Source organism: Sphingobium sp. WCS2017Hpa-17, assembly GCF_031843765.1.
Lineage (GTDB): Bacteria > Pseudomonadota > Alphaproteobacteria > Sphingomonadales > Sphingomonadaceae > Sphingobium.
This window is the reverse complement of record NZ_JAVTIV010000014.1, coordinates 1-112,776: the sequence shown is the minus strand read 5'-3', so window position 1 is coordinate 112,776 and position 112,776 is coordinate 1. Positions and strand designations below refer to the sequence as shown.

Sequence of the window (112,776 nt, the reverse complement as noted above, 5' to 3'; positions counted from 1 at the left end):
TTCCGCCGCCTCGTAAAGGATTATGAACGTTATGCCCAGACGCTCGCTGGACTGCACGTCGTCGCGTTCGCGTGCATCATGATGAAGCAAGCTGTGGCAATCGCGGCGGGTTCATAACAGCCTCTAGGGTAGCGGCTGATCCCGTTACCAATTTGTTTACGGCGAAGAGGCAGGATCGCTAAAATCATTGAGGTGGCAGGAGTTACCAATGGTAGAGGCGTTCTATGAGAGACTGCGAAAGGCTGACCGTCGGAGGCATCCTCGTTTCATCACCTCCTTCAAGGGAAGGCTTACCTGTGAAGGCGAAAGCCGAACGGTGGTAGTCGGGGATCTTTCTAGCGGTGGGGCAATGATCGAAGACCATCCGGATTTTTGGCCGGGACGAAAGGTGGAATTGCGAGCGAAAAAATTCCACGTCCATGGACAGGTGCGATGGAAGAAAGATGGCATATGTGGCCTCTCTTTCGATAAGTCTATTGATCCGCTTCTTGTTATTGAGGCGAACGCGGGCGAAATTAAAAATATCTGGTCGGACGAAGGCATCGCACCAGTAGGAATCGACAAATAATTTGTGACCTGTTTACATGTTCGAGATAGAAATTTAGCGCTTATGCATTTGCTTGGCTTGCCAACGTCGTAAATAAGAGATCGAGCATAACTTCCCGATCGATGTTGGTCGCGCCGATAAGTTGGCGCTTGGGATAAGGCACGGCCTTGGAACGCAGCGAGGGCTTATCCCGCAGACCATAGTGATGGATGTTGGCGACAGCGGCCGCCTTGCCCGAGAACCCGACCCAAAATCCCTGGTCGTTTGCCTGTGACCGCAGGAATCGCGCTGACGCCAGGCGTCGGAACATGGCCCGGCGTCGCAGGCCGCCGCGACGGCGCAGCGTGCCGCCGCCGGCATTGCGATATTCGTCCGGCACCGGCAGCCATTTGACGACCTTGTCGAATTCGAAGGAGCGGATGGCGCCCGCCTCGATATCAAATCCAGTCATCATCCGGCCCGTCGACCAGGTGAAGCTTTTCATGATGACGCGGCGCGGTTCGCCGCCACCGCCTGAAGGATACAGGAAACAGGTCGCGCCGCGCCCCGATATGGGGGCTTGTTTGGTTTTGCGCGGGGTGAAGCCGGCGCCGTCAGGTTGCTTCTGGGCTGCGATGCGCTGGCGCTGCGACAAGGTAAGGTCTCGCGCCATGCGACGCATCAGGCTCCGGCGCTCGGCCGAGGACAGGCTTTGTACCAGGGCGCCGGCGATCCGCTCCAGTTCGGCCAGATCGTCGGTCACAGTATTGGCTCATCATTGGCGAACGCCTCCTGAAACGACGCCGTCACGCCGGCGAAGGCGGCAGGAAACTCCGGCTCGGGCGGATGCTCGATATCATAGCCGCTGCCATCTGCGCGGGGCACGACCAGGACCGGTTCGGTCAACTCTATCGAGATTTCTATATCCGATATGTCGCTATCGAGCAGTTCCGCCTCGAACTGGAAGGCCTCGCTATTTTCGCGATGGAGCAGCTCGCGCTGTTCCTTTTCGATCCAGGCGAGGATCGGCACCATGATATGGTCGCTGTCGCCGGCATATTCCCAGATCCCGACCTTGAGCGTGTAGCGGTAGACAAAGGAAAGGGTGCGGGATTTGCGCGTGGCGATGCTGCCACCCTCGACATAGATGTTCAGCCGGTCGGGATGCGTCTTGAGGTAGGGCAGATAGGCGGTAAGCCAGCGTCGAAGGCTATCAGCCTTGCGCATCGGTCAGTTTCCTTCGGCCAAGCGCAGCTGATCCTGCAATTCGATCAAGGTCGCGCGGATCTGGCCGGCGACATCGTAGAGGCTGAGCAGGCTGCCCTGGCACTGCGCGCCGGTCATCTGGCCAGCATCAGTCCGCTGGACGATCGGCAATCGGGCGGGTGTCGCCAGCAATGCCCCAGATATCGTCGGCATTGGCCGTGGCTGCTGCACGGTCGAGCAGGCCGACGCCATCAGCATCAACGCAGATATTGCGATAAACCGGCCGCTCGATGATTTTCCGGCTTTCATGGTAGATCTCCCTGCCGTTGGCCTGGCGCGCCTGTTCGCCGGACTGGTGACGCTCGGCCGAGGCATCGATCTGGCTTTGCAGCTGCTGGCGGACCTTGGCGGCCTGTGTATCAGCGCGGATCTGCGCCGCACGTTCCTGGGCGAGACCTACGCCAATGCCGTGGATATAACCGCCGGCAGCAGCAAAGCAGGCGAGCAAGCCGCCGGCCATTGCGATATGAGATCGGCCCAGCGTCATGCCAGAAGCCCTTTGAAATAGGCCCGGCGCGAATAGGTCAGCACATCCTTGCGAAGCCGTCCGTCGCGATAGCTGACATGTATCCAGCCGCTGTTGGGCTGCCCGCGCACATAATTTTCGAGAATCAGTTGATCGAACGCCATGCGGTCGCGGATGAAGCGTGCGACCGTGACGTTGTCGACGCCGGGAATTTCAAAATCTGCAGCTTCGCCCTTGGCATGCTGGCTGTCGACGCTCGATCCTACCACCAAGCACAATTTGGGGGTACGAAAGCCCGACGACAGATGGATAGGGCGACCGAATTGCGCACGCAGTGGCTCCAGCACCATGGTGCATAGCATCTTCATTGACGCGATCTGTGTTGCGTTGGGCGTGTTGTCGATACGCTGGGCAATTGCGGTGGCCGATGCGGTGAATTCGGCCAGGGTGAAGTTGGGCGATAGCTGCACGGTGATCAATCCTTGTTCGGGAAATAGCGGTCCATCACGCGTGCAGGCAGTGTGGCGACCATGTCGGCGGCCGAGCGCATCAGGCGGGGCGTGGCGTCGAAGGCGATCAGGGCGATGGCAAAGGCGATCGACTGGGCGACAAAGCCATTCCAGCCCGTCACGGCGATGATGCCGACCGTGGCATAATAGCTGACGGTGGAGCCGACGATCCACTGCACGAAACGCTGGCGGAAAGGCAGGGCCGGTTTCCATGCCTGAGCGACGGCCGAGCCGATCAGCGAAGGGGTGAGCGAGGCGACGACCTCGGCAGCCGAGGGGATGAGGGTGCGCAGATCCATGGATGTCAGTCCCAAAGCTGGATGAGGGGGCGGACGCGCGTGGTGGCGGCATCGGCGGCGGTGGTAGTGGCAGGAATATCGACGGCGGTGCCGAGCGGCAGAATGGCGCCGGCGTCGATCAGTCCCGGATTGGCGTCGAGAATGCGCGTCAGCTCGCTGGGGCCAAGGCCGGCCTCGCGCCAGATAAGCAGATCCAGCGTGTCGCCCTGTTTGGCGACCAGGCGTTGCGCGGCTGCCATCAGATCAGGTCGACCGTGGTGCGGGTGCGGCCGAGGATGTCGCGAATGGCGTGCTGGGCATCGCGGCGCAGATCCTCGACCGAGCCTTCCAGTTCGGTCGCCTGGTTGGCGCCGGCGGCCGTCGTGTCGAAATCGCGATGGCGCTCGATCAGTTCGGCCTTGGCGAACAGGGCGATGGCGCGCTGATAGCCATGCACGCGCACGCTGGCGCCGTCGATCTGCGCCGCCGGCATCGCCGCCAGAGTGGCATGGCCGGCAGCGATCGAGGCGGTGGCGAAGGCCAGCAGATCGTTGCGCGCCGTCATAATGGCGCCAACGATCGCGCCGCGCAGCCGGGGCGCGGTGATGCTGGTCGGGATGCGCGCGACATCGCGCACATGCGCCGGATCGATGTCGGGGAAGAAGCCGTCATTAGCGACGATGGTTTCAGCCGCCGGCGGTGCCTCGATCTCTGACGATGGCGGACGCGCGACAAAACTCATGCCATGATGCTTTTGGCGAGGATCGTCACCGAGCCGATGTAGATCGCCCCGCCAAGGATGATGGTGCTACCGACTGTCAGTTTCGAACGGTCGTAGGCACGACCCCAGGCACGATAGGAAAGATAGAAGATCCAGACGGCCAAGAGGCAGCCGGCCAGCGACATGAGTACCGGCGTGTTCGCCAGGCCCCAGAGAAACGCTGCCTTGGCAAGCATGCAGCCGAACATGGCAAGAAGGAAGGCGCCGCACAGACGTTCGACCATTTCGACAGTTTTCACCGTCGTAGCATCCCATCCATATGCCGCCGCGAGCGGCCATTGGGCAATCATGGCGAAGAAGCCGATGGCCATGGCGGCAAGCATGAGAAAGGCGGCAATGAGATCGAACATGGTGGCGGTCCTTTTGGTTTGTCCCGCCGGCTTACAGGGGTGGGGATCGGGTCAGAGAGCGGCCCTATGGCCCGAAGGCCTCCCGCTCTGCGCGATCCGCCCCTGAGCGCCGGGGGCGAGCTTGTCAGGCGGCATCGTCGCCGCGTTGTTCGTCTTCGGGCGGGAAGGCAGTCAGGTTGGTTGCGATCAGCTTTTCCGCCTTCTTGATCTTGGTGCTGACACCGATGCGGCTATGGAGCCGCTGCGCCTCGCGCAGGCTGTTGCGCGCGACCGTCAGGCGGGCGCGTGCCGCCGGGCCGGCTTCCATGTCCTCAGCAACGGTCAGTTCCTCGGTGCCGATGGCCTTGAACAGCTTGGCGCGTACCTCGTCATGGATGTCATGCGCTTCGGTGAGGTCCGCGACACGGTCGAGGATATCGAGTGGGAAGGATGCGCCGGCGCCCTGCGCCTTGTTGGCGGCGTCCGCGATTTCTTCGACCACGATGGTGGCGGCATCGCGCTGATAGCGAGACGGCATGGCGACCCGATGGGCGAACATGAAGGGAACCAGGTCGAGCGCGTCGGCATAGGAGCCGGTGTCGATCAACCAGACCATGACGGTCGGCAGCACTTCGGCGGCCGTACCAATGCCAACGCCAGCGTCGGCCGCGATCAAGCCGGCGATCCAGTCCCGATATTCAGGCAGCATTTCGCGCTTGGCCGCGATCTTGAGGTCGATCGACTTGATTTCCTTCAAGCGCCGCAGATCATGGGTGAGGCGCAGCGCGATCTGCGCGGCAGCGCGATCGGCGGCGGTGAAGAGGTTGGTCCCCGATGCCGGGAGAGGAGCGGCATCGGGGACAGCCGCCACGAAATCGAGGACGGCCGCAGCATGTTGGGCAGCGAGAATTTTTTCCCGGTGACGGCGAGCGAGGCTCATTTGCGTGTCCTGTCAGGTGGCGGTTTGGCGGTGGGGCGGACGCCGGCGATCAGGCCGGCTTCTGGCCCATGACGATATTTTCGATGAGGACGGTCTTGCCGTAATCCTCGACCACATAGGCCTCGTTGACGCTCTCATAATTGGCGATCTGCGTCAGTTCCGGCTCATCCTTGAGGTAGCGGCGGCGCGATTCCTCCTGCTCGTAGATCGCCAGATTCTTGTAACTGGTGATGAGGATGGACGAGGTCGGGAAGTCGGGCACGCGCTCTGCAGGAAAGCCGCCGACCTGATTGGCGGCGCGCAGGATCGCATCGCGCGCCAGCTGCTCGGTCGGCGTGTCGCCCGCCTTGTTGATAATCGGCATATATTTGTCGTGGACCAGGTCGCGGCTGATCATGACGACAAGATCTTCGGCGTCCTGATGCCAGTCATCGAGCAGGGTGCTGGCGTCCTTCACCAGCGCGTCCAGATTGACATAGTCGCGCTTGGTGGTGTCGCTGGTGTCGGCGACATAGATCGCCTTGCCCGTGGTCGTCAGGGCACCATCGTCCAGCACGCGGGCGGGTGCATAGGTGCGGATCTTGTGCAGCCAGCCCTTGTTGACATCCTGCAGGCGCGGATTGGCGACCAGATCGGTCGCGGCGGCGACGGACGTGCCGTGGAAGCCGATGGTGATACGGTCGAGCGCCTGGCGCTTGAGAATGACATCGCGGACCAGCTGCTGGAATTCGGGCTTATGGCGCCAGGCGTCCAGGCGCTCCCAGGCGAGAGCATGGTCATAGAAGGTCTGTTCGCACCGATAGCGGCCGCCATCGCTGGTATCAGTGGGATCGGTGGGCGTGCGGCGCGTGCCGCCGCGCGTGTTGACGCGGCCAGCCAGCGGGCGGGTGACGCCGACGCCGACCTTGTCGCCTTCCTGGTTGACCACGGTTTCGAATGCGATCTTCTGGAGGAAGGTGCTCGATTTCTGGATGATCTCCATCATCTTCTGCTGCACGGACGGCGCAACCGAGAAGCTGTCGGTGGCGTTGGGCACGCCGTTCAGGCGCGCGATCTGCGCCAGATAGGCGTTGAAGGCGAGGCGGGTATCACGATGCATGGATATGCTCCTGGGCGGAAAGGGCAGCGGACGGGATGAGAGTGCGGATCAGCAGTCGGTCTGGACTGTCGCGCCGCCGCCGGTCGCGGGCTGGCGATGGAAGCGGTCCGGTTGCTCGGTCGTTTCCAGCTTCGTCTTCATCGCCGCAAACTCGCCCTGAAGGGCAGCAATGGCATCGGTAGACGGCTTGATCGCGGCGGCGACCTGTTCGCCCAGGGCGGTGCTGAAGGCCGCGACGTCGAAGCTGTTGTCGTTGGCGGGCGGCGGCGTCTTGGGTTCTTCCTTGGCCTTGTCGTCGCCGGGCGTGAATTTCGCAGCCAGGGCGGAGAAGCCGGCCACGATCGCAGCGGCGATGCCGCTGGAATTGACCGGCTCATCCTCCATCTCGATATCCACGGCCTCAAAGGCTTCGGAGAAGAGGTTCGCCGGCGCGGACTTGCGCGCATCGAACACCGGCTTGAACGCGGCGAAATTGAAAGCTTCGACGCCCAGCGAGGCGGGATTGTCGGTAAGGCCAAGGCCGGTCATGCCGATCTTGCCGGTACCGGCGAAATCGGGCGAGATTTCCAGTGAGGGATAGGGCTTCTGCCCCTTCGCCCGCATGGCGAGCAGCTGATCGTTGGGTTCCACCTGGGCATAGAGGGCGCGGCGGCGCTGGGTCTGTCCGTCGATGGTGAATTCGTCGGTCTGGGCTTTTACCGCCACGACGTCGCCATAGCCGTTGAACGGCGGTTCGGGGCTGTAGCCCTTGATATGTTCGACGTTGATGCGGGGCGTGTAGTTCGCCGTGTTGAAGGTCGCGACGATGTCGTCAATCCACGAGGCCTCGATCTTGCGACCGTCGCTGACGGTGAAGCCTTCGACAAAGACGCGGAAAAATTTGCTCTTGGCCATGGTTGGTCCCGGTTCCCGTAGTGACGGGGCGCGCGCCCCTGTTGATGGGCAGAAAGGGACGCAAAGGGGCATCGGCTCAAGACGGGGCATTTGTAGAGGCGGCCTCTACAAATGGAGGCCGATGCTTAGCGGCTGATGCGCGCGGCATGGTCCGCCGCGATGACCACGCAATCCCCCCAGCCCGGCGCGCCGTCTGTCCTGTGGCAGTTCGATCCGCGCCGCCATGCGCGCAGCCTCTACTGGCGCGGGTGGGGCGTGACCCAGATCGCGGACGAGTTCGCGCTGCATGGCGTGGTGAACGACAAGGGCGCCCCAATCCCGCGCGCGACGATCGAAGCGTGGAAACAGCGCGACCGCTGGGATGATGCGCCATCGATCCGCAAGATCGAGGACGGCCTCGAAATCCGCCTCCTGACGCTGATCGCCAAGGAAAAGAAGACCAGCGCGGATTATGTCGAACTGGACGCATTACGACGCCAGGTCGAGAGCCTGGCGCGGGTGCGCCGCCATGACGCGCCAGGCGGCCATGCCGGCGATCTCAATGACAAGGTCGGCAATCGCAACGCCGGGCCGCGCAAGAAGGCGAAGAAGAACCATTTCACGGCCGAGCAGGCGGCCGAACTCAAGCGCATCTTCCTCGACGGCCTCTATGATTATCAGCATCGATGGTGGCAGGCCAAGGATCAGCGCACCCGGATGATTCTCAAGTCGCGCCAGATCGGCGCGACCTATTATTTCGCGTTCGAAGCGCTGATCGACGCGATCGAGACAGGCCGCAACCAGATATTCCTGTCCGCATCCAAGGCGCAGGCCCACCAGTTCCGGTCCTATATCGTCAGCTTTGCCAAGCTGGTGGGGGTGGCGCTGACCGGCGATCCGATGCTGATCACGTCGGATCTGCGCCCGGCAGAGGAAGCAGCGGCCGAACTGCATTTCCTGGGCACCAATTTCCGCACCGCCCAGGGCCGCCATGGCAATTTCTATTTTGACGAATTCTTCTGGGTCCATTCGTTCGAGGAACTGAACAAGGTCGCCTCGGGCATGGCGACCCACAAGAAGTGGCGCAAAACCTATTTCTCGACGCCATCGACCGTAGCCCATCCGGCCTATCCCTATTGGACGGGCGAGCGCCGCAACCGCCGGCGCAAGAAGGCCGATCGGATCGAGATCGACGTCAGCCATGCCGCGCTGGCGATCGGCTCGCTCGGCCCGGATAGGATCTGGCGCCATATCGTCAACATCCGCGATGCCGAGGCGGGCGGCTGCGACCTGTTCGATATCGAGGAACTGCAAGACGAATATGCCGAGGACGAATTCGCCAACCTGTTCCTGTGCGATTTCGTGGACGACAGCCTGTCGGCCTTCCGCTTCAACGACCTGGTCCGCTGCGGCTGCGACAGCCTGGTGGAGTGGATCGATTTCAATCCCGAAGCGGCGCGGCCGTTCGGCAATCGCGCGGTGTGGGCCGGCTATGATCCGCAGGATAGCGAGGATGGCGATAATGCCGCCCTGGTCATCATGGCGCCGCCCGATCGCGAGGGTGGTACGTTCCGCATCCTCGAGAAGCATCAGCTGCGCGGCCTGGACTTCGAACAGCAGGCCGAATTTATCCGCGCCGTGCTGTCACGCTATAATTGCACTTATGTCGGCGTCGATGCCACCGGCTCTGGCTCTGGCGTCTACCAGCTGCTGTCCAAGACCGAAAAGGGCGTGGTGAAGATCGAATATTCGCTGGAGGTGAAGGCGGGCATGGTCATGAAGGCGCAGAATGTCGTGCGCCGGGGCCGCATCGCCTTTGAGGCTGGCTGGATCGATATCGTCTCGTCCTTCATCAGCATCAAGAAGACGCTGACCACCAGCGGCCGCAACGTCACCTTCAAGGCCGGGCGCGGCGGCGGCGATGGCCATGCAGATCTCGCTTGGGCGGTCATGCACGTCCTGATGAATGAGCCGCTCGACGGCAAAGAAGCCCCCAAAGCAACAATGGAGATCCTATGAGCAAGCGCGCGCGCCGCATGAACAGGGCGGAGGCGCAACGCGCCGCGCAGGGGGCGATCGTCGCCAGCAGCCAGAAAGCCGGGGTGGAAGCCTTTGGCTTTGGCGATCCCGAGCCAGTGATGGACCGCGCCACATTGATGGACATGGTCGAATGCTGGCACAATCAGCGCTGGTACGAGCCGCCCTTGCCGCTGGACGGCCTGGCGCGCGCGTTCCGGGCCAGCCCGCACCATAGCAGCGCCATCATCCTCAAGCGCAACATCCTGGCGGCCAGCTTCAAGCCGACGCCGCTCCTGTCGCGCAAGGCCTTCACGGCGGCGGTGCAGGACTATCTGGTGTTCGGCAACGCCTATTTCGAAAGCCGGCAGAACCGCCTGGGCGGGTTGCTCCGCCTCGATCACAGCCTGGCCAAATATACGCGGCGTGGCGTGACGCCGGGCAGCTTCTGGTGGGTGCCGGGCTTTGGCAATGAAAGCGAGTTTGCGCCGGGAACCGTGCTTCAGATCATGGCGCCCGACGTCAATCAGGAGATTTATGGCATCCCTGAATATCTCTCGGCGCTGCAATCAGCGCTGCTCAATGAGAGCGCGACCCTGTTCCGGCGCCGCTATTATCTGAACGGCAGCCATGCCGGCTACATCCTCTATGCGACAGGCGGCTTTGCCGAGGGCGATGTGGACGCCATGCGCGATGCGCTCAAAAAGTCGAAGGGGCCGGGCAATTTCCGCAACCTGTTCGTCCATGCACCCAACGGCAACGAGGGCGGGATCAAGCTGCTCCCCATTGCCGAGGTGGGCGCGAAGGACGAATTTCTGGGGATCAAGAACACGACGCGCGACGACGTGCTGGCCGCGCACCGGGTGCCGCCCCAGCTGCTCGGCATCGTGCCGCAAAATGCCGGGGGCTTTGGCAGCCCGGCCGACGCGCTTGACGGCTTTCACGAATTGGAGATCGAGCCGATCCAGGCGAAGTTTCTGGAGGTGAATGACGAACTGGGGGTCGAAGCCGTCCAGTTCCATGAGCGGGAGAAGGCAGCGGCCTGATCCGATATTCAACGCTGGTTGAGGGCAGGCCATACGCCTGCCATCGAAAGCGGGGATGACCGCGCTGCAACGCGGCCACCGACGAGGATGCATCTCGCCACGACCAACCGGCCACCCTGGCCGCCCCGCCCTCACCAGGGCGGTGGTTCATCTGTGAGCGAATTTCCTACATGTCACTCGAAAAAATCAATCCCGTCGCGCCCGCTGCCGGCTATATCGGCGGCAAGCGCAATCTGGCCTCGCGCCTGGTGTCGATAATCGGCCGGGTGCCCCATGACAGCTATGCCGAGCCGTTCGTAGGGATGGGCGGCATCTTCCTGCGCCGCAAGGCCCGGCCCAGGGCAGAGGCCATCAACGATGTCAGCGGGGACGTGGCCAACTTCTTCCGCATCCTCCAGGAGCATTATCCCTATTTCATCGACATGCTGCGCTGGCGGGTGTCGAGCCGGGCCGAGTTCGATCGGCTGCGGGCGATGCCGGCTGACCGGCTGACGGATCTGCAACGCGCCGCGCGGTTCCTTTACCTCCAGCGCCTGGCCTTCGGCGGGAAGGTGCGGGGCAGGGCATTCGGCGTCGATGCCAGGAACGGTGGCCGTTTCAACATCGCAAAGTTGGAGCCGATGCTGGCCGAGATCCACGATCGCCTTGCCGGCGTCGTCATCGAGCAGCTCGGTTACGCGGACTTCATCCGGCGCTACGATCATGCCGGCGCGCTTTTCTATCTCGATCCGCCCTATTGGGGGTGCGAGACGGACTATGGCCAGGACGTGTTTTCGCGCACCGACTTCGCCCAGCTGGCCGAGCAACTGGCCGGCATCAAGGGCAAGTTCCTGCTGTCCATCAACGCGACCGATGGCGCGCGCGAGACATTCTCGCGGTTCCAGGTGAGTGATGTCCCTACCACCTATACCATCGGCGGCCAGGCAAAGCCGGTCACCGAACTGATCGTCAGCAACTTCGACCTCCCGCGCTGATCCATCGATAGAAACTGCCAGGGCGGTCCGCGACGCGGGCCGCCCTTATTCGTGCGCGCAATATTATGTCGCGCCTCGACGCTGTCGCCGGGCCGGTCGGCGGCACCGCATCCGCCGCGGCGACCCGCAGGCCCCGCCGGGGGCGCCCCCTGGGGCGGGGCCGGGGCGGCACCCCCTGAAAACGCGCTTAATCCCCCGCCTCGCCCGCGCGCTTTTTATGTCGGAATTGATGCACCACCGATAGCAGGGGAAAACCGGCCTAAGGCCTGGGCGGGATACGTCCGTGACACCTCCCGCTCGTGATGCGATCTGATGCACCTAGGCCGCACCTAAAAGCTCAGCGCCACCCTGATGGCTGGGATGGGTGGATTTCGGAATGGCGGCTTATATAACGAGCTTGCTGCAAAGCCGCCGTAAAGTTCGTTTCCGTCCGGTCGCACTAACCCATTAACTTTGCAACGCGCCCTCCGTTTGCCATGTTGAAAAAAAACGAGGGGCCTTCTGTGTTTGATTCGATAGGTGCGTTCAACAATCAATTTACGCCGGTGGATGGCGGCTATCTGTATTATCCGTCAAAAAATTCTGGCGGTAAACTTGTCACTCCTGATGAATACGAACAGTTAGCCGCAGGCTGGCATAAGGTCGCTGGCCGCCGTGGCATGTGGAAGGTCGCTGGCATCGTCATGCTGGCTATCGTCTTTTGGACCGCCATATCGAAGCCTTTGTCTCTGCCAGAATGGTCGGACTCGATTATGGTTGCCGCATCTGTTGCGGGAATTTCGGCATGGTTACTTTGGGCCAGCTTTGCCCCGCGTCGTTTGGTTCGAGATCGACCGGCGATAACTCCACCTAGGCCCGTTTCAGAGGCGAAACGTCAAGCGCGAGCCTTGCTCAATTGGCGTTTCATCACCTTTGCACTCTTGCTCAGCGGTATCGCCTTTTTCGGTTCGTTGAACGCACCAGAACGCGATTTCAAATCTTGGGCTTGGCTTATTGGCAGCGGCGCGATGTTCGGCCTCTATATATGGATAGGCATTCGGAAGTTTCGGGATAGGTAGTTCCTGGTTCCGTTATGCAGCAAGCTGCCGAATGTCCGCTAACCGGGAACTGCTCTGGTTCATTGAATGTCAAATTCTGGTCGTTTGCGAACCGTCTGAATTTATCTACGCGACCTCCCACCCGAATTAGGAACGCTGGGTCATGGAAAATTTCCGTCGCGCCCCTTCTCCATTGAGGGAGGGGCCGCGAAAGTGTGACATTCGCTCGCCCGCCATCGTGAATGTAAATAACATACTGATTTTAAAATATTTCCTTAATTACATCGCACTTGTTGCACGATGTGATCTCTCCCGCAGAAAACTGTAACCCCCGCAGAAATCCTAGGGTTTTTGAAGACAGGATATTACGTTTTCAAAGTGTAATATGGTTACGTCTAAATCACATAAAAATCACAGCGCAAACCCGCAGAAATCCGCCAATGTTACGGAAGTTACATTTTTTCCGGTACCCGCCACATGATGTTCCCTCGCCCCGCTTTTAATCCTATAGCGCATCGCCAGCTTCACAGGCTGATATCGTCGTCAAATTTATTGGCTATGGTATGATCTATGGTAAGAGAAGGCTTCGCCGACGATCGCTGCAAAGGATATCAATGCCTTATGAGCGCTATGCAATGTCCTCCGTCTCCGCCATTTTTTCTTTTGGGTTCCGCGCGATGATCAAGTCCCGCTTCGGTACCTTTCGCGGGCTGGTCCGGCTCGCGCTCTCCTATCCGCAACTACTGCTGGGCCGATCGGCCAGCCTGACGCCCGATGCGGCGCGGGTGCGGCGACTGGTGTTCGTGTGTCAGGGCAATATCTGCCGCAGCGCCTTTGCCGATGTGGCGGCGCGGCGCGCGGGGCTGAACGTCGCATCCTTCGGCCTGTCGACCACCACCGGACGGGGCGCCCATCCGCCGGCGATATTGGCGGCGCAGGCGCTGGGGCATGACCTGTCGGCGCACCGGGCGATCGACATGCAGGATTATGTGCCGCAGGAAGGCGACCTGCTGCTGGCGATGGAGGTGCGGCAATTGCACCGGCTGGGGGCCGATCCGCGCCTGAAGGAGCTGCCGCGCATGCTGCTGGGGCGCTGGACCCGGCCGATGCTGCCGCATCTGCATGACCCCTACAGCCTGGACGATCGCTATATGGCGACGTGCCTGACGCGAATCGACCGGGCAGTGCCCGCGCTGGTCAGGGCTTTTCCCGGCGCGCGGCTTTCCTGACCATCTGCACCAGATCGCGCAGCCAGGGCTTTGGGTCCGAGCGGCTGAACACATAATAGCGCGCGCGCGGGTCGAGGAAGGCCAGCAGATAGGCGGCCAGATCGGCAATCGGGCGGCGGCGGAAGAAGGGGTCGCCGATCCGACCGGGGGCGAAGAGGATACGGACCAGTCGCTTGGTTTCCGGCACCATGTAGCGTGCGCGCAGATCGTCGCGCGGCACAGGCGCGGGATCGGTCTGACCCAGCACGGTGCGGCGATACGCCTCCCACGCGAAGCCGGCGCCGCAATGGAGCGCCAGCGGCAGGCTGCCCCAGAAACGCCCATTCACCTCCATCAGCCAATAATGGCCGCTGGCGACGTCATAGCGATATTCGACCATCGCTTGCCCTTCCCAGTCGAGCGCGCGCAGCAGCTTTTCCGACAGCGCCATTTGCGGGCCATGGGCATCGACCGGTTCGGCGCGGCAAAGGGTGGAGACTCCCCCTTCGGGCGGCCATTCGTGCAGGCGACGATGCTGGAAGCGCAGGGTGGCCTGCCCATTCGCCATGTAGAGCATCTGGCCCAGGCCCACGCCCCGGCAATATTGCTGGATCAGCGGCCAGCGCCCGATCGGCGCATAGCGATCCAGCAAGGCGAGCAACTGGTCCGCGTCACGAATATAGTCGGTCTTGATCCATTCCAGGCCGGCCTGTTCGAGCAGGCCCATGACTTCGGGCGGATTGGCCCATTTGGCGACCAGCGGATAGCGCATCTGCGCGGCGCGGGCAGCGAAATCCTCATGGCCGAGCGGCTGCCAGGTCTGAGGCACGCGCAGGCCGGCGGCGGCGGCGGCCTGTATCGTCTGCATCTTGTCCAGCACCCGGCCAAGCTGATCGGGGCGCGGCACGAGAATATGGCAATCGCCGATCATCGGCGGCAGCGCGGAGAGTTGCAGCAGGTCGGTTTCGGAAATGGCCAGCACCGCGCGGGCGCCGGTGCGGGCGATCAGGCCGGGCAGCCAGTCGGCGATCGGGCCGGCAGGACGCTTGGTCCAGTCGGTGCAGTAGCGCGAACTGGTGACGATGGAACTCTGGTCACGCGCGATGCCGTACACGGGCACGCCATGCCGGCCCAGATCGCGCACGACCGCAAGGCCGATGGCGTTTTCCAGACCCAGGACGATCGCGCCGGGCAGCGCCGTCACGCAGGCACCAGCCGATGTTCGTAGCGCCAGGTCGCCCAGGCCTGCTGCGCGAGGCGCAGGCCGGTGCGCAGCCGGCTGGGCGCAGCGCGGTTCAGCGTGCGGACCGGCTGGTCGGCAAGCTCGGTAGACAGATCGTTGAAGCCCGCGCCCCGGACGCCCGGCAGGCGGGCGGCTTCGCGGCACAGCGCTTCGAATCGGGCGATGACGGCACCATTGGGCCGTTGGCGATCGCGCGAGAGCATTTCGAAACTATGGGTGACGACATTGAAGGCGTCATGGCCATCGCGCACCGCATGGCGCAGGCCGGCGCGCATTTCTGCGGCGGACATGGCGCAGATCTGGGCCGGGCGGAAACCACCGGGCCGATCCTCTATGCCCGATACCGGCAGTTCGGCGACGCCCTGCGCACGGGTCACGCCGATCTGCGCCGGATCGGCGGATATACCGCATCCATGGCCGAGATAGGCGGGATTGACGCTGCTGTCCCAGACGACGCCCAGCGAGCCAAGTGCGCGCAGCGTATCGTCATTGGCGCCAAAATTGCCGGCGCGGAAGGCCGTGATGGCGGGGGCGCCGGCCTGTTCCAGCAATTTCTTGGCATGACCGAGCAGGATGATCTGATCGTCCAGCGAAAAATCGCCGATATTATGCCCCTGCCGATCACCGACCGGCGAATCCTTCGCCCAGGCGAGCCATTCGGTGTGGATGTGCATCTGCACTTCATGGCCGCGCGCGACGATGGCGCCGACGATAGGGGTCAGAAAATCCGCGCCATGGACCAGCGCGGGCATGGGATCGAGAAAGAAGACGCCCTTCAGGCCATGGTGGTCGAGCAGGTCCATCTGCCAGCCGATGCCGAAGGCGCCAGCCGGCGTCCGCGCCCAGATCGACCGGTCGACATTGTCGGCCAGACTCATGCCACGCTGGTGCAGCGAAGCGGAGAGCTCGGTATCGACGGTGATCAGCAACGCGGTCATGAAGGAGTCCGGTCCGGGGGCGACAAGCAGGCGATAGATAATCTGCGTTAAGGAGGGGTAATATTTCCCCCGCATGTCCGATAGGAATTTCTACCGAAATATGCGCCCCTGAACCTTGCTATCTCCTGAAGACGGCGCCCCCGCCGCGAACCCTTCATTCCAGCAGCGCAAATTCCCCGTAATTGCCCTGGAAGAAGAGCAGGGGGCTGCCCGGACGATCGACTTCCAGCGCGACCACCCGGCCGAGCACGATATAATGATCGCCCGCTTCATGCACGGCGTCGAGCGTGCAGTCGATCCAGGCGACGACATCGTCGAGAATCGGCGAGCCATTGGCCGACACCCGGTGGGACAGGCCAGCGAACTTGTCCGGGCCGGGCCCGGCGATCTGGCGGCAGAGCGGCAGCTGGTCGCTGGCGAGCACATTGACGCAGAATTTGCCGACCGCCTGCAAGCGCGGCCAACTGCCCGAGCTTTTGGCCGGGAAGAAGGCGACCAGCGGCGGGTCGAGCGACACCGAGGTGAAAGAGCCGACGACCATGCCGACCGGCGTGCCGTCCGCCTCCACTGCGGTGACGACGCAGACGCCGGTGGGGTAATGGCCCAGCACCCGGCGAAAGGTCGCATTGTCGAAACTGGCCACACTCATGCCTTGCTCCCGAGACGGTTCATGCCTCCCCCTCTCGCGCAGAATGGGGCCCAAGCAAATGATAAAGCGCGGACCACCGACGAGAAAATCTCAGCCGATGGCCCGCAACCGATCAGAGTGCGACGCCGCCAGCCGCCAGCACGGCAAGCGTGAGCAGTTCGGACGCATTGGAGGACATGGTGGCGATCTGCACCGATTTTTCCATGCCGACCAGCAGCGGGCCGATCATTGTCGTGCCGCCCAGTTCGCGCAGCAGCTTGGCCGAGATATTGGCCGATTGCAGGCCGGGCATGACCAGCACATTGGCCGGGCCAGACAGGCGGCTGAACGGATAATTCTTCATCACCGCCGGGTTGAGCGCCGCGTCAGGGGTCATTTCGCCTTCAAATTCGAAATCGACCGCCCGTTCGTCGAGCAGCTTCACCGCGTCGCGTACATTGTCGAGATAGGCGCCGGGCGGGTTGCCGAAATTGGAGTAGGAGAGGAAGGCGACGCGCGGGTCATGGCCCATGCGGCGGGCGACGGCGACCGTCCCTTCCGCAATATCGGCCAGTTCGATGGCCGAAGGGCGTTCATGCACGGTGGTGTCGGCCAGAAACACGGTCTTGTCCTTGGTCACCATGACATGGATGCCGAAGGGCGTGCGACCGGGTGCCGGGTCCATCACGCGCTTCACTTCGCGCAGCGTCTGGCCATAGGGGCGGGTCATGCCGGTGATCATCGCATCGGCCGCGCCCATCTTGACCAGCAGCGTGCCGAAAATGTGGCGATCGCGATTGACCATCCGCTCGCAATCACGGCGCAGATAGCCGCGCCGCTGGAGGCGGGTGTAGAGCAGGTCGACCATGTCGGGCACGAGCGGCGAATTGACGCTGTTGTGCAGTTCGAAGCTTTCGGGATCGCGCACGCCGAGCGCGCGCAGCTTGTCCACCACATTGTCGCGGCCGACCAGCACCGGAATGCCATAGCCCAGTTCGCGGAACTGGATGGCGGCGCGCAGTACCACTTCCTCTTCCGCTTCGGCGAAGACGACGCGCTTGGGATTGGCCTTGGCGATCTCATAGGCGCTGGTCAGGACCGAGGTGGTCGGGTTGAGCCGGCCCTTCAGCGACTGGCGATAGGCGGCCATGTCCTCGATCGGCTTTTGCGCGACACCGGTTTCCATCGCCGCCTGGGCGACGGCGGCGGGCACCACTTCCATCAGGCGCGGGTCGAAGGGCGCGGGGATGATATAGTCCGGACCGAAGCTGTGGGCGCGGCCATAGGCCTTGGCCACTTCTTCCGGCACCTGTTCGCGCGCCAGTTCGGCGATCGCCTTGGCCGCCGCCAGCTTCATCGCTTCGTTGATGCCGGTCGCCCGCACATCCAGCGCGCCACGGAAGATGAAGGGGAAGCCGAGGACATTGTTGACCTGATTGGGGAAGTCCGAGCGGCCGGTGGCGACGATCGCGTCGGGGCGCACTTCATGCGCGTCGGGCGGCAGGATTTCCGGGTCGGGATTGGCCATGGCGAAGATGATGGGATTGGGCGCCATCGACTTCACCATATCCTGCGACATCGCGCCGGCGACCGAGAGGCCCAGGAACACGTCAGCGCCCTTGACCGCTTCGGTGAGGGTCCGCGCGTCGGTCCTGACCGCATGGGCCGACTTCCACTGATTCATGCCCTCGGTGCGCCCCTGATAGATCACGCCCTTACTGTCGCACATGGTGACATTGTCGTTGGGGACGCCCAGCGCCTTGATCAGTTCGGTGCAGCTGATGGAGGCGGCGCCCGCGCCGTTCACCACCACCTTCATGTCCTTCATGGAACGGCCGGTGAGCAGGGCGGCGTTCAGCACGCCCGCCGCCGCGATGATCGCGGTGCCATGCTGGTCGTCATGAAAGACCGGGATGTTCATCCGCTCCTTCAGCGTCTGTTCGATGATGAAGCATTCGGGCGCCTTGATATCTTCAAGGTTGATGCCGCCGAAGGTCGGCTCCATCAGTTCGACCGCGTCAATGAAGCGATCGACATCCTCGGTCTTCAGTTCGATGTCGATGCTATCGACGTCGGCGAAACGCTTGAAGAGCACCGCCTTGCCCTCCATCACCGGCTTGGAGGCCAGCGCGCCAAGATTGCCCAGGCCCAGGATCGCCGTACCGTTGGAGATGACCGCGACCAGATTGCCCTTGGCCGTATAATCATAAGCGGTCGCCGGATCGGCCGCGATGGCGCGCACCGGCACCGCGACGCCGGGCGAGTAAGCGAGGCTGAGGTCGCGCTGCGTTGCCATCGGTTTCGACGCGATGATTTCGATCTTGCCGGGGCGACCGGTCGAGTGGAAGAACAGCGCCTCGCGCTCGGAAAATTCCACATTCGATCTGTCGGACATCGCGGGCACCCATGTAATGGAACAATAAGCCGGCCCTAGCGGCAAGATTATCTTGTGGGCAAGTGCGAGAAGCGCAATTTTCCTGCCTTTCCGGGAAGCGCTGGTTTCGGTTCAAGGTTCAGGCTATCGCCCTGCCCCATGGCTTCTTCGACCGACAATCCAGCTTCTGCCGCCGCCCCGACGCCGATGATGGCGCAATATCTGACGCTCAAGGCGGAGGCGCAGGACTGCCTGCTCTTTTACCGCATGGGCGATTTTTTCGAGCTGTTCTTCGACGATGCGAAAATGGCGGCAGCAACGCTGGATATCGCGCTGACCAGCCGGGGCGAACATGGCGGCCAGCCGATCCCGATGTGCGGCGTGCCGGTGCATAGCGCCGAAGGCTATCTGGCGCGGCTGATCAAGGGGGGGCATCGCGTTGCGATCGCCGAGCAGACCGAAACGCCGGCGCAGGCCAAGGCACGGGGCGGCAAGACGTTGGTCGCGCGGGCGATCGTGCGGTACGTGACCGCCGGTACGTTGACCGAGGAGACTCTGCTCGACAGCCGGCGCGACAACATGCTGGTGGCGCTGGCGCAGGTGGGCGGGGAAGGATCGGGCGAAATCGGCATCGCCGCCGCCGATATTTCCACCGGCCGGTTCGAGACGATGACCTGTCCGATGGGCGACCTGCCCGCCGAGCTGGCGCGGTTGCGGCCGAGCGAAGTGGTGGTGGCCGAGGGATCGGGCATCGAAGTGGCGGACATGCATCCGTTCGACAAGGCCGCCTTTTCCAGCAGCCGGGCCGAGGATGCGCTGAAACGGCTGTTCGCCGTGGCGACGCTGGACGGGTTCGGCCAGTTCGGGCGTGCCGAGCTGGCGGCCATGGGTGGGCTGATCGCCTATCTCGATCATGCGGGCAAGGGCACCCTCCCCTTCCTCGCCCCGCCGCTGCGCAAGACCAGCGGTGGCCATGTCGCGATCGACGCGGCGACGCGCGAGAGTCTGGAGATCGTGTCGACCACGGCGGGGACTCGCGCAGGCAGCCTGCTGGGCGCGATCGACCGGACGGTGACGGGCGCGGGCGCGCGGTTGCTGGGGCAGGATCTGTCGGCGCCGCTGATGGATCTGGCGGTCATCGAGGCGCGACTGGGGTTGGTCACGCTGTTCCATAATGATGCGACATTGCGCGACCAGTTGCGCGGGGCGCTGCGGGCATTGCCGGATATCGGCCGGGCGCTGGGGCGCGTGGCGGTGGGGCGCGGGTCGCCGCGTGACCTGGGTCAGTTGCGCGATGGTCTGGGCGAAGCGCGGTTGCTGCGCGAGCGGCTGGGGCGGCTGGCCGATGCGCCGCAGATGCTGGTGCAGTTGCTCCCCGCGCTGGATGGGCATGGCGCGCTGGTCGATGCGCTGGCGCGCGCGCTGGTGCCGGCGCCGCCGACCGAGACGGCGAGCGGCGGCTATATTGCCGATGGCTATGATCCTGCGCTGGACGAATTGCGGCGGCTGAGCAGTGACGGCCGCCGCGCCATCGCTGCGCTCGAAGCCAAATATCGCGCGCAGACCGGCATATCGGCGCTCAAGATCCGGCATAATGGCGTGCTGGGCTATCATGTCGAGGTGCCGGCGCGGGCGGCTGACCTGTTGATGGCGCCCGACAGCGGCTTTACCCATCGCCAGACGCTGGCCGGCGTGGTGCGATTCAACTCGATCGACCTGCATGAGGAAGCCGGGCGCGTGGCGCAGGCGGGTTCCCATGCGCTGGTGGCCGAGGCGGCGCATCTGGAAGAGCTTATCGGCGCGGTGCTGGATCGCAAGGCCGACATCGCCCGCGCCGCCGATGCGCTGGCGCGGCTGGACGTCGCCGCCTCGCTGGCCGAGCGGGCGGCCGAAGGCGGCTGGCAACGACCGCATTTCGTGGCGAAGGATGGGACGGGCCAGTGCCTCGACATCGTCGGCGGACGACATCCGGTAGTGGAAGATGCGCTGCGCAAGGAGGGCCAGCCCTTCGTCGCCAATGATTGCCGGCTGAACGAAGGCGACCGGCTCTGGCTCGTCACTGGCCCCAACATGGGCGGTAAATCGACCTTCCTGCGGCAAAATGCGCTGATCGTGATTTTGGCGCAGGCGGGCGGCTATGTGCCAGCGCAGGCGGCGACGCTGACGCTGGTCGATCGGCTGTTCAGCCGCGTGGGCGCGTCGGACAACCTCGCCAAGGGGCGATCGACCTTCATGGTCGAGATGGTCGAGACGGCGGCGATCCTGGCACAAGCGACCGAACGTAGTTTCGTCATTCTGGATGAAGTGGGGCGTGGCACATCCACCTATGATGGCCTCGCGCTCGCCTGGGCCGTGGTCGAGGCGGTGCATGAGGTCAATCGCTGCCGCTGTCTGTTCGCTACTCATTATCATGAGCTGACGCGGCTGGCCGAGACGCTGGCGTCGCTGTCGCTGCACCATGTCCGGGCACGCGAGTGGAAAGGCGACCTTATATTGCTGCACGAACTGGCCGAGGGGCCGGCGGATCGCAGCTATGGCCTGGCGGTCGCGCGGCTGGCCGGGTTGCCGCCCGCCGTGCTGAAGCGCGCCAAGGATGTGCTGGCGCGGCTGGAGGCGGGCAAGGCGAAGACCGGGGGGATCGCGGCGGGGCTGGACGATCTACCCTTGTTCGCAGCGGTGGCGACGCAGGAGGAAGAGGCGCCCGATCCGCTGCTGACGGCCATCGCGGCGATCGATGCCGATGCGCTGTCCCCGCGTGAGGCACTCGATCATATATATCGCTTGAAACAACTGGCCGCCGACCTGCGACGCGATTAGAGAACAGCCATGGGCATACAGTATCCAGCGCTGGGATCGCGGCGTGCGATCATCGACCGGCGCGCCATTTCCGATACGATCAACGCTTTGGCGCAGGAGCATCGGGGCGATGCCATGCGCCTGCGCGGCGGAATCGTGAAGGAATTGAAGGCAGCGCTGGACGAAGGCCGGGCCGAAGTCGCCCGACGCCTGGAGGCCAAGCCGACGCGCGGGCGGGAATCGGTGACGGCCTTCGCCTTCCTGATCGACCAGATATTGCGGCTGCTCTACGACGCGACCACGCATCACCTGTATCCGGCGGGCAATCGCAGCACGGGCGAACGGATCGCGCTGATCGCGGTGGGCGGCTATGGCCGTGGCGAAATGGCGCCGCACAGCGATGTCGACATCGGCTTCATCACTCCCTGGAAGCCGACCGGCTGGACCGAGCAGGTGATCGAATCCATGCTCTATTCGCTGTGGGATCTGGGGCTGAAGGTCGGGCATTCGAGCCGTTCGGTCGACGAGACGATGCGCATGGCCAAGAGCGACCTCACCGTGCGCACCGCCCTGCTGGAGGCGCGCTATGTCTGGGGCGACCGGGCGCTCTATGAGGAAACGTCGGTCCGTTTCGACGCCGAAGTCATGCAGGGCAATGCCCGCGCCTTCGTCACCGAAAAACTGGAGGAGCGCGACGAGCGGCACAAGCGGATGGGCGACAGCCGCTATGTCGTCGAGCCGAACGTCAAAGAAGGCAAGGGCGGGCTGCGCGACCTGCATACGCTGTTCTGGATCGGCAAATATGTGAACCGGGTGCGATCGGTCGCGGAACTGGTCGATGTCGGCCTGCTGACCGAAGTCGAACTGCGCCAGTTCCAGAAGGCCGAGGATTTCCTGTGGGCGGTGCGATGCCACCTGCACACCATCACCGGCCGGGCCGAGGATCGGCTGACCTTCGACCTTCAACTCGAAACCGCGACGCGGATGCATTTTACCGGCCGCGCGGGACGGTCCGGGGTCGAGCGCTTCATGCGCTATTATTTCCTGAACGCGAAGACGGTGGGCGACCTGACCGCCGTCTTCCTGGCGCATCTGGACGATCAGATGGCGGAAAAGGGACGGCGCTATATCCCGTCGATTTTCCGCCGGCCCAAGAAGTTGGACGGGTTCGTGCTGGAGCGCGGGCGGATCGCGCTGCCGAGCGACGATTTCTTTCAGGCGGACCCGGTTCGGCTGCTGGACATCTTCGCCGTGGCGGATAAGCATGGCTTGCAGATTCACCCCAGCGCGATGCGTGCGGCAAGCCGGGACGCCGGACTGATTTCCGCCAAGGTCCGCCGGGATCCCCGTGCCAATGCCGCCTTCATGGAGGTGCTGACATCGCCGCGCGACCCGGAAACGGTGCTGCGCTGGATGAACGAATCCACCGTGTTCGGCCGGTTCGTGCCGGACTTTCGCCGCGTCGTCGCGCAGATGCAGTTCGACATGTATCACCATTATACTGTGGACGAGCATACCATCCGCGCGGTCGGCCTGCTGTCTCGGATCGAGAAGGGCGAACTGGGGCAGGATCATCCGCTGGCGAGCGACCTGATGGGCAAATTACTGTCCCGCCGCGCGCTCTATGTCGCGGTGCTGCTGCACGATATCGCCAAGGGGCGCGGCGGCGACCATAGCCTGCTGGGCGCAGAGGTGGCGGAGCATCTTTGCCCGCGCCTTGGCCTCACCCCGGCAGAGACGGAGACGGTCGCCTGGCTGGTGCGCTATCACCTGCTGATGTCGGCCACCGCCTTCAAGCGCGACTTGGCCGATTACAAGACGATCCTCGACTTCGTGGACGTGGTGCAAAGCCCGGAGCGGCTACGCCTGCTGCTGTGCCTGACCGTAGTGGATATCCGTGCCGTGGGGCCGGGCGTGTGGAACAGCTGGAAGCGGCAGTTGCTGGGCGACCTGTATGACGCGGCCGAGGAAGTGCTGCGGCTGGGCCACAAGCAGAAGGGACGCAGCGAGCGGGTCGCGATGAAACAGGCGACGTTGCGAGAGGCGCTGGGGATGGATGAGGCGACCTTCGCCGCGTTCAGCAAGCGGCTGCCCGAAAGCTACTGGATCGCCGAGCCGGACGACATATTGGTCCATAATGCCGAACATATTTTGGCGGCGGGCGACGCACCGCTGTCGATTGCGGCGCAATATTATCCGCAACGCGGGGCGACGCTGGTGACGGTCTATGCCGCCGACCATCCGGGACTTTTCTATCGCGTCGCAGGTGCCATCCATCTGGCCGGCGGCAACATCATCGACGCGCGCATCCATACGACGCGCGATGGCGTGGCGATCGACAATTTTCTGGTGCAAGACCCGCTGGGCGGGGCATTCCACAGCGACGATCAGCTAAAGCGGATTCGTGGCGCGATCGAGGATTCGCTGTCCAACCGGCATCGGATGATCACCAAGCTGTCGGCCCGCCCCCTGCCCCGCACCCGCGCCGAAGCGTTCCGCATCGAACCCAATGTGCTGATCGACAACAAGGCGTCGAACCGCTTCACCGTGGTGGAGGTGAATGCACGGGATAGACCTGCGCTGCTGTTCAGCCTGGCCAATGCGCTGTTCCAGTCGAAGGTGACGGTGCATAGCGCCCATGTCGCCACCTATGGCGAACGGGCGGTCGATACCTTCTACGTTACCGACCTGCTGGGTGGGAAGATCGAGAGCAAGGCGCGGTTGCAGACGCTGGAGCGGCGCCTACTGGAGGCGGCTGGTGGTGAGGTGGGCGAGGCGCTGGAACGGGCCTGACCGGGCGCTCCCCTCCCTCAAACCAGCCGCATCACCATCCAGACCAGCAGGATCGCGATACACCAGGCGCAGATGCCGGCGGCAATGATGATGCCCAACCGCCGGAGCGGCGACAGCGGGCGATCGGCGGGGACCGCCGCGTCGGGCACGGATGATTGCGCCGGTCGGTCCGCTGCGCGCAGCAAGCCAAGATCATGGTCGGTCAGCATGCGATCAAATGACAGGCCGGCTCCCCCGTCGCGCACCCATATGACCTGCGCAGGGCAGATACCGATGCCGGGCAGGTCGATGATGACCGCTTCCCCGACCAGCGGCGCCGGATCGACCGAGACGCGGCATCCCGTACAAGACAGGTCATGGATGACGACGTCATGGGCCGCATCGCGCAGGATGGTCGACGCATGATCAGCCTCGACCCGATCGGCCGCACGGCGGTTCATCAGCAATCTGGCATGGATGGACATCGTTTCTTCCCGACCGGATGCCGACATCGCACGATAAGCCTGAAGGGTCCATTAAGCGCCCATCAGGGCCGAATGTCCATAGCATCCCCCGGTACCAGCAACGGCAGCAGGCGGAACATATCCGGCCGGTCGATCGCAATACAGCCGGCCGTCGGGCGACCTTCGGACAGATGGAAGAAGATCGCGCTGCCCTGTCCCGCCACCGGCGGCGCGTCATTATGGCCGAGCACGACGATGACGTCATAGGCGTCGTCGGTGCGGATCAGGCTTTCGGCGGAGAAGGGGCGCGGCAGGCGGACGGGGCGGTTATAGGCCGGGTCGGCGATATCGTCCGACCAGCCGTCATGGGCGCGTATCCAGCGCCAGGGCAGACTTATGCCGGTCGCTTCGACCTTGCCGGGGCGCAGCAGGACGCCGCGAATGGGCCAGACCCCAAGCGGGGTGCAGCCGTCCCCTTCCCGCTTGTTCCCGGCCGCGCAGGCGCCGCTGCGACCGATGGTGCAGGCTATGGTCAGATCGCCGAAGGTCAGGCGACCCGCGCCGCTTTCGACGCGGATCAGCCTCATAGCTGATGACCGGTACGGTCGCGCTTGGTGGCGAGATAACGTTCGTTGTGCGGATTTGCGGCGAGGATGATCGGCAGGCGTTCCGCCACCTTGATCCCCGCCGCTTCCAGCCCGGCAACCTTGTTGGGATTGTTGGTGAGCAGGCGCACCTGCCCCACGCCGAGCAGATCGAGCATGCGTGCCGCGACCGAAAAATCGCGCGCGTCGATCGCGAAGCCGAGGCGCACATTGGCATCGACCGTGTCGAACCCCTGATCCTGCATCGCATAGGCGCGCAGCTTGTTGACGAGGCCGATGCCGCGCCCTTCCTGTCGCAGGTAGAGCAATATGCCCCAGGGCGCGTCGGCGATCCGGTGCAGCGCTTCATGCAATTGCGGGCCGCAATCGCATTTCAGGCTGCCCAGTACGTCGCCGGTCAGGCATTCGCTGTGCAGGCGGATGACGGGCGGCGAGCTGCCCCGCTGGCCGACGATCAGCGCGACATGTTCGCGCGGTTCGTCCGGGCTGCGGAAGGCGATGATCTCAGCGCTTTCGCTGGCCGATACCGGCAGGCGCGCGCGGGTGGCGATGGCAAGGTGGATGGCATCGTCATAGGCGGCGATGGCGTCGGCACTGACCTCTGCCTCGACCGGAGCGTCGCCTTCGAGCAGGAAATAAGCGGGCAGGATGCCGGCGAGGCGGGCGAGGCGTAGCGCGGCCTTGGTCGCCTGCGGCGCGGGCAGCGGGCGGGCGCGGAATGGTCCCTTGAGCGGCGAGGCGAGGTCCAGCACCGGATCGGCGATGGCGGTCGCTACATCCGCGTCGATCCACGGCGTACGATCGACCAGCACCGGCAGTTCGGGATCGGCGGCAGCCAGTTGATTGGCCAGCTTGAGCGTTTCGGCGCGCGCAGCCGAAATCAGGATGTCGGCGCGACCTTCCGGATCGAAATCCGCCAGCGTCACGGCGTCCGCGCCCTCGATCGCCATCAGCCGGATCGCGCCGTCCGGGGCGGTCAGGCGGATCGCCCAGCCACGGCGCAAGGCGTCGATCGCCCGCGCCGCATCCCGTCCGCTCGCCCCATGACCGGCCGTACTGCTCATCAGAAGGCGAACTCGGTGATGATCGGGATATGGTCGGACGGCTTGATCCAGCTGCGCGCCGGTTCGACGACGCGGTGGCTGACCGCCTTGTCCGCGACATCCTTCGTCATCCACATATGGTCGAGGCGGCGGCCGCGATCCGATTCCGCCCAGTCCTTCGCGCGGTAGCTCCACCAGGTGTAGAGGCGCGCGGGCGCAGGATGGAAGTGGCGGCCGATATCGACCCAGTCGTTCGATGCCTGAAGCCGGGCCAGAATCTCGCATTCGACCGGCGTATGGCTGACCACGTTCAGCAGTTGCTTGTGGCTCCACACATCGCATTCCAGCGGCGCGATGTTGAAGTCGCCGGTCAGGATGGCAGACTTGTCGCCAAGGCCGGACGACCATTGGATCATCCGTTCGATGAAATCGAGTTTCTGGCCGAATTTGGGGTTCACGTCCCGGTCGGGAATGTCGCCTCCGGCCGGCACATAGACATTTTCGATCCGCACGCCATTGTCGAGCCGCACGCCGACATGGCGCGCTTCGCCATTGGCCTGCCAGTCGAACCTGTCATCTTCATGCACCGGCACCTTGCTCATGATCGCGACGCCGTGATGCATGCGCTGGCCGTTCAGCACCTGGTGGACATAGCCCATCCGACGGAACATTTCGGTGGGGAAGGTATCGTTCACCACCTTCGTTTCCTGAAGGCACAATATGTCGGGCGCCTCCATGCGCAGCAGCTGTTCGACGATGTCGATGCGCGCGCGGACGGAGTTGATGTTCCAGGAACAGATGGAAAGGGTATCGGCCATGTTTCGCAACTAGGGTTGCCGGCGTCGTTGCGCAAGCGGAAGACCGATGCAGCGGACAAAGTAAGACCCCCGCTCCGGGGGCGTGGAACGGGGGTCTCGATCGCGCCCTTGAAGCGCTTCGCGACGCGAGGGGGGACCGGGTAACAGGGGGGAAATCCCGGTTTGGTCTCGCGCCGTGGGTTTCTGATTAGCGCCCCGGATATGAGCGTCAGATGAACGGCCCGGCAAGATTATGCCCGATAATTCGGGCCGTCTTGCCGAACGCTCGGGTCAACTGCCGGCCGAGCGCCCCCTGGGCCGCGGGTCAACCCAGCGGAAGGCGGAATCGGCGACCGGCGCGCCATAGACCTGATTGGAAAAGCGCACCGCCGTGCGGTTATTCTGCGAATCGAGCATCACCCAGCCGTAAAGCTGAAGCCCCGCCGGCGCGGACGCGTTGCGTTTGAAGATCATGGTGATGGTGCCATATTCTGGGCGCTTGGGATCGCGCGCCTCGACGCTGAGCACCGTGGGATCACCGGTGGGCACCAGCTTGCCATATTTGGACAAATCCTTCGACGGGTCGAGCAGCGCGCCCAGCGGCGAATTGCCGATCGGCCAGCGCTGCACCTGCCGCACTTCATAATCGATCATGGTCAGCGCCTTGCCATCGCTGACGATCAGCAGCGGCACGCCCTTCTGATATTGGAAGCGGATCTTGCCCGGTTGCTTCAGGGTCAGCTTGCCGGTCAGCGTCTGGCCGTTGCGGTCGGTCTGGCTGAAATCGGCGGTCAGGGTGGTGACGCTGCGGATATAGTCGTTGACCTTGGCAAGGTCGGACTGGTCCTGCTGCTGCGCGGTTGCCGGCACGGTCGGCGCAACCAGCGCAGTGGTGGCGGCAAGGGCAAGCGCGAGGGGCGCAACGATGCGCTTCATGGCGTTCAACTCCGATTGTTGGGGGAGAGAGGGCTAGGCGATGCGGCTTGAACCCGTTGTGAACCCGCCTGTTCCGAAATAGCAAGATTTGGGGAAGGGTGATGGGGGAGAGCATCCGCTGATGTTCGGGACCGGCTCGATCCCCCATGCTCCCGCCTCGCCCTGCCGGTCTGACCGGCGGCACCGCTCCAATTATGTTATCGGCGCGGCAGCAGCAGCCAGACCCCTAGCCATTTCCGAAGACAAAAAAAAGGGCCGATCTGACGATCAGCCCTGAAAGTTTTTAGGAGAGGATGCCTGAAAGGCCTGCTCTCTATGTTCGAACCGGTTCATCACCGCAAATGCGAAGGAAAGCAGTGCGATTGCAGGAAGCGCAATCGTATCCATTCCAGCTGACTCAAATCGGATTGCCGTTCTCGTCGCGCAGCACTTCGCGGCGACCGACATGGTTGGGGGGGCCGACCAGCCCCTCCTCTTCCATCCGTTCGATCAGGCGCGCGGCGCTGTTATAGCCGACGCGGAGCTGGCGTTGCAGCCAGCTGGTCGACGCCTTCTGGTTCTCGAACACCAGCTGGCATGCCTTGCGGAACAGCTGGGCGTCGGGGCTGTCATCGCCCAGATCGACGCCGTCGAGGGCGAAGCTGCCCTCCTCCGGTTCCTCGGTCACGGCGGAGATATAGTCTGGCTGGCCCTGCGCGCGCCAATGATCGGCGACGACGCGGACTTCATCGTCGGACACGAACGGGCCATGGACGCGGGTCAGGCCCTTGCCGCCATGCATGTAGAGCATGTCGCCCTTGCCCAGCAGCTGTTCGGCGCCCTGTTCGCCCAGGATGGTGCGGCTGTCGATCTTGCTGGTCACGAAAAAGCTGATCCGGGTCGGCAGATTCGCCTTGATGACGCCGGTGATGACGTCGACCGAGGGACGCTGCGTCGCGAGGATCAGGTGGATGCCGGCGGCGCGGGCCTTTTGCGCAAGGCGCTGGATCAGGAATTCGACTTCCTTGCCCGCCGTCATCATGAGGTCGGCGAGTTCGTCCACCACTACCACGATCTGCGGCAGCGGCTGGAAATCCAGCTGTTCCTCTTCATAGATGGGCTTGCCGGTTTCGGGATCGTATCCGGTCTGGACACGGCGGCCGAGCGGCTTGCCCTTGGCCTTGGCGGCGCGGACCTTCTCATTATAGTTGGCAAGGTTGCGCACGGAGATCGACGCCATCATGCGATAGCGATCCTCCATCTGCTCGACCGCCCATTTGAGCGCGCGGATCGCCTTGGCCGGTTCGGTCACGACCGGGGAGAGGAGATGCGGGATGTCGTCATAGGTCGACAGTTCCAGCATCTTGGGGTCGATCATGATGAGGCGCAGCTGGTCCGGCGTCATGCGGTAGAGCAGCGACAGGATCATGGCGTTCAGGCCGACCGACTTACCCGACCCCGTCGTACCCGCGATAAGCAGATGGGGCATGGGGGCCAGGTCGGCGATGATCGGTTCGCCCGATATATTCTTGCCCAGGATGATCGGCAGGGTCGCTTCCTGCATGAATTGTTCGCTGGTGATGAGTTCGCGGAAGGACACGCCTTCGCGGTTCGCATTGGGCAGTTCGATGCCGATGACAGTGCGGCCCGGAATCGTCGCGACGCGGGCGGAGAGCGCGGACATATTGCGGGCGATATCGTCCGCCAGCGCGATGACGCGGCTGGCCTTGATGCCCGGCGCGGGTTCCAGTTCGTACATGGTGACGACGGGGCCGGGGCGGACTTCGGTGATGTTGCCCTTCACATGGAAGTCGTCCAGCACGGATTCGAGCAAGCGAGCATTGCGCTCCAGCGCGGCCTTGTCGATCTTGCCCCCCTGATTGGCGGGAATGGGATTCAGCAGGTCGGGCGAGGGCAGCGAGCTGTGGCCGAACAGGTCATCCTGGCTGATCGGCGCCATGGCGCGCTGCACCGGGGCGGGCTTGGGCGTCTGGATCGTGATGGGCGGCTTGGGCTCGTTCGACACCTGCTTGCGCGGGGCGATGACGCGCTCGGCCGGTTCGTCGTCATCATGGTCGTCATTATCAATAGACGCACCATTGCCGGCGAAACCGAGGGTCGGGCGCGGCAGGTTCAGCTTGGGCAGCGAGGGGCGGCGCAGCGCGATGATCGGCTTTTCCAGCGCCAGACTGCGATAGCAGGCGAACAGGCCCGCGATCAGCGACACGACGACCAGCACGCCCTTGATCCACGGCGCGGCGGCGGGCGCCTGCGCCGTCAGGCTGGCAAGGCCCTTGGCCACGACCAGACCGATCACCCCGCCCCAGCCGGCAGGCAGGCCGACGAGCGGCGCATCCTGAAACAGCGCAAGGGCGATACCGATCAGCACGATGCCGAACAGGCATTTGCCGAATTGCGCCTTCCACCCGGCCATATCCTGATCGCCCCACAGGCGGCGGGCAGTGACGGCCATCAGCGGCAGGATCAGCGCGACTGGCACGCCCAGCAGCCAGAGCAGGAAATCGGCGGCCCATGCGCCGGGCGCCTGCATGATGTTGGCGACATGATCGCCCGCGACGGTGTTCATCGACGGGTCGCTGGGAGCATAGCTGAGCAGCGCCAGCGCCAGAAACAGCGTCGCCAGCATGAGCGTGATCGCGCCGATCAGCGCGCCGCTGCGGATGAGGCTGCGCTTCAGCATTTCGCGCCATTCCGGCGAGCGTTTCACGGTGCGGCCGACGGCCATATTAGTCGATGTCCCCCAAATGTTCCAGAACGGCACAATGCCTCTTCGGGCGACTCCCCGTCAAGGGCGCCGCCCTTCGGCTCGTCCCGGCCCTATCCGTATGATCCCGTATCGCGGGGCAATCAGGTGGCGCGATACAAGCGGAGCGAAAGGAACCTGTCCCATGATCGCTGCTTATTATCCCGCCTTCGTCGTCCTGGCCCTAGGCGCCTTTGCCGCCGGCCTGCTGTGCGTCACGACCGAGGATTGGCTTAAGCACTGACCCCGGCCAGCGCGACCAGCGCCTCGCCATCGAGCCGCTGCACCGTCCATTCGTCCATCGGCTTCGCGCCGATCGCGCGATAGACGGCGATGGCGGGTGCGTTCCAGTCGAGCACCGACCATTCGAGCCGGGCGCAATCGCGCGCGATCGCCAGCTGGGCGAGGCGCAACAGCAGCGCCTTGCCAGCGCCTTGCCCCCGCGCGTCGGGCAGGACGAACAGATCCTCCAGATAGATGCCCGGCCGCGCTTCGAAGGTCGAGAAATTGTGGAAGAAGAGGGCGAAGCCGATCGCCGCGCCCGCATGTTCCGCGATCAGCACTTCGGCCATGGGGCGCGGGCCGAACAGATGTCGCTCCAGCGTCGCGCGATCGCCCTTCACTTCATGGGCGAGCCGTTCATAATCGGCCAGCGCGAGGATGAAGGCGTGGATGGTGTCGATATCGCCGGCCACCGCCTCGCGAATGAAAATGCTCATGCTGCGCTTGCCTCCAATTGAGAGCCTTTTGGAGCCAGATCGGCCCGTTTTGAACGCGCGGCGATAAGGCAGGCAATCACGATGAGCAAGGCGCCGGCAATCGTGCTGAGCGTCACATGTTCGTCAAAGGCCAGCCAGCCGACGATCATGGCCCAGACGAAGGCACTATATTCGACGGGGATCAGCCGCTGTGCCTCCGCCCGTGCATAGGCCCAGGCAAGCGCTGCCAGCGAGGTGAAGGCCAATGTCGCAGCGAGCAGGACCAGCGGAACCGCCCCGAGCGGCGGCAGGATCGCCAGCCATGGCGCGCCAATCGCAAAGACGCCGAGCATGACGAGATGCTGGAAGAAGGCGACTTCTATCGGGGACGCAACCTGCGCCTGCTGCCGCTGGATGATGAGGTTCCAGGCAAACAATATGGCGGAACCAAGCACCGCCAGCACGCCCAGCAGCGCATCGGCCTCATAACGGCCCTGCAACTTGCCCGACAGGATGATGCCGACGCCGACCAGCCCCAGCAGCGACGCGCCGATCGCGCGGCGCCCGATCTGTTCCTTGAGCAACAGTGCGGCCAGATAGAGGGCGATGAGCGGCGCGATGAAGGATAGCGCGATCGCCTCGGCCAATGGCAGGCGCAGGATCGCCCAGAAGAACAGCAAGGCCATGAAGGCCACGACCGTCCCGCGCAGCAGGTGGATGCGCAGCACCGCCTGCGTCGGCCAGCGCTGTCGGGTCAGCAGCATCAAAGCAAGGCCCAATATGGTCCCGGTGACGGCACGCCAGAACAGGGCGTTATAGAGGCCGATCGCCAGCCCCAGCCCTTTCATCGCCGCATCCATCACGGAAAACAGCGCTACACCCACGCAGCAGACGAGGAAGGGAATGGCGAAACGACCCTGATCTTGCGACATCGGGCTGATCCGCGCCTTTATTCGGCTGCCTCGACCTGGCTGCCATCCGCCTTGCCAGCGTCGGTGGTTTCGGACTCCAGCTTCTCCGCTTCGATCTCCGCCGCCTTGGCCTCCACCAGCTTCACGATATGGTCGACCATGTCGGCATCCTGAATCGTGTGGTCGGTGACGCCCGACAGATAGACCATATGCTTGCCATTGCCGCCACCGGTCAGACCGATATCGGTTTCACGCGCTTCACCGGGACCGTTGACCACGCAGCCCAGTACCGAGAGCGAGAGCGGCGTATTGATATGCTGGAGCCTTTCCTCCAGCGCCTGCACGGTGCGGATGACGTCGAAGCCCTGCCGCGCGCAGCTAGGACAACTGATGACCTTTACGCCGCGGGTGCGGATGCCCAGCGACTTCAGAATCTCGTAGCCGACGCGGACTTCCTCCTCCGGTTCGGCGGAGAGCGAAACGCGGATCGTGTCGCCGATGCCGGCCCAGAGCAGGTTGCCGATGCCGATCGCGCTCTTCACCGTGCCGCCGATCAGGCCGCCGGCTTCGGTGATACCCAGATGCAGCGGACAATCGACCGCATCGGCCAGCTGCATATAGGCGGCGACGGCGAGGAACACGTCGCTGGCCTTCACCGCGACCTTATATTCGTGGAAATCCTGATCCTGGAGCAGCTTGATATGGTCGAGCGCGGATTCGACCAGTGCCTCGGGACAAGGCTCGCCATATTTTTCGAGCAGATCCTTTTCGAGGGAGCCGGCGTTGACACCGATGCGGATCGAGCAGCCATTCGCCTTGGCCGCGTCGACCACTTCCTTAACCCGCTTTTCCGACCCGATATTGCCGGGGTTGATGCGCAGGCAGGCGGCCCCGGCATCGGCGGCTTCGAGCGCGCGCTTATAGTGGAAATGGATGTCAGCGACGATCGGCACGCGCACGGCGCGGACGATCTGCTTGAGCGCCGCCGTCGATTCCTCGTCCGGGCAGGACACGCGGATGATGTCGACGCCTGCTTCCTCGCAGCGGCGGATCTGGTCGATCGTCGCCTTGACGTCATGGGTCAGCGTGTTGGTCATGGTCTGGACCGTGACCGGGGCGTCGCCGCCGACGGGGACATTGCCGACCATGATCTGACGCGACTGGCGCCGCGCTATGTCGCGCCAGGGGCGCAGGCCGGGATTATGGTCGGACATGAAAAAGGGGCTCCGTAAGCTACGGAGCCCCTATAGGGATTTTCCGATCCGATTAGAAGCGGAGCGTCGCGGACGCCGCAACCTGATCCGCATTGCCGCTGGTCTGGGCCAGCGTGGTGGCGGTGACGGTCGCGGGCGATGGGAAATAGCTGTCCGGGCGGATGATGTTCGCCTTTTCCACGAAGGTGTGGGCGTAGCTTACATTGAGCGCGAAGGCATCCGACATGTTCCAGGTCGCGCCGCCCGTTAGCCAGACGCGGTCGCCATCGGGCACGCGGGTGGTCAGATGCTGCGGATTGGTAGGCGAACGGTCGAACATCGTGCCGGCGCGCACGGTGAAGGCCGGGCTGACATCATATTCGCCGCCGACGCTGACCGAATAGCTGTCCTTGTAATCCAGTTCCTTGTTGGTCGTGCCGGCGGCCGAGGTGACGGCGATGCCCTTGAACTTCGACCAGTTATACCATTTGCCGGTGACCATCGCGCGCAATTGCGGCGTCAGCTTGTGCATCATGGAGACGGTGACGATGTCGGGCAGGTTCAGCGGCGCGGTGGCGGCAAATTCGCCATTGCCCGCCGCGATCGGGCCGACCAGACCGGACACGATCTGGGTGCCGGCCAGCTTGTGGCTGATACCGGAGCGATAATGGACGCCCCAATTGGTATCACCGGTGGTGTAGAAGAGGCCAGCATTCCAGCCGACCGACCAGTCGTCGCCCTTCAGGCTGGCAAAGCCGTCGGTGGTGGCGAGCGGCGACAGCTGCGGCAGTGCATTGGTCAGCGTCGCCTTCACATATTGCACGTCGACGCCGCCGCCGATCGACAGATTGTCGGTCAGCTTATAAGCGGCCGACGGCTGGATATTATAGGTTTTAAGATCGGTGTAGAGCGAGTCATAGCGACCGAAGAAACCGTCATCATATTCCAGCTTCAGACCGAAGGGCGCATTGACGCCCAGGCCAACCCAGAGCCGGTCGCTGACCTGCGCGCTGGCATAGAAGCTGGGGATGGGAATGACGCTTTCAAATGGATTGCCGCCGTCATTGCCGGCAATCGGTGTGGTAACGGGCACGCCCGGAATGGTGCGGCGCGATCCGCGATTGGTCTGGCGCGCCGAGGCCATCAGGGCGGAACCGCCGATCGAGGTCTGGATACCCGACAATTGGGTCATCGCAGCCGGATTGAAATAGATGGTCGAGGGATCGTCGCCCGCCGCTGCGCCGCCGGACAGCGCCCGGCCGGTTTCGATCGGTGACTGTTCCTGAAGATAGAAGCCGCCGGCCATGGCGGGAAAGGGAGCAGCCATGACCCCGGTGACGAGGAGGGCTCGGCTGAGTTGGCGGCTAAGGGACATGATGAATCCTCTGCTAGGTGGCGACTCTTCTGCTGCCGATCGGCGCCCCTGCAACGCGCGAAACCGGCTTATGAGCCAGGGGGCTTAGCAAAGATGTCGTTAATTTCCAGTGTCGCCCGGCGACCGGCGCGTGCTTTGGCGCTGTCCACCTAACGTTTACGGAAAGGAAACGCTACGGCTTGGTGGAATTGCAGGGCGCGAAAAAAAGACAAAAAAAAGCCGCCCCGGAAGGACGGCCTTGAAGTTTTAGGAGAGGATGCCTGAAAGGCCCGTTCCTTTTGCGGTGCAGCGAGGATTGTCGCAAATGCGAAACAGACAAGCATGATTGCGTTTTCTGCAATCGTTGTCTGTTGCGATGCTTTCCGTAACGGAAAGGAAAGGGTGAAAGGCGCAAAACAAGACCAAAGTATAATCGGAAAAATCGGAGGGTCAGTACGAATCGGGCCTTATCACGCCCGATTCGGCCAGTTGCGCATCAATTTCCACCACGAGGCGGTCGAGATCGGCCTGATTCGTTGATTCGGCGCGGGCCACCAGCGCGGCCTCGGTATTGGAGGCGCGGAGCAGCCACCAGCCATTGCCAGACCGCACCCGTACCCCGTCTATGGTGCAGATATCGGCGCCGTCCTTCTCCAGCCGAGCGAGAATCTCTGCGATCACGGTGAATTTGCGGGAGTCCGCAACCGGGAAGCGCCACTCCGGGGTGATGATGGTCGCAGGCATGGCGTCATGCAGCGCGGTGACGCTGCGCCCCAGCGAGTCGACGGCCCGGATCAGGCGGACGGCGGCATAGAGGCCATCATCATAGCCGGGATAATCGTCGGCGAAGAAGAGATGCCCTGTGGTTTCGCCGCCCAATGGGCTGCCAATCTGCTTCATTCTGGACTTGATATGGCTGTGGCCGGTCTTCCACATCTCCGGCCTTCCACCCAGCGCGGCGATACGGTCGAAGACGGTCTGGCTGGCCTTCACATCGCCCACGATTCGGCCGCCGGGATAGTTTTGCAGCACGACCTGCGCGAACAGGCCGAGCAGTTGGTCGCCGGGCAGCGTGCGGCCCAGGCTGTCGATCACGCCGATCCGGTCGCCATCGCCATCGAAAGCCACACCGAAATCGAGCTGCTTGTCACGGACGAGCGCGCGCAGATCGGCCAGATTCCTCTCATCGGAAGGATCGGGATGATGGTTGGGGAAATGACCGTTTATATCGGTGAAGAGCAGATGATGCTCACCGGGGAGCAATTGCGCCAACTTCTCCACCACCGGGCCGGCGGCGCCATTGCCCGCGTCCCAGCCGACGCGGCAGGCCGGGCCGTCGAAACCCTGCACCAGCCGCGCGACATAGGTGTCCATGATATCGAGCGTCTGGACATGGCCCGCGCCGGAGTTCCAGTCGCCCGCCGCCGCCATCACGCCCAGAGTCTGAATGTCGGCGCCGAAAAAGGGCGCGTGCCCCTTCACCAGCTTGAAGCCATTCTGGTCGCCGGGATTATGGCTGCCGGTTATCTGGATGCCGCCATCCACATTCTCCGTCGCTTCGGCATGATATAGCATCGGCGTCGGGCCAAGGCCGATGCGCAGCACATCGATTCCGGTTTGGACAAGGCCTTCGACCAGTGCCGATTCCAGCATCGGCGAGCTTAGTCGCCCGTCATAGCCGACAGCGATACGCCGGCCGCCCGATCGCGCGATCAGCGTGCCAAAGCTGCGTCCCAAAGCGCAGGCATCGGCTTCGTGCAGCGTGTCCCCTACCCGGCCGCGCAGATCATAGTCGCGCAGCAGAGTCGGGTGGAAAATATGGTTCACCGCTGCTTCTGGTCGGCAAGCAACAAATCGCGGGCGGCGTTGATCTGCGCCGCCAGCGCTTCGGTGCCGCCCTTGTCGGGATGAACCGACGCGATCAGGCGCCGATGGGCAGCGCGGATTGCCTTGGCATCGGCGTCGGGGGCAAGCCCCAGCAGGGCGCGAGCCCTGGCGACGTCATCGGCGCGCTGCGGGGATGGCGGCACGGCAGTTTTGCGGGCCTTAGCCTTAGCCTTGATATTGCCCTGCTTGGCGAAGAAGAGCGCTGCGCCGATCAATAGCGGCGCGCCGATCACCGGCTTGCCCTTGGCCGCCAGTACCGCGCCCACCAGCGCCGCCCCCAGCGCCATGCCATCCTTAGCCGTCATGCGTTGCAACTTTCCCGTCCAGATCAGCCAGACCGCGAGTGCAGCGATCAGGAGCGTCAGCAGGCCCATCAGGCGGCGCCGAGCAGGTCCAGCGCACCGGTGCCCTCCAGCGTGGGCAGCGCAAGGCCAGACACCATTTCGCGCAGTTCCTGCCGCGCGGCGATATGGCTGACGCCCAGTTCGCCCAGATGCCCCTTGTCGAGCAGGGTGAGGCCCGAGGGGAAAAGCTCGCGGAAGATGACGCGCTCCGAAAGCCCCGGAATCACGCGGAAACCGACGCGGCGGGAGAGTTCCATCAGCGCATCGCCGACCCGCTTCTTGTTGCGGGCGTCATGATGCTGGACACGGTTGCGTAGCACGACCCAGTCGATCGTGACGCCATCGACCTTTGCCCGCGCCTTCCGCGCGTCGAAGATGAGTTCGGAATAGAAGGACGGGCTGCGCACCTTGAAGGTTTCAGGATCGACCTGGCCGATCAGGTCGAAATCGACGAAACTGTCGTTCATCGGCGTGACCAGCGTGTTGGCGTGGGGGGCCAGATGGCGCGCATAGACGTCATCGCGGCCGGGCGTATCGACGACCAGATAGTCGTTGCCGACGGCCAGCGAAATCACCTGATCATCGAGCGCGGCGATGCTGTCGCCGGTGAACACGTCGAACGCCGGCATGGGCAGGTCGATGCCGCGGCGCTTGGCGGTTTCCTGGCGATTTTCCATGTAACGGGTGACGGTGCGCTGACGCGGATCGAGGTCGATCAGGCCGACCTTGTGGCCCAGCGCGGACAGGGCGATGGCGGTATGGACCGCCGTGGTCGACTTGCCGGTCCCGCCTTTTTCATTGGCGAAGACGATAAGATGCGGCTGCGGATTGCCCATTGGCCCCAGTAAACCCCGTTGATTGTCGCAATGCGTGTTGACGGTCGCGCCGGCACAAGCCTAGCAGGACAGCCATAGGATTTTGCCCTTATCGGAGCCGTGACTTCCGTGCAAATATTGCGTGACCTGCCCGCCCTTCGTGCCGCCGTCCAAGCCCTGAAAAGCGACGGAAAGCCTCTGGTATTGGTGCCCACCATGGGCGCCCTGCATGACGGGCATATGGCGCTGGTCGAGGAAGCGCGGCGCCATGGACGGCATGTGGTCGTGTCGATCTTCGTCAATCCGCGCCAGTTCGGCCCCAATGAGGATCTGGACGCCTATCCCCGGCGGGAGGCGAAGGATGCGCAGATGTTGCAGGCGGCGGGCGCGGACATTCTCTGGGCGCCCACGGTCGATGTCATGTATCCGGCCGGTTACGCCACCAATATCAGCGTGTCGGGAATCAGCGACGGGCTGGATGGGGCGGCGCGGCCGGGCCATTTCGATGGTGTGGCCACCGTCGTCACCAAGCTGTTCAACCAGGTGCAGCCCGATGTCGCGATCTTTGGCGAGAAGGATTATCAGCAGCTGGCGGTGATCCGGCGGTTCACTAGCGACCTGAACCTGCCGATCGAGATTGTCGGCTTGCCGACGCAGCGGGCCGAGGATGGCCTCGCCCTTTCCTCCCGCAACGCGTACCTTAGCGACGACGAGCGCAAGGCCGCGCTGGCCCTGCCCCGCGCGCTGGGCGAGGCGAAGCGGCAGATCGAGAAGGGCGAGCCGGTCGAGGGCGCGCTGGCGCAGGCGATCGCTTCGCTGGCGGCTCACGGGTTCGGGCCGATCGACTATGTGTCGCTGTGCGACGCGGCGACGCTGGAACCGATGGCGGTGCTCGACCGGCCGGCCCGGCTGCTGGGCGCGGCGAAGCTGGGAAAGACGCGGCTGATCGACAATATCGCGGTGGACCCAGCTTAACTTCGCACTTTTCCCGCAGATTTTGACATTTTATTGCGCGGGTCTGATCCTATTCGTGCGTGCTGTCGCAAGCGTCATCCTAAAGGATGCGCTCGCTGTAGGACAGGCAATAGGATTTAGAAGGGCTTCACGATCACGGCGATGACGATGACCGCCGCCGCCACGCCCGGAATCTCGTTCAGCATGCGCAACTGCTTGTCGCTGAGCGGGCGTTCGCCTCTGGCCAGCTTCTTGGTGTAGCCCGCGATCCAGCCATGATAGCCTGAGAGGCCCAGCACGAAGAGCAGCTTCAGGTGGAACCAGCCGAAGCTCCAGGCGCCGATTTCCACCATCAGCATCAGGCCGAACAGCCAGACCAGAATCAGCGACGGGTTGAGGATGATCTTGAGCAATCGCCCTTCCCGTTCGATCCAGCGCTTGTCTTCCGGCGAACCGGGCACGGTTTCCTGATGATAGACGAAGAAGCGCGGCATCATGAACAGCCCCGCCATCAGGAAGATGACGAAGATGACATGGGCGGCCTTCACCCAGAGATAGGCGGCACCGAGATAGGCCATCAGTCGCGCACTCCTTCCTTTCGCACATAGCTAATAAGCGCTTCGACATGCGCAATGGGCGTATCGGGCAAAATGCCATGGCCAAGATTCATGATATGGGGCCGGTCAGCAAAGGCGGCGCGGATCAGGTCGACCGCCTCCTCGACCGCGTGGCCACCCGCGATCAGCGCCAGCGGATCGAGATTGCCCTGCACCGGCATGCCTGCGGGGAGTGCGGCGTTGGCCCAGTGCGGGTCGATCGTCTCGTCGACGCCCACCGCATCCACGCCGGTCTGCGCCGCATAGTCGGCCAGCTTCGCGCCGGCCCCTTTGGGGAAACCGATCACCGGGATATCGGGATGAAGCGCTTTCAGTTGCGCGACGATCCGCTTGTTCGGCTCGATCACCCAGCGCTGGAATTGCAGCGGCGAGAGGCTGCCGGCCCAGCTGTCGAACAATTGCACGGCTTCGACGCCGGCTTCGATCTGGCCGCAGAGATAGACGACGGTTGCCTCAACGATCGCGTCGATCAGCGCGGCGAAGCGATCTGGCTCATTATAGGCCATGCGGCGGGCCAGTCCATGATCCTTGCTGCCCTGCCCCGCCACCATATAGGTCGAAATGGTCCAGGGGCTGCCCGCAAAGCCCAGAAAGGTGATGCTGGGGTCAAGAGCCGCCTTCACCTGCCGTACCGTCTCATAGACCGCCTCGAAGCGGCTGAAATCGGGTGTCAGCGCGGACAGGTCGGTTTCGGCAAGGATCGGGGCGAGGCGCGGGCCTTCGCCGGCTTCGAACCAGAGATCCTGTCCCATCGCATAGGGGACGATCAATATGTCGGAAAAGAGGATCGCGCCGTCGAAGCCGAAGCGGCGCAATGGCTGGAGCGTGACTTCGGCCGCGGCGGGGCTGTCATAGACAAGTTCGAGGAAGCCGCCCTTGTCCGCCCGTAATGCGCGATATTCGGGCAGGTAACGGCCGGCCTGGCGCATCAGCCACATGGGGGGGACGGCGGGACGGTCCCCTTTCAGCACGGCGAGGAGCGGTTTGTCCGTCAGGCTCACCGGGGCGTCTTCGCGCATCACATTCTCTCTTATTATTTAGATTCAAGGGATGATGGAGATAGTAGGTCCGTTGGCAGCGGGGTTTATGCGCTGTGCCCGCTTTTGCCAACATGTTGACTCAGGAGAGTCATGGAAGAGTCGGCGAGTCAGAGTCATAATCCCCGTTACCCACAGGCTGTGGATGGAATCGGGGGCCTGTTGGGGGCCTGTGGATAAGATTCCGGTCAGTGGGGACAGGAAAATCGGGGAATCTTATCCACAGATTCATCCCTTGCTTTATCCACAGGGCTCCAACAGAGATGTCCCCATGGCGCGTATCCACCTGCATCTTCTGTCTGACTCCACCGGTGAAACGCTGGAGAATATCGCCAAGGCGGCGATCGGTCTGTTCGAAAATGTCGAGGCGATCCGCCATTTCTGGCCGATGGTGCGGTCCGAAGTGCATCTGGACCGGATCATGGAGGAGATCAGCGCCAATCCGGGGCTGGTGCTGTTCACCCTCACCAATCACCCCCTGCGCCGGAGGCTGGAAACCCGCTGCCGCGCGCTCGGCCTGCCGCATGTCGCGGCACTCGATAGCGTGGCCGATGCCCTGTCCAACATATTGGGGCAGGAGACGCGGACCCGGCCGGGGCGCAAACACATCCTGGACGAGGCCTATTTCGCCCGGATCGAGGCGATCCAGTTCACCATCGCCCATGACGATGGCGTAGGGCATGAAAATTGGGAGGAGGCGGACATCGTGCTGGCGGGCGTGTCGCGCGCGTCCAAGACGCCGACCTCCATCTATCTGGCCAATCGCGGCTACAAGACCGCCAATATCCCGCTGGTCCCGGAATCTCCGCCGCCGCGTAGCCTGTACAAGCTGAAGCATCCGATGGTGGTGGGGCTGACCGTCAGCCCGGAGCGGTTGATTCAGATCCGCCGCAACCGGCTGTTGTCTTTGAATCAGGCGCCTGAGACGGCCTATGTCGACAATGAGAAGGTGCAGGAGGAACTGGCCTTCGCCCGGCGCATGTTCGCCGACAATGGCTGGCCGGTGATCGACATGACTCGCCGGTCGATCGAGGAAGCGGCGGCCGCCATCATCAACCTGTTCAACGACCGCGAACTGGCGGAAGGGCATGAGATATGATCGTACTGGCGTCGCAAAGCGCGAGCCGCAGGGCGTTGCTGAGCGCGGCGCAGGTGCCGTTCGAGGCGCTGTCGCCCGGCGTGGACGAGGAGGCGGCGAAGGAGGCGTTGCGTGCCGATGGGCTGGATGCGCGGGCGCTGGCCGATGCGCTGGCGGAATTGAAGGCGCTGAAAGTCTCGCGCCGGGTGCCGGGCGCGCTGGTGCTGGGCTGCGACCAGACTCTGAGTATCGGCGATGGCGAAGAACGGGGCGAGATGATCGACAAGGCGGTCGATCGAGCAGATGCGGAGCGCATCCTGCACCTGTTGTCGGGGCGAGTGCATCATCTGCACAGCGCTGCCGTCATTGTACTCAATGGCGAAGCGATCTGGCGCCATGTCGAGCGGGTGCGGATGACGGTGCGGCCGCTATCCGATGCCTTCATCCGAAATTATCTGGACGCGGACTGGGACGAGTTGCGCTGGTGCGTGGGCTGTTATCGGATCGAAGGGCCGGGGGTGCAGATTTTCAGCAAGGTCGAGGGCAGCCAGTTCGCGATTCAGGGCCTGCCTTTGCTGCCTTTGCTTGACTTTCTGCGCGTGCGCGGCGTTCTGGCGGCATGAGCGACGCCCTTCCCTATGCAGAAGTGATCGGTGATCCGATCGCGCACAGCAAATCCCCGCTGATTCACAATTTCTGGCTGAACGCGCTGGATATCGAGGCGGAATATAAGAAGACCCATGTGACGCCCGAGGGGCTGGCCGCCTATTTCCTGATGCGCCGGGCTGATCCCGACTGGCTGGGCTGTAATGTCACCATTCCGCACAAGATGGCGGTGCTGGACTTTGTCGATGATCCGGGCGGGGTGCGCGAGCGGATCGGCGCGGTCAACACCATCGCCAGCGAAACGGGCGGGCCGCTGATCGGCACCAATACCGATGCGGGCGGATTCCTCCAGCCGTTGCTGCGCGACAAGTGGAAAGGCAGGAGCGCAGTGATCGTCGGATCGGGCGGCGCGGCGCGGGCGATCCTGTTTGCGCTGGCAAGTCTGGGCGTGCCGGACCTGACCATCATGGCGCGCGATCCGGCCAAGGGGCAGGCACTGCTCGACCATAGCGGCACGAAAGGCCGGGTGATCGGCATGGGCGATGCGCTGCCGGCCGCCGACCTGCTGGTCAATTCGACGTCGCTCGGCATGGTGGGCCAGCCGGCGCTGGATCTGGACCTGACGCCGCTGCGCGAGGGGGCGACTGTCTATGACATCGTCTATGCGCCGCTGGAGACGGGCCTGCTCAAGGCGGCGAAGGCGCGGGGCCTCAAGACGCTCGATGGCCTTGAAATGCTGATCGGGCAGGCGGCGCTGGCCTTCGACATCTTCTTCGATGCGCAGGCGCCGCGCGAACTGGACGAGGAATTGCGCGCGCTGCTGCTCGCCGCGGACGACTGAGGGCGGACGGATGAAGGTCTACGGGCTCACCGGGTCGATCGGCATGGGCAAGTCGGCGGTGGCGGCGATGCTGCGGCGCGAGGGCGTGCCGCTGTTCGACGCGGATGCGGAGGTCCACCACTTGCAAGGACCGGGCGGCGCATTGCTGCCAGCGATCGAGGCGCGCTTCCCCGGTACGACCGGGCCGAAGGGCGTAGACCGGGCGAAGCTCGGCGCAGCGGTGTTCGGCCATCCCCAGGAACGCAAGGCGCTGGAGGCGATCGTCCATCCCGCGGTGCAGGCCGCCCGCGCCCGATTCCTGCGCCGGCACCGGTCGCGCCTATTCGTGGTGCTCGACATTCCGCTCTTGTTCGAGACGAACGGGCAGAAACGGCTGGACGGCGTGATCGTCGTCAGCGCGCCGGCGTGGAAACAGCGCAAGCGAGTCCTGGCGCGGCCGGGCATGAGCGCGGCAAAATTCCGCCAGATTGTCCATCTGCAAACCCCCGATGCTGAAAAACGGCGACGGGCGGACTATATCATCCATACGGGAACGACATTCACCGATACCCGTGCACAGGTGCGCCGACTGGTCGCTTGCCTTGGCACGAAGACAGGTGGATAAGGGTTGGCCCACAGAGTCGATTGAAGAGGGCGATGCGCGAGATTATTTTCGATACCGAAACGACGGGATTCGACCCGGCATCCGGCGACAGGCTGGTCGAGATCGGCTGTATCGAACTGATCAATCGCGTACCCAGCGGCCGGACCTTCCACGCTTATTATCATCCCGAACGGGATATGCCGGCAGCCGCCTATAATGTGCATGGCCTGTCGGCGGAATTCCTAGCCAAGCATCCCGTCTTTGCCAAGGGCGCGGCCGAGCTGCTGGAATTTCTGGAGGACAGCCCGCTGGTTGCGCATAATGCGCGGTTCGACTTCGGATTCCTCAATCACGAACTCAAGCTGTGCGGCCTGCCCGACATATCGATGGATCGCATGATCGATACCGTCGCGATCGCGCGGACGCTGCATCCCGGCGCCAAGCATAGCCTGGATGCGCTCTGCACCCGCTACGGCATCGACCGCAGCCATCGCGTCAAGCATGGCGCGCTGCTCGACGCGGAATTGCTGGCGCAACTCTATATCGAACTGACCGGCGGCCGGCAGATCGGCCTGGGTCTGGCACAGGAGGAAGACAAAGAGATCGTCGGGGTGGAACTGACGGCATCAGCCGTGGTTCGCCCTGTTCGTCCCGCGCGGGTCTTTGAGGCCAGCGCGGCGGAGCTGGAGCGGCATGCAGCGTTCGTCGCGACGCTGAAAGAGCCGCTCTGGCACCAGGAGGCATAGACCGCACTGGCCTATGCCCTCCATGCCCACCGGATGCCTTTCCAGCATCCGGCAAAAATAAGGAGAAGGCATATGGATATTCGTGTTTCCGGACATCAGGTCGAAACGGGCGAGGCGCTCAAGGAGCATGTCGCCGAACGACTGGAGGCGATGGCCGAGAAATATTTTTCCCGCACGCTTTCCGCCCAGGTGACCTTTCGCAAGGCGCCGCACGGGGCCTTCCACTGCGACATCGTCTGCCATGTGATGACCGGCCTGATTCTGAAGGGCGCCGGCGAGGCGCAGGAGGCGCATCCCGCCTTCGATCAGGCAGCGACGAAGATCGAGCGACAACTGGTGCGCTATATGCGCCGGCTGAAGGACCGGCATGGCCAGGCGGTCGCGGCCGAGGCGCAGCGGGTCAACAGCCTCGATGATATCGACGGCGCGGGCTATACCATCTTCGCCGGCCAGGGCGAGGAAGAGGAGGAAGCCGCCGATGCGCCGCTGATCGTGGCGGAAACGCGGGTCGATATCCCGGAGGCCAGCGTGTCGGACGCGGTGATGATGCTGGATCTGCGCAACACCAATGCGCTGCTGTTCCTCAATGCCGGCACGGCCGCCTATAACATGGTCTATCGTCGCCATGACGGGACGATCGGTTGGGTCGAACCGCGCGGCTGACGCCGTTCGTGGCGGCGAGGCGTGGCCTTGCCGCCCATGCCGGGGTAGCGGCTGGGTCGCGCCGTTACGCCACTCCGGTTCCCGGCCGCCTGTTGACCTGATGGTGCAGGCGGCTTATGGGGCCGGGCTTTGATAGCCCGAGGAAAAGCGCGAATTTTCGCCCGCGCGGCTCGGCCGTTTCGGATTGACCATGGTTAACTTCAACGACATCGTTTCTGCCGAGGCGCTCGCCACGGGTCTGTCGGCGAACGGCAAGAAGGCGCTCTTCCAGAAGATCGCCACCCTCGCCGCCTGCGCCTATGATCTGGATGCGGACGAAGTGGGCGACGCTCTGTTCGAGCGCGAGCGGCTGGGATCGACCGGCTTTGGCGGCGGCGTCGCCATTCCCCATGCCAAGATTGCCGGCCTTGCCCGCATGTGCGGTGTGGTCGTGCTGCTGGACCCGGCGGTGCCGTTCGACGCGGTGGACGACGCGCCGGTCGACGTCGTCTTTGCCCTGCTGTCGCCGGTCGACAGCGGTGCCGAGCATCTCAAGACGCTGGCGCGTGTATCGCGTTACCTGCGCGATGAGAGTCAGGTGATCCGCCTGCGCGGCGCGCAATCGACGGAAGCGCTGCATGCGCTGCTGGCGGGCGGCGGGGCGCGTGACGCTGCCTGAATCCGGGCCTGACACCGATCCTTCGGCGATGAGCGGCGAGGCGGCACATTTCCGCGCGCTGGAAAATCTCTATCGCTCCGCGCCGATCAACCGGCTGTTCCGGTCGGAACTGACGATCAGCGAACCGGGCCGGTCGGTGATCGACTTCGATGTCGATGAAAGCCAGTTTCATGCCGCCGGCGCGGTGCACGGCACCGTCTATTTCAAGATGCTGGACGATGCGGCCTTCTATGCCGCCAACAGCCTGGTCAGCGACCGTTTCCTGCTGACCACCGCCTTCAACCTGCTTTTCACCCGGCCGATCGGTCCCGGTCGAATCCGGGCCGAGGGGCGCTGGATCAGCGGCAAGCGCCGGGTTTATGTCGCCGAAGCGAGCCTGATCGACGCCGATGGCGAGGAGGTCGGGCGCGGCACGGGCACCTTCATGCGCTCCCAATTCCCGCTTTCTTCGTTGCCAGGCTATGGGCCGGGCCATGGCCGCTGACGCGCGGCTCACCAGCGTCATGCTGGTGGGTGCGCTCAGGCGACGGGTGGGCGCTGCCGGCGGCTTTGCCACCATCCTGTGCAAAGGCGACGAGATCAGCGGCGTGATTCTGATCCAGACGCTTGAAAAAGGGCAGTTTTCGGGTCTTTTCGAGCGGGTTTCGAACTTTGACGGCGGTCATGCGTTATTGCGCTGTGGTCCGTCCCCCGATGAGGGGATGGAGGCTCTGGACGCCTATCTGGCGCGGCGGCGCAGGTCGGACCCCGACCTGTGGGTCGTGGAACTCGACGTCGCGGAAGCGGAACGGTTTGCCGTGGAAACACTCTGCTGATCGTTGACACATCGTCATGGTTTCGGCACAGGCCCCCGACGCCAACGCGCAGGTTGCCGAATTCGCCCAACGGGGGGCGGGGCCGGTAAACACGCAGACGGGGGGCGGCCGAACGTCAGAGAATATGGGTTAAAACGACGTTTCCGGCCAAGAACCGCATGATTTTGAGCCGTAATGAGTTTTCGTCTGAAAGCTGCCCTGGTTGCAGCCTTTGCCCTGTCCGCCGCCGCTGCGGTCACGGCTTCCGATATGTCGATCGCCGGTGAGTCGGTCGCTTCGGTTACCTCTCTTCCGCAGGCTTTCCCTGCCACAGCTTCGACCGGCACCCAGTCTGCCGTCGTTTTTTCCGCGCCGCACGAAGTTGCGCAGCCGCTGGATTCGGCCAACAAGGCCAACGCATTTTCCACCGATACCGACGCGCAGGCCACCAGCCTCGCTGCTCTGGTCGACGCCCAAGGCGCACCCGAGGAGCTGGACGGCGACATGAAGTGCCTCGCCGGTGCGGTTTATTTCGAATCCAAGGGCGAAAGCCTGGAAGGCCAGCTGGCCGTCGCGCGCGTGATCATCAATCGCGCCAAGTCCGGCCGGTTTGCCGACAGCCTGTGCGGCGTCGTGTACCAGCCCAGCCAGTTCAGCTTCGTGCGCGGTGGCGGCATGCCCCCGGTCCGCACCGAAAGCCGCAGCTGGCGCGAAGCCGTCGCCATCGCCCAGATCGCGGCGAACGACAGCTGGGACAGCCGCGCGGAAGGCGCGCTCTTCTTCCACGCCCGCCGCGTTTCGCCGGGCTGGGGCAAGGCCCGTCTGGCGTCGATCGACAATCATATTTTCTATCGTTGAAGATAAAGCGCGCGGCGCGCGCCTTATCGCGCTGGCGAAACTTTCAGGCCGGTTCGGTTCATCCGAATCGGCCTTTTCATTTGTTCCTGTCCTGTTCTAAGGTGCGGCCATGAGTAGCGCCCCGATTGACCCCTGTTCCCCCCTGACCGACGGCACCGCACTGGCGGTGGCGCGGGGGACTTTGCGGCTGTTTTTCCGCCATGACATGAGCGGAATCCTGGAAGTGCCGCTGCCCAACGGGCGCCGGGCGGACATCATGGCGATCGACGGGGCCGGGCGGCTGACCATCGTAGAGATCAAGTGCAGCAAGGCCGATCTGCTGGGCGACATGAAGTGGCCCGACTATTTCGACTATTGCGACCGCTATTATTGGGCGGTGCCGGCCGGGTTCGACCTGACCCTGTTCGACAGCGAGGCGCTGTGGCCGACGCGGACGGGCCTGATCGTCGCCGACCAATATGATGCCGAACTGGTGCGCCCTGCCCCGGTCGAGCCGCTGGCGGCGGCAAGGCGCAAGGCGGAGACGCTGCGCTTCGCCCGGCGTGCCGCACGACGGTTGACGGCATTGAGCGACCCGGACCATGCTGCGGAGATCGGCTGGTAGGGCCAGCTACAGGCAGCGGGAAACGGGATGCGATCCCATCTGGAATTTCGATCCGGGGCGTTATGTGATCCGCCCGGCACGGCACTGCGCGGCGAATTGCTGGCGCGGCAACTGGTGATCGGCCTGCCCGCGCAGGGCTATCGCATAAAGAAGGCGGTGGCCGAGGATTGGGGCTGGTGCGTGGCGGTGGACAATCCCGGCTTTGCGCTCTGGATCGGTTGCGGCGCGCTGGCGGCCTATGATGACGGACATCTGTGTTTCATCCACCCGTCGAAACCGCGCGTGTGGAGCTGGCTGGGCCGGGTCGATGCCAGCGAGACGGTGGAGCGGCTGGCGAGCGCGCTGGAAAGCTGCATCCTGCGCAGCGGCGTCGCTCATCATCTGCGCTGGTGGAGCGAGGATGAGGTGAAGGCAGGGCGCTAAATTGTATGAGCCAGCGACTAATTTAGGGAGCTGGCTATGCCCTTTTTAATAATCGTCATGCTGAACTTGTTTCAGCATCCATTTCTCCCCTTAGACGAACGGTGCGTGGAGGCTCGATGAATCCTGAAACAAGTTTAGGATGACGTTGCTTATATATGGATATTGCGCGCTATTCTGACCCTAAAAACTGGGGATATGAAAGGCTCAGAACACCGGACCCTGAACCGGACCCTTGGGCGCGGCGGTGGTTTTGGCGGCGTCCAGCGCTTCGGTCAGGCCGGGGGTGCGACCGTCGCGTTCGGCATAGTCGCGGGCGGACATGCCGGCGATGGTGTCGCGCTTGTCGGGGCTGGCGCCTTGCGCCACCAGCAGGCGGACGATGCCGATATCGCGCAGCTGCACCGCGCGGATCAGCGGGGTTTCACCGCTGCCATTCACCTTGTCGACCTGTGCCTTGTAGCTGAGCAGCGTGCGCACGCCTTCCTCGAACCGGCCCTGCACCGCATCCATCAGCGGGGTATTGCCGTCATTGTCGGTCAGGTTGGGGTTGGCGCCCTTCGACAGCAGGAAGCTCAGCCAGGTGGCGTCGCGCCGGGCGACGATGAAGTGCAGCGCATTTTCGCCGGTGGACACATCGCGGCTGTTGATGACGGTGGAGCCGGGCTTCTGGATCAGGTCGGTGACCTTCTGCCCATCCTTGTCCTTCACCGCCTTCAGAAAATTATAATTATCCGAAAACTGGGCCTGCGCCGGTGCGGGCGTCAGCAGCGCCATGGAGATCAACCCCAGGAAAGCGGAAAGGATCTTGCTCTTCATTATACGCCCCGTTGCATTGCAAATCATGTCCTAGCAGGGCATGGCTGGCCATGCCATGAACAAAGACGCCGCCATCGCCGCCCTGCCTTATCTGGCGCTTCCCTTCCTTGCCCTGCTGGCTGCCTGCAATATGGGGGCTGGCGGTAACGCATCAAGCGGGGAGAGCGAACAGGGCGAATTGATCGGCGCGCGGATCGGTGCGCCCTTCACCCTGACCAATCAGGACGGCAAGCCGACCAGTTGGGACCAGTTCAAGGGCCAGTATCGGCTGGTCTATTTCGGCTATACCTATTGCCCGGACGTCTGCCCGGTCGACCTGCAACGGATCATGCAGGCTTTCGCCAAGTTCGAGAAGGCCAGGCCGGCGCTGGCCGCCAAGGTGCAGCCGATGCTGATCAGCGTCGATCCGGAGCGGGATACGCCGGCGGTGCTCAAAACCTATGTCGCCGCCTTCCACCCGCGCCTCATCGGTCTGACCGGCACGAAAGAACAGATCGCGAAGGTGGCCAAGGATTTCGTGGTGATCTATAATCCCGAAAAGGGCACGGAAAAGGCGGGCGCGACGACCGACTATCTGGTCAGCCACAGCCGCACGCCCTATCTGTTCGATGGTGACGGCAAGCCGGTGGCGCTGGTGCCGGTGGATGATCCCGCGACGGCGGATGTGGACGAAGGCGCGCCCGACAAGGTGCTCGCCTTTCTTGAAAAATGGATCAAGTGACGCACTTCTGGGAAAAGCCCCTCGACAAGCTCGACAAGGCCGAATGGGAAGCGCTGTGCGACGGCTGCGGCAAATGCTGTCTGCACAAGGCGCAGGATGAGGATACGGGGCGTATCTATCCGACCAATATCGCCTGTCGCCTGCTCGACCGGCACAGCGGGCAATGCAGCAATTACAAGGATCGGCGCAAATTCGTGCCCGATTGCGTGCGGCTGACCCCGGCCAAGGTGCGGCAGATCGCATGGCTGCCACGCACCTGCGCCTATCGGCTGCGCGGCGAAGGGCTGCCCCTGCCCGACTGGCATTATCTGGTCTGCGGCGACCGGGAGGCGGTGCATCGCGCCGGCCAGTCGGTGCGCGGCTGGACCGTGGGTGAGGCCGATGCCGGCGACTGGGAAAATCATCTTGTCGACCGCGAAGTCTGAGGTTGGGAAGGCTGAAGCGGACGCCGCGATCCTGATCGACGGCGTGGCCATGCGGGTGCTGGTGCGCCGGTCGGCACGGGCGCGGGCCTACAGGTTGACCATCGACAGCGCGCGCGGGGCGCTGCGCCTGTCGCTGCCGGCGCGGGCGAATTTGAAGAAGGCGCTGGGCTGGGCGCAGGATCATGAAGGCTGGGTGCGCGCGCAGATGGCGAAGCAGCCGGCGATCACCGTGCTGGAGCATGGTGCGACCTTTCCGCTGGAGGGGCGCGACGTCCTGATTCACTGGGTTGAAGGCGCGACACGGACGATCAGGCTGGAGGGCGACCGGTTGCTGCTGGGCGGCGCGGCGGAATCGGTGGGCGCGCGGGTGCAGCGCTGGCTGGTGGCGCGCGCGCGGGCGGTGCTGGAGACGGAGAGTCACGCCATGGCGCTGGATCATGGGCTGATCGTCGCGTCGGTGGGCGTGGGCGATACGCGCAGCCGCTGGGGTAGTTGCGCGTCGTCCGGCGCGATCCGCTATAGCTGGCGGCTGATTCTGGCCCCGCCGGAGGTGCGCCGGGCAACGGTGGCGCATGAACTGGCCCATCTGCTGCATATGGATCATAGCCCGGCTTTCCATGCGGCGCATAAGCGCATCTATGGCGCCGATCCCCGACCGGCGCGCGAATGGCTGCGTGCGCATGGGGCGGGGTTGCACCGCTACCGGGCCTGATTCTGATGGCGCGATCGAAGAGACGCTATCTGATTGCGACCATGCCGGACGGCTATGTGAAGCGGATCGGGCCGACGGCGGACCCGCTGACCCATTATTGGCGGATCGTGGCTGTGCTGGAAAATGGCAAGACCGAGGTGTTCTGGGGCCATACGCGCTCGCTGGCGGAAGCGAAGAAGCTCAAAGGCCCGGCGGCGGACGGCGCGAAGATGCGCGGCTGGAAAAATTATGTCTTCGAGATAGCGGAGCTGGTGGAAGAGCCGGTTTGAGATCCATCCCGTTCGGACTGAGCCTGTCGAAGCCCTGCCCTTCCTTCTAACGCGGGCACGAAAGAGCGGCCCTTCGACAGGCTCAGGGCGAACGGATGTTGTGGATCAGGCGCGATGCGGCCAGGCGCCCGATGCGTCGCCGGGGCAGTCATGGTCGGCGCCCTGCCGATAGGGCAGCCCGCAGTCCTTGCAGGTGGCATAGTCGCCGACCTTGAGGCCATGGCCCACCGCCACCCGCTCGTCGAAGACATAGCAGTCGCCCTGCCAGCGGCTTTCGGCTTCCGGCATTTCCTCCAGATAGCGCAGGATGCCGCCCTTGAGGTGATAGACATCGTCGAAGCCGCGCGCTTTCACCAGCGCGGTGGATTTTTCGCAGCGGATGCCGCCGGTGCAGAACATCGCGATCTTCGGGGTCCGGCCCTGCGCCTTGAGATCGGCGGCGAAAGTGTCGAACCAGTCGGGAAATTCGCGGAAGGAGCGGGTTTCCGGGTCGATCGCGCGCTCGAACGTGCCGACCGCCACCTCATAGGCGTTGCGCGTGTCGATGACGACCGTGTCGGGATCGGCGATCAGCGCGTTCCAGTCGGCCGGATCGAGATGCGTGCCGGCCTGATTGGCGGGGTCGAGATCGCCCACGCCCAGCGTCACGATTTCCGCCTTCACCTTCACCTTCATCCGGGCGAAGGGCGCGCCGTGCGCATGGGAATATTTGACGTCCATGGCGGCGCAGCCCGGCAGGGTGCGTAAGTGGGCGATCAGCGTGGCGATGGCTTCGGCACTGCCCGCGACCGTGCCGTTGATCCCCTCCCCCGCCAATATCAGCGTGCCGCATGTTTCCAGATCCGCGCACCGCACGCGCAGCTCGGCGGCGATCGACGCCGGGTCGGCGAAGCGGGTGAAGCAATAGAGGGCGGCGACGGTGTAGCTGGACATGGCGCGCCTATAGGGCTTTGCGCCGCCTCTTGAAAGCCGGGGCAGACAGGCGCATAGGCGGGGCATGGTTCCCCTTTCGTTCGCAGGTCAGGCCTTCATGGCACTACCCGAGGCCGCGCTGTACTGGCCGGCGCAGCGGGCCTTGCTGGTCGCGGACCTGCATTTCGAGAAGGCGAGCTGGTATGCGCGCTTTGGCCAGTTCCTGCCCCCACATGACAGTCAGGCGACGCTGGACGTGATCGAGGCGCTGGTGGAACGCACCGGCGCGCAGGCGGTCTGGTCGCTGGGGGACAGCTTTCATGACGCCGATGGGGCCGCCCGGCTGGACCCGCTGGCGCGCGAAAGACTATTTTCCCTTACGGAAAGGCTGGACTGGATCTGGATTACCGGCAATCATGACGCTGCTGTCGCGCATATGCCGGGGGGACGCCGGGTGGCTGAGGCGCAGGTCGAGGGGATATGGTTGCGGCATGAGGCGGAGGCGGATGATCCGCGCCCCGAAATTTCCGGCCATTTCCATCCTAAGCTGCGCCTGTCGCTCCGGGGCCGGCATGTGTCGCGACGCTGTTTCGTGGGATCGGCCACCAAGCTGATCCTGCCTGCGCTGGGGGCGCTGACGGGAGGTCTGGATGCGGGCCATGGGGAGATTCGCCGGGCGGTCGGGCCGGGTGCGGCTGCGTTGGTGCCGGTCGCGGACAGATTGCTGCGCTTTCCCTTATCGTAACCTTCCGTTACGGAATTGCGCCTACCCTATGTTGCTATCCGGCAACATGAGTCAGGCCCCTCGTCCCGCAGCTGCGGAAAAAGCGCAGAAAAGCGGGCGAGTCTTGCCATGTCCTTGCTGTGACAGCATAATCACCATCATCCCGACGCGGCGAAAAGCGGTGCGGGCCAGGAGAGGATCGACATCATGACAGACAAGAGTCCCTTGCTGACGACCGTGGGTGCGTTGGCGCTGTGCATGTTTGCCCCTGCCGCTCTGGCGCAGGACGCGGCCGCGCCGCAACTGGTTGCGGACGATAATGGCGCAAATATCATCGTGACGGCCACACGCCGGGCCAGCCCCCTGTCGGATGTGCCGATCGCCGTATCGGCGGTGGGCGCACAGGCGATGCAGAATAGCGGCGCGAGCGACATCCGCACGCTGAACCAGCTGGCGCCGTCGCTGCTGGTGTCGTCCACCGGCTCCGAAGCCAATGCGTCGGCCCGTATTCGCGGCATCGGCACGGTCGGCGACAATCCGGGCCTCGAAAGCTCGGTCGCGGTCTTCATCGACGGCGTCTACCGCTCGCGCACCGGCGCGGGCCTCAACGAACTGGGCGAGATCGAGCGGGTCGAGGTGCTGCGCGGGCCGCAGGGGACTTTGTTCGGCCGCAATGCCTCGGCCGGCCTCATCAACATCATCAGCAAGGCGCCGGAGCAGACCTTCCATGCCAAGGGTGAGGTCACCTATGGCAACTATGATTATTGGCGCCTGTCGGGCCGCGTTACCGGGCCGATCGCCGATGGTATCGCATTGTCACTCGATGGCGTGTGGAGCAAGCGCGACGGCTTCTACAAGCTGGTCGACGGCACGGGCAACACAGTTGGCGACACTAATGACCGCGACCGCTATTTCCTGCGCGGGCAGGCGTTGATCGAGCCGAACGATGCGCTCTCCATCCGGCTGATCGGCGATTATACCAATCGCGACGAAAGCTGCTGTGGCGCGGCCTATATCGAGGCGCGCGAGCGGCGGCGGGCGGCGGGCGGCGGCTATACCGACGCGCCCTTCAACCGCATCGCCGCGATTCTGGCGGGCCAGGGCAGCGTGATCCCGGCCGATCCCTATGACCGCGAACTGCATGTCACGCCGGGCCGCGACTATGTCAGCAAGCTCAGGGACTGGGGCGTGTCGGGCGAGATCAACTATGATTTCGGCGGCGCCAAGCTGACCAGCATCACCGCCTATCGCGACTATAAATCCCGCGACTATGGCGATTATGATTATAATGCCGCCGACCTGCTCTATCGCGATCCCAACACCTATCGCCAGTTCAAGACCTTCACGCAGGAATTGCGGTTGCAGGGGTCGGCCTTCAACGACAAGCTCGACTGGCTGGTCGGCGGCTATTACGCCAATGAGCGGCTGACCTTGCAGGATAATATCCGCTTTGGTGCGGATTATGGCCGGTTCGCCGCCTGCCGCCTGATGGCCGGTGCGGGCGCGACGAGCAACTTCACGGCACAACAGCTGGCGGCCTGCGGTAGCGGCCTTGCCACCCAACCGCTCATCACCGGAACGCAGGCGAACCTCAATGCCGGGTTGACCGCCGCGCTGATCGCGCGAGGCGTGCCAGCCCCGATCGCGGCGGCGCAGGCCGGGGCGATTTCCACGGGTCTGGGCAATGGCCTGCGCGCGCTGGCGGCGATCCCGGAAGGGACCGGCGACGTCGCCTCCCTCTATCGGCAGAAGAGCGAGAATTGGGCGCTCTTCACCCATAATATCGTTCACATCACCAACCGGCTCGATCTGACTCTGGGCCTGCGCTACACCCATGAAAGCAAGCGTTTCTCCGCCGATTTCAACAATAATAATGCGACCTGCGCGGCGTTGCAGGCGTCTGGCCTGCCCGGCATCGCCACCAATCCGGCACTGGGCAGCGCGGCGACGCTGGCTGGCGGTATCCTGACTCTGGGGTGCCTGGGCAATGGATCGACCGGCCTCAACGCGCTCGACCTCAACGACAAGATCAGCGACGGGGAATTCACCGGTACGGCGGTGCTATCCTGGAAGCCGATCGACGAATTGCTGCTCTATGGCAGCTATTCCAAGGGCTATAAGGCGGGCGGCTATAATCTGGATCGGTTCCAGTTGGGATCGACCGGCCTCAACGCTATTCCGGCGGTCTTCTCGCCGCGGACCAATGCGGACGTGGCCAGCCTGCGCTTCGCCGCGGAAAAGGTCGACAGCTTCGAAATCGGTCTGAAATATGTGCAGCCGAAATGGAGCGTGAACGTCGCTGCCTTCCGGCAGGAGTTCAAGAATTTCCAGCTGAACACATTCAACGGCACCAGCTTCGTCGTACAGAATATCAATGGCTGCGACAGCGCCCTGAGCGCGGCGCGGACCTGCGACAGCGGCGATGTCGGGCCGGGCCTGATCAGCCAGGGCATCGAACTGGAAGCCAGCGTCAGTCCGGCGCGCAATTTCCGCGTGTCCGGCGGCGCAACCTATGCCCGCGCCAAATTCGCCAACCGGCTGGTCGGCAGCGGCGATGGCAGCGTACCGCTCGATCCGGCGCTGTTCCTGCTACCCGGATCGATCAACAGCAATGCACCGCAGATGGTGACGACCGCCAGCATGGCCTGGACGCCCGATATCGGATCATCGGGCCTGTCGGCGCTCTTCTATGTCGACGGGCGCATGACCAGCGACTTCAATACCGGGTCCGACCTGTTCCCGGAGAAGAATCAGGACGGCTTTGCCGTGGTGAATGCCCGCGTCGGTATCCGTGGGCCGGACCAGCGCTGGTCGGTGGAATTTTGGGGCCAGAATATCTTCAACCAGAATTACACCCAGGTCGCCTTCTCCAGCCCGCTCCAGTCGAGCAGCCCCGGCACGTCCACCACCGGCCAGTTCGCGGCCGGCGCGCCGATGGCGAACCAGCTCATCTCCGCCTATCTGGCGGAACCGCGCACGTACGGAATTACTTTGCGCGGGAGTTTCTAAGCATCCCTCTCCCGCTCGCCGGTATGGGGCGAGCGGGAGACGGCCTTTCGCCAAAAAGGGCGGTGCCGACGCGAATGTCGGTCGCGCCCAGCATGATGGCGGTTTCATAATCGCCCGACATGCCCATCGACAGGCGCGGGAGGCCTTCCTCTCGCGCCATTTTTGCGAGCAGGGCGAAGAAGGGTGCGGCCTCGATATCGGCGGGGGGCACGCACATCAGGCCGGGCACCGGAATATCGGCATCGCGCGCGGCGGCGATCAGTGCGGGGGTGTCGGCTATGGAACAGCCGCCCTTCTGCTCCTCCGCGCCGATATTCACCTGAATGAAGCAGGGTACGCGCTTGCCCGCCGCATCCATCGCTTTGGCGAGCGCGGTCAGCAGCGAGGGGCGATCGAGGCTGTGGATGACGTCGAACAGGGCGACGGCGTCGGCCGCCTTGTTGGATTGCAGCTGGCCGACCAGATGCAGCTCCACGCCGGAAAATTCCTCGCGCAGCGCTGGCCATTTCTCCTGCGCCTCCTGCACCCGGTTTTCGCCGAACACGCGCTGCCCGGCATGGAGCAACGGGCGGATGGCATCGGCATCATGGGTCTTGGACACGGCGATCAGGTTTATGGCGTCGCCGCTGCGGTCGGTCAGGCGCGCGGCGCGGCCGATCTGCTCGCGCAGGGTGGCGAGGCGTTCGGCGGCGTCGATGAGGCTGTCTGTGGTCATGCGGGCTGCTATAGGCGAGGGCCATGTCGCACCGCCACCGCAAAAAACTGCCAGACCTGTGGCTGATGACCGACGAACGGATCGATGATGCAGCGTTGCTGGCGGCTGCGGCGCGCCTGCCCAAGGGGCAAGCCGGCATCGTGTTTCGCCACTATCGCACGGCACCGCCGGTGCGCCGGGCTTTGTTCGACGCGTTGCGGGCGATCGCGCGACGGCGGCGGTTGCTGTTGCTGGTGGCGAGCGATGCGCGGCTGGCGGTGGCGTGGCGGGCGGACGGCGTGCATGGCGACGGTCGACGGATGGCGCGGCCGCTGTTGCGGAGCCGAGCGGTCCATGATCGACAGCAGGCGCTAACGGCACGAGAGGCCGATATCTGCTTCGTCTCCCCCCTCTTCCCGACCCGGTCGCACGTTGGCGCGGGAGCGTTGGGCCGCGTCCGATTTGCGGCGCTGGCGCGGCAAGTGGAGCCACCGGTTATGGCATTGGGTGGTGTGAAGGTTGCGCATCGACGGATGCTGGCCGGCATCGGCGCTGATGGCTGGGCGGCGATCGACGGATTATCCTGTTGAGCTACCGCCGTTCGGTTCGAGCCTGTCGAGAACAGGGTGCATGCTTCTCGACAGGCTCGCGAACTAAACGGACGTAGGACGTCAGTTCCAGTCCACCCGCGTCCACCCCCGCGCGGCTGCCAGCTTCGCCAGCGGTTTATGCGGATTGCTGGCAAAGGGGATATCGGCGAACTCCAGCATCGGCGCGTCCGACACATGGTCGGAATAGGCACGGATATGCGCCTGAGTCCGGTCGATCGCTTCGGCCGCCATCCAGGCTTTGATCATGCGCAGCTTACCGGTGTCGTAGCAATTTTCGCCGGCGATCTTCGCACGAACATAGCGCAGATCCTGTGACAGATGATCCGTCGCAATCACCGCGTCGAAGCCTAGCCGCCGTGCGATCGGCTCGACATAGAGGCGGTAGGAGGCGGTGGCGAGCACCAGCCGATAGCCGTCCGCCCGGTCCTGCGCGATCTGCGCCATCGCGCCGGCGCGCAGGTTGGTGGCTACGACCTTGTCGGCATAGCTTTCGATATGCGGCATCAGTTTCGCGCGCTCGACATTATAGCCGATCATCAGCGCCTGATTGAGTTCCTTGAGGCGCTGGCGGCTGATCAGTTTCAGCACATAGGCCAGCATCAACAGGATGACGCAGGGGAAAAGCACCAGTCGCCATGGCGCCATGTGCCACGCCACATGGATCAGGAAGCCGGTATAGGTGCCGCTGAACGTCACCGTGCGGTCCATGTCGTAGATGGCCAGCCTGTATGTCGTCATGCCGTTTCCGAAACTTTTCTGTCCGCCCTTCGTTCTGGCTTGCGGATGGGCCGTTTCGGCTTGCCGTGCAACCGATAATGGACCAGTAATCCCATCGCATGAACAAAGCCGCCGATCTTGCCGAGGAAAATCGCGACGGCAGCAATGTGGTTCGACTTTCCGGATCGCTTGCCATCGCCTGTCTGGGCGACCTGCCCGACCGGCTGGATGCCGTGCAGAGACCGGTGTCCGCCATCGACCTGTCGCAGGTCGATCATATGGACACGATCGGTGCCTGGACCATCCACCGGGCCGTCAAACGCCTGAACTGTGAGATTAGCGGGGCCAGCGAGGATGCCGGCCGCCTGATCCATGCCGTGGGCGAACTGGACGAGCCGGTGTCGATCCGGCCCGACCATGTTCATCCGCTGCGTCGCGTCGTCGGCCAGATCGGCGAGGCGGTCTGCGCGTCGGGTGCGACGCTGATGGGGCTGCTTGGCTTCTTCGGCGCCACCCTAGTCGCGACATGGAGCGTCATCCGCCACCCCCATCGGTTCCGTCTTAATGCCGTGGTACAGCGGTTCGAGGTGGTTGGCGTGTCGGCGCTGGGCATTATCGGCCTGATGAGTTTCCTGATCGGCATCGTCATTGCGCAGCAAGGCTCCGTCCAGTTGCGCCAGTTCGGCATGGAGATGCTGACGATCAATCTGGTCGGCCGCCTCACCTTCCGCGAACTGGGCGTGCTGATGACCGCGATCATGGTCGCGGGCCGCTCCGGCTCCGCCTTCGCCGCGCAATTGGGCACGATGAAGCTGACCGAGGAGGTCGACGCCATGCGCACGATCGGCGTGTCGCCGATGGAGGCGCTGGTGCTGCCCCGCACGCTGGCGGTGGTGGTCATGATGCCGTTGCTGGGTTTCTACGCATCGGTGATGGCGGTGATTGGCGGCGGGTTCCTCTGCGCGGTCGCGCTGGAAATTCCGCCCATCACCTTCGTCCAGCGACTGCGCGAAGTGGTGCCGATCACCGACCTGTGGGTGGGCCTGATCAAGGCGCCGGTCTTCGGCATCATCATCGCCCTGTCGGGCTGTTTCCAAGGCATGCAGGTCAAGGGCAATGCCGAGGAAGTCGGCTTGCGGACCACGGCTGCCGTGGTGCAGGCGATCTTCCTGGTCATCGTCATCGACGCTTTCTTCGCGGTCTTCTTCACCTGGGTAGGGTGGAACTGATGAGCGAGGAAGAGATCATCCAGGCCGAGGAACGGCGCGTCGACGAAGCCGTCGAACGCGGCGACATCGCCATTTCGGTGCGTGGGCTGCGCAACAGTTTCGGCGATCAGGTCATCCATGAAGGCCTGGACCTGCACGTGCGCAAGGGCGAGATATTGGGCGTGGTCGGCGGGTCCGGCACCGGCAAGTCTGTGCTGATGCGCACGATCATCGGCCTTCAGACGCCTGATGAAGGCGAGATTCAGGTCTTCGGCGAATCCATGGTCGGCCGGTCGGATGACGAAGCGCTGGCGATCCGCAAGCGCTGGGGCGTGCTGTTTCAGGGCGGTGCGCTCTTTTCGACCCTGACCGTGGCCGAGAATGTTGAAGTGCCGATCCGGGAATATTATCCCAATATCGGTTCACAACTGCGCGATGAGATCGCGGCCTACAAGATTCGCATGACCGGGTTGCCGACCGAGGCCGGCCCCAAATATCCGTCCGAACTGTCGGGCGGCATGAAGAAGCGCGCGGGTCTGGCCCGTGCCTTGGCACTGGACCCGGACCTGTTGTTTCTCGACGAACCGACGGCCGGCCTCGACCCGATCGGCGCGGCGGCGTTCGATGAGATGACGCGCAAGTTGCAGCAGACGCTGGGGCTGACCGTCTTCCTGATCACCCATGATCTCGATACGCTCTATTCCATCTGTGACAGGGTGGCGGTGCTGGCGGACAAAAAAGTGACGGCGGTCGGCACGATCGACGAATTGCTGGCAACCGATCACCCCTGGATTCAGGAATATTTCAATGGTCCGCGTGGCCGGGCCGCCACGGCGGCGGTGTCGCGCGAAAAGGACCGGGAACAGAAGAAGCAGGCGGCTGATGGCCCGCCGGACGGAAGGCGATAGGATATGGAAACCCGCTCCAACCATGTGCTGGTGGGCGCAGTCACGCTGTTGCTGCTGGCCGCGATCATGGCCGCCGCCTTCTGGTTCTCGCGCCTGTCGGATGGCGAGAACAAGGAATATGACATCTTCTTCAAACAGTCGGTCAACGGCCTGGCGAAGGGGTCGAGCGTCAATTATTCCGGCGTCCCGTCGGGCAAGGTCGAGAAGATCGAATTGTGGAAGCGTGATCCCAGCTTCGTGAAGGTCCGCATTTCGGTGAAGGACGGCACGCCGGTGTTGCAGGGTACGACCGCGACCATCGCGGGCGTAGGCTTTACCGGCGTCAGCGAAGTGGTGCTGGACGGCGCGGTCAAGGGCGCCCCGCCAATCGCCTGCCCCGCCGACAATGTGCTGGCCGCCTGCCCCGATGGCGTGCCGGTGATTCCGACCAAGCCGGGTGCGCTGGGCGAACTGCTCAACAACGCGCCGCAGTTGCTGGAGCGGCTGTCGACCCTGACCGAGCGACTGACCGAATTGCTGAACGACAAGAATCAGCAGTCGATCGCCGGCATATTGGCCAATGTGGAGAAGGTGTCGGGCGCTCTGGCCGATCGCAGCCCCGAAATCGCCGCCACGCTGGCCGAAGCGCGGATCGCGGTGCAGCGGACCGGTGTCGCCGTCGAGCAGATCGGCAAGCTGGCCGCAACCACCGACACGATGCTCAACGAGGAAGGCCGGCCGCTGATGGGCGACCTGCGCAAGAGCGTGCAGGCGGCGACCCGCAGCATCGAGACGCTGGACAAGACCATCGGTGAGGCACAGCCGGGCGTGAAGCAGTTCAGCACCCAGACCATGCCGGAGGTCAACCAGCTGGTGCATGACCTGCGCGAAATGTCACGCTCCTTCCGCGGTGTCGCGGAAAAGCTGGACCAGCAGGGCGCCGGATCGCTGGTCGGATCGCCCAAGCTGCCGGATTACAAGAATTGAGAGAGGTGCGGACCATGTTCCATGTGAAACATAAGGGTGCGCTGGCCGCACTGACCGCTGGCCTGCTGCTGTCGGGCTGCGTTTCTATCGGCGCCAAGCCGCCGGCACAGCTGCTGACGCTCGACGCCGTGCAGAAGGTGCCGGCTGGTGCCGGGCGCGTGGCGGGCGGTGGACGCACGCTGATCGTGGCCGATCCCGATGCGCCCAAGATGCTGGATACGGTGCGCGTGCCGGTGCAATTGGGGCCGACCAGCGTGGCCTATGTAACCAAGGTGCAATGGGCCGATACGCCGCGTCACCTGTTCCGCCGGCTGCTGGCGGAGACGATCACCGCGACCACCGACCGGGTGGTGCTGGATGCCGGGCAGTTTTCCGGCGACGGCGGGCAGCGGTTGGGCGGCGAACTGGTTGCTTTCACCGTGGACGAGGCGAGCCATAGCGCGATCGTCACCTATGATGCGGTGCTGACCACCCCCAATGGCGTGGCGCTCGCCCGCCAGCGCTTCACCGCCAGCGCGCCGGTGAGCGGCAAGATCGAATCTACCACCGTGGGTGCGCCGCTTAATGCCGCGGCTAACAAGGTGGCGGCGGACGTCGCGGCCTGGGCCGCAGCGGTCAAGGATTGATCAAAAAGGCCGGTCGCTTTCGATGAAGCGACCGGCCTTTTTCCTTTATTCCAGGCTCTTCCCCGCTTGCTCTGTCACGTCCTTGGACAGGCCGGGCTGGGCGAGGATGCGTTGCAGTTCCGCGCGCATGAGCGCAGCGCGGCTGTCTTCGAAGCGTTTCCAGCGGCCGAGCGGCGGCACCAGCTTCGCGGCGGTCTGCGGATTCAGCTTGTCGAGTGCGATAATGCAGTCGGCCAGCAGGCGATAACCCTTGCCCGATACATGGTGGAACGCCCATTGATTGGCCGCGAAGGCGCCGAACAGCGACCGCACCCGGTTGGGATTGGCCAGGGTGAAATCCTTATGCTCGCCCAGTTGCGCGACCAGTTCGACGGTGTCCGGATAGAAGGCGAAGGCCTGCGTCTGGAACCACTTGTCGAGCGTCAGGGCATCGTCCCGATAGCGATTGTAGAAGATATCGAGCGCGGCTTCGCGTTCCGCGCTGGTGCCATTGGCGAGCGTACCGAGTGCCGCCTGCCGTTCGGTCATATTGTCGGCCGCGTCGAACTGGTCGAAGGCGATGGCCGGGCCATCACTCACGCCAGACGCCACCAGATAATGGAGCGCCACATTGCGCAGCTTGCGCGCGCCCTTGGCGGAGGGTGACAGGGCAAAGGCATTGGCCTTCGTCCTGGCATGGATGTCGCGCCAGAGCGGCTCCAGTTCCGCGCCGATCTTCTGTTGCAGGGCATCGCGTGCGGCGTGGATCGCGTCGGGATCGACGACGCGCATCTGGTCGCCCAGATAGGCTTCGCTCGGCAGGCGGATGGCCTCGGCAATGAAGGCGGGGTCGAGCGCGGCATCGGTGATGGTATTGCGCACGGCCTCGATGACCGGTGCGTCATCCACCGCTTGCCCGGCGATACGGCCGACCAGCACATTGACCATCAACTGCTGCATCGCCTCATAGCGGGTGAAAGGATCATCGTCATGCGCCGACAGGAAGGCGAGATCGGCCTGGCTGCGGTTGGTTTCCACGATCACCGGCGCAGAGAAGCCGCGGTTGATCGACAAAATCGGTGCGCTGGGGAAGCCGGGGAAAGTGAAGCTCTGCTTGGCGTCCGTCAGCATCAGCAGTTCGTCGCCGCCATGCGTACCGGTTGCGGGATCGAACAAAGCGGTGCGCAGCGGGATTGCCATCACCTGCTTGTCGCTCTGGCCCGGTGTCGGTGGGACGCTCTGCTCCAGCATCAGTTCTACGCTCTGGCTGACGGGATCATGGCTGAGGAGCGCGCGGACATGGGGCGTGCCGGCCTGTGCATACCAGCGGCGGAACTGGCTGAGGTCGATGGCCCCGCCCTCCTCCATCGCCAGCACGAAATCCTCGCAGGTTGCGGCCTCGCCATCATGGCGATCGAAATAGAGGTCGGTGCCGGCACGGAACCGCTCTGGTCCCATCATCTGCGCCATCATCCGGATCAGTTCGGCGCCCTTGTTATAGATGGTCGCCGTGTAGAAGTTGCTGATTTCCATATAGGATTCTGGCCGCACCGGATGCGCCAGCGGCCCGCTATCCTCCTGAAACTGTCCAGCGCGCAGGATACGGACATCCTCGATCCGCTTGACCGCATGGCTGCCCATGTCGGCGGAGAAATTCTGGTCGCGGAAAACGGTGAAGCCTTCCTTCAGGCTCAGCTGGAACCAGTCGCGGCACGTGACACGATTACCCGACCAGTTGTGGAAATATTCATGCGCCACCACCCCTTCGACGCCGTCATAGTCGATGTCGGTCGCGGTTTCAGGGTCGGCCAATATGTAGCGCGAATTGAAGATGTTGAGGCCCTTATTCTCCATCGCACCGAAATTGAAGTCGGCGACGGCGACGATGTTGAACACGTCCAGATCATATTCGCGGCCATAGACGCGCTCGTCCCAGGCCATGCTGTTCTTGAGCGCTTCCATCGCATGCGCGGTCCGGGGTACATCGGCTTCCCTGACCCAGATACCGAGCGCGACTTCGCGCCCGCTCATCGTCACGAAGCGGTCGGCGTTGCAGGACAGGTCGCCGGCGACCAGCGCGAACAGATAGCAGGGCTTGGGGAAAGGGTCGTTCCAGCGGGCCCAGTGACGGCCGTCGGGCAGGTCGCCCTGTTCGGTCGGATCGCCATTGGCGAGCAGCACCGGAAAGCGTGCCTTGTCTGCCTCCATGCGGACGCTGTAGCGTGACAGCACATCGGGTCGGTCGGGAAAGAAGGTGATGCGGCGGAAGCCCTCCGCCTCGCATTGGGTGCAGAGCAGGCCGCCACTGGCATAAAGGCCCATCAGCTTGCTGTTGCCCTCCGGTGCGAGCTCCACCAGCGTTTCGACCTTATGGGCGGTATCGGGTAGCGCGATGATGAGCGCGCCGGCCTCCAGATGCCATTCCTCCTGTGTCAGCTGGCGCCCATCGACGCAGACCGCCAGCGGGACGATGCCGTCGCCATCCAGCCGCAGCGGCCGGTCATGATCGCCATTGCGCGTGACAGAGAGAGCCGTGCGAACGATCGTGCGCGCAGGATCAAGATCGAAGTCGAGCGCGATATCGGGGACCAGCCAGTCCGGCGGACGATAGTCCTGCCGGCGAATGACGGTGGGCGCTGCGGCGGTGGTGGAAAGCATGTCGGCCATGCCCCCAAGCTAGGGAGCGAGGGGGCAAAAGGCCAGTGGTAGTTGCGGCAGAGCGGCCATGGGCATCGTCATTGCTGCGCTGCATGCGCAATGGCGATGCCCATATTCAGATGCGCTCGCCCGACAGGCGCTGGCACAGCATGTCCAACTGGTCGAGATTGGAATAGCGCAGCGACAGATGACCACCGGCCGATCCGCCTTCATGGGCGATCTCGACCTTAAGGCCCAATATGTCGGCCAGATGCTGCTCCAATGCGGCGATGTCCGGATCTTTGTCACTGATAGGACTGGTGCTGCCGCTGCGCTTCGCCGCGGGCGCTTCCACGCCAGTCTTGACGCGCCGAACCATCTGTTCGGTGTCGCGGACCGACAGGCCCTTTTCCTCGATCTGGCGCGCCAGCTTTTCGGAATCGGGCAGGCCGATCAGGGCGCGTGCATGGCCCATGCTGATCCGGCTTTCCATCACCTGTTGCTGCACCGTCTTGGGCAGTTCCAGCAGGCGCATCAGATTGGCCACATGGCTGCGTGATTTGCCGACGATCCGGCCCAGTGCTTCCTGGCTGTGATGAAATTCGGCGATCAGCTTACGATAGGCTTCCGCTTCTTCGATCGGATTCAGATCTTCGCGCTGGATATTTTCGATCAGCGCGATTTCGAGCGTTTCCTGCTCGTCAAAATCACGGACGATCGCGGGGATGCGATGCAATTGCGCCCGCTGTGACGCGCGCCAGCGGCGTTCGCCGGCGATGATCTGGAACCCGCCGCCATGGGGACGCACGATGATCGGCTGGATCACGCCGCGCTTGGCGATACTGTCGGCCAGTTCCTGCAACGCGCCTTCGTCGAAATGGCGGCGCGGCTGCTCCGGGTGCGGCTGGATCAGCGCGACCTCGATGCTCTGCACGGCCTTGCCATTGGCAGGCGGATTGGTGGCGGCAACCGGTTCTTCGCGGGTGGCATCACCCAGCAGGGCGGACAGGCCCCGGCCCAGGCCATGGGGACGCTTGGCAGTCTTGGGCTTGTCAGTCGTTTCGTCGCTCAAGCGGCAACCTCCTGTCGGGGCAGGCGTGCGATCAGTTCACGCGCCAGACGCATATAGGCTTCCGATCCCGAGCAGCGGAAGTCGTAGATAAGGGCGGGCACGCCATGGCTGGGTGCTTCGGACAGGCGCACATTGCGGGGAATGACGGTCGAGAAGACAAGGTCGCCCAGACACGCCCGGACATCGTCCGCCACCTGATCGGTCAGGCGGTTACGGCGATCATACATGGTCAGCGCCACGCCCATGATCGACAGGCCGGGGTTGAACCGGCCACGTATGCGTTCGACCGTCTGGAGCAATTGAGACAGCCCCTCCAGCGCGAAAAATTCGCATTGCAGCGGGACGAGCAGCGATTGCGCGGCAACCATGGCGTTGATCGTCAACAGGCCGAGCGAGGGCGGGCAGTCGATCAGGCAAATGTCCCAGCGACCCGGCTGCGCTTCATCCAGCACGCGCGCGAGCCGGTGGGTGCGCTCTTCATATTCGATCAGTTCGATTTCCGCGCCCGATAGATCCTGTGTCGCCGGGACGAGGTCGAGCTTGGGCACGCGGGTGGTGACGATCGTGTCGTCCAGCGCGCAATTGCCGACCAGCAGGTCATAGCTGGACTGGGCGCGTTCGGCCTGCCCAATACCCAGACCCGTCGACGCATTGCCCTGTGGATCGAGATCGACCAGCAGCACCCGAAGCCCGGTAGCGGCCAGACCGGTCGCAAGATTGATCGCGGTCGTGGTCTTGCCCACCCCACCCTTCTGGTTGGCGATGGCGATACGGATCATGGGCGACCTTTCTTCTTGCCAGCGGGTGTGAGGCCCCGAGCGATGATCAGGGCGCTATCGGCGTCCGTTACACTCGGTTCCACGTGAAACACACCTTGCCATGCCGGACGCGCCGCCTCCAGTTCATTTTGCGCATTTCGCCCTTTTGGCAGCACCCAGACGGTCTTTTTATCGGACAGGTGCAGCGCCGACGCGAGCAGCTTGGGCAAGGGCGCATAGGCACGCGCGCTGATGACGGCCGCTTTGGTCGCCGGCACTGTCTCGACCCGCCCGCCGAAGATGCGGGCGTTGCCGAGGCCGAGATCGGTGATGACGTCGTTGAGAAAGTCGATCCGCTTGCGGCGGGATTCGACCATCATCAAGGGGCGATCGACCAGACAGGCGATGACGATGCCGGGCAGGCCGGCGCCCGATCCCAGGTCGATCCAGTCGCGTCCGTCATCATCACCCGCATGGTTCAGCAATTGCGCCGAATCCACGATATGTCGCATCCAGATATGGGCTTTGGTCGACTCTGCGATCAGATTCTGCTCGTCGGAGGCCGACAGCAGGATCGCGACATAGCGTTCCAGCAGATCCCATGTTTCACGTGAAACATCGAACTGCGCCTGCAACCAGCCCCGCGCTTCGTCCTCGGTCACGCCGCCACCCGGCGGACATGGACAAGGATAGCGGCCAGCGCCGCAGGGGTTATGCCGCGAATGCGGCTGGCGGCAGCCAGCGTATCCGGGCGGGCGGCATTCAGTCGCTCGATCATTTCGGTGGAAAGACCCCCAATGGTCTGAAAATCAAAATCGGCAGGAATGATGACCCGTTCGTTACGGCGCAATTCGGCGATCTCCGCATCCTGCCGCTGGAGATAGGGCGCATAATGGGCGTCCTCCAATATTTCGTCGCGCAGGTCGGTGGGTGCGTCGCGCAGCGTCGGGGCGAGATCGCAAATCAGGGCCCGATCGACCTCGGGGAAGCGCGCCCATTCGAACAGGCTGCGGCGCGCGCCATCCTGTCGCACGGCGGCACCCGCGCGCGCCATTTCGCTGGCGGTCATCGGCTTGTCTAATTCTGCGTCAATCTGCACGCGCAACGCCTGCCGCTCGGTCAGTCGCGCGGCGCGATCCAGACCGATCACGCCATGCGCAAGACCGATCGGCCCCAGCCGCGTCTCGGCATTGTCGGCGCGCAGGCGCAGGCGATATTCGGCGCGAGCGGTCAGCATGCGATAGGGTTCGGTCACGCCCTGAAGAACGAGATCGTCGATCATCACGCCGATGTAGGAACTGGCGCGGTCGAGGATCAGCGGCGCCTCATTACGGGCGCGGGCAGCGGCATTGATGCCGGCGATCAAGCCCTGCGCGGCAGCTTCCTCATAGCCGGTGGTACCGTTGATCTGGCCGGCGCAGAACAGGCCGGGCAGTTGACGCACCTCCAGCGTGGAATCGAGCGCGCGCGGATCGACATGGTCATATTCGACGGCATAGCCGGGCACGGCAATCTCGACCTGCGCCAAGCCGGGCATGGAGCGTACCATGGCAAGCTGCACATCGGTCGGCAGCGACGTGCTGATACCGTTGGGGTAGACGAGCGGATCGTCCAGCCCTTCCGGCTCCAGGAAAATCTGATGCCCGTCGCGATCGCCAAAGCGTAGCACCTTGTCCTCGATCGACGGGCAATAACGCGGCCCCCGCCCCTCGATCGCACCGCTGAACAGAGGCGAGCGGCCAAGGCCGTCGCGGATGATAGCATGGGTCGCATCATTGGTGCGGGTGATGGCGCAATCAAGCTGTGGCAGGATGCGGCCGGCGGAGAGTGGCGACATGGTCCAGCCCTCCCCGTCCGATGGTTGGGTTTCGAGTGCAGCCCAGTCGATCGTGCGCCCGTCGAGGCGCGGCGGCGTGCCGGTCTTGAGCCGGGCGATCGGCAAGCCGAGGTCACGTAACTGGATACCCAGCGCGCTGGCGGCGCGCTCACCGATCCGGCCACCGGTTTCGCGCTCGTCGCCGCGGAAAAGCTTGCCGCCAAGGAAGGTGCCGGTCGCCAGCACAATGGCCGGCGCTTGCAGCGTGCGGCCATCGGCCAGCCCGATGCCGATAATTTCGCCCTTCTCGACCAGCAGATGATCCGCTTCGCCCTCGACAATTTCCAGTCCGGCTTGCGCGTCGAGCATCTGGTGGATGGCGGCGCGGTAGCGTTTGCGATCCGCCTGCACGCGCGGCCCCTGCACGGCGGCGCCCTTGCTGCTGTTGAGCATGCGATAATGGATGGCGGCGGCATCGGCGGCGCGCGCGATCAGTCCGTCCAGCGCATCGGCCTCGCGGACCAGATGGCCCTTGCCCAGTCCGCCAATCGCGGGATTGCAGGACATGGCGCCAACCGTTTCGCGGGCAAAGGTCAGCAAGGCTACCGACGCACCCTTGCGTGCTGCTGCCGCTGCTGCCTCGCAGCCGGCATGGCCGCCACCGACCACGATCACATCATAGCTTGTTCGCATGCGGCGCCCTTACCAGAAAGGAGGGGGCAGGTTAAGGGGGATGGGCCACGTTCCACGTGGAACAATCTCTATTTGCCGATGCAAAAGCCCGAAAAAAGACGGTCCAGCATATCCTCCGTGCTGGCCTGCCCGGTCAGCGCGTCGATGCTATTGCGGGCGAGCCGTAAATCTTCGGCAATGACGAGCAGGTCGCTGGTCGCGCCAGCGGCGTGAAGATGCTCGTTCAGCTGTCCAACTCGCTGTCTCTGTCGTGCATGCAGGGCATAGTCGCCCTCCCCCGGCAGCAGTGCGGCTGCACGTGTGCGGAGCATGTCGATAAGCGCATTCATCCCTGCGCCGGTGCGGGCCGACAGCGACAGGCCGATGCGTTCGGTATCGATACGATCGCTTTGCGCAGCGACCAGGACGGCATCCGCACGTGGCAGGTCGGCGGGGTCGCCCAGCCACAGGATGATGTCGGCCGCGTCTAGCGCGGCGCGGGCGCGGTCGATGCCTATGGCCTCGATCGCGTCGCCTGTCTCTTCCCGCAGGCCAGCAGTATCGGTGAAGAGGAAAGCGGTGCCACCGATCGCAGCCGGTACTTCGATCCGGTCGCGGGTGGTGCCGGCAATGTCGGAGACGATCGCGGCTTCGCGCCCGACCAGCGCGTTCAGCAGAGTGGACTTGCCGGCATTGGGTGGTCCGGCCAGCACGACCCGCACACCGTCGCGCAGACGCTCCGCTGATGGCGCGGCGAGGATGGTGGCGACATCCTGCGCCAGCGTGGCAATCCCCTCGCCGATCCGTTGCTCGATCGCGGCATCGGGCACATCATCTTCATCGGAGAAATCGAGCGCCGCTTCGGCCATGGCGCTGAGGTCGAGCAGGCGCCGGCGCCAGTCGTCGATGCGACGGGAAAAATGTCCCTCCGCCATCAACAGTGCGGCGCGGCGCTGGCCCTGAGTCTCGGCGGCGAGCAGATCGGACAGGCCCTCCACCGCGTTCAGGTCCATCCGGCCATGGGCGAAGGCTCGCCGGGTGAATTCACCGGCCTCGGCACGGCGCAGGCCGGGCATGATACCCAGCGCGTCCTCGACGGCGGAGACGACGGCACGGCCGCCATGGCAATGGAGTTCAGCCATGTCTTCGCCCGTCACCGTGGCGGGACCGGGCAGCCACAGCAGCAGCGCGCGGTCGAGCGGGGTGTCGTCACGCGGGTCTTTGAGCAAGGCAAGGCTGGCGGTGCGCGGCGTCGGCAGGCGGCGCGCCAGCGCACGAAGCGCAGCACCGGCCTGCGGCCCGCTTACCCGAATGACCGCAATGCCCGCCGGCGGCGCGCCGCTCGACAACGCGAAAATGGTGTCGCCGTCGCGCGCAGACATAAGGGCTTATTTCTTGTCGCTACTTCCGGACATGCCCGCCAGGCCCATATTCATCATCTGCTGGAACAGGCGCATGCCGGCGTCGCCCATGGGCGAGAAGCTCTTGAACAGGGTTTCCATCTGTTCGGCGCTGCCAATGCCGTCGAAGCCGTCCAGCATGGTCTTGATATATTTGTCATGGATGGGTGTCACGTCGGGCAGGCCCAGAAAGGCGCGGGCTTCGGCAGGCGTGCAGTCCACATCGACGGTTACCTTCATGTCCCTGCCCTTCCCTGTCGGCCGATTGATCGCGGTCGCGCCGTCATGCCGCAAATGGCAGCGATAAGGCAAATTTTTAAACGCAGCGAGCGGTTGCACCCGGCATCGGAACGGCCAATATGCGCCCTATCTTTCCATAAAAAAGGATATCGGCATGGGCGATTTCACCCCGATCAGCACGTTGGACGGCGACGGCACGTTCGACGCCTATGTGGCGCAACCCGAAGGAACGGCGAAGGCAGCGATCATCGTCATCCAGGAAATTTTCGGCGTGAATGAAGGTATCCGTCGCAAATGCGATAGCTGGGCTAAGGCCGGCTATGTCGCCTATGCCCCCGACCTGTTCTGGCGGCTGAAGCCGCACATCGAACTGGACCCCGATGTACCGGCGGAAATGCAGCAGGCGCTGGATGACATGCCCAAGTTCAACCAGGATCAGGGCATTCGCGATATCGAAGCGACGATCAAGGCGGCACGCGCCGCCGGCGCGGAGACGGTCGGACTGGTCGGCTATTGCCTGGGCGGACGGCTCGCCTTCATGGCCGCATGCCGCACCGATGGCGATGCCTTTGTCGGCTATTATGGTGTCGGCATCGACGGCTTGCTGAACGAACAGCATGCGATCGGCAAGCCGGTGCTGTTGCATGTGCCGACCGCAGATCATTTCGTCCTGCCTGATGCGCAAAAGGCGATGCATGAAGGGCTGGCCGACAACCGCCACGTCACGCTGTTCGACTATGAGGGGCTGGACCATGGCTTTGCCGCAGAGATGGGCAATCGCCGCGACGAAGCCGGCGCGGAACTGGCCGATGGGCGCACGGCTGACTTCTTCGCGCAGGCGCTCGCCTGATGAGCGGCGCATGGCGGATGGTCGCCGGCAGTCATGGCGGGCCGGAGGTGATCGCGCGCGAGGAGTTCGATCCGGGCGAACCGGGTGAAGGCGAAGTGCTGATCGCGCAGGATGCGGTCGGCCTGAACTTCATCGACACCTATTATCGCACCGGCCTTTATCCGGCCCCCCTGCCCACCCCATTGGGGTCGGAGGGTGCCGGCGTGATCGCCGCCGTTGGCCCCGGCGTGTCCGGTCTGGCGGTCGGGGACAAGGTGGGCTGCGCCAGCGGGCTTGGTGCCTATGCCACGCACCGGATCGTGCCGGCGGACCGGGTGGTCCGCATTCCCGATGGCGTGTCGACGCAGGATGCGGCGGCCATGATGCTCAAGGGCATGACGGCCTGCTATCTGGCCGAGGATATCATGCCGCTGAAGGCCGGTCAGGTCGCGCTCGTCCATGCGGCGGCCGGCGGTGTCGGATCGGTGCTGGTGCCCTGGCTGCGCGACAAGGGCGTGATCGTCATCGCCCATTGCGGATCGGCCGAAAAAGCGGCGTCGGTCGTGGCGGATCACAGCCTGCATGGCCCGTTCGACGATTTGGCGGCGCGTGTGCGCGAGTTGACGGACGGCGCGGGCGTGGATGTCGTCTATGACGGCGTCGGCAAGGACAGTTGGGGCGCTTCGCTCGCCAGCCTGAAGCGGCGCGGCATGATGGTCAGCTATGGCAATGCGTCGGGCGCGGTGCCGCCGGTCAGCCTGCTGGACCTCAGCCGGGGCGGATCGCTCTATGTGACGCGGCCCACTTTGTTCGATTATATCGCCACGGCGCAGGATCTGGCCCACACCGCCGACCGGCTGTTCGACCGGATGCGGCGCGGCGTGGTGAAAGCGGTGATCGGCCAGCGCTTCGCGCTGACCGATGCCGCAGAGGCGCATCGGGCGCTGGAGGCACGGCAGACAACGGGGACGACGATCCTTCTGCCCTGATCGTAATCAAAAAGGACCGCCATGATGCGTCATGGCGGCTCTTGTCCTTTTATCGTCCCGTCCAGTGGCGGAGTAGTTTCTTGAGCGGTGAAGCCGGCCGGTCCGGGCGGGCATCAGGCCGGGCGCCGGGTTCGCGATGGACCAGCGGCGTCATCTGCACATCATCGACAGATTTGAGCGCCGGCAATTTGGTGCAGACGATCGCATCCTGCAACCCGTCACCCATGCCCCCGCCCATCCAGCAGCCATAGCTGACCTTGGTCACGGCCATGCCGGCCTGCCACACCATCTGCCGGATCAGGTTGGTGTCGAAGGCGATGAAGGCCAGCGGATCGTCCGGATTGGCGATGAAGACATCGCCCGCGTCATACATACGCTGGCGATCAAGCGGAAAGATCGCCTGACCGGCCAGCACCATATGGCGAGAAAATTCATTCAGCTCGAAGCAGGTGAACATGAACCGCCCGCCCGGCTTCAGCATGGAAGAGACGAAGTTCAGCATCAGCTGAAAATCGGCCTGGGTCAGGTGGGTGAACACCGAAAAGGCATAGGCATCTGTGAAATTATCGCGATAGGTATCGGTCAGGGCCGCGGTCGTCTTGCGCTCGCGCTGTTCGATGAAGCGATCATAATGATCGTTCGCGCCCTCTACCAGTTCGAACTGCGTGTTCGGCAGATGGGGCGCGATATGCTGGTCGCAAAAGTCGATGACCGGCGGCATGATGTCCATACCGACCAGTTGCTGCGGCCGGACCCCGGCCTTGTGCAGTGACACCAGCCCGCGACCGATGCCGCAGCCGAAATCCAGAATGCGCGACTGGCCGCCCAGCGGCAGCAGCCGGGTCAGGATGGCGATGCAGGCGTCCCCCACCAGTTCGGGGTCGGAACCGCCCACCCAGTCGTTCATCGGGCTTGCCCGCATCTGATCGTAGATCTGGGCCAGGTCGGCCATATATTCCCCCTCTCGTGCAGAGCGGGCCGACGCTAGCGGGCAAGTCGAACGATAACAAGCAGCTAGCATGGGCGTCTGCGTCGATCGGCCGGAAAAGAAAATGGGGCATGATCCGGTCCGGATCATGCCCCATCGTGCCTCTGGTTGCAGGCTTGGCGGTCAGCTGAACAGAGTCAGGATACCGACCTGCTGGTCGACAAAGCCGTCATAGATCATCTTGACCGCGACATAGAGGATGACCGCAAGGCCGATATAGGCGATCCAGCGGAAACGCTCGATATAATGGGCGATGACATTTGCGGCGATCCCCATGAGCGCGACCGACAGGACCAGACCGATCATCAGGATGCCGGGATGGTCGCGGGCCGCGCCGGCCACCGCCAGCACATTGTCCAGGCTCATCGACACGTCGGCCACGGCGACGGCCCAGGCGGCGGCGGCGAAGCTCTTGGCCGGGCGCAGGCCCGACACATCATCGTCGCTTGGATCGTCGGGCGTGTCCGCGCCGCGCGCCGGGTGCAGTTCGCGCCACATCTTCCAGCTGACCCAAAGCAGCAGCAGGCCACCCGCCAGGATCAGACCGACAATCTGCATCAACTGGCTGACCACCAGGGCGAAGGCGATGCGTAGGACCAGCGCGGCGATGATACCGATCAGGATCACCTTCTTGCGCTGATCGGCCGGCAGGCCCGCCGCCAGCGCACCGACGACGATGGCATTGTCGCCCGCCAGCAGCACGTCGATCATCAATACCTGCACGAACGCAGACAAGGCAGATGGCGATGTGATATTGCTGAAATCATTGATGATATGCTGCCAGATATCGGCGGGCGAGCCGAGCCCCTGAGCAGCCGAAGCGGCGGTGGCGAGAAGGTCGAACATGGCGGCCTGACGTCCCTGACTGAAGCTAAGAAGAAAGCCGGACCATATATGGCCCGGCTCCAATGGCAAATAACCGCTGTGCGCATGGCGACCGGCGCGGTCGCCGCATCGCTTACTGGTTCATGGAATCGAAGAAATCTTCGTTGGTCTTGCTGTCCTTCATCTTGTCCAGCAGGAACTCCATGGCGTCGACCGTGCCCATCTGCATCAGGATGCGACGCAGCACCCACATCTTGCTGAGCTTGGGCTTGTCGACAAGCAACTCTTCCTTGCGGGTGCCGGACTTGCCGACATCCAGCGCCGGGAAGATGCGCTTGTCCGCGACCTTGCGGTCCAGCACGATTTCCGAGTTGCCGGTGCCCTTGAACTCTTCGAAAATGACTTCGTCCATGCGGCTGCCGGTGTCGATCAGCGCGGTGGCGATGATGGAAAGCGAACCGCCTTCCTCAATGTTACGCGCGGCGCCGAAGAAGCGCTTGGGGCGCTGGAGCGCGTTGGCGTCCACACCGCCGGTCAGCACCTTGCCCGACGAGGGGACGACGGTGTTGTAGGCGCGGCCGAGGCGGGTGATCGAGTCGAGCAGGATGACGACATCCTTCTTGTGCTCGACCAGGCGCTTGGCCTTTTCGATCACCATTTCGGCGACCTGAACGTGACGGGTGGCGGGCTCGTCGAAGGTGGAGGACACGACCTCCCCCTTCACGCTGCGCTGCATGTCGGTGACTTCTTCCGGCCGCTCGTCGATCAGCAGGACGATCAGGAAGACTTCGGGATGATTGTCGGTGATCGCCTTGGCGATATTCTGGAGCATCACCGTCTTGCCGACGCGGGGCGGCGCGACGATCAGGGTACGCTGGCCCTTGCCCTGCGGCGATACGATGTCGATGACGCGGGCCGACTTGTCCTTCTGGGTCGGGTCGCCCGGATCGAGCGTCAGCTTCTGTTCGGGATAGAGCGGCGTCAGATTGTCGAAATTGACGCGGTGACGGACGACATCGGGATCGTCGAAATTGACGGTGGTCAGCTTGGTCAGCGCGAAATAGCGCTCGCCATCCTTGGGCGCGCGGATTTCGCCTTCGACCGTGTCGCCGGTGCGCAGGCCGAATTTGCGGACCTGGTTGGGCGACACATAGATGTCGTCGGGGCCGGCCAGAAAATTGGCTTCCGGGCTGCGCAGGAAGCCGAAGCCGTCGGGCAGCACTTCGATCGTGCCTTCGCCCATGATCTGCTCGCCATTTTCCGCCTCGGCCTTGAGGATCGCGAACATCAGGTCCTGCTTGCGCAGCGTCGATGCGCTTTCGACGCCCAGTTCCTCCGCCATGGTGACGAGGTCGGCAGGAACGGTCTTCTTGAGGTCCTTTAAGTGCATGCGAATCGGTCCGATGGAGAGAGGAGGAATGTGAGGCCGGAAAAGGAAGGAAGGAACCGGACAGGATGCCGATCGAGTCCCGCTCCGGACGGACGGGATGAGTTGTCTGGCGTTTAACGATTGCAAAGGCCTTTAGTCAAGGCAGGACAGGCGCGGATAGCAGCGGAAAATCGCCTTTTTGGCCCCGATGCGGGTCGGGTGGTGGCGCTGGCGCGATGATGGCCATCCATGATATAAGCGCAGCATAAAATGGAAGGATGAGGATATGGGACGGCGCCCGGTTTTTCTGGCTGTCTCCTTGACGGCCCTGCTGGGCATCGGGCTTGTGACCGGCGGCGCGCCTCTCGCTGCGCAGGATCAGGCCGCGCCGATACCATCCGCAGCCCTGCCCTCTCTCGACCCGGATGTGCAGCCCGCCATCGTGCAAACCGGTCCGCCGCTGGACGACCGCGTCACCATCCCCATTTCGATCGACGGCAAGGGGCCGTGGAACTTCATCATCGACACCGGATCGCAACGCACGGTGATTGCCCGCGATCTGGCGCAGAAGCTGGCGCTGGCGCCGCGCGCCAATGTCACCATCCTCAGCATGACCGGGCGGTCGGAAGCGCAGACGGTCGCGGTGCCGCGGCTCGGCTTTGGCGCGGGCACGATCGACGATATAGAGGCGCCGGTGCTGGAGGGCGAAAATCTGGGCGCGGCCGGCTTGCTGGGGCTGGACAGTTTGCATGCCAAGCGGGTGACGCTGAATTTCCGCACCGGACGGATGGAGATTGCCAGCAGTGGTGCGAACCGGCGCCTGGCGGTCGATCCCGATACGATCGTGGTCGAAGCGCGGCGCAAGCGTGGCCAGCTGATCCTGCTCGATTCCGAGGTGAATGGCATGCGGGTCAATGTCATGCTGGATACGGGCAGCGTATTCAGCATCGGCAATCTGGCGCTGCGCGACAAGCTGCTGGCGAAGAAGCGCGCGCCGGCAATGCTGGAAGCGACGCTGACCAGCGTCACCGGCGGGACGCTGACGGGCCAAGTCGCGCGGATCAAGGGCGTGCGGATGGGGCGCGTCAACCTGATCGAGGTGCCGGTGCTGTTTGCCGATGCCAGCCCCTTCGCCGAGCTGGGTTTGCAGGACAAGCCGGCGCTGCTGCTGGGGATCAGCGCGCTGAAAGTGTTCGATCGGGTGGCGATCGACTTCGGCCGGGGCAAGGTGGACTTCCTCCTGCCCGATGCCAGCGCCGCGCAGCCGACCCGCTGGGCAGTGAATGATCGCGCCAAGGGCTAAGAATTTTGGCACGCACCTCCACAATGGATGAACCGATCCTTACTAATCGGGATTTATTGCCACATAGTTGGAAATATTCCGGATATAAAATGGCTGATATAAATCAAAATCCCCGATTCCCGTGGCTTTTCTGAAACTGGCACGACCCCTGCAATGTCTTTGGCATGATCCACGACGGGTCATCACAGAGATTTCAGGGAAGGACCAAGACCATGAAGACCATCGCTTTCGCCGCCGCCATCGTCGCTGCCACCGTCGCCGTTTCGGCCGCTGCCACCCCCGCTTTTGCCCAGGAACAGAGCGGTATCACCGCCGCCAAGGTGCGCTATGACGCGAAGACCGACCGCTATTGCATCCGGCAGACGCTACCCAGCACCATCGTCCCGATGGCGCAGTGCCGTTCGAAGAGCGAATGGGCGCAGAATGGGCTGACCATCAACCACAGCAAGCCCGCCGTTCAGCTGGCCCGCCGCTGATGCGCTGCGCAGGCCCGGCTTTCCATCCCCTTCCCTATCGGTCCAGCCGGGCCGATCAGGGGTTGGTGGAAGGTCGGGTTGACGGCTGTTGTTGTTGCTGTTGGCGCTGACGATCGCGGCCCAGCACATTGTCGATCCACTGCTGGTCGATACGCGGCGGTTGCGGGCGATCCTCCGGATCGACCTCCATTTGCTGATCGTCACTATCCTCATTGGACGAGGAGGAAGGCCGCTGTCGCTGGATCGGCAGGCCATTTTCATCGACCATCATGCCGCCATCCATGCCGCCCGTGCCGTTGTCCGGGCTGCCATAATAGGCCTCCTCGTCAGGCTCCAACTGCCATTCGGGCAATGTCACCTGCGTCTCGAACTGCTCCACCGGGCGCTTCGCCACCGCCACCTTCATATAGTCGGCAAAGGCCCGTGCAGGCGCGCGACCGCCCTGCAGCCCGCCGACCGTCTTGGCATCGTCGCGACCCATCCAGACGCCGGTGGTGATGCCGCTGGAAAAGCCCAGGAAATAGCCATCCTTGTTGCTGGACGTCGTGCCGGTCTTGCCCGCCACCGGGCGACCGATCTGCGCGGCCTTACCCGTGCCGGTCGACACCGCCGTCTGCATCAGGTCGGTCATGCCCGCCGCAACCCAGGGGGCTACCAGCACGCGGCTGGTATCGTCCTGATGCTGGTAAAGCATGCGGCCATCGGCCGTCGTCACCTTGGTGATGCCATAGGGCGTCACGGCAATGCCCTTGCGCGCGATCGAGGCGGCGGCGCGGGTCATGTCGATCAGCCGCACGTCCGACGTGCCCAGCACCATCGAAGGATGGGTGTTGACCGGCGTCGTGACGCCAAAACGGCGGGCCATGTCGGCGACGGTCGGGAAGCCGACCTCCACGCCCAGTTTCGCCGCGACCGTGTTGATCGAATAGGCAAAGGCGGTGCGGATGTCGATGTCACCGGCAAAGCGGCCATTGGCGTTGCGTGGGCTCCAGCCGTTGATCGTCACCGGTTCGTCGGTGACGCCGGTGTCCGGGGTATAGCCCGCCTCCAGCGCCGCCATATAGACGAAGATCTTCCAGGCGGAACCGGGCTGGCGCGTCGCGGTGGTGGCGCGATTATAGTTGGACGTCACATAGTCCAGGCCGCCGACCATCGCCCGCACCGCGCCGTCGCGGTCCAGGCTGACCAGCGCGCCCTGCGTGCCGCCGGGGACATTGGCCTTGATCGCGGCCGTGGCGGCATTCTGCATGCCCAGGTCGATCGTAGTATAGACTTCCAGCGGCTCATTCGGCTCGTCGATCAGCAGGTCGAGCTGTGGCAGCGCCCAGTCGGTGAAGTAACGCACGCTGTTCTGTGGCGGCTCGGGGGCCATCTTGACACTGGACAGGTCGGCGCCGGCGCGTTGCGATGCGGAAATGGCGTCATTTTCCTGCATCAGGTCCAGCACCACGCCGGCGCGGCCGATCGCGGCATCGGCGTCGGCGGTGGGCGAATAGCTGGACGGCGCCTTCACCAGACCGGCGATGATCGCCGCTTCGGGCAGGTCGAGCGAGGTGGCGGGATGGCCGAAAAATTTGCGGCTGGCCGCGTCGATGCCATAGGCGCCGCCGCCGAAATAGACCTTGTTCAGGTAGAGTTCGAGGATCTGCCGCTTGGAGAATTTGCGCTCCAGCGCCAGCGCCAGCACCATTTCGCGGATCTTGCGGCCGAAACTATAGCTGTTGTTGAGGAAGATGTTGCGCGTCACCTGCTGGGTGATGGTCGATGCGCCCTGCCAGCGGCGGCCAGTACCGCGCCGTTCCACCGCGACCCAGGCGGCGCGGGCCATGCCGATCGGATCGACACCGGGATGCAGATAGAAGCGGCGATCCTCGGTCGAAACCATGGCATCGACCATGACCTCGGGAATCTGGTCGTAGCTCAACCATTGGCCGAAACTCGGCCCAAGCGACACGATCACGCTGCCATCGGCGGCATGGACGCGGATCATCTGGCCGTTGGGAGAGGATTTCAGGCTGCTATAATCGGGCAGCGACTGCATCGCGATCACCACCGCGATCACGATCGCCAACAATCCCGCGACCGCCGCGGCAAGGCCGATCTTCAGCCCGCGCAGCGCCCATGTCTTCGCGCGGCCACGCGGCGCGCTCTTCTTCTTGCCTGATCCTGCCATCTGTGCCGCCCCGGATACGCGCTAATCCCGGCCCCGGCCAGCGCAAATCATGCAACCGGCGCGGAAAAAGACCGTCGCGCCGTCCATGGCGAATGGCGCTTTACCGGGGATGAACGGGCATCGTGCAGTCCTGATGCAGGCAGTGGGGAAAGCATGCGCAGACCCGACCTGCACCTGCCCTGGTCAGGCTTCGTCGCGCGGCTTGAAGTCCAGCCCGGCACTATTCATGCAATAGCGCAGGCCGTTGACGCCCGGCCCATCAGGAAAGACATGGCCCAGATGCCCCTCGCAGGTGGCGCAGCGCACCTCGGTGCGGATCATGCCATGGCTGGCGTCGCGAATCTCCTCGACCGCGTCGATATCGACTGGCGCGGTGAAGCTGGGCCAGCCCGACCCGCTGTCATATTTTTCCTCGGCGTCGAACAGTTCGGCGCCGCAGCCGGCGCAATAATAGACGCCGTCGGCCTTGTTGGCGTTATATTTGCCGGTGAAGGCCCGTTCGGTGCCGGCTTCGCGCAGCACATGATATTGTTCGGGGGAAAGGCGGTCGCGCCATTCGGCTTCGCTCAGGGTCAGCTTGTCCATGGCGGCAATATGGCGCTGTATGACAGGTCGTTCAAGTCCGGGTTCAGGCCCGTTCGCGCGCCGCCTGCCGGGCGATGGCGAGCAGTTCGTGGCGGACCAGCAGGTCGCCGGTGCCCCGGCCGGATCGAGTGGCGCGCTCGGCATCCAGCAGGCGCTGGATGACGCGGGCGATGCCCGGTGCGTCCCATGTCCGTACCTGGCGCGTGACCAGTCCCTTTTCCTTCCAGAAAACCGCCTTGCCCGCCGCCTCGACCGCGCCCTCCAGCCGGCCGCTGGCATCGAAATCGGTGCGGATATTGGCGATCAGCATCGCGCGGCCCAGCAGCGGGCGGATGACCGCGGCCATCGCCGTGCCGGTTTCGCTGAGGCTGGTCAGTTCGCGGTGCATGGCGCGCAGATCGCCGCCCAGCACGGCGTTGACCAGAGGCGCGACCTCCGTATCGGGATTGTCGGCGGACAGGGCATCGAGCGCTTCCGCCGTCGCTTCGCGCGGCCGGTCGGGCGCGGCGTCGAGATAGAGGATCAGCTTCTCGATCTCGCCCGTCATCAGCGCCCGGTCGCCATTGGCGAGCGACACGATCCGCCGCGCGAGGTCGGTCGACAGCCGCAGCCCGCCGTCGCGGGCGATGCCGATGGCGATCTGTTCGGATTCGCGCGCATCGGGCTGGTAGGAGATGCAGGCCATCGCGCCCTTATGCTCCAGCGCCAGCTTGACCAGCTTGGACGTCGCCTTGAGCGCGCCGGCGACCGCGATGACCGGATTGCCGGCGGCCTCCGCCTCCAGCAGGGCGGTCAACGCCGGGACCGATTCCTCGCCCATGCCGCTGACGCGAATCCAGCGCTTGTCGCCGAACATGGAGAAGGACGCGGCTTCGTCCGCCAGCCGGGCGGGATCGTCCTTCAGCGTCGTGCCGTCCAGATCGACCCGTTCCGCCTGCGGCCCCATGGCGCGTTCCAGCCGCCTGGCAAGCGACTGGCTGCCCGCTTCGTCGGGGCCGTAGAGCAGGAAGAAGCGGATATCCGCCGGCGGCGCGTCCAGCGCCCGTTCGATCTGGCTGCGATTGGCCTTCAAGGGCGCGCCGCCTTGCGCGAATAGAGCGCCAGCCGCGTAATGATCTGGTCCGCCACCGTCTGCGACAGCCGTTCCAGCGCGGTATCTTCGGCCGCGATGGTGGCATATTCGCTGGAGGTGACGTCGATGCCGGCGTCCGACCCGGCGGTGTCGTCCAGCAATTGCGTGCCGGTCGTTTCGTCCACCAGTTGATAGCGCGCCCGCAGCGTGCGCCGTTCGCGGGTGATGGCGGCGTCGGCGCGCAGGCCGAAACCGCTGATATTGTCGTCCAGCTTCACCATCAGCTTGTAGCGCGGCCCAGAGCCACCTTGCATCGCCGACAGCCGGTCGTTGAGCGCGTTGCGCATCAGCCAGCCGGCCTTGCCTTCGATCGGCTCGACCGTGACATTGCCCAGCGCCTGCGCCACCGGCCCCTGGCTACCCCCGCCATAGACGGGACGCAGCCCGCAGGCGGTGAGGAGCAGAGGCAGGGCGATAAGGGGCAGGATGCGCTTCATGCCAAACTCCATAACCGTTCGCCCTGAGCCTGTCGAAGGGCTTTCCTCGCGCTTCGACGGCTCAAGGCCGAACGGGATCTATCAGATCACGATGTTCACCAGACGGCCCGGCACCACGATGATCTTCTTGGGTGTAGCGCCATCAAGCGTGCGAACCACATTGGGCGCGGCCAGAGCGAGCTTTTCCAGCGCGTCCCTGGGCGTATCCTTCGCCACGGTGATGGTGTCGCGCAGCTTGCCCATCACCTGACAGGCGATGGTCACTTCATCATCCACCAGCAGCGCCGGATCGACCACTGGCCATGCGGCGTCGGCGATCAGCCCTTCTCCGCCCATCTCCGCCCAGCCTTCTTCGGCCAGATGCGGCGTCATCGGCGCGACCAGCAGCGCCAGGCTGCGGATCGCGGCGGTGCGCGATGCCGACGGCTTGGCCTTCTCGATCGCGTTGGTCAGTTCGTAAATCTTGGCGACGGCCTTGTTGAAGCCCAGCGCCTCGATATCCTTGGCGATGCCATCGACGGTCTGGTGCAGCTTGCGGTCCAGCGCCTTGTCGTCGCCTTGCGCCGAGGCATCGGCTTCGCCGAACAGGCGCCACACGCGGTTGACGAAGCGCCACGACCCTTCGATCCCCGCCTCGGTCCAGGGCAGGTCGCGTTCCGGCGGGCTGTCCGACAGCATGAACCAGCGTACCGCATCCGCGCCATATTGGGCGATGATATCGTCAGGATCGACGACATTCTTCTTCGACTTGGACATTTTGATGACCCGGCCGACCTCGACCGGCGCATTGTCCGCGACCAGCGTGGCGCCCTCGGCCGTCCGGCTGATTTCACCCGGCGCGAAATAGACGGGAGGCAACCCCTCGCCCTGTTCGCGACTATACGTCTCATGCGTCACCATGCCCTGCGTGAACAGGCCGGTGAACGGCTCGGCAAAGTCCAGCTGCCCCATATGCTGGAGCGCACGGGTCCAGAATCGGGCGTAGAGCAGATGCAGGATCGCATGTTCCACGCCGCCAATATATTGGCCGACCGGCAGCCATTGTTCGACCGTCGCGCGATCGAACGGCTTGTCCGACGGCTGGCTGGCGAAGCGGATGAAATACCAGCTGGAATCGGCAAAAGTGTCGAGCGTGTCCGTCTCACGCACCGCCGGCTTGCCGCAGGACGGGCAATCGACATGCTTCCAGGTCGGATGACGGTCCAGCGGATTGCCCGGAATGTCGAACGATACGTCTTCCGGCAATACGACGGGCAACTGCGCCTTGGGCACCGGCACGGCACCGCACGCCTCGCAATGGATGACCGGGATCGGCGTACCCCAGTAACGCTGGCGCGACACGCCCCAGTCGCGCAGGCGGAACACGGTCTTGCCCGCGCCCCAGCCTTCCGTTTCGGCGCGGCCAATGACGGCGGCCTTGGCATCCTCGACGGTCATGCCGTCCAGGAAGCGGCTGTTCACCAGATTGCCGGGACCGGTATAGGCCTCGTTGTGGATCGGCGTGTCGGCCTCGCCTTCCAAAGCGACCACGCGTTCGACCGGCAGCATATATTTGCGCGCAAAGTCGAGGTCGCGTTGGTCATGCGCGGGCACGCCCATGACGGCGCCGGTGCCATAGTCCATCAGCACGAAATTGGCGATGAAGACGGGCAGATGCCATTCGGGGTCGAAGGGATGCGCGACCGTCAGGCCGGTGTCGAAGCCCAGCTTCTCCGCCGTTTCCAGTTCGGCCGCCGTGGTGCCGCCTTCCTTGCACTTTTCGATGAAGGCGACGGCGTCCGGGTTGCTCGCGGCTACCGCCTGCGCCACCGGATGGTCCGCTGCGATCGCGACGAAGCTGGCGCCGAAAATGGTGTCGGGGCGGGTCGAATAGACCTCGATCCGGCTGTCGAACGGCGCGACCGGTTCGAAATGAAATTGCAAACCGACCGACTTGCCGATCCAGTTTTCCTGCATCGTCCGCACCTTGTCGGGCCACTGGTCCAGACCCTTCAGGCCCTCCAGCAAGTCGTCTGCGAACTGCGTGATTTTCAGGAACCACTGGCTGAGCTTGCGCTTCTCGACCAGCGCGCCCGAACGCCAGCCGCGCCCGTCGATCACCTGCTCGTTGGCCAGCACGGTCATGTCGACCGGATCCCAATTGACCGCAGACTCCTTACGATAGACCAGGCCCGCTTCCAGCATGTCCAGGAACAGCGCCTGCTCATGGCCATAATAGTCCGGCTCGCAGGTGGCGAGTTCGCGGCTCCAGTCGATCGCGAAGCCCAGCTTCTTCAACTGCGCGCGCATATTGGCGATATTGTCGCGGGTCCACGAACCCGGATGGACCTTCTTTTCCATCGCCGCATTTTCGGCCGGCATGCCGAAGGCGTCCCAGCCCATGGGATGCAGCACTTCATGCCCGGTCATCCGGCGGAAGCGGGCCAGCACGTCGCCCATCGAATAATTGCGGACATGACCGATATGAATGCGCCCCGACGGATAGGGGAACATCTCCAGCACATAGGAACGCGGCTTGGTCGAGGCGTCGTCCGCCTTGAAGCTTTGCTGCTTGTCCCATGTCGCCTGCCAGCGGGCGTCGGCCTCCAGCGGGTTGAAGCGCCTCTGCATGTCATGTCCTTACAAATGCGGGCGGGCTGGGCCTATTGCAAAGCCCAGCCCGAAAGGTTCGAAAAATCGGGCATTTATCATGCCCGCAAAGGGGTGGGTCAGCCGATCGCCGTGCGGCGCAGGTCGCGCGCCTTGGTGAGGATGATCTCTTCCAGCTTCTGCACGGTGGCGGCGGCGACCGGGGCATCGACCCACTGGCCGCCCTGATTGACCTGGCGGCTGGCGGCGACGCGCAGGGCATCGGCGCGCAGATCCTGATCCAGGATCGACACGGTCAGCTTCATCCGTTCATTGGGCGTGTTCGGATTGGCATACCAGTCGGTGACGATCACGCCGCCGTTCGAATCGGTCTGCACCATCGGCATGAAGGACAAAGTGTCCAGCGACGCGCGCCACAGATAGGCGTTCACGCCGATCGTCGTCACCTTCGATGCGGCGAGGTCGGCCTTGGGCCGGTCCTTGGACCCGCCACCGCAGGCGGCAAGCGGCAGGATCGCGACCAGCAGCAGGCCGGCGGTTGCAGAGGTGGAAAGGCGGCGGACCATCAGGCATGTCCTAGCTAGAAAAGACGAAAAAACTGCCCGCTTCTATAGTGGCCGTGCGCCATGGGGCAAGGGCTAGGATAAGGGAGGCTCCGCGCATGTGCGACAGGCCGCTCTGGTAGCGTTCACTTCGGTGCCTTCGACTCTGTGTATTCCGTGCAACAGCTCAGACAAAAAGCCTTTCCGCCCCTAGCCAATGGAGGCTTTTCGGGTGTAGAGCGTTGTCAAATATATACGGGTGGGAACAAGAGTCGGGTCATGCGCATGAAAAGGGGACATTTGCTGGGAACGGGCGCGGCGATTGCCGTGGCTGGATTCCTGCTGTCGCCTGCGATCGGCGCCGTCACCGACCTTGCACGCTCGCGCCCCGAAGCCCCTGCGTCGCTGGGCAGCATCGGTTCCTTCACCCCGACGATCAAGGATCCTCGCCTGGCTGCGGCCTATGCCCGGATCGTGGCGTCCGCGAATCAGCGCGGCTTCCGCTTCACCCCGACTAGCGGTTCGCTGAGCGGTCAGCGTTCGGTCACAGTGATGGTGCGGGCTGCCGGTGACGATCGCGTCGCGATCAATCGCCCGCTCGACATGGTCGATATCAAGCCGGTCGCATTCAGCCTGAACGGTGCGCATAACTGGCGCAAGTTCGCCCTGCCCGACGCAGTGGGTCGCAAGGCGCTGGACCCGGTACCGGTCCAGACCATGGTCGATGCCAAGAATTTCTCGCTGGATGACGGCAAGAAGGATCGCTTCAGCACCAAGGTGATGCTGGAAACCCGCCGTGAGCCGGGTACCGCCACTGCGACAGTTCGCAATCCGTCGGCGGACAAGGATTATTCACTGGATCTGGCCAGCAGCTATTCGCTGACGCGCAACCTGAACGTCACCGCCGGCGTGCGCTACAATAACAGCGTGGCGGGCCGCCTGGCGCCGATGACGGATGATCGTCAGGACAGCCAGGCCGTTTATCTGGGCACGATCTTCAAATTCTGATTGGATTGACGGGTTCATCGCAGACTTCGCTGTTTCATGTGAAACAGCGGCACTTTTGCGTACCTGACATGCCCTGAACTAGGCCGGCACCGGCGACGGCAATGCTTCCCCTGCAAAATAGGCACTGAGGTTCGCGCGCAGCATGGCCAGCATCTGCGCCACGGCGGCATCGGTCGCGCCGGCAGTATGCGGCGTCAGCACGCAGTTAGCTACATCTAGCCAGCGCGCGGCATCGGTTGGCTCCTGCGCGAATACATCCAGCGCGGCGCCGCCCAATTGCCCGGCCTTCAGCGCCGCGATCAGCGTCTCCTCATCCACCAACTGCCCCCGCGCGATATTGACCAGCAGGCCGCCCGACCCCAGCGCCGCCATGATATCGGCGTCGATCATGCCGCGATTCGTCTCGTCCGCCTTCGCCGCCACGACCATGATATCGCTCGCCTGCGCCAGCGCTGCCAGACTGTCGGCGCGCGGCCAGCGCAGCGCAGGCTTGGGCCTTGGCCCCCACCATTCTATCTGCATACGCATCGCTTCCGCCCGGCGCGCGATGGCCAGACCAATCGCGCCCATGCCGACGATGCCCAGCCGTGCCCCGCCCAGCGACCGGGTGATGGTCTTGGCGCCCGCCACCCAGCCCCCGGACCGCAATTGCCGATCGCCCGAGACGATCTGCCGCCGGTGGGCGAGGATGAGGCCGATCGCATGGTCAGCCACATCCTCCGCATTGGCGTCGCCCGCATGGGTGACAGCGACGCCGCGCGTCCGCGCCCAATCGAGATCGACCCCGTCATAGCCCACGGTGAAGCAGGCGATGAGGCCGAGCCGCGGCATCGCCGCCAGCAGCGCCGGGTCGAGCCGGAACTCGCCCGCCGTCACCAGAGCCTGCGCATCGGTCAGCCGCGCCCGGCCGGCCTCCTCCCACAGCGGCAGGACGTCGTAATCCGCTGCCAGAGCCGCCAGCAACGGCGCCAGATGCGGCTGGGCGACCAGAACGACCGGGCGCATATCGTTCATCCGATCTGCCGCAGGGCCTGCGCGAAGTCGGCGATCAGATCGTCCGCATCCTCGCAGCCGATCGAGATGCGCACCATATTGTCGCCGATCGCCAGTGCCTTCTTGCGTTCCGCTGGCACCGAGAGGTGCGTCATTGCGGCGGGATGGCTGGCCAGTGTTTCGGTGCCGCCCAGACTCACCGCCAGCTTGGCGATCTTGAGCGCGTCGAGAAAGGCAAAGGCCTCCGCCTCCCCGCCTTTCAGGTAGAGCGAGAAGGTCGACCCCGCACCGGTGCAATGGCGGCGATAGATATCCGCTTGCCGCTCCGTTTCCGGGAAGCCGAGATAGACGATCTTTTCCACCTGCGGCTGGTCGCGCAGCCAGGTGCACACCTTTGCCGCATTCTCGCCCGCCCGGCTCATCCGCAATTCCAGCGTCTCCAGGCTGCGCAGCAACATCCAGGCGCTGTGGGGATCGAGAATGGTGCCGATTGTGTTGCGCATCAGGCGAATGCTGTTGATGAGGGCGTTCGACCCCAGCACCCCGCCTGCGACCAGATCGCTATGCCCGCCGGCATATTTGGTGAGGCTGTAGATGACGAGGTCCGCGCCATGGGCGATCGGCTTGTGCCACAGCGGGCCGAGGAAGGTGTTGTCGATCGCGATCGGTGGGACATGATCCTCGCCAGCGAACAGCGAGTCGCGCCGCGCGACCACCGCCTCCAGATCGACCAGCACATTGGTCGGATTGGCCGGGCTTTCCAGATAGAGCAGGGCGACACGGCCCAGCCCCTTCGCCTTTTCGATGACCGCGCCAATCTCATCCTCAGTCGCGCCGGCCGGGAAATCCAGCCACTGCACCCCGAACTTGCCGAGGATGCGGCCGATCAGCGATTCGGTGGCGGCATAGAGTGGCGCACTATGCACGATGACATCGCCGGGCTGGACCAGTGCCAGCAAGGTGGTCGCGATGGCCGACATGCCGCTGGAAAAGAGCAAGGCGTCCTCCGCCTCCTCCCAGACGGACAGCCGATCCTCACAAATTTCCTGATTGGGACCGTTGAAGCGGGAATAGACCAGACCCTCCGCGCCGCCCGGCCGGATGCCGGTCACGCCCTCGAAATGGCGCTTGCCTGCGGCTGCGCTCTCGAAGGCGAAGGTGGAGGTGAGGAAGATGGGCGGCTTCAACGAGCCTTCCGACAGGGTCGGATCATAGCCATGGCCCATCATCAGCGTGGCGGGCTTCAGCTTGCGGCCGTCAATCTCCATGATCGGCGCCTTGGGCCGGCGGCGGTTGCGTGGCGCATCCACGCCGGTCAGGTCGGCTTCGGTGAAATCAGGGGTGGAATCGGGCGTTTCGCCGGTCATATCATATCTCCTGCTGGCGGCGTCTATTGCGCCGCTGTCATGGGCGGGAGTGTAACGCAGGGCGCCGGCAAAGAGCCAGAGGATCGTGTAAGAATATTTCTCGGCGCTATATGATTATTCCGCGCCTGACTGTGGCATCAGGCGACAAGCCCTTCCTCCACCTCGACATCGACCGGCGCGCCATCAGGACCGATCAGCTCATGCGCGGTGCAGTAGCGGCCGACATTGAGCGTTTCGGCATAAAAACCCCACCATTGGGTCCAGAAGGCGGCTGGCATGAACCAGATGTCGAAAAAGACGTCGGGCATCGCCTGCGTGCTGCTTTTCTCGGTCATACTCTCTCCATAAGGCGTGCGGCGCGACACCCCTATACGCATGATCCCCCGCGGAGTTGCGCGCGTCTGAAGGCAGATGCGCATGTTTAACATGGCTGCAACCCGCTGGCAAAGCAGGGGCGATGACAGAAGCGGCAAGGCACCCTACATCCGGGACATGCCGGTCGCCCTCCCCGCCATCGTCGACAACTGGTTCGCCACGCGGGGCTGGCACCCGCGACGGCATCAGATGGATATGCTGGCGGCGGCGGAACGCGGCGACCATGCGCTGCTGGTCGCCCCCACCGGGGCGGGGAAGACGCTGGCGGGCTTCCTGCCGAGCCTCGCCGACCTGATCGCCAATCCGACCGACCGGCTGCACACGCTCTATGTCTCGCCGCTGAAGGCGCTGGCGGTCGATGTGCGTCGCAACCTGCTGACGCCGATCGAGGAGATGGGCCTGACCATCAGCGTGGAGACGCGCACCGGCGACACGCCATCGGATCGCAAGGCGCGGCAGCGGGTGCGCCCGCCCCAGATATTGCTGACTACGCCCGAATCGCTGTCATTGCTGCTCAGCTACCCCGATGCGGCGCTGCTCTTTTCCGACCTGAAGACGGTGATCGTCGACGAGGTCCATGCCTTTGCCACGCAGAAGCGTGGCGACCTGCTGAATCTCTCCATGGCGCGCTTGCAGGCGATCAATCCGGCGCTGCGCCGCGTCGCCCTGTCCGCCACCGTGGCCGATGTCGATGCCTATCGCGCCTGGCTGGCGCCCGATGGCGATATCGGCGCCGTGACGCCGGTCATGGGCGAAGCGGGCGCCGAACCAAACGTCGCCATCCTGATTCCCGAAGGGCGCGTGCCATGGTCTGGCCATTCGGGCAAATATGCGGCGAAGCAAGTGATGACGGAGATCGAGGCGCGGCAGACCACCCTCGTCTTCTGCAACACGCGCGGCCTCGCTGAACTCATCTTTCAGGAACTCTGGTCTGCGAACGACGCCAACCTGCCGATCGCCATTCACCATGGCAGCCTGTCGATCGAGGCGCGGCGCAAGGTCGAGTCGGCGATGGCGGCGGGCAAGCTGCGCGCGCTGGTGGCGACCGCCAGCCTCGATCTGGGTGTCGACTGGGGCAATGTCGATTGCGTGATCCAGATGGGCGCGCCCAAGGGAAGCTCGCGCCTGCTCCAACGGATCGGTCGCGCCAATCACCGGCTCGACATGGCATCGGAAGCGGTCCTGATTCCCGGCAATCGCTTCGAATATCTGGAGGCGCGTGCGGCGCTCGATGCGGTCGAAGCGGGCGAGCGCGATACCGATGATTTCCGCGCCGGCAGTCTCGACGTGCTGGCCCAGCATGTGATGGGGCTCGCCTGCGCCGGGCCGTTCCGCGCGGAAGATTTGCTGGCGGAGGTGCAATCCGCCACCCCCTATAGCGCGCTGACGCCGGAAGCCTTCGATCATGTGCTGCATTTCATCGAGGGCGGCGGCTATGCGCTGCGCGCCTATGACCGGTTCAAGCGGCTGACTCAGGACACCGATGGAAGCTGGCGCGTATCGCACCCCCGCTTTGTCCAGCAGCACCGGCTGAACGCCGGCATCATCGTCGATCAGCCCGCGCTCGCCGTGCGTTTCGCCAATGGGCGCAAGCTCGGCACGGTGGAGGAAGGCTTCGCCGCCACGCTGACGCCGGGCGACAGCTTCTTCTTCTCCGGCATGGCGCTGGAGGTGGTGCGGATGGATACCAGCGATCTGGTCGTGCGCGCGACGTCGAAACAGGCCCGCATCCCCAGTTGGGGCGGCACCCGCATGGCCATGTCCACCCGGCTGGCCGATCGGGTCCGGCATTTTCTGGCCGAGCCGCAGGAATGGCATCGCTTTCCTGAAGATGTCCGCGAATGGCTGGAAATGCAGAAGCTGCGCTCCACCCTGCCCCAGCCCGGCCAACTGTTGATCGAGACTTTCCCGCATGAGGGGCGCCATTACCTCATCTGCTACAGTTTCGAGGGCTGGAATGCGCACCAGTCGCTCGGCATGCTGCTGACCCGGCGGATGGAGAGTCAGGGGCTGATGCCGCTGGGCTTCGTCTCCAATGATTATGCGTTGGCGGTCTATGGCATGAAGCCGGTCACCGATCCCAAAAGCCTCTTTTCAGCGGACATTCTCGACCATGAATTTGTCGACTGGGTCGAACAGTCGAGCCTGCTCAAGCGCGCCTTTCGCGACGTCGCGGTGATTTCCGGCCTGATCGAGCGCCAGCATCCTGGCAAGCGCAAGACCGGGCGGCAGGTCACCTTCTCCACCGACCTCATCTATGACGTGCTGCGCAAATATCAGCCCGACCATCTGCTGCTCAAGGCCGCGTGGGCCGACGCGCGCGCACGGATGACCGATGTGGGGCGGCTGGGCGACCTGATCGACCGGGCGAGCCAGACCATGCTGCATGTGACGCTGGACCGGGTCAGCCCATTGGCGGTACCGCTACTGATCCTGATCGGCCGGGAGCATGTCGCGCAGACGGCCGCCGAAGATGTGCTGTTGATGGAGGCGGAAGCGCTGGTGGCGGAGGCGATGCGGGCGGATTGATGCTTAAGTTGATCGGGGCCAAGTAAATGTCCATGATCCTGTAATGACGATCTTTTCCTTGCGGAGCCTGCCGCTCCTGCTCGCCCTGTCGCCCCTCCCCGCCATCGCGGCCGAACCGGATTTCTTCGGCGCGGCGCTGTGCCAGCCGCCCTATTCGCTTGGCAACGCCACCGCCCTGTATGAAGCGGCGGAGAAGATTGCGAAGCCTGATACGTCAGGCCTCGGCGCGGCCATCTATCATTTGCGCAAGCCGATCGAACGGGATGGGTTCGTCACGCAAGATGTGATGTTCGGCGGCATGGCCGTGGGCGTCCTGATTCAGGGTGAGGTCGCGGCCCAACTAGCGGAGCGCTACGATCTCAAACCCGAATCGAGCCGGCTGCTGGGCAGTTCCAGCCTCGGTTTTGCGCGGCTATTGCCGGATGCTGATCAGGGTATGAAGGACATGGGTCTGATCGCGATCGTCGCGCGACAGGGACCGGCGCTGAAAGGGCGAACCCTGCTCGCCTGCGAATTCGTATCGGATGAAGACCGCGTAACGATGGAGGAACTGGAGGGCGCGACCCCGGACTGATCGACTAGCCGCCGTCAGGCCCTTCATCCTCCCGGATGCCGCCGCAGCCCTTCAGGGTCCCCTCGCCAAAGGCAATCTGCACCCGGTCGGACCAGATGGCGTCGCTCATGCCGTCGCTGCACGGCCCCTGCGTCGCGGTCAGGGTGAAGCCTTCGCCCAGATAGCGGACCGCTCGATCATCCCCGTCATGCACCACGCTGTATCGCAGCGGCCGATGATCCGGTCGTTCTAGAAAGGCGGTCGATCCGCGTATCGTCACGGCCCAGAAGGGTTCGGTGCCAATCGCGCGATAATCGGCCAGCGTTGGGCGGCGGAGTGGTGTTTCACGTGAAACCAAGGGCTTGGCTTCATCGACCGGTGGAGGCATCGGCGCGGGTAATGGTGCCACGCTCTCGTTTGCGACGCTGTTGTTGATTGGCGCAACCACGTCCGGCGTGGCCTCGGTTCGATTCGCGGCTGGCTGCTCGCTCCCGCATCCGCCGATCATCAGCAGCGGAAGCAGCAGCCAGCGCGTGTTCATGCGCCGACAGCGTCGCGACGAAAGCAATCGGCGGCATGGTCGTTCACCATGCCGATCGCCTGCATCCAGGCATAGACGATGGTCGGCCCCACGAATTTGAAGCCGCGCGTCTTCAAATCCTTCGAGATGGCTTCGGACAGGTCGGTCTTAGCCGGGAAATGCACACCGTCGTTGCGGATCGGCGTCCCATCGACAAAAGCCCAGACATAGGTCGAGAAATCCTCGCCCGAATCGCGCATGGCACAGAAAATCTGCGCGCCGCGAATTGTCGCCTCGATCTTCGCGCGGGCGCGCACGATGCCGGGGTCACCCATCAGCCGTTCGACGTCCCCTTCGCCAAAGACCGCCACCTTGTCTGGATCGAACCCAGCAAAGGCGGCGCGGAACGTCCCGCGCTTGCGGAGGATGGTGATCCAGGACAGGCCCGCCTGAAACCCCTCCAGCATCAGCATTTCCCAGAGCATGCGCGAATCGCGCTCCGGCACGCCCCATTCCGAGTCATGATAGGCGCAATAGAGCGGATCGGCCGCACTGACCCAGCTACAGCGTGTCAGCGCGGCGTCGCTCATGGCTCAGACGTCCAGATTGGCGACGTTGAGCGCATTGTCCTGAATGAACTCACGGCGCGGTTCGACCACATCGCCCATCAGGCGGGTGAAAATTTCGTCGGCGACGTCCGCCTGCTCCACCTCGACGCGCAGCATGGAGCGATTGTCCGGATCCAGCGTGGTTTCCCACAGCTGTTCCGCATTCATTTCGCCCAGACCCTTATAGCGCTGGATGGCCAGCCCCTTGCGCCCGGCGGTCAGGATCGCGTCGAGCAACTCGCTCGGCCGGGTAACGACTGCGCCCTTTGCCGGTGCGGCGGGCAGGTCGTCGTCGCTGGCTTCGGCCGCCAGCGCCTTGACCGTGATCAGGCGGCTCGGCGTCAGATAGCTGCCGGCATCTTCGGCGGCGATGCTGTGCAGCTTGCGCGCCTCGGCCGATCCGACGAAGCCGGCCTCGATCACATGATGGTCGGTGACGCCGCGCCACAGCCGCTGGAAATGGAAGCCGCCCTCTTCGGCGACGATCCCGCTCCAGCGCCCTTCGGCATCCTGCGCGCCCATCCACGTCACCGTGGCGGCCAGTCGCTCGGCCTGCGCGTCCGCCGACAGTTCGGGATCGAGTGCGCCATTCAGGCTCAGCGCCTCGATGATGGCGGGATTGTAGCGGCGCGGCACATAGCGCATCACCGCGCGCATGCGGCGGGCATGTTCGATCAGGCTGCGCAGATCTTCGCCGGTGCGCGGTCCGCTGCCGGTTTCCAGCGCCATCGATTCGACGCCATTGTCGACCAGATATTGCTCCAGCGCCGCTTCATTCTTGAGGTAGACCTCCGACCGACCGCGCGTCGCCTTATAGAGCGGCGGCTGGGCGATATAGAGATGCCCGCCCTCGATGATCTGCGGCATCTGGCGGTAGAAGAAGGTCAGCAACAGCGTGCGGATATGCGCGCCGTCGACGTCGGCGTCGGTCATGATGACGATCTTGTGGTAGCGCAGCTTTTCCAGATTGAAATCGTCACGGATGCCGGTGCCCATCGCCTGAATGAGCGTACCGACTTCCTTGGACGACAGCATCCGGTCGAACCGGGCGCGCTCGACGTTCAGGATCTTGCCCTTCAGCGGCAGGATTGCCTGATTGTGGCGGTTGCGGCCCTGCTTGGCCGAACCGCCCGCCGAATCGCCTTCGACCAGAAACAGTTCGGACTTGGCAGGATCGCGTTCCTGACAGTCGGCCAGTTTGCCGGGCAGCGAGGCGATGTCCATCGCGCCCTTGCGTCGGGTCAGTTCACGCGCCTTCTTCGCGGCTTCGCGGGCGGCGGCGGCGTCGATCACCTTCTGCACGATCATCTTGCCGTGCGCGGGATTCTCTTCCAGCCATTCGGCCATCTTGTCGGCCATCAGGCTTTCGAGCGGCTGGCGCACTTCCGACGACACCAGCTTGTCCTTGGTCTGGGACGAGAATTTGGGGTCGGGCAGCTTGACCGAGACGATCGCGGTCAGGCCCTCGCGCATATCCTCGCCGGTCAGCGACACCTTCTCCTTTTTCAGCGCACCCGACTTTTCGGCATAGCTGTTGAGCGTGCGGGTCAGCGCCGCGCGGAAGGCGGCGAGGTGGGTGCCGCCGTCACGCTGCGGGATATTGTTGGTGAAGCAGAGGACGTTCTCATAATAAGAGTCGTTCCACTCCAGCGCGACGTCGATGGTCACGTCGTCGCGGGTGCCGGCGATCGCGATCGGATCGGGCATCAGCGCATTCTTGTTGCGGTCGAGATATTTCACGAAGGCCGCGATGCCGCCTTCATAATAAAGCTCGACTTCCTTCTTCTCCTCATGGCGCGCATCGACCAGGAACAGGCGCACGCCGCTGTTGAGGAACGCCAACTCGCGATAGCGATGCTCCAGCTTCTCGAAATCATATTCGGTATGGTTCTTGAAGGTCGCACCGTCGCCAGGCGCCTTCTCGGTCGAGGCGAGGAAGGTGACGCGCGTCCCCTTCTTGCCTTCTGGTGCCTTGCCGATGACCTTGAGCGGCGCGGTGGCGTCGCCATAGGCGAAGCGCATCCAATGCTCCTCGCCCTCGCGCCAGATATTGAGGTCCAGCCATTCGGACAGGGCGTTCACCACGGACACGCCCACGCCGTGCAGGCCGCCCGACACCTTATAGGCATTGTCGTCGCTGGTATTTTCGAACTTACCGCCCGCGTGCAGCTGGGTCATGATGACCTCGGCCGCCGATACGCCCTCTTCCTTGTGGATGCCGGTCGGGATGCCACGGCCATTATCCTCTACGCTGACCGACCCGTCGGGGTTCAACGTGATGGTGATCAGGTCGCAATGCCCCGCCAGCGCCTCGTCGATCGCATTGTCGCTGACCTCGAACACCATATGGTGCAGGCCGCTGCCATCGTCGGTATCGCCGATATACATGCCCGGCCGCTTGCGGACCGCATCCAGCCCTTTCAGCACCTTGATGCTGTCGGCGCCATATTCATTGCTGTTGGGGGAATTCACGGGTTCTTCGCTCATGCCGAGCATATAGGGAAAGCGCCCACGAAACTAAAGCGAAACATGGCGGCTTTCGCTGGCATCCGGCGCGGTCTATCATGGCTTTCATGCGTGCCGTCCCTGCCCTGCTGATCCTGCCCCTTCTGGTCCTTGCCGGCTGCTCGCGCAGCAGCGACGTCTATGAGGAATTGCCCAACAGTTCGCTGGCCGGTGCCCCGCGGGAAGAGGTGCCCGAAAGCCGCATGGATGCGCCGATCGCGCGACCGGTGACGATCGGGGAAGATGGATCGCGGATGGATGCATGCGGCGGTCTGGGGCAGGTGACGCGCGCCGGATCGGGCGGCCTTCCGCTGCGCGCCGCGCCCTTCGACGATGCGAAGGCCATGACATCGCTGGCAGAGGGGCAGCGCGCTTTCATCTGTACCCGCAGCCTCGACCAGAAATGGCTGGGCGTGGTCGTTCCTCCGGCCCGCTTACCCGGCGAGCCTGCCGAAGGGGTCGATTGCGGCGTCACTTCCCCCGTGGATCGCAAACAGCCCTATAGCGGACCCTGCTCCAGCGGCTGGATTGCCAGCGCCTATGTCCGGTCGATCGCGGGCTGACGGATCATTCGATCCCGGTAAACACCAGCTTCTGCACCCGCCGCCCTGTATTCACTTCGGTCGCGTAGATATTGCCTTCGCTGTCGGTGTCGATGCTGTGCAGCCAGGTGAATTGCCCCGCCTGCCGCCCGACCCGGCCGATCGCGCCCAGCACTTCATGCGTTTTGCGCTCCAATATCCAGATGCGCCCGTTCATCATGTCGGCGACATACATGTATGTCTGCGCTGGATCGGGGGAAAAGGCGATGTCGGTCACCGTATGGGTGCCGCCCGTGTCCGGCGCGATGGCGAGGTCGCGCACGAAGGTCAGACCGCCATCCTTCTCCCGCCTGAACAGTTGCGCGCGGTTGTTGTTGCGGTCGCAGACATAGAGATACCCATCGCTGGTCGGGACGACGCAATGGACGATGCTGCCGAAAATGGCGGCTTGGGGGTCCGCGATCTGGCGGGGGTCGACGGCATGGCTCTGGTCGAACGCGCCTTTCAGCACCGGCCCGCTGGGCGGCTTGCCATAGGCGCCCCAGCGGCCCTTATAGGCATTGCTCTTCGCGTCGAAGCCGATGACGCGCCGGTTGGTATAGCCGTCCGACATCAGCACCATGCCATCGCTATGGTTGACGTCGGATGGATTGCCCAGCTGGTCGGTCGCGTCATTGCCGCCGGTCTTTTCCCGCCGCCCGAAGCTGCGGATATAGCGGCCTTCGGGGCTGTAGTTCAGGACGACATGGTCGCCCTTGCCATTGCCGCCGAACCAGACGCTGCCCGCCTTGTCCACGAAAATGCCGTGCAGGCTGCTCGGCCACTGGCTGACGCCGTCGATGCTCGGTGCGTTTGCCGTCCCGCCCCATCCGCCGAGATAGCGGCCATCCTTGCCGAAGCGCACCACCGGCGGCGCGGGCTTGCAACATGTTGCGATCGGCGGCGACTGCGCAAGGCCGGTGTCGGTGGCGGTCAGGCTGTGTGGGCGATGAACGACCCAGACCGAATCGTCCGGCCCCACCGCCACGCCGCTCACCTGCCCCAGCAGCAGGTCGTCGGGCATCGCCGGCCAGGCAGCATCGACCTTGAACCGCGGCATCTTCGTGCCAGCCGGCGCCACCTGCTCGAAGGCGAGCGGGGCGAGAGCGGGTGGAACGGACGCGGCGGTCAGCGGCAGGATGAGGGCGGCGGCGAGGAAGGGGCGCATGGGACGGAAGGCTCCTTGATCGGGTGGGCGCACCGGATCATGCCCGTCTGCCTGCCCCGGTCAATCGCCAAATGCCGAATTTCAAAAGGAAAAGGACCGGCCGACAATGACGGGTGTCGGCCGGTCAGAGGGCATATCGTCAGGCCTGAGCCGGACGCTCTGCCGGGGCAATGCGGAAGAAAGGCAGGGCGTGATGGACGATCCAGCCGATAGCCGCGGCATAGAGGATAGTGCCGACGCCCACGGTTCCACCCAGCATCCAGCCGATCGCCAGCACGCCGATTTCGATACTGGTGCGCACCCATTTGACCGGCCAGCCGGTGCGACGGCACAGGCCGGTCATCAGCCCGTCGCGCGGCCCCGGTCCCATGCCCGCGCCGATATAGGCGCCGCCGGCAATGCCGTTCAGCACGATCCCGGCGATCAGCCACAGGCCGCGCATCGCATAACCTTCCGGCGTCGGCAGGATCGCCAGCGACAGGTCCACCACCGTGCCGATCACCAGGATATTGGCGACCGTGCCGAAACCGGGGCGCTGGCGCAGTGGCCACCACAGCAGCAGCACGATCGCGCCGATCAGGTTGACCGTCATGCCAAAGCTGAGGCCAAGGCGCGGGGCAAGGCCCTGATTGAGGACATCCCACGGCGACAGCCCCAGATTGGCGTGCAGCATCAGCGCCATGGAAAAGCCGTAGAGGGCAAGGCCCCAGAAGAGCTGGAACAGGCGCCGGAAGAGGATAGGCTGCATCATGAAGAGGCTTATTCCGTAAAATTGGCCTTTCCCAAAAGGACCAATATGGCATAAATGGCCTTGATTGATCGGCAAACTGGAACGCCTGCCATGTCCACTTCCCTGCTTCGTCCCCCGTCTCTCCTTCGCCTGCTTGGCGCCTGGCGCGCGCAGGACAGCGCAGAGCCGGCCTATCGCCAGCTGGCGCAGGCGCTGCGGATGCTGGTGCTCGATGGCCGCGTGGGTCTTAACGTCCGCCTGCCGGGCGAGCGGGAACTGGCGGCTGCGCTTGGCCTGTCGCGCACCACGGTTGCGGCGGCGTTCGACCGGCTACGCGACGAAGGCTATCTGGAAAGCCGGCAGGGGTCGGGGAGCGTCACCCGCCTGCCTGCCGGCAGCGCTGACATGTCGCCGGACGAACGCGACGTCAGCGCTGGTAGCGGCAATTTGCTCAACTGGACCCATGCCGCTCTGCCCGCCGCCCCCGGTGTCGCCCGCGCCTATGCCCATGCGGTCGAGGCGCTGCCGGCCTATCTGGGCGATCTGGGTTATGATCCGCTGGGGATAGCCGTGCTGCGCCGCGCGATCGCCGCCCATTATGAACGGCGCGGTTGCCCCACCCATCCCGATCAGATCATGGTCACCAACGGCGCGCAGCAGGGCTTTTCGCTGCTGCTCAAATGGCTGGCGGGGCCGGGCGACCGGGTGGTGATCGACCACCCGACCTATCATAATGCGATTCAGGCGTTGCAGCGCGCCCATGTCGTGCCGGTGCCGGTCGGCCTGCCCGCTCAGGGTTGGGATGTCGACGCGATGGAGGCGGCCTTCCGGCAAACCAGCCCCCGTTTCGCCTATGTCATCGCCGATTTCCACAATCCCACCGGGCGCAGCATGGACCCGGCCACCCGCCGCGCATTGGTTGCGGCTGCCATACGCAACCACACGCCGCTGATCGTCGATGAAACCATGGTCGCCATGGGCCTGGACTTCGCGCCCCCGCCGCCCGTCGCCATGCACGACCCATCGGGGCGGCAGGTCATCACGCTTGGGTCGGCCAGCAAGATTTTCTGGGGCGGTCTTCGCGTCGGCTGGATTCGCGCCGATCCGCAGACGGTCGCGGCGCTCGGCCGCCTGCGCACGACGATGGACATGGCCAGCCCGGTGGTGGAGCAGATTGCCGTCGCGCAATTGATCGACGCTGATGTGGGGCTGGGCGAACGGGCCGGCATGTTGCGGGCGCGGCGCGACCATCTGCTGGGCCTTATCGAACGGCGCCTGCCCCATTGGCGGGTCGAATCGCCGGCGGGCGGTTTGTCGCTCTGGGCCGAACTGCCGCGCGCGGAGGCGACGGCGCTCGCTGCGCTGGCCGAAAGTCTGGGGGTGCGCATCGCCGCCGGGCCGCGTTTCGGCGTCAGCGGCGCGTTCGAACGCTTCATGCGCCTGCCCTTCACCCTGCCCGAAGACCAGCTGGAGGCTGGGGTGGAACGCCTGGTCGAGGCCGACGCCCGCCTCCACGCCCGGATGCCCAAGGGCCGCGATTCCCTCGCCATGGCGCTGGATGCAGACCGGCTGATCTAACGGAACAGCACCACGTTCCGTCATCCCAGCGAAGGCTGGGATCTCACTTCTTCCGGCGCAACGCTGGGACTAAGAAAAAGAGATGCCAGCCTTCGCTGGCATGACGAAGGAATGAAAAAGGCCGCGTGGACATGCTCCACGCGGCCTTTTCATGGTCGATAGAAGGCGGTTTTAAGCGGCCGCCTTGCTCGCCTTATAGCGTTCGATCGCTTCCAGCGTGATCTGCTTGGCGTCTTCCGCCCCGCCCCAGGTACCGATGCGCACCCACTTGGTCTTTTCCAGATCCTTATAGTGGGTGAAGAAATGCTCGATCTGCTCCATCACGATGCCGGGCAGGTCGTCCTTCTCGCCGACATCGGCATAATAAGGGAAGGTCTTGTTATCGGGCACGCAGACCAGCTTTTCGTCGCCGCCGGCTTCGTCTTCCAGGTTCAGCACGGCGATCGGGCGCGCGCGCACCACCGATCCGGGGACGAAGGGCGAGCGGGCGATGACCAGCGCGTCCAGCGGATCGCCATCGGGCGACAGCGTGTGCGGCACGAAGCCGTAATTGGCCGGATAGCGCATCGGCGTGTGCAGAATGCGGTCCACGAACAGCGCGCCGCTCGCCTTATCGAACTCATATTTCACCGGCTCGCCGCCGACGGGGACTTCGATGATGACGTTCAGGCTGTTGGGCGGATCGTCGCCGACCGGGATCAGTTCGATGTTCATGGAAACGCCTTCTGCTTCATGTTGCGTTGCGGGTGAGTCACGTTCTGGCTTTGAGCAGCTTGTCGAGGCTGCCTTCACCCTCTCCTGTCTTTTCGAGGCGCGGATAGCGCAGCCCGCCCGAATAATCGAGTGTCAAAGTGCGATAGTATTTATCCTGCTTTAGGATGATCTGGATCGGCGTCTTGGCCTTGATCGCGGCCTTCCAGACATCGCCCGAAAACTCGTCGCCATTGACCGCCAGGATCTTGGCACCCGTCACCAGACCGGCCTTGAACGCCGCGCTGTCCCAGATGATGCCGCTGATCTCACCGTCATTCTTGACGATCGCGCCGATGCCGAAGCTCTGGTCGACCATCTTGTTGGCGCCCTCGGCCGCCTTGGTGATCGCGCCCGGTTCTTCGCCATAGACCAGCTTGTATCCGCCCAGGATGAAGCCGCCCTTGGGCGTTTCCCTGGTCGTGCTATCCACATATTTCTGGAAGAAGCCGGCCCAGTCATAGGGCGCGATGTCGTTCAGCGTCTTGATGACGTCGCCGCGATTATAGACGACCTGACCCCAGTCGCCCGGATTGATCCCGAAGAATGCCTTGGCGAAATCATCGAGGCCCTTCTTGCCGCGCGTCGCCTTGGCAATGATCGCGTCGGCCTCCAGCCAGATCATCAGGCCTTCATTATAATAGTCCTCCGATCGCTGCCAGCTGGCCCAGCCCTTGGGCCGGCGGGCGGAAATGACGGGGTCCAGCGTGGTGTCCTCCATCGGGCGCCACTGCCGACCGACCGCCGTGTCCAGCTTCGCTGCGATCTGGGCATAGGCGTCCAGCGTTTCCTGCTTGCTGAACATGCCCGACCGCGCGCCCAGCACATAGCCCCAGAATTGCGTCTGCCCTTCATAGACCCACAGCAGATTATCCTGCATCGGCACGTTGAAATCGGGCGTCCACAAAAGGTCGGGGCGGCGGAACTTGCCGTCCCAGCTATGGGTGAATTCATGCGGCAACAGGTTGCGGTCCAGCAGCGCCTCGCCCTTGTCCCAGCTCTTGAAATAGCCCGGCTCGACCTGATTCTCGGACGAGCGATGATGCTCCAGTCCGATCCCGCCCATCTCGTCGGTGATGGCCAGCAGGAAGTCGTAGTGATTGAAATGATAGGTGCCGAACAGCGAGCCGGCCTCGGCGACCAGCTTCTTATGTTTGGCGATCTGTTCGGGCTTGAAATCCAGTTCGTCGGCATCGTCGGCGACCAGGTTCAGCGTCACATTGCTGCCAAGGTCCACCGCCTTGAAATGGATGCCGGCGAACACTGGCGAATCCTGCAAGGCTTCATAATCGATCGTCTCATAGGCGACGCTGTTGCCGCTCTTCGTCCCGCGCAGCGCGGTTGCCGCCTGCCAGCCGGCCGGATAGGTGACCGTTGGCTGGATCGGGATCTGCCTTGTATAATATCCGGCCGGGTAGAGCGACACGCTTTCCCATTGGATGTTCAGCATCTTGGGCGTCACCACCACACGGCCCTGATTGGGCTGGGTCGCGGACAGGAACTGGAACTGCGCGACGATTTCGGTCGCGCCCTGCGGCACGTCGATGGTGAAGGCATAGACGTTCAGCGGATCGCGTTTCCACGCGACGGTCTGGCCATTGGCGGTGAAGGTCAGGCCGGTCAGCTTCTCGATCTGCCCGCGCGGCGCATGATTGCCCGGCAGCCAGGCCGGCATCATCAGCGTCAACGGACCGGCCGCGGCGACCGGAATGGTTTCCTTCACGCGGAAGATGCGCTGGGTGGTATCGGTCGCATCGACCTCCAGACGGATGGTGCCGCCGGGATAGGCTATGTCCTTTGGTGCAGGTGCGCCGCTGTCGACGGGCAGCGCGGTCGGCCTGGACCGGATCGCGTCCTGCGCGAAAATGGGACTGGCAATGGCCGTGGAAAGGCAAAGCGCGGCAGCGATGCTGCGGATCATGAAGGTCTCCAGAAATTTGGCGGGGCCGGACAGCCCTTATGCCTTTAGCATGGCGAGCGAGGACGGCGGCGTCCACCCCCTGATGGACGGCCATAAAAAGCGCGTTTCCAAGGGGGTGAATTGCCGTTAAAGGCGCTGCCCCATGGCGAAGATCGAAACCCCGCGTCCGGTACGCGGCACACAGGACATGTTGGGCGGCACGGCCGAGGCGTTTGCGGAGCGGTTCGCCCATGTGGTCGCGACGTTCGACCGGGTGCGCAAACTCTACGGTTTCCAGCGGGTCGAAGTGCCGGTGTTCGAATCCACCGCCGTTTTCGCCCGGTCGCTGGGCGAAAGCACCGACGTCGTCTCCAAGGAGATGTACACGTTCGAGGATCGCGGCGGCGACTCCATCACCCTGCGCCCCGAATTTACCGCCGGCATCAGCCGCGCCTATATCACCGAAGGCTGGCAGCAATTTGCACCGCTCAAGGTCGCGACCCACGGGCCGCTGTTCCGCTATGAGCGCCCGCAAAAGGGCCGCTTCCGCCAGTTTCATCAGCTCGACGCCGAAATCCTCGGCGCAGGTGAGCCGGGCGCGGATGTGGAACTGCTCGTGCTGGCCGACCAGTTGCTCAAGGAATTGGGCGTGGCCGATGGCGTGACGCTCAACCTCAACACGCTGGGCGACGGGCCGAGCCGCGATGCCTGGCGCGCCGCGCTGATCGCGCATTTCGAAGCGCATAAGGATCAACTGTCGGACGACAGCGTCGAACGGCTCGCCAAGAACCCGCTGCGCATCCTCGACAGCAAAGACCCGCGCGACCGGCCGGTCGCCGACAGCGCGCCGGACATCGACGCCTATCTGACCGACGAAGCGCGCAGCTTTTTCGAAAAGGTGACGAGCGGCCTCGACGCGGCGGGGGTGGCTTGGGAACGCAACGCCCGGCTGGTGCGCGGCCTCGATTATTATCGCCACACCGCGTTCGAATTCATCACCGACCGTCTGGGCGCACAGGGCACCGTGCTGGGCGGCGGCCGTTATGATGGTCTGATCGAGAATCTGGGTGGTCCTTCCACCCCGGCGGTCGGCTGGGCGGCGGGGATCGAGCGGCTGGCGATGCTGGTGGAGGCACCTGAGTCTTATGGCCCAGAATTTGCCATCGTTCTTGAAGACGATGCGCTTGTCGATCTCTCCACTTGGTTGGTTGCTCAGATGCGACGTCACCATATCTCTGCTGAGGTTGTTGCAACCGGCTCCGTTCGCAAGCGCTTCGACAAAGCGATGAAACTCAATCCGGTTTTCGCGTTGATCATCAATAGTCAAATGTTACAGCCATCCGAAAAGGCCAACATCCGGTTGAAGCAAATTCGGCAGGGTTGGTCAGTTCAGATGGAAAAGATGGACGCCATCGTAGGGTGGTTGATGTCGCAATACCGACTGACAGGAGGTGCTATGGACCTCTTTCAGGGACGTGAAATCACGTTGACCGCCAACTAATGCACATATCCGCCGAACGCATCGCGCAGATAGAGGCGCGCCGGGACGAGGTGCAGGCGGCGATGACGCGCGCCGACCTCACGCCCGAAGCGTTCGTGAAGCTGTCGAAGGAATATGCGGAGATCGAACCGGTCGCCCGCGCCGCGCATGAAGTGCGCCGCCTGCGGCAGGAACTGGCTGCGCTCGATGTGATGGCCGGCGGCAGCGACGATCCCGACGCCGATCCGCTGATGCGCGAAATGGCACAGGAGGAAATGCAACTGATCCGCAGCCAGTTGCCCGACGCCGAACGGGCGCTGGCGCTGCAACTGCTGCCCCGCGATTCCGCCGACGCGCGCCCGGCCATGCTGGAAATCCGCGCCGGCACCGGCGGCGACGAAGCGGCTTTGTTCGCCGGCGACCTGTTCCGCATGTATCAGCGCTATGCCGATACGCAGGGCTGGAAGATGGAACTGCTCTCGGCCAATGCGTCCGAACAGGGCGGGTTCAAGGAAGTCGTCGCCAGCGTCAACGGCACCGGCGTCTTCGCCAAGCTGAAATTCGAAAGCGGCGTCCACCGCGTCCAGCGCGTCCCCGCGACCGAAAGCGGCGGCCGCATCCACACCAGCGCGGCGACCGTCGCCATCCTCCCCGAACCGGAGGAAGTGGACGTCCAGATCGCCGACAGCGACCTGAAGATCGACATCTACCGCGCGTCCGGTGCCGGCGGCCAGCATGTGAACACCACCGATTCTGCCGTGCGCATCACCCATCTGCCCAGCGGCATCGTCGTGACGCAGCAGGACGAACGATCGCAGCACAAGAACAAGGCGAAGGCGATGCAGGTGCTGCGCGCCCGCATCTATGAAGCCGAACGCGAACGCACCCAGAGCGAACAGGCCGGCGCGCGCAAGGCGATGGTGGGATCGGGCGACCGCTCCGAACGCATCCGCACCTATAATTTTCCGCAGGGCCGCGTGACCGATCACCGCATCAACCTGACCCTGCACCGCCTGCCCGAAATCCTGGAAGGACCGGGCCTGTCCGACGTCATCAACGCGCTGGTCGCGGAGGATGAAGCCGCGCGGCTGGCCCAGCTGGACGGGGTGGGGTGACAGATTTAGCCCCTCCCTTTCAAGGGAGGGGTTGGGGTGGGTGGCGAGCGGAGCGAGCCTGCGGCCTCAACCGAGCATCTGAGGATCAAGGCATGACCACCATCCCCGAATCCCTGCGCGCTGCAACTGTCCAACTCGCTGTCGCAAGCGACACCGCGCGGCTCGACGCCGAACTGCTGATGGCCCATGCGCTCGGCCTGTCGCGTGGCGACATGCTGTTGCGCCAGCGCGACCTGACCGTGCCCGAAACATTCCCTGCTTTGCTCTCCCGGCGGCTGGCGGGCGAGCCGATCGCTCATATCACCGGCATGCGTGATTTCTGGACGATCAGCCTTGCCGTCACGCCCGACACGCTGATTCCCCGCCCGGACAGCGAGACTCTGATTGAGGCGGCGGTCGATCACTTCACCGGCCGCGCGCCCGCGACCATCCTCGACCTCGGCACCGGTTCCGGCGCACTGTTGCTGGCGGCACTGGCGCAATGGCCGCAGGCGCGCGGGCTGGGCATCGACGCCTCTCCCCCTGCCCTCGCCGTAGCACAGGGCAATGCCGACCGGCTTGGGCTGGGCGACCGCGCTGATTTCCGTCTCGGCGACTGGGCGCAGGATGTGGATGGCCCGTTCGACCTGCTGCTCATCAATCCGCCCTATATCGTCGCGGACTTCGCTTTGTCCGGCGATGTGCTGCGCGAACCGGCCAGTGCGTTGTTCGCCGGCGCCGATGGCTTGGACGATTATCGCCGCATCGCGCCCGACCTGCCCCGCCTGATCGTGCCGGACGGCATTGCCGCGATCGAAATCGGCTACGACCAGAAGGACAGCGTCTCCGTCCTGCTGCGCGAACAGGGGCTGGTCGTCGCCGTCCGGCATGATCTGGCAGGGCATGATCGCTGTCTCATCGCTACCCATCCCGCCTGAACAAGGGTTGATTTACCATCGGACAAGCGAAAATTGCTTGGTTTCTCGGTGGAAAGCCATTACACCGACTTCAGGAACGGCTCTATCTTGTGACATGATCGTTTAGATCGTTGATAGAAAAGGCCGTTTTCCTAGCTCCTTATAGTCATGACGGCGCTCGCTGCGCAGGCGCCGGTGGCAGCTGGGGGAATGATCCGAAGGATCATGCCTGGCGGAGCCGTATACGGCCTGAAGAGCAGGCTGTGCTTGGGGATGGCGACTGAACAGTGTTTTCAGTGAATTTTGTCATAGCGAACGCAAGGATCATGTCTTGATCAACAACCGGCAGGCCGGCCGCCGCAATCGCGGCCGGAACAATAACAACGGACGTCCCAACGGCAACAATCGGGGCGGTGGCGACAACGGTAACCGCATCGACAACCGCGCACGCGGCAACGCGACCCAGCTTCTTGAGAAATACAAGAATATGGCGCGCGATGCCCAGATGGCGGGCGACCGGGTCAACGCCGAATATTATCTGCAATTTGCCGATCATTATTTCCGCGTGCTCGCCGACAACCGCGCCCGTCAGGAGGAGCAGCAGCAGCGCTTCCGGCCCCGCGACGAGAATAATTTCGACGAGGATGGTGACGATTTCGACACCGGCTTTGACGGCAATGACGATTTCCGCACCGACGCGCAGCCGCAGTACGACCGCACGCCGCGCGAACAGGGCCAATATGATCGCGCCCCGCGCGATCGTTCTGATCGCCAGGAAGACAGTCGCGATGGCCGTGATCAGCGCGACAATCGTGAAGGTCGGGCTCCGCGGAACACCGACCGCCGCGATCGTCCCCGTCGCGACCGCTTCAGTGCGGACGGCGCTGCGCCGCAGCAGGAACTGGGTGTGGAAGGTCCGGCGGGCAATCCCGCGCTCGACGCACCGCAACCTGTAGCCAAGCCCAAGCCGCAGCTTCGCCCCCGCGCCGAGGCCAAGCCCGAAGCGCAGCCGGTGACCGCTGTCGAACCGGAAGCCGGCGAGGCCGAAGCGCCCCGCGCCCGTCGCGGTCGCCCGCGCAAGGCTGCGGCTGAAGAGGGCAATGAAGGGCTGGACCTCGCCGTTCTGCCGCCCTCGATCGCCCGTGCCGACAATGACGCCGAACCGGCCGAGGACGCCCCCAAGAAGCGCACCCGCCGCCCTCGCGCGGCGACCGAAGCCGCCGAATAAGCGGCCCACGGGACGAAATCAGGGGACGGCGCCACCACGCGCCGTCCCCTTTTTCATGTCCGCATCTTTTCAGGCGCGCGCGACAACTCTGCTTTGCAAGTCGCTCGCAATCCGGCACAAGGTCTTCACATATCTGGAGAGTTGCCGATGAAAGCCGCGCACCTGCTGTCCCTGCTGCTGACCGCCCTCCCCGCCTCCGCTTTGGCTCAAGGCCAGAATGCGGCAGATCCTACCGGAGCCACGGCACAGGGTGATGTCGCCGTCACCATCTATAATGGCGGCCAGTCGCTGGTGCAGGATGATCGGCAATTGGCCATGACCGCCGGCCGCAACCGCATCGAATTTCCCGACGTATCCGCCCGCATCCGCCCCGAAACGGTCAATCTGTCCGGCCCCGGCCTCGCCATCGTCGAACAGAATTTCGACTATGACCTCCTTTCTCCCGACAAGCTGATGGACAAGGCGGTCGGGCAGGAAGTGACTTTGGTGCGCACCAATCCGGCGACCGGCGCGGAAACGCGGGAACGCGCCAAGGTGCTGGCAGCCAATGGCGGCATCGTGCTGCAAATCGGCACCCGCATAGAGGTGCTGCGCGACGATGGCCTGCCGGTGCGCGTGGTGTTCGACCGGGTGCCCTCCAATCTGCGCGCCCGCCCGACCCTGTCGGTCACGGTGCAGGCGGATCGCGCCGGCACGGTGCCCGCCCGCCTCTCCTACCTCACCCCGAATCTCGGCTGGACCGCTGACTATGTCGCGCTGTTCGACGCGGCGAAGGGGGCGATGGACATGCAGGGCTGGGTCACGCTCACCAACAATACGGGCACGACCTTCACCAATGCGAAGACCATCCTGGTGGCGGGCAACCCCGCCAATGGCGGCGGCCGCACCAACTGGTGGCAGGGATCGAGCGGTGCCATGGATCAGGCCGGCACCGAAAGCGGTCCACGCGAGCGGCTGGGCGATTATTATCTCTACCCGCTGGCCGCCCGCACCACGATCGCCAACGCCCAGCAGAAGCAGGTCAGTTTTTTCGATGTTAAGGGCGCCCCGGCCCGCGCGACCTATGAATATGTCAATGGCTGGCTCGGCAGTTCGGCCGAACCGATGAGCGCGTCGAGCGTCCTCAAATTCTCGACGTCGAAGGACGGGGGCCTGGGCGACCAACTGCCCGCCGGCACGATCCGCGTCTATATGCGCGACGCGCGCGGCAATCCGCAATTCATCGGCGAAAACAGCATCGACCATACGCCGATGGGGTCGTCCATGGCGCTGCGCACGGGCGAAGCCTTCGACGTCAAGGTCCGCCCGACCGTGGAACAGCGCACGAAAAAGGGCGGCAGCCGCTGGGAAACCAAGATGCGCTACACACTGACCAACGCCCGGCCCGAAGCGGTGACGATCGACCTGGCGCAACAAGGGCTATGGGGCGACACCCGCGTCACCGCCCAGAGTCTGGGGGGGCAAAGTCTGGAGGGCAAACGCATCTCGGCCGACCGGATGGAATGGAGTGTCCCGGTGCCCGCCAACGGCACGGTCGATCTCAGCGTCACCTTCGATTCGCGCTACTGACCGGAGCGGCGCCCGCGTGTCGCGACTCCTGCTCCTTTTCCTGTTCTGGGCGATCGCGCTGCCGGTTCAGGCCGGCACGATCATCTCCCCGCGCGCCGATTCGGTATCCGTCACCGTCTATCGCGCCCCCGGCCGGGCGAAAGGTGCGATCGACCGCAACTGGCCGGGCGGCTATGCCCTCATCACCGAAATCCGCGAAGTCGATCTGCCACAGGGCGAATCGACGATCCGGTTTGAGGGCGTTGCCGAAGGACTGATGCCCGAAACCGCGATTCTTGCCGGCATGCCGCGGGGCGTGCGCGAAAAGAATCGCGACGCCCGCCTCCTCTCGCCCGCCGGACTGGTCGACGCCTATCTCAAGCGCAGCGTCACGCTGCGCCGCACCGATCGCAAGACCGGTAAGGTGACGGAACAGGACGCGATCATCAGCGCCGGGCCGATGGGCGGCGTCATCGTCCAGACGGCACAGGGCTATGAGGCATTGGGGTGTAGCGGCCTGCCCGAACGCATGCTCTATCCCCGCGCGCCCGCCGACCTGTCGCCGCGCCCGACCTTGTCGGTGATTGCGACCAGCGACCGGCCCACCCGCGCCAGCCTGGAACTCACCTATCTGGCCGAGGGGTTCGATTGGGCTGCCAACTATGTTGCCGACATGAAGGATGATGGCCGCACGCTCGACCTGATGGCCTGGCTGACGGTCGCCAATGGCGGCGTCACCGGCTTTGCCGATGCGCAGTTGAACGTCATCGCCGGCCAGCCCAACAAGCAGCACCGCGCTATGCAGCCCCGCCCGACCGGCGGCCCGCTGCGCCTGCAATGCTGGCCGATGGACATCACCAGCACCCATCCGGCGTGGGAATTATTCCCGATCCAGCTGACCGAACCGATGATGATGGAAGGTGCACAGGACATCATGGTGACGGCCCAACGCCGCACGAACCGCCTGTTCGCGCCAGCGCCGGTCATGGCCCCGCCGCCCCCGCCTCCTCCCCCACCCCCCCCGCCTCCCGAGGATGTCGGCGACCTCAAACTCTATCGCGTGCCCGTCACCGTCGATGTCACGGCCAAGGCGCAGAAGCAGGTCGCGCTGCTGCGCCAGCCGGGCGTGAAGGTGGAGCGGCTCTACGTCGCCAATATCTTTGGCGCGACCAACGGGGCGATCCCCATGACGCTGCGGCTGCGTGTCCAGAATCGCAAGGAAGACGGGCTTGGCCTCGCCATGCCATCGGGCCAGGTCGCGGTGTTCGAGCAGATTGCGGATATGCGCCTGCTCGTGGGCGAGGCGGATGTCGGCGACAAGGCGGAGGGGGAACGGGTCGACTATGATCTGGCCGCCAGCCCTGACGTCCGCATCCTCGTCCGCCAGACAGCGCAGACCCGCAAGAATCGCGACTGGACCCTGACGCTCAGCAACGCCCGTCCCTTCCCGGTCGAAGCAGAAGTCACCATCCCCCACGACATCAGTCCGCGCCCGACCAATATGGAACGGCGCGGCAACGACTGGATCTGGCGCATGACGATACCCGCCAACGACGGGATCGACTGGTCCTACCGCGAAGCACTGCGGCAGTAGGGAAAATAATCCAAGATTCGTTCGCTGCGAGCGAAGCCGAGAAGCCGCTAGGACAATGCTTCCCGTTTCTCGACACGCTCGAAACGAACGGCGTTAGTGGAAAGCTTGACGTTAATCTGGCCGGGCAGTCAGATCACAGGCAAGGGGCGTGGCCGGTGCTGCTTGTCCAGCGCGACGAAGGTGTAGACGCCGCTGGTCAGCATCACCTGTTCCATGGCGATACCACGCGTTGCCACTACGTCGATGCGGATCGCCACCGACGTCCGGCCCCGCCTTTCCTCCTTGGCATAAACCGACACGACATCGCCCAGCAGGATTGGCGTGATGAAGGTCATGCTCTCGATTGCCACGGTCGCCACCGCGCCCTGGGCGATTCGCGATGCGACGATGCCGCCGGCAATGTCCATCTGGCTCAGCACCCAGCCGCCGAAAATATGACCATTGGCGTTGATGTCGGTCAGATGCGGCACCAGCCGCAACACGACCTCACCCCGCGGCTCGTCTGTCACTGTCTCAGTCGTCAAGCGGTACCTCGTCCTTCAGCCGGTCCATCACCTGTTCGTCATGCCCGGTCCCGCTCGACAGGAAGGTCAACGCCATCAGTCCGGTACCCAGCATGAAGGTCAGCCATACCCCCAAAATGGTTGCGATCACCATGTGAATCGGCAGTTCGCCCGACCGGAGGTGCAGAAAGACCAGGGCGATCCCGACGCACACCGCACCGCCCAGAGCCATCCATGCCATGATGCGCCGGAACCGTGCCCAGGCGGTCGCGGCAATTTGTGGATCATCCAGGGCCTGTTTGCGTGTCATCGCTTTATTTTGCGCGACGAAAGTGGGATCATCAAGCGCCCATGGGAAATGTCTCGGACAAGGAGAGTGGTCATGACCATTGCAGCGATTTTGCAGGGCAAGAGCGACGTCATCAGCGTGCATCCGGACGATAGCGTGCAATCCGTCGTGCAATTGCTGTCGGAGCGGCGAATCGGCTGCGTGCCGGTGGTCGACAATGGCCAGGTGGTCGGCATCTTCTCCGAACGCGATCTTGTCTATCGGGTCGCGCAAGACGGGGCGGCGGCGCTCGACCACAGCGTGGGCGAAGTCATGACCGCGCCGGCCATCACCATCGCCGACGATACGCCGGTCATCCATGGCCTGTCGCTGATGACCAAGCGGCGCATCCGGCATCTGCCGGTGGTGGTCGATGGCGCGCTGGTCGGCATGATCTCGATCGGCGATCTCGTCAAATATCGCATCGACAGCATCGAATCGGAAGCGGCCTCACTGCGCGATTATATCCAGACGGCGTGAAAGGGCAGGGCGTCCGCTCTTAGAGCAGCTTTCGATCCGACTGCATCGGCTCGGCTGCTCTAAGTTTTTGGTTTACCGCATTTTAGCTGCGCTGGCCTTACGGCTCCGAGACAGCAGGTGATTCCACCTGCTTAGAAAATGCTTTATGCGGGCGCCTGCACCGGCGGCGCGCGGCGAATGACCAGTGCTACCAGTTCCATCACTGTGCCGCGCGCGCACAGCATCAGCGCGGCAAGGAAGGCCAGTCCGCCCGCCGGCACCAGCAGGGCGAGCCGCACCGGCGCAACCAGCGGCGGCAACAGCCGGTCGATCGCCATCACCACGCCCGCCATCAGCACGGCGCAGCCCAGTCCTGGCGCCGCCGCGCGAATCAGGTCGGCGAATCGCAATCCCATGGGGCCGCCGGCCAGCCGCGCGGTCACGGCCGTCAGAACCGGGAAAGCCGCCAGCCAGGCCCAGGCCAGCCCGATCGCCCCGAACCGGATGCCGATCAGGAAGGCGAGGGGCATCAGCACCGCGCCCACCGCCGCTACCCGCGCCGTGGTACCGGGCCGGCCCAGCGCATTGCTGACCGGCGCGAACATGACCTGCAACGTCATGAACGGCATGGCGAGCGCAAGAATTGAGACGAACGGCGCCATTTCCAGCCATTTCTGCCCGAACAATGTTTCGACCAGCGGCTCGGCCGTCACCGCCATGCCGAGGTAAATGGGACAGGTCAGCAGCAGCAGCAGCTTCACCGCCTTGCAGAAGGACCAGGCCACACGACTCACATCCTTCTGCATCCGCGCATAAGCGGGGAAAGCGACGTCGTTGAGCGGCGGCACGAATTTGCTGACGAAAATCTGGGTCAGGAACAGCGCCTCGGCATAAAGGCCCAGCGCATGCGGCTCCAGCATGCGGCCGCCGATGAAGATGTCGGCCTGGCTCTGGACGATCCAGAACAGTTGGCCCCCCAGCAGCGATGCGCCATAGGCAACCATCGCGCCGGTGCCGCGAAAATCGAAACTGGGAACGGGCTTGAATCCGGTGGCGATGACATAGCCGATGGCTTTCACCCAGAAACCGGCGATCGGTGCCCAGACCAGCGTCCATACCCCCCATCCCGACAGTGCGCCGGTCAGCGCCATGGCGGCCGACGCGATCGCGGCGATCAGGTTGACCAGCGCGGGCCGCTTGAAATCCAGCGCCCGGCCCATGATCGCTTCGGGCACGGAAATGAAGGGCGTGGACAGATAGAGCAGGGCCTGTACCCGCAGCAGGTCGGCGACCATCGGCTGGGCATAATAATCGGCCGCCAGCGGCGCGATGGCAAGTTGCAGCAGGGCCAGCGCGCCATTGAGCAATAGCATGATGGTAAAGGCCTGCCGCAATCGGTGTGGTTCGACCTTGTCCGACTGGACCAGCGCGCTCACCAGGCCATAGCCGTTCAGGAAAGTGGCGAAGTTCAATATCACCTGAGTCATGGCGAACAGGCCATAATCGGCAGGATCGAGCAGGCGGATGACGGCCAGCGTCACGACCCAGCTCATCATCTGCGACAGGATCTGGCTACCCGATCGCCAGAAGATGGCACTCCTGATGCGTGCGCCGAAACCCGCGTCATTCGCGTCGGCATCTTGCAATGTCATTCCGTCGATCTTCCCGTCATTCGTTCACCGGTGACTCGGCTTCTAACGCCCAACCCCCAAAAATTTCTGAAATAAAATTGCAAAAAGGGTTTGACGGGTCAGCCGGACCCGCCTAGAGGGCTTTTCACCGGACGGGGCGCTGCCAACAGGGAGCGTTCGGAACGGTCGCCAACATGATCGGGACGCACTCCCCTGGAAAGGTTTTCAGGGAAGGATGGCTGTCCCGCTAAGGTTGTCGGTTCTTTGACATTGTCGGTTAGATGAAGGGACATGTGGGCGGCGGCTCGGTGTTGTGGTGGCTTCTAGGCATCACGGACATCGTAAAAGC

General features: G+C 64.0%; 111 protein-coding genes and 1 pseudogene. 49 read left to right on the top strand and 63 right to left on the bottom strand.

Features of this window, described 5'->3' with window-relative positions; genetic code table 11:
- Positions 1 to 117 (top strand): annotated as a pseudogene (locus tag RQH62_RS17720) (IS5/IS1182 family transposase); the annotation flags it as partial.
- 91 nt (positions 118 to 208) lie between these two features.
- Entirely contained in the window at positions 209 to 568 is a 360-nt protein-coding gene (locus tag RQH62_RS17715) for a PilZ domain-containing protein (RefSeq protein WP_311270049.1), read from the top strand.
- A 40-nt stretch (positions 569 to 608) separates the two neighbouring features.
- Here RQH62_RS17715 and RQH62_RS17710 read toward each other — a convergent pair whose 3' ends face one another.
- From RQH62_RS17710 to RQH62_RS17660, 11 genes are all read right to left on the bottom strand, one after another.
- Positions 609 to 1,289: a phage virion morphogenesis protein gene (locus RQH62_RS17710; RefSeq protein ID WP_311270048.1), complete on the bottom strand. Its 681-nt coding sequence runs from the start codon at positions 1,287 to 1,289 to the stop codon at positions 609 to 611.
- Positions 1,286 to 1,753, bottom strand: a complete 468-nt coding sequence (locus RQH62_RS17705) for a phage tail protein (RefSeq protein ID WP_311270047.1) — start codon at positions 1,751 to 1,753, stop codon at positions 1,286 to 1,288. The genes RQH62_RS17710 and RQH62_RS17705 overlap by 4 nt, the downstream gene beginning before the upstream one ends.
- Positions 1,754 to 1,880: 127 nt before the next feature.
- Positions 1,881 to 2,279 (bottom strand): hypothetical protein, encoded by a 399-nt coding sequence (locus RQH62_RS17700; protein WP_311270046.1) that lies wholly within the window; start codon positions 2,277 to 2,279, stop codon positions 1,881 to 1,883.
- A complete protein-coding gene (locus RQH62_RS17695; protein ID WP_311270045.1) occupies positions 2,276 to 2,728 on the bottom strand; it encodes a D-Ala-D-Ala carboxypeptidase family metallohydrolase in 453 nt (150 codons plus the stop codon). The genes RQH62_RS17700 and RQH62_RS17695 overlap by 4 nt, the downstream gene beginning before the upstream one ends.
- 5 nt (positions 2,729 to 2,733) lie before the next feature.
- Positions 2,734 to 3,066: a hypothetical protein gene (locus tag RQH62_RS17690; RefSeq protein ID WP_311270044.1), complete on the bottom strand. Its 333-nt coding sequence runs from the start codon at positions 3,064 to 3,066 to the stop codon at positions 2,734 to 2,736.
- 5 nt (positions 3,067 to 3,071) lie between these two features.
- Positions 3,072 to 3,305, bottom strand: coding sequence for a tail protein X (locus tag RQH62_RS17685; RefSeq protein ID WP_311270043.1), 234 nt, complete (start codon positions 3,303 to 3,305; stop codon positions 3,072 to 3,074).
- On the bottom strand, positions 3,305 to 3,787 hold the full coding sequence (locus RQH62_RS17680; protein ID WP_311270042.1) for a head completion/stabilization protein: 483 nt from the start codon (positions 3,785 to 3,787) through the stop codon (positions 3,305 to 3,307). Before RQH62_RS17680 ends, RQH62_RS17685 begins: the two co-directional genes overlap by 1 nt.
- Entirely contained in the window at positions 3,784 to 4,176 is a 393-nt protein-coding gene (locus RQH62_RS17675) for a hypothetical protein (RefSeq protein ID WP_311270041.1), read from the bottom strand. The genes RQH62_RS17680 and RQH62_RS17675 overlap by 4 nt, the downstream gene beginning before the upstream one ends.
- Positions 4,177 to 4,300: 124 nt before the next feature.
- Positions 4,301 to 5,095, bottom strand: coding sequence for a phage terminase small subunit (gene gpM / locus RQH62_RS17670; protein ID WP_311270040.1), 795 nt, complete (start codon positions 5,093 to 5,095; stop codon positions 4,301 to 4,303).
- A 49-nt stretch (positions 5,096 to 5,144) separates the two neighbouring features.
- On the bottom strand, positions 5,145 to 6,194 hold the full coding sequence (locus RQH62_RS17665; protein WP_311270039.1) for a phage major capsid protein, P2 family: 1,050 nt from the start codon (positions 6,192 to 6,194) through the stop codon (positions 5,145 to 5,147).
- 48 nt (positions 6,195 to 6,242) lie between these two features.
- Positions 6,243 to 7,088 carry a GPO family capsid scaffolding protein gene (locus tag RQH62_RS17660; protein WP_311270038.1) on the bottom strand — a complete coding sequence of 282 codons (846 nt, stop codon included), beginning with the start codon at positions 7,086 to 7,088 and terminating at the stop codon, positions 6,243 to 6,245.
- A gap of 159 nt (positions 7,089 to 7,247) precedes the next feature.
- Between RQH62_RS17660 and RQH62_RS17655 the strand changes: the two genes are divergently transcribed.
- The 5 genes from RQH62_RS17655 (at position 7,248) to RQH62_RS17635 (ending at position 13,369) form a co-directional block, all read left to right on the top strand.
- Positions 7,248 to 9,086: a terminase large subunit domain-containing protein gene (locus tag RQH62_RS17655; RefSeq protein WP_311270037.1), complete on the top strand. Its 1,839-nt coding sequence runs from the start codon at positions 7,248 to 7,250 to the stop codon at positions 9,084 to 9,086.
- Positions 9,083 to 10,129 carry a phage portal protein gene (locus RQH62_RS17650; RefSeq protein WP_311270036.1) on the top strand — a complete coding sequence of 349 codons (1,047 nt, stop codon included), beginning with the start codon at positions 9,083 to 9,085 and terminating at the stop codon, positions 10,127 to 10,129. Before RQH62_RS17655 ends, RQH62_RS17650 begins: the two co-directional genes overlap by 4 nt.
- Before the next feature lie 170 nt (positions 10,130 to 10,299).
- On the top strand, positions 10,300 to 11,103 hold the full coding sequence (locus tag RQH62_RS17645; protein WP_311270035.1) for a DNA adenine methylase: 804 nt from the start codon (positions 10,300 to 10,302) through the stop codon (positions 11,101 to 11,103).
- A 476-nt stretch (positions 11,104 to 11,579) separates the two neighbouring features.
- Complete coding sequence (locus tag RQH62_RS17640) at positions 11,580 to 12,161, top strand: hypothetical protein (RefSeq protein ID WP_311270034.1); 582 nt, start codon at positions 11,580 to 11,582, stop codon at positions 12,159 to 12,161.
- Positions 12,162 to 12,817: 656 nt separating this feature from the next.
- A complete protein-coding gene (locus RQH62_RS17635; RefSeq protein ID WP_311270033.1) occupies positions 12,818 to 13,369 on the top strand; it encodes a phosphotyrosine protein phosphatase in 552 nt (183 codons plus the stop codon).
- Here the strand turns inward: RQH62_RS17635 and RQH62_RS17630 are convergent.
- The 4 genes from RQH62_RS17630 to RQH62_RS17615 all read right to left on the bottom strand — a co-directional run bounded on the left by RQH62_RS17630 (position 13,338) and on the right by RQH62_RS17615 (position 18,552).
- A complete protein-coding gene (locus RQH62_RS17630; RefSeq protein ID WP_311270032.1) occupies positions 13,338 to 14,552 on the bottom strand; it encodes a carboxylate--amine ligase in 1,215 nt (404 codons plus the stop codon). The two genes, RQH62_RS17635 and RQH62_RS17630, sit on opposite strands and share 32 nt — an antisense overlap.
- Complete coding sequence (locus RQH62_RS17625; RefSeq protein ID WP_311270031.1) at positions 14,549 to 15,529, bottom strand: hypothetical protein; 981 nt, start codon at positions 15,527 to 15,529, stop codon at positions 14,549 to 14,551. Before RQH62_RS17625 ends, RQH62_RS17630 begins: the two co-directional genes overlap by 4 nt.
- Positions 15,530 to 15,683: 154 nt before the next feature.
- Complete coding sequence (locus RQH62_RS17620; RefSeq protein ID WP_311270030.1) at positions 15,684 to 16,178, bottom strand: flavin reductase family protein; 495 nt, start codon at positions 16,176 to 16,178, stop codon at positions 15,684 to 15,686.
- Between the two features lie 112 nt (positions 16,179 to 16,290).
- The gene (locus RQH62_RS17615) at positions 16,291 to 18,552 is read right to left on the bottom strand and encodes an NADP-dependent malic enzyme (RefSeq protein ID WP_311270029.1); all 2,262 of its coding nucleotides are present in this window, start codon (positions 18,550 to 18,552) and stop codon (positions 16,291 to 16,293) included.
- Positions 18,553 to 18,690: 138 nt separating this feature from the next.
- Here RQH62_RS17615 and mutS point away from each other — a divergent pair, with 138 nt between their 5' ends.
- Together mutS and RQH62_RS17605 are read left to right on the top strand one after the other, a co-directional pair.
- The gene (mutS, locus tag RQH62_RS17610; RefSeq protein ID WP_311270028.1) at positions 18,691 to 21,348 is read left to right on the top strand and encodes a DNA mismatch repair protein MutS; all 2,658 of its coding nucleotides are present in this window, start codon (positions 18,691 to 18,693) and stop codon (positions 21,346 to 21,348) included.
- 9 nt (positions 21,349 to 21,357) lie between these two features.
- Complete coding sequence (locus RQH62_RS17605; RefSeq protein ID WP_311270027.1) at positions 21,358 to 24,120, top strand: [protein-PII] uridylyltransferase; 2,763 nt, start codon at positions 21,358 to 21,360, stop codon at positions 24,118 to 24,120.
- 17 nt (positions 24,121 to 24,137) lie between these two features.
- Here the strand turns inward: RQH62_RS17605 and RQH62_RS17600 are convergent, their stop codons facing one another.
- The 13 genes from RQH62_RS17600 to RQH62_RS17540 form a co-directional block, all read right to left on the bottom strand.
- Complete coding sequence (locus RQH62_RS17600) at positions 24,138 to 24,584, bottom strand: PilZ domain-containing protein (protein WP_311270026.1); 447 nt, start codon at positions 24,582 to 24,584, stop codon at positions 24,138 to 24,140.
- Positions 24,585 to 24,646: 62 nt separating this feature from the next.
- Positions 24,647 to 25,150, bottom strand: coding sequence for a L,D-transpeptidase family protein (locus RQH62_RS17595; protein WP_311270025.1), 504 nt, complete (start codon positions 25,148 to 25,150; stop codon positions 24,647 to 24,649).
- Positions 25,147 to 26,232, bottom strand: coding sequence for a GTP cyclohydrolase II (gene ribA / locus RQH62_RS17590; RefSeq protein ID WP_311270024.1), 1,086 nt, complete (start codon positions 26,230 to 26,232; stop codon positions 25,147 to 25,149). The genes RQH62_RS17595 and ribA overlap by 4 nt, the downstream gene beginning before the upstream one ends.
- Complete coding sequence (locus RQH62_RS17585) at positions 26,232 to 27,029, bottom strand: exodeoxyribonuclease III (RefSeq protein WP_311270023.1); 798 nt, start codon at positions 27,027 to 27,029, stop codon at positions 26,232 to 26,234. Before RQH62_RS17585 ends, ribA begins: the two co-directional genes overlap by 1 nt.
- Before the next feature lie 270 nt (positions 27,030 to 27,299).
- On the bottom strand, positions 27,300 to 27,944 hold the full coding sequence (locus RQH62_RS17580; protein ID WP_311270022.1) for an outer membrane lipoprotein carrier protein LolA: 645 nt from the start codon (positions 27,942 to 27,944) through the stop codon (positions 27,300 to 27,302).
- A 397-nt stretch (positions 27,945 to 28,341) separates the two neighbouring features.
- Positions 28,342 to 30,669 (bottom strand): DNA translocase FtsK 4TM domain-containing protein, encoded by a 2,328-nt coding sequence (locus RQH62_RS17575; RefSeq protein ID WP_311270021.1) that lies wholly within the window; start codon positions 30,667 to 30,669, stop codon positions 28,342 to 28,344.
- Positions 30,670 to 30,920: 251 nt separating this feature from the next.
- Entirely contained in the window at positions 30,921 to 31,406 is a 486-nt protein-coding gene (locus RQH62_RS17570) for a GNAT family N-acetyltransferase (RefSeq protein WP_311270020.1), read from the bottom strand.
- Positions 31,403 to 32,317, bottom strand: a complete 915-nt coding sequence (locus tag RQH62_RS17565; RefSeq protein ID WP_311270019.1) for a DMT family transporter — start codon at positions 32,315 to 32,317, stop codon at positions 31,403 to 31,405. The genes RQH62_RS17570 and RQH62_RS17565 overlap by 4 nt, the downstream gene beginning before the upstream one ends.
- Before the next feature lie 17 nt (positions 32,318 to 32,334).
- Positions 32,335 to 33,510, bottom strand: a complete 1,176-nt coding sequence (ispG, locus tag RQH62_RS17560) for a flavodoxin-dependent (E)-4-hydroxy-3-methylbut-2-enyl-diphosphate synthase (protein WP_311270018.1) — start codon at positions 33,508 to 33,510, stop codon at positions 32,335 to 32,337.
- Positions 33,511 to 33,562: 52 nt separating this feature from the next.
- Positions 33,563 to 34,864 (bottom strand): outer membrane protein transport protein, encoded by a 1,302-nt coding sequence (locus RQH62_RS17555; protein ID WP_311270017.1) that lies wholly within the window; start codon positions 34,862 to 34,864, stop codon positions 33,563 to 33,565.
- 429 nt (positions 34,865 to 35,293) lie between these two features.
- On the bottom strand, positions 35,294 to 36,670 hold the full coding sequence (pgmG, locus tag RQH62_RS17550; RefSeq protein ID WP_311270016.1) for a phosphoglucomutase/phosphomannomutase PgmG: 1,377 nt from the start codon (positions 36,668 to 36,670) through the stop codon (positions 35,294 to 35,296).
- Positions 36,667 to 37,104, bottom strand: coding sequence for a DnaJ domain-containing protein (locus RQH62_RS17545; RefSeq protein WP_311270015.1), 438 nt, complete (start codon positions 37,102 to 37,104; stop codon positions 36,667 to 36,669). The genes pgmG and RQH62_RS17545 overlap by 4 nt, the downstream gene beginning before the upstream one ends.
- On the bottom strand, positions 37,104 to 37,910 hold the full coding sequence (locus RQH62_RS17540; protein ID WP_311270014.1) for a division plane positioning ATPase MipZ: 807 nt from the start codon (positions 37,908 to 37,910) through the stop codon (positions 37,104 to 37,106). The genes RQH62_RS17545 and RQH62_RS17540 overlap by 1 nt, the downstream gene beginning before the upstream one ends.
- A 108-nt stretch (positions 37,911 to 38,018) precedes the next feature.
- On the opposite strand from RQH62_RS17540, the gene panC reads away from it, so the two are divergent.
- Positions 38,019 to 38,864 carry a pantoate--beta-alanine ligase gene (gene panC / locus RQH62_RS17535; protein ID WP_311270054.1) on the top strand — a complete coding sequence of 282 codons (846 nt, stop codon included), beginning with the start codon at positions 38,019 to 38,021 and terminating at the stop codon, positions 38,862 to 38,864.
- A 116-nt stretch (positions 38,865 to 38,980) separates the two neighbouring features.
- On the opposite strand, the gene RQH62_RS17530 is transcribed toward panC, so the two are convergent.
- Together RQH62_RS17530 and hemE are read right to left on the bottom strand one after the other, a co-directional pair.
- Positions 38,981 to 39,421 (bottom strand): CopD family protein, encoded by a 441-nt coding sequence (locus RQH62_RS17530; RefSeq protein WP_311270013.1) that lies wholly within the window; start codon positions 39,419 to 39,421, stop codon positions 38,981 to 38,983.
- A complete protein-coding gene (gene hemE / locus RQH62_RS17525) occupies positions 39,421 to 40,479 on the bottom strand; it encodes a uroporphyrinogen decarboxylase (RefSeq protein ID WP_311270012.1) in 1,059 nt (352 codons plus the stop codon). Before hemE ends, RQH62_RS17530 begins: the two co-directional genes overlap by 1 nt.
- Before the next feature lie 289 nt (positions 40,480 to 40,768).
- Between hemE and RQH62_RS17520 the strand changes: the two genes are divergently transcribed.
- From RQH62_RS17520 to RQH62_RS17465, 12 genes are all read left to right on the top strand, one after another.
- Positions 40,769 to 41,596, top strand: coding sequence for a pyruvate, water dikinase regulatory protein (locus RQH62_RS17520; RefSeq protein ID WP_311270011.1), 828 nt, complete (start codon positions 40,769 to 40,771; stop codon positions 41,594 to 41,596).
- Positions 41,593 to 42,198: a Maf family protein gene (locus tag RQH62_RS17515; protein ID WP_311270010.1), complete on the top strand. Its 606-nt coding sequence runs from the start codon at positions 41,593 to 41,595 to the stop codon at positions 42,196 to 42,198. The genes RQH62_RS17520 and RQH62_RS17515 overlap by 4 nt, the downstream gene beginning before the upstream one ends.
- A complete protein-coding gene (aroE, locus tag RQH62_RS17510; RefSeq protein ID WP_311270009.1) occupies positions 42,195 to 43,022 on the top strand; it encodes a shikimate dehydrogenase in 828 nt (275 codons plus the stop codon). The genes RQH62_RS17515 and aroE overlap by 4 nt, the downstream gene beginning before the upstream one ends.
- 10 nt (positions 43,023 to 43,032) lie before the next feature.
- On the top strand, positions 43,033 to 43,626 hold the full coding sequence (gene coaE, locus RQH62_RS17505; protein ID WP_311270008.1) for a dephospho-CoA kinase: 594 nt from the start codon (positions 43,033 to 43,035) through the stop codon (positions 43,624 to 43,626).
- 32 nt (positions 43,627 to 43,658) lie between these two features.
- Entirely contained in the window at positions 43,659 to 44,351 is a 693-nt protein-coding gene (gene dnaQ, locus RQH62_RS17500; RefSeq protein ID WP_311270007.1) for a DNA polymerase III subunit epsilon, read from the top strand.
- 72 nt (positions 44,352 to 44,423) lie between these two features.
- Complete coding sequence (hpf, locus tag RQH62_RS17495; RefSeq protein WP_311270006.1) at positions 44,424 to 45,014, top strand: ribosome hibernation-promoting factor, HPF/YfiA family; 591 nt, start codon at positions 44,424 to 44,426, stop codon at positions 45,012 to 45,014.
- Positions 45,015 to 45,204: 190 nt separating this feature from the next.
- On the top strand, positions 45,205 to 45,672 hold the full coding sequence (locus tag RQH62_RS17490; protein WP_311270005.1) for a PTS sugar transporter subunit IIA: 468 nt from the start codon (positions 45,205 to 45,207) through the stop codon (positions 45,670 to 45,672).
- Entirely contained in the window at positions 45,632 to 46,156 is a 525-nt protein-coding gene (locus RQH62_RS17485; RefSeq protein WP_311270004.1) for a PaaI family thioesterase, read from the top strand. Before RQH62_RS17490 ends, RQH62_RS17485 begins: the two co-directional genes overlap by 41 nt.
- Positions 46,146 to 46,487: a DUF1491 family protein gene (locus RQH62_RS17480; protein ID WP_311270003.1), complete on the top strand. Its 342-nt coding sequence runs from the start codon at positions 46,146 to 46,148 to the stop codon at positions 46,485 to 46,487. The genes RQH62_RS17485 and RQH62_RS17480 overlap by 11 nt, the downstream gene beginning before the upstream one ends.
- 174 nt (positions 46,488 to 46,661) lie before the next feature.
- Positions 46,662 to 47,324 (top strand): cell wall hydrolase, encoded by a 663-nt coding sequence (locus RQH62_RS17475; RefSeq protein ID WP_311270002.1) that lies wholly within the window; start codon positions 46,662 to 46,664, stop codon positions 47,322 to 47,324.
- A gap of 109 nt (positions 47,325 to 47,433) precedes the next feature.
- A complete protein-coding gene (locus RQH62_RS17470) occupies positions 47,434 to 47,928 on the top strand; it encodes an MmcB family DNA repair protein (protein WP_311270001.1) in 495 nt (164 codons plus the stop codon).
- A 27-nt stretch (positions 47,929 to 47,955) separates the two neighbouring features.
- The gene (locus RQH62_RS17465; RefSeq protein ID WP_311270000.1) at positions 47,956 to 48,351 is read left to right on the top strand and encodes a hypothetical protein; all 396 of its coding nucleotides are present in this window, start codon (positions 47,956 to 47,958) and stop codon (positions 48,349 to 48,351) included.
- Between the two features lie 204 nt (positions 48,352 to 48,555).
- Here the strand turns inward: RQH62_RS17465 and RQH62_RS17460 are convergent, their stop codons facing one another.
- Positions 48,556 to 49,167 carry an ankyrin repeat domain-containing protein gene (locus RQH62_RS17460; RefSeq protein WP_311269999.1) on the bottom strand — a complete coding sequence of 204 codons (612 nt, stop codon included), beginning with the start codon at positions 49,165 to 49,167 and terminating at the stop codon, positions 48,556 to 48,558.
- A gap of 40 nt (positions 49,168 to 49,207) precedes the next feature.
- Here RQH62_RS17460 and RQH62_RS17455 point away from each other — a divergent pair, with 40 nt between their 5' ends.
- The 4 genes from RQH62_RS17455 to RQH62_RS17440 are packed head-to-tail and all read left to right on the top strand — an operon-like array spanning position 49,208 to position 51,294.
- Entirely contained in the window at positions 49,208 to 49,888 is a 681-nt protein-coding gene (locus tag RQH62_RS17455; protein ID WP_311269998.1) for an SCO family protein, read from the top strand.
- Positions 49,876 to 50,313: a YcgN family cysteine cluster protein gene (locus tag RQH62_RS17450; RefSeq protein WP_311269997.1), complete on the top strand. Its 438-nt coding sequence runs from the start codon at positions 49,876 to 49,878 to the stop codon at positions 50,311 to 50,313. Before RQH62_RS17455 ends, RQH62_RS17450 begins: the two co-directional genes overlap by 13 nt.
- Positions 50,270 to 51,025 (top strand): SprT family zinc-dependent metalloprotease, encoded by a 756-nt coding sequence (locus RQH62_RS17445; protein WP_311270053.1) that lies wholly within the window; start codon positions 50,270 to 50,272, stop codon positions 51,023 to 51,025. The genes RQH62_RS17450 and RQH62_RS17445 overlap by 44 nt, the downstream gene beginning before the upstream one ends.
- 5 nt (positions 51,026 to 51,030) lie before the next feature.
- On the top strand, positions 51,031 to 51,294 hold the full coding sequence (locus tag RQH62_RS17440; protein WP_311269996.1) for a hypothetical protein: 264 nt from the start codon (positions 51,031 to 51,033) through the stop codon (positions 51,292 to 51,294).
- Between the two features lie 105 nt (positions 51,295 to 51,399).
- Here RQH62_RS17440 and RQH62_RS17435 read toward each other — a convergent pair whose 3' ends face one another.
- On the bottom strand, positions 51,400 to 52,227 hold the full coding sequence (locus RQH62_RS17435; protein ID WP_311269995.1) for a rhodanese-related sulfurtransferase: 828 nt from the start codon (positions 52,225 to 52,227) through the stop codon (positions 51,400 to 51,402).
- A 64-nt stretch (positions 52,228 to 52,291) separates the two neighbouring features.
- On the opposite strand from RQH62_RS17435, the gene pdeM reads away from it, so the two are divergent.
- Together pdeM and RQH62_RS17425 are read left to right on the top strand one after the other, a co-directional pair.
- The gene (gene pdeM, locus RQH62_RS17430; RefSeq protein ID WP_311269994.1) at positions 52,292 to 52,951 is read left to right on the top strand and encodes a ligase-associated DNA damage response endonuclease PdeM; all 660 of its coding nucleotides are present in this window, start codon (positions 52,292 to 52,294) and stop codon (positions 52,949 to 52,951) included.
- 186 nt (positions 52,952 to 53,137) lie between these two features.
- On the top strand, positions 53,138 to 55,939 hold the full coding sequence (locus tag RQH62_RS17425) for a TonB-dependent receptor domain-containing protein (RefSeq protein WP_311269993.1): 2,802 nt from the start codon (positions 53,138 to 53,140) through the stop codon (positions 55,937 to 55,939).
- Here the strand turns inward: RQH62_RS17425 and RQH62_RS17420 are convergent.
- On the bottom strand, positions 55,917 to 56,654 hold the full coding sequence (locus RQH62_RS17420) for a YggS family pyridoxal phosphate-dependent enzyme (protein WP_311269992.1): 738 nt from the start codon (positions 56,652 to 56,654) through the stop codon (positions 55,917 to 55,919). The genes RQH62_RS17425 and RQH62_RS17420 overlap by 23 nt on opposite strands.
- Positions 56,655 to 56,677: 23 nt before the next feature.
- Between RQH62_RS17420 and RQH62_RS17415 the strand changes: the two genes are divergently transcribed.
- Positions 56,678 to 57,223, top strand: a complete 546-nt coding sequence (locus RQH62_RS17415) for a thiamine phosphate synthase (protein ID WP_311269991.1) — start codon at positions 56,678 to 56,680, stop codon at positions 57,221 to 57,223.
- 81 nt (positions 57,224 to 57,304) lie between these two features.
- Here the strand turns inward: RQH62_RS17415 and RQH62_RS17410 are convergent, their stop codons facing one another.
- Complete coding sequence (locus tag RQH62_RS17410; protein ID WP_311269990.1) at positions 57,305 to 57,982, bottom strand: HAD-IB family hydrolase; 678 nt, start codon at positions 57,980 to 57,982, stop codon at positions 57,305 to 57,307.
- 98 nt (positions 57,983 to 58,080) lie between these two features.
- Between RQH62_RS17410 and RQH62_RS17405 the strand changes: the two genes are divergently transcribed.
- Genes RQH62_RS17405 through RQH62_RS17390 form a run of 4 tightly spaced genes read left to right on the top strand, consistent with a single transcriptional unit; the run spans position 58,081 to position 61,669 of the window.
- Entirely contained in the window at positions 58,081 to 59,190 is a 1,110-nt protein-coding gene (locus tag RQH62_RS17405; protein WP_311269989.1) for an ABC transporter permease, read from the top strand.
- On the top strand, positions 59,190 to 60,077 hold the full coding sequence (locus tag RQH62_RS17400; protein WP_311269988.1) for an ABC transporter ATP-binding protein: 888 nt from the start codon (positions 59,190 to 59,192) through the stop codon (positions 60,075 to 60,077). Before RQH62_RS17405 ends, RQH62_RS17400 begins: the two co-directional genes overlap by 1 nt.
- 3 nt (positions 60,078 to 60,080) lie before the next feature.
- Positions 60,081 to 61,043: an MlaD family protein gene (locus tag RQH62_RS17395; protein ID WP_311269987.1), complete on the top strand. Its 963-nt coding sequence runs from the start codon at positions 60,081 to 60,083 to the stop codon at positions 61,041 to 61,043.
- A 14-nt stretch (positions 61,044 to 61,057) separates the two neighbouring features.
- Entirely contained in the window at positions 61,058 to 61,669 is a 612-nt protein-coding gene (locus RQH62_RS17390) for an ABC-type transport auxiliary lipoprotein family protein (protein WP_311270052.1), read from the top strand.
- A 45-nt stretch (positions 61,670 to 61,714) separates the two neighbouring features.
- Here RQH62_RS17390 and pepN read toward each other — a convergent pair whose 3' ends face one another.
- The 7 genes from pepN to RQH62_RS17355 form a co-directional block, all read right to left on the bottom strand.
- Entirely contained in the window at positions 61,715 to 64,315 is a 2,601-nt protein-coding gene (gene pepN, locus RQH62_RS17385; protein WP_311269986.1) for an aminopeptidase N, read from the bottom strand.
- Positions 64,316 to 64,421: 106 nt separating this feature from the next.
- On the bottom strand, positions 64,422 to 65,357 hold the full coding sequence (locus tag RQH62_RS17380; protein ID WP_311269985.1) for a ParB/RepB/Spo0J family partition protein: 936 nt from the start codon (positions 65,355 to 65,357) through the stop codon (positions 64,422 to 64,424).
- A complete protein-coding gene (locus RQH62_RS17375; protein WP_184268483.1) occupies positions 65,354 to 66,136 on the bottom strand; it encodes a ParA family protein in 783 nt (260 codons plus the stop codon). Before RQH62_RS17375 ends, RQH62_RS17380 begins: the two co-directional genes overlap by 4 nt.
- The gene (gene rsmG, locus RQH62_RS17370) at positions 66,133 to 66,777 is read right to left on the bottom strand and encodes a 16S rRNA (guanine(527)-N(7))-methyltransferase RsmG (RefSeq protein ID WP_311269984.1); all 645 of its coding nucleotides are present in this window, start codon (positions 66,775 to 66,777) and stop codon (positions 66,133 to 66,135) included. The genes RQH62_RS17375 and rsmG overlap by 4 nt, the downstream gene beginning before the upstream one ends.
- Positions 66,774 to 68,624 (bottom strand): tRNA uridine-5-carboxymethylaminomethyl(34) synthesis enzyme MnmG, encoded by a 1,851-nt coding sequence (gene mnmG / locus RQH62_RS17365; RefSeq protein ID WP_311269983.1) that lies wholly within the window; start codon positions 68,622 to 68,624, stop codon positions 66,774 to 66,776. The genes rsmG and mnmG overlap by 4 nt, the downstream gene beginning before the upstream one ends.
- A 68-nt stretch (positions 68,625 to 68,692) precedes the next feature.
- On the bottom strand, positions 68,693 to 69,985 hold the full coding sequence (gene mnmE / locus RQH62_RS17360; RefSeq protein WP_311269982.1) for a tRNA uridine-5-carboxymethylaminomethyl(34) synthesis GTPase MnmE: 1,293 nt from the start codon (positions 69,983 to 69,985) through the stop codon (positions 68,693 to 68,695).
- A 6-nt stretch (positions 69,986 to 69,991) separates the two neighbouring features.
- Positions 69,992 to 70,243 carry a DUF6489 family protein gene (locus tag RQH62_RS17355; protein ID WP_311269981.1) on the bottom strand — a complete coding sequence of 84 codons (252 nt, stop codon included), beginning with the start codon at positions 70,241 to 70,243 and terminating at the stop codon, positions 69,992 to 69,994.
- A gap of 154 nt (positions 70,244 to 70,397) precedes the next feature.
- On the opposite strand from RQH62_RS17355, the gene RQH62_RS17350 reads away from it, so the two are divergent.
- Positions 70,398 to 71,093 carry a dienelactone hydrolase family protein gene (locus RQH62_RS17350; RefSeq protein ID WP_311269980.1) on the top strand — a complete coding sequence of 232 codons (696 nt, stop codon included), beginning with the start codon at positions 70,398 to 70,400 and terminating at the stop codon, positions 71,091 to 71,093.
- Positions 71,093 to 72,061 carry a quinone oxidoreductase gene (locus tag RQH62_RS17345; protein WP_311269979.1) on the top strand — a complete coding sequence of 323 codons (969 nt, stop codon included), beginning with the start codon at positions 71,093 to 71,095 and terminating at the stop codon, positions 72,059 to 72,061. The genes RQH62_RS17350 and RQH62_RS17345 overlap by 1 nt, the downstream gene beginning before the upstream one ends.
- A 49-nt stretch (positions 72,062 to 72,110) precedes the next feature.
- Here RQH62_RS17345 and RQH62_RS17340 read toward each other — a convergent pair whose 3' ends face one another.
- The 3 genes from RQH62_RS17340 to rho all read right to left on the bottom strand — a co-directional run bounded on the left by RQH62_RS17340 (position 72,111) and on the right by rho (position 75,264).
- Positions 72,111 to 73,013 carry a class I SAM-dependent methyltransferase gene (locus tag RQH62_RS17340; RefSeq protein WP_311269978.1) on the bottom strand — a complete coding sequence of 301 codons (903 nt, stop codon included), beginning with the start codon at positions 73,011 to 73,013 and terminating at the stop codon, positions 72,111 to 72,113.
- 159 nt (positions 73,014 to 73,172) lie between these two features.
- Positions 73,173 to 73,895 (bottom strand): YjbE family putative metal transport protein, encoded by a 723-nt coding sequence (locus RQH62_RS17335; RefSeq protein WP_311269977.1) that lies wholly within the window; start codon positions 73,893 to 73,895, stop codon positions 73,173 to 73,175.
- 112 nt (positions 73,896 to 74,007) lie between these two features.
- Entirely contained in the window at positions 74,008 to 75,264 is a 1,257-nt protein-coding gene (gene rho / locus RQH62_RS17330) for a transcription termination factor Rho (RefSeq protein WP_311269976.1), read from the bottom strand.
- A 265-nt stretch (positions 75,265 to 75,529) separates the two neighbouring features.
- Here rho and RQH62_RS17325 point away from each other — a divergent pair, with 265 nt between their 5' ends.
- Positions 75,530 to 76,546: an aspartyl protease family protein gene (locus tag RQH62_RS17325; protein ID WP_311269975.1), complete on the top strand. Its 1,017-nt coding sequence runs from the start codon at positions 75,530 to 75,532 to the stop codon at positions 76,544 to 76,546.
- Between the two features lie 212 nt (positions 76,547 to 76,758).
- Complete coding sequence (locus RQH62_RS17320) at positions 76,759 to 77,022, top strand: hypothetical protein (protein WP_311269974.1); 264 nt, start codon at positions 76,759 to 76,761, stop codon at positions 77,020 to 77,022.
- Positions 77,023 to 77,077: 55 nt separating this feature from the next.
- Here RQH62_RS17320 and RQH62_RS17315 read toward each other — a convergent pair whose 3' ends face one another.
- From RQH62_RS17315 to RQH62_RS17290, 6 genes are all read right to left on the bottom strand, one after another.
- Positions 77,078 to 79,195, bottom strand: coding sequence for a PBP1A family penicillin-binding protein (locus RQH62_RS17315; RefSeq protein WP_311269973.1), 2,118 nt, complete (start codon positions 79,193 to 79,195; stop codon positions 77,078 to 77,080).
- Between the two features lie 183 nt (positions 79,196 to 79,378).
- Positions 79,379 to 79,780, bottom strand: a complete 402-nt coding sequence (msrB, locus tag RQH62_RS17310; protein ID WP_311269972.1) for a peptide-methionine (R)-S-oxide reductase MsrB — start codon at positions 79,778 to 79,780, stop codon at positions 79,379 to 79,381.
- Between the two features lie 43 nt (positions 79,781 to 79,823).
- On the bottom strand, positions 79,824 to 80,852 hold the full coding sequence (holA, locus tag RQH62_RS17305; protein ID WP_311269971.1) for a DNA polymerase III subunit delta: 1,029 nt from the start codon (positions 80,850 to 80,852) through the stop codon (positions 79,824 to 79,826).
- A complete protein-coding gene (gene lptE, locus RQH62_RS17300) occupies positions 80,849 to 81,349 on the bottom strand; it encodes an LPS assembly lipoprotein LptE (protein ID WP_311269970.1) in 501 nt (166 codons plus the stop codon). Before lptE ends, holA begins: the two co-directional genes overlap by 4 nt.
- A gap of 81 nt (positions 81,350 to 81,430) precedes the next feature.
- Complete coding sequence (leuS, locus tag RQH62_RS17295) at positions 81,431 to 83,959, bottom strand: leucine--tRNA ligase (protein WP_311269969.1); 2,529 nt, start codon at positions 83,957 to 83,959, stop codon at positions 81,431 to 81,433.
- Positions 83,960 to 84,057: 98 nt separating this feature from the next.
- Positions 84,058 to 84,504 carry a DUF3576 domain-containing protein gene (locus RQH62_RS17290; protein ID WP_311269968.1) on the bottom strand — a complete coding sequence of 149 codons (447 nt, stop codon included), beginning with the start codon at positions 84,502 to 84,504 and terminating at the stop codon, positions 84,058 to 84,060.
- 255 nt (positions 84,505 to 84,759) lie between these two features.
- On the opposite strand from RQH62_RS17290, the gene RQH62_RS17285 reads away from it, so the two are divergent.
- Positions 84,760 to 85,488 (top strand): hypothetical protein, encoded by a 729-nt coding sequence (locus RQH62_RS17285; protein ID WP_311269967.1) that lies wholly within the window; start codon positions 84,760 to 84,762, stop codon positions 85,486 to 85,488.
- Positions 85,489 to 85,566: 78 nt separating this feature from the next.
- Here RQH62_RS17285 and RQH62_RS17280 read toward each other — a convergent pair whose 3' ends face one another.
- The 3 genes from RQH62_RS17280 to RQH62_RS17270 form a co-directional block, all read right to left on the bottom strand.
- A complete protein-coding gene (locus RQH62_RS17280; RefSeq protein WP_311269966.1) occupies positions 85,567 to 86,502 on the bottom strand; it encodes a 2-hydroxyacid dehydrogenase in 936 nt (311 codons plus the stop codon).
- On the bottom strand, positions 86,499 to 87,848 hold the full coding sequence (locus tag RQH62_RS17275) for a cystathionine gamma-synthase family protein (protein ID WP_311269965.1): 1,350 nt from the start codon (positions 87,846 to 87,848) through the stop codon (positions 86,499 to 86,501). Before RQH62_RS17275 ends, RQH62_RS17280 begins: the two co-directional genes overlap by 4 nt.
- A 137-nt stretch (positions 87,849 to 87,985) precedes the next feature.
- Entirely contained in the window at positions 87,986 to 88,183 is a 198-nt protein-coding gene (locus tag RQH62_RS17270) for a hypothetical protein (protein WP_311269964.1), read from the bottom strand.
- A gap of 157 nt (positions 88,184 to 88,340) precedes the next feature.
- Between RQH62_RS17270 and RQH62_RS17265 the strand changes: the two genes are divergently transcribed.
- Entirely contained in the window at positions 88,341 to 90,752 is a 2,412-nt protein-coding gene (locus tag RQH62_RS17265; RefSeq protein WP_311269963.1) for a ligase-associated DNA damage response DEXH box helicase, read from the top strand.
- Between the two features lie 43 nt (positions 90,753 to 90,795).
- On the top strand, positions 90,796 to 91,326 hold the full coding sequence (locus RQH62_RS17260; protein WP_311269962.1) for a hypothetical protein: 531 nt from the start codon (positions 90,796 to 90,798) through the stop codon (positions 91,324 to 91,326).
- 4 nt (positions 91,327 to 91,330) lie between these two features.
- Here RQH62_RS17260 and RQH62_RS17255 read toward each other — a convergent pair whose 3' ends face one another.
- Genes RQH62_RS17255 through gyrB form a run of 3 tightly spaced genes read right to left on the bottom strand, consistent with a single transcriptional unit; the run spans position 91,331 to position 94,920 of the window.
- On the bottom strand, positions 91,331 to 91,846 hold the full coding sequence (locus RQH62_RS17255) for a membrane-like protein (RefSeq protein WP_311269961.1): 516 nt from the start codon (positions 91,844 to 91,846) through the stop codon (positions 91,331 to 91,333).
- Complete coding sequence (locus RQH62_RS17250; protein ID WP_311269960.1) at positions 91,843 to 92,415, bottom strand: DNA-3-methyladenine glycosylase I; 573 nt, start codon at positions 92,413 to 92,415, stop codon at positions 91,843 to 91,845. The genes RQH62_RS17255 and RQH62_RS17250 overlap by 4 nt, the downstream gene beginning before the upstream one ends.
- Positions 92,416 to 92,418: 3 nt before the next feature.
- Entirely contained in the window at positions 92,419 to 94,920 is a 2,502-nt protein-coding gene (gyrB, locus tag RQH62_RS17245) for a DNA topoisomerase (ATP-hydrolyzing) subunit B (protein ID WP_311269959.1), read from the bottom strand.
- Between the two features lie 86 nt (positions 94,921 to 95,006).
- Between gyrB and RQH62_RS17240 the strand changes: the two genes are divergently transcribed.
- Positions 95,007 to 95,501 carry a hypothetical protein gene (locus RQH62_RS17240; RefSeq protein ID WP_311269958.1) on the top strand — a complete coding sequence of 165 codons (495 nt, stop codon included), beginning with the start codon at positions 95,007 to 95,009 and terminating at the stop codon, positions 95,499 to 95,501.
- 4 nt (positions 95,502 to 95,505) lie between these two features.
- Here RQH62_RS17240 and RQH62_RS17235 read toward each other — a convergent pair whose 3' ends face one another.
- Entirely contained in the window at positions 95,506 to 96,687 is a 1,182-nt protein-coding gene (locus RQH62_RS17235; RefSeq protein ID WP_311269957.1) for a hypothetical protein, read from the bottom strand.
- Positions 96,688 to 96,826: 139 nt separating this feature from the next.
- Positions 96,827 to 97,438: a YitT family protein gene (locus RQH62_RS17230; protein WP_405053566.1), complete on the bottom strand. Its 612-nt coding sequence runs from the start codon at positions 97,436 to 97,438 to the stop codon at positions 96,827 to 96,829.
- Positions 97,439 to 97,528: 90 nt separating this feature from the next.
- Here RQH62_RS17230 and RQH62_RS17225 point away from each other — a divergent pair, with 90 nt between their 5' ends.
- Complete coding sequence (locus RQH62_RS17225; protein WP_311269956.1) at positions 97,529 to 98,995, top strand: PLP-dependent aminotransferase family protein; 1,467 nt, start codon at positions 97,529 to 97,531, stop codon at positions 98,993 to 98,995.
- 171 nt (positions 98,996 to 99,166) lie between these two features.
- Here RQH62_RS17225 and ppa read toward each other — a convergent pair whose 3' ends face one another.
- Together ppa and RQH62_RS17215 are read right to left on the bottom strand one after the other, a co-directional pair.
- Positions 99,167 to 99,709, bottom strand: a complete 543-nt coding sequence (gene ppa, locus RQH62_RS17220) for an inorganic diphosphatase (protein WP_311269955.1) — start codon at positions 99,707 to 99,709, stop codon at positions 99,167 to 99,169.
- 37 nt (positions 99,710 to 99,746) lie between these two features.
- Positions 99,747 to 101,666 carry a peptidase M61 gene (locus RQH62_RS17215; protein WP_311269954.1) on the bottom strand — a complete coding sequence of 640 codons (1,920 nt, stop codon included), beginning with the start codon at positions 101,664 to 101,666 and terminating at the stop codon, positions 99,747 to 99,749.
- Between the two features lie 142 nt (positions 101,667 to 101,808).
- Between RQH62_RS17215 and hisS the strand changes: the two genes are divergently transcribed.
- From hisS to RQH62_RS17185, 6 genes are all read left to right on the top strand, one after another.
- A complete protein-coding gene (gene hisS, locus RQH62_RS17210) occupies positions 101,809 to 103,146 on the top strand; it encodes a histidine--tRNA ligase (RefSeq protein ID WP_311269953.1) in 1,338 nt (445 codons plus the stop codon).
- On the top strand, positions 103,146 to 104,240 hold the full coding sequence (prfA, locus tag RQH62_RS17205) for a peptide chain release factor 1 (RefSeq protein WP_311269952.1): 1,095 nt from the start codon (positions 103,146 to 103,148) through the stop codon (positions 104,238 to 104,240). The genes hisS and prfA overlap by 1 nt, the downstream gene beginning before the upstream one ends.
- A gap of 92 nt (positions 104,241 to 104,332) precedes the next feature.
- A complete protein-coding gene (prmC, locus tag RQH62_RS17200; RefSeq protein WP_311269951.1) occupies positions 104,333 to 105,157 on the top strand; it encodes a peptide chain release factor N(5)-glutamine methyltransferase in 825 nt (274 codons plus the stop codon).
- A 310-nt stretch (positions 105,158 to 105,467) separates the two neighbouring features.
- A complete protein-coding gene (locus RQH62_RS17195; RefSeq protein ID WP_311269950.1) occupies positions 105,468 to 106,364 on the top strand; it encodes a DUF4167 domain-containing protein in 897 nt (298 codons plus the stop codon).
- A gap of 147 nt (positions 106,365 to 106,511) precedes the next feature.
- Positions 106,512 to 107,933, top strand: coding sequence for a DUF4139 domain-containing protein (locus RQH62_RS17190; RefSeq protein WP_311269949.1), 1,422 nt, complete (start codon positions 106,512 to 106,514; stop codon positions 107,931 to 107,933).
- A 16-nt stretch (positions 107,934 to 107,949) separates the two neighbouring features.
- Positions 107,950 to 109,506, top strand: a complete 1,557-nt coding sequence (locus tag RQH62_RS17185) for a hypothetical protein (RefSeq protein WP_311269948.1) — start codon at positions 107,950 to 107,952, stop codon at positions 109,504 to 109,506.
- A 128-nt stretch (positions 109,507 to 109,634) separates the two neighbouring features.
- On the opposite strand, the gene RQH62_RS17180 is transcribed toward RQH62_RS17185, so the two are convergent.
- Positions 109,635 to 110,015, bottom strand: coding sequence for a hotdog domain-containing protein (locus RQH62_RS17180; RefSeq protein WP_311270050.1), 381 nt, complete (start codon positions 110,013 to 110,015; stop codon positions 109,635 to 109,637).
- A gap of 4 nt (positions 110,016 to 110,019) precedes the next feature.
- Entirely contained in the window at positions 110,020 to 110,319 is a 300-nt protein-coding gene (locus RQH62_RS17175; protein WP_311269947.1) for a hypothetical protein, read from the bottom strand.
- Between the two features lie 72 nt (positions 110,320 to 110,391).
- Here RQH62_RS17175 and RQH62_RS17170 point away from each other — a divergent pair, with 72 nt between their 5' ends.
- Positions 110,392 to 110,817, top strand: coding sequence for a CBS domain-containing protein (locus tag RQH62_RS17170; protein ID WP_311269946.1), 426 nt, complete (start codon positions 110,392 to 110,394; stop codon positions 110,815 to 110,817).
- A gap of 143 nt (positions 110,818 to 110,960) precedes the next feature.
- Here RQH62_RS17170 and RQH62_RS17165 read toward each other — a convergent pair whose 3' ends face one another.
- Positions 110,961 to 112,448 (bottom strand): lipopolysaccharide biosynthesis protein, encoded by a 1,488-nt coding sequence (locus tag RQH62_RS17165; protein WP_311269945.1) that lies wholly within the window; start codon positions 112,446 to 112,448, stop codon positions 110,961 to 110,963.
- Between the last annotated feature and the right edge of the window lie 328 nt (positions 112,449 to 112,776).

Coding starts and splice junctions, on each gene's coding strand:
- RQH62_RS17640 (WP_311270034.1), top strand. CDS start 11,580: ATGTTGAAAAAAAACGAGGGGCCTTCTGTGTTTGATTCGATAGGTGCG.
- RQH62_RS17655 (WP_311270037.1), top strand. CDS start 7,248: ATGACCACGCAATCCCCCCAGCCCGGCGCGCCGTCTGTCCTGTGGCAG.
- RQH62_RS17400 (WP_311269988.1), top strand. CDS start 59,190: ATGAGCGAGGAAGAGATCATCCAGGCCGAGGAACGGCGCGTCGACGAA.
- RQH62_RS17605 (WP_311270027.1), top strand. CDS start 21,358: ATGGGCATACAGTATCCAGCGCTGGGATCGCGGCGTGCGATCATCGAC.
- RQH62_RS17470 (WP_311270001.1), top strand. CDS start 47,434: ATGAGTAGCGCCCCGATTGACCCCTGTTCCCCCCTGACCGACGGCACC.
- RQH62_RS17660 (WP_311270038.1), bottom strand. CDS start 7,088: ATGGCCAAGAGCAAATTTTTCCGCGTCTTTGTCGAAGGCTTCACCGTC.
- RQH62_RS17600 (WP_311270026.1), bottom strand. CDS start 24,584: ATGTCCATCCATGCCAGATTGCTGATGAACCGCCGTGCGGCCGATCGG.
- RQH62_RS17705 (WP_311270047.1), bottom strand. CDS start 1,753: ATGCGCAAGGCTGATAGCCTTCGACGCTGGCTTACCGCCTATCTGCCC.
- RQH62_RS17250 (WP_311269960.1), bottom strand. CDS start 92,415: ATGAGCGACGCCGCGCTGACACGCTGTAGCTGGGTCAGTGCGGCCGAT.
- aroE (WP_311270009.1), top strand. CDS start 42,195: ATGAGCGACGCCCTTCCCTATGCAGAAGTGATCGGTGATCCGATCGCG.
- RQH62_RS17675 (WP_311270041.1), bottom strand. CDS start 4,176: ATGTTCGATCTCATTGCCGCCTTTCTCATGCTTGCCGCCATGGCCATC.
- RQH62_RS17285 (WP_311269967.1), top strand. CDS start 84,760: ATGCGCATGAAAAGGGGACATTTGCTGGGAACGGGCGCGGCGATTGCC.
- hpf (WP_311270006.1), top strand. CDS start 44,424: ATGGATATTCGTGTTTCCGGACATCAGGTCGAAACGGGCGAGGCGCTC.
- lptE (WP_311269970.1), bottom strand. CDS start 81,349: ATGAAGCGCATCCTGCCCCTTATCGCCCTGCCTCTGCTCCTCACCGCC.
- RQH62_RS17280 (WP_311269966.1), bottom strand. CDS start 86,502: ATGAACGATATGCGCCCGGTCGTTCTGGTCGCCCAGCCGCATCTGGCG.
- RQH62_RS17515 (WP_311270010.1), top strand. CDS start 41,593: ATGATCGTACTGGCGTCGCAAAGCGCGAGCCGCAGGGCGTTGCTGAGC.
- RQH62_RS17580 (WP_311270022.1), bottom strand. CDS start 27,944: ATGAAGCGCATCGTTGCGCCCCTCGCGCTTGCCCTTGCCGCCACCACT.
- RQH62_RS17420 (WP_311269992.1), bottom strand. CDS start 56,654: ATGACCACAGACAGCCTCATCGACGCCGCCGAACGCCTCGCCACCCTG.
- leuS (WP_311269969.1), bottom strand. CDS start 83,959: ATGCAGAGGCGCTTCAACCCGCTGGAGGCCGACGCCCGCTGGCAGGCG.
- RQH62_RS17440 (WP_311269996.1), top strand. CDS start 51,031: ATGGCGCGATCGAAGAGACGCTATCTGATTGCGACCATGCCGGACGGC.
- RQH62_RS17270 (WP_311269964.1), bottom strand. CDS start 88,183: ATGACCGAGAAAAGCAGCACGCAGGCGATGCCCGACGTCTTTTTCGAC.
- prmC (WP_311269951.1), top strand. CDS start 104,333: ATGACCACCATCCCCGAATCCCTGCGCGCTGCAACTGTCCAACTCGCT.
- RQH62_RS17190 (WP_311269949.1), top strand. CDS start 106,512: ATGAAAGCCGCGCACCTGCTGTCCCTGCTGCTGACCGCCCTCCCCGCC.
- RQH62_RS17650 (WP_311270036.1), top strand. CDS start 9,083: ATGAGCAAGCGCGCGCGCCGCATGAACAGGGCGGAGGCGCAACGCGCC.
- RQH62_RS17290 (WP_311269968.1), bottom strand. CDS start 84,504: ATGGTCCGCCGCCTTTCCACCTCTGCAACCGCCGGCCTGCTGCTGGTC.
- RQH62_RS17255 (WP_311269961.1), bottom strand. CDS start 91,846: ATGAACACGCGCTGGCTGCTGCTTCCGCTGCTGATGATCGGCGGATGC.
- RQH62_RS17265 (WP_311269963.1), top strand. CDS start 88,341: ATGCCGGTCGCCCTCCCCGCCATCGTCGACAACTGGTTCGCCACGCGG.
- RQH62_RS17215 (WP_311269954.1), bottom strand. CDS start 101,666: ATGATCCGCAGCATCGCTGCCGCGCTTTGCCTTTCCACGGCCATTGCC.
- hisS (WP_311269953.1), top strand. CDS start 101,809: ATGGCGAAGATCGAAACCCCGCGTCCGGTACGCGGCACACAGGACATG.
- RQH62_RS17625 (WP_311270031.1), bottom strand. CDS start 15,529: ATGACCGCGTTGCTGATCACCGTCGATACCGAGCTCTCCGCTTCGCTG.
- RQH62_RS17165 (WP_311269945.1), bottom strand. CDS start 112,448: ATGACATTGCAAGATGCCGACGCGAATGACGCGGGTTTCGGCGCACGC.
- RQH62_RS17450 (WP_311269997.1), top strand. CDS start 49,876: ATGGATCAAGTGACGCACTTCTGGGAAAAGCCCCTCGACAAGCTCGAC.
- RQH62_RS17565 (WP_311270019.1), bottom strand. CDS start 32,317: ATGTCGCAAGATCAGGGTCGTTTCGCCATTCCCTTCCTCGTCTGCTGC.
- ppa (WP_311269955.1), bottom strand. CDS start 99,709: ATGAACATCGAACTGATCCCGGTCGGCGACGATCCGCCCAACAGCCTG.
- msrB (WP_311269972.1), bottom strand. CDS start 79,780: ATGGACAAGCTGACCCTGAGCGAAGCCGAATGGCGCGACCGCCTTTCC.
- RQH62_RS17545 (WP_311270015.1), bottom strand. CDS start 37,104: ATGGGCCTGCTGACGCTCCTGATCGCTGCACTCGCGGTCTGGCTGATC.
- RQH62_RS17680 (WP_311270042.1), bottom strand. CDS start 3,787: ATGAGTTTTGTCGCGCGTCCGCCATCGTCAGAGATCGAGGCACCGCCG.
- RQH62_RS17395 (WP_311269987.1), top strand. CDS start 60,081: ATGGAAACCCGCTCCAACCATGTGCTGGTGGGCGCAGTCACGCTGTTG.
- RQH62_RS17690 (WP_311270044.1), bottom strand. CDS start 3,066: ATGGATCTGCGCACCCTCATCCCCTCGGCTGCCGAGGTCGTCGCCTCG.
- prfA (WP_311269952.1), top strand. CDS start 103,146: ATGCACATATCCGCCGAACGCATCGCGCAGATAGAGGCGCGCCGGGAC.
- RQH62_RS17595 (WP_311270025.1), bottom strand. CDS start 25,150: ATGAGGCTGATCCGCGTCGAAAGCGGCGCGGGTCGCCTGACCTTCGGC.
- RQH62_RS17665 (WP_311270039.1), bottom strand. CDS start 6,194: ATGCATCGTGATACCCGCCTCGCCTTCAACGCCTATCTGGCGCAGATC.
- RQH62_RS17230 (WP_405053566.1), bottom strand. CDS start 97,438: ATGATGCAGCCTATCCTCTTCCGGCGCCTGTTCCAGCTCTTCTGGGGC.
- RQH62_RS17425 (WP_311269993.1), top strand. CDS start 53,138: ATGACAGACAAGAGTCCCTTGCTGACGACCGTGGGTGCGTTGGCGCTG.
- RQH62_RS17715 (WP_311270049.1), top strand. CDS start 209: ATGGTAGAGGCGTTCTATGAGAGACTGCGAAAGGCTGACCGTCGGAGG.
- RQH62_RS17240 (WP_311269958.1), top strand. CDS start 95,007: ATGCGTGCCGTCCCTGCCCTGCTGATCCTGCCCCTTCTGGTCCTTGCC.
- RQH62_RS17520 (WP_311270011.1), top strand. CDS start 40,769: ATGGCGCGTATCCACCTGCATCTTCTGTCTGACTCCACCGGTGAAACG.
- RQH62_RS17460 (WP_311269999.1), bottom strand. CDS start 49,167: ATGAAGAGCAAGATCCTTTCCGCTTTCCTGGGGTTGATCTCCATGGCG.
- mutS (WP_311270028.1), top strand. CDS start 18,691: ATGGCTTCTTCGACCGACAATCCAGCTTCTGCCGCCGCCCCGACGCCG.
- RQH62_RS17275 (WP_311269965.1), bottom strand. CDS start 87,848: ATGACCGGCGAAACGCCCGATTCCACCCCTGATTTCACCGAAGCCGAC.
- RQH62_RS17415 (WP_311269991.1), top strand. CDS start 56,678: ATGTCGCACCGCCACCGCAAAAAACTGCCAGACCTGTGGCTGATGACC.
- RQH62_RS17335 (WP_311269977.1), bottom strand. CDS start 73,895: ATGTTCGACCTTCTCGCCACCGCCGCTTCGGCTGCTCAGGGGCTCGGC.
- pdeM (WP_311269994.1), top strand. CDS start 52,292: ATGGTTCCCCTTTCGTTCGCAGGTCAGGCCTTCATGGCACTACCCGAG.
- RQH62_RS17390 (WP_311270052.1), top strand. CDS start 61,058: ATGTTCCATGTGAAACATAAGGGTGCGCTGGCCGCACTGACCGCTGGC.
- gyrB (WP_311269959.1), bottom strand. CDS start 94,920: ATGAGCGAAGAACCCGTGAATTCCCCCAACAGCAATGAATATGGCGCC.
- RQH62_RS17585 (WP_311270023.1), bottom strand. CDS start 27,029: ATGGCCGATACCCTTTCCATCTGTTCCTGGAACATCAACTCCGTCCGC.
- RQH62_RS17575 (WP_311270021.1), bottom strand. CDS start 30,669: ATGGCCGTCGGCCGCACCGTGAAACGCTCGCCGGAATGGCGCGAAATG.
- RQH62_RS17635 (WP_311270033.1), top strand. CDS start 12,818: ATGATCAAGTCCCGCTTCGGTACCTTTCGCGGGCTGGTCCGGCTCGCG.
- RQH62_RS17235 (WP_311269957.1), bottom strand. CDS start 96,687: ATGCGCCCCTTCCTCGCCGCCGCCCTCATCCTGCCGCTGACCGCCGCG.
- RQH62_RS17445 (WP_311270053.1), top strand. CDS start 50,270: ATGCCGGCGACTGGGAAAATCATCTTGTCGACCGCGAAGTCTGAGGTT.
- RQH62_RS17555 (WP_311270017.1), bottom strand. CDS start 34,864: ATGTCCCTTAGCCGCCAACTCAGCCGAGCCCTCCTCGTCACCGGGGTC.
- RQH62_RS17435 (WP_311269995.1), bottom strand. CDS start 52,227: ATGTCCAGCTACACCGTCGCCGCCCTCTATTGCTTCACCCGCTTCGCC.
- RQH62_RS17455 (WP_311269998.1), top strand. CDS start 49,208: ATGGCTGGCCATGCCATGAACAAAGACGCCGCCATCGCCGCCCTGCCT.
- dnaQ (WP_311270007.1), top strand. CDS start 43,659: ATGCGCGAGATTATTTTCGATACCGAAACGACGGGATTCGACCCGGCA.
- RQH62_RS17645 (WP_311270035.1), top strand. CDS start 10,300: ATGTCACTCGAAAAAATCAATCCCGTCGCGCCCGCTGCCGGCTATATC.
- ispG (WP_311270018.1), bottom strand. CDS start 33,510: ATGTCCGACCATAATCCCGGCCTGCGCCCCTGGCGCGACATAGCGCGG.
- rho (WP_311269976.1), bottom strand. CDS start 75,264: ATGCACTTAAAGGACCTCAAGAAGACCGTTCCTGCCGACCTCGTCACC.
- RQH62_RS17320 (WP_311269974.1), top strand. CDS start 76,759: ATGAAGACCATCGCTTTCGCCGCCGCCATCGTCGCTGCCACCGTCGCC.
- mnmG (WP_311269983.1), bottom strand. CDS start 68,624: ATGCGAACAAGCTATGATGTGATCGTGGTCGGTGGCGGCCATGCCGGC.
- RQH62_RS17475 (WP_311270002.1), top strand. CDS start 46,662: ATGAGTTTTCGTCTGAAAGCTGCCCTGGTTGCAGCCTTTGCCCTGTCC.
- gpM (WP_311270040.1), bottom strand. CDS start 5,095: ATGAGCCTCGCTCGCCGTCACCGGGAAAAAATTCTCGCTGCCCAACAT.
- RQH62_RS17570 (WP_311270020.1), bottom strand. CDS start 31,406: ATGAGCATTTTCATTCGCGAGGCGGTGGCCGGCGATATCGACACCATC.
- ribA (WP_311270024.1), bottom strand. CDS start 26,232: ATGAGCAGTACGGCCGGTCATGGGGCGAGCGGACGGGATGCGGCGCGG.
- pepN (WP_311269986.1), bottom strand. CDS start 64,315: ATGGCCGACATGCTTTCCACCACCGCCGCAGCGCCCACCGTCATTCGC.
- RQH62_RS17260 (WP_311269962.1), top strand. CDS start 90,796: ATGACGATCTTTTCCTTGCGGAGCCTGCCGCTCCTGCTCGCCCTGTCG.
- RQH62_RS17375 (WP_184268483.1), bottom strand. CDS start 66,136: ATGATCCGTATCGCCATCGCCAACCAGAAGGGTGGGGTGGGCAAGACC.
- RQH62_RS17170 (WP_311269946.1), top strand. CDS start 110,392: ATGACCATTGCAGCGATTTTGCAGGGCAAGAGCGACGTCATCAGCGTG.
- RQH62_RS17225 (WP_311269956.1), top strand. CDS start 97,529: ATGTCCACTTCCCTGCTTCGTCCCCCGTCTCTCCTTCGCCTGCTTGGC.
- RQH62_RS17685 (WP_311270043.1), bottom strand. CDS start 3,305: ATGGCAGCCGCGCAACGCCTGGTCGCCAAACAGGGCGACACGCTGGAT.
- RQH62_RS17700 (WP_311270046.1), bottom strand. CDS start 2,279: ATGACGCTGGGCCGATCTCATATCGCAATGGCCGGCGGCTTGCTCGCC.
- RQH62_RS17340 (WP_311269978.1), bottom strand. CDS start 73,013: ATGGCCGACCTGGCCCAGATCTACGATCAGATGCGGGCAAGCCCGATG.
- RQH62_RS17465 (WP_311270000.1), top strand. CDS start 47,956: ATGCGATCCCATCTGGAATTTCGATCCGGGGCGTTATGTGATCCGCCC.
- RQH62_RS17315 (WP_311269973.1), bottom strand. CDS start 79,195: ATGGCAGGATCAGGCAAGAAGAAGAGCGCGCCGCGTGGCCGCGCGAAG.
- RQH62_RS17480 (WP_311270003.1), top strand. CDS start 46,146: ATGGCCGCTGACGCGCGGCTCACCAGCGTCATGCTGGTGGGTGCGCTC.
- RQH62_RS17620 (WP_311270030.1), bottom strand. CDS start 16,178: ATGAGTGTGGCCAGTTTCGACAATGCGACCTTTCGCCGGGTGCTGGGC.
- RQH62_RS17405 (WP_311269989.1), top strand. CDS start 58,081: ATGAACAAAGCCGCCGATCTTGCCGAGGAAAATCGCGACGGCAGCAAT.
- RQH62_RS17615 (WP_311270029.1), bottom strand. CDS start 18,552: ATGTCCGACAGATCGAATGTGGAATTTTCCGAGCGCGAGGCGCTGTTC.
- coaE (WP_311270008.1), top strand. CDS start 43,033: ATGAAGGTCTACGGGCTCACCGGGTCGATCGGCATGGGCAAGTCGGCG.
- RQH62_RS17530 (WP_311270013.1), bottom strand. CDS start 39,421: ATGGCCTATCTCGGTGCCGCCTATCTCTGGGTGAAGGCCGCCCATGTC.
- RQH62_RS17490 (WP_311270005.1), top strand. CDS start 45,205: ATGGTTAACTTCAACGACATCGTTTCTGCCGAGGCGCTCGCCACGGGT.
- mnmE (WP_311269982.1), bottom strand. CDS start 69,985: ATGTCTGCGCGCGACGGCGACACCATTTTCGCGTTGTCGAGCGGCGCG.
- RQH62_RS17410 (WP_311269990.1), bottom strand. CDS start 57,982: ATGACGACATACAGGCTGGCCATCTACGACATGGACCGCACGGTGACG.
- hemE (WP_311270012.1), bottom strand. CDS start 40,479: ATGCGCGAAGACGCCCCGGTGAGCCTGACGGACAAACCGCTCCTCGCC.
- RQH62_RS17325 (WP_311269975.1), top strand. CDS start 75,530: ATGGGACGGCGCCCGGTTTTTCTGGCTGTCTCCTTGACGGCCCTGCTG.
- RQH62_RS17485 (WP_311270004.1), top strand. CDS start 45,632: ATGCGCTGCTGGCGGGCGGCGGGGCGCGTGACGCTGCCTGAATCCGGG.
- RQH62_RS17345 (WP_311269979.1), top strand. CDS start 71,093: ATGAGCGGCGCATGGCGGATGGTCGCCGGCAGTCATGGCGGGCCGGAG.
- RQH62_RS17350 (WP_311269980.1), top strand. CDS start 70,398: ATGGGCGATTTCACCCCGATCAGCACGTTGGACGGCGACGGCACGTTC.
- RQH62_RS17175 (WP_311269947.1), bottom strand. CDS start 110,319: ATGACACGCAAACAGGCCCTGGATGATCCACAAATTGCCGCGACCGCC.
- RQH62_RS17355 (WP_311269981.1), bottom strand. CDS start 70,243: ATGAAGGTAACCGTCGATGTGGACTGCACGCCTGCCGAAGCCCGCGCC.
- RQH62_RS17540 (WP_311270014.1), bottom strand. CDS start 37,910: ATGGGCAATCCGCAGCCGCATCTTATCGTCTTCGCCAATGAAAAAGGC.